105 protein-coding genes, 3 tRNA genes and 2 pseudogenes (2 of these 110 only partly in view) are annotated in these 115,343 nt (G+C 48.0%); 40 read left to right on the forward strand and 70 right to left on the reverse strand.

Going from position 1 to position 115,343, the window contains the following annotated elements:
* The 3 genes in view from EDC45_RS05105 to ttrB are tightly spaced (each overlapping or abutting the next) and all read right to left on the reverse strand, a layout consistent with a single transcriptional unit that may run on beyond the window.
* Window positions 1–2,557 carry the 5' portion of a molybdopterin-dependent oxidoreductase gene (locus EDC45_RS05105; protein WP_133544138.1) on the reverse strand. The gene continues 548 nt to the left of window position 1, outside the view, so the window shows 2,557 of its 3,105 coding nt (coding positions 1–2,557); its start codon is at window positions 2,555–2,557; its stop codon lies beyond the left edge, outside the window.
* Window positions 2,550–3,581 carry an NrfD/PsrC family molybdoenzyme membrane anchor subunit gene (gene nrfD, locus EDC45_RS05110; RefSeq protein ID WP_133544140.1) on the reverse strand — a complete coding sequence of 344 codons (1,032 nt, stop codon included), beginning with the start codon at window positions 3,579–3,581 and terminating at the stop codon, window positions 2,550–2,552. Before nrfD ends, EDC45_RS05105 begins: the two co-directional genes overlap by 8 nt.
* A complete protein-coding gene (gene ttrB, locus EDC45_RS05115) occupies window positions 3,582–4,313 on the reverse strand; it encodes a tetrathionate reductase subunit TtrB (RefSeq protein ID WP_133544142.1) in 732 nt (243 codons plus the stop codon).
* Window positions 4,314–4,537: 224 nt separating this feature from the next.
* On the opposite strand from ttrB, the gene EDC45_RS05120 reads away from it, so the two are divergent.
* From EDC45_RS05120 to EDC45_RS05130, 3 genes are all read left to right on the forward strand, one after another.
* The gene (locus EDC45_RS05120; protein WP_133544144.1) at window positions 4,538–6,226 is read left to right on the forward strand and encodes a sensor histidine kinase; all 1,689 of its coding nucleotides are present in this window, start codon (window positions 4,538–4,540) and stop codon (window positions 6,224–6,226) included.
* The gene (locus EDC45_RS05125; RefSeq protein WP_133544146.1) at window positions 6,207–6,806 is read left to right on the forward strand and encodes a response regulator; all 600 of its coding nucleotides are present in this window, start codon (window positions 6,207–6,209) and stop codon (window positions 6,804–6,806) included. Before EDC45_RS05120 ends, EDC45_RS05125 begins: the two co-directional genes overlap by 20 nt.
* Window positions 6,807–7,192: 386 nt before the next feature.
* Window positions 7,193–8,026, forward strand: coding sequence for a class II glutamine amidotransferase (locus EDC45_RS05130; protein ID WP_133544148.1), 834 nt, complete (start codon window positions 7,193–7,195; stop codon window positions 8,024–8,026).
* A gap of 67 nt (window positions 8,027–8,093) precedes the next feature.
* Here EDC45_RS05130 and dnaE read toward each other — a convergent pair whose 3' ends face one another.
* The 7 genes from dnaE to mltG form a co-directional block, all read right to left on the reverse strand.
* Window positions 8,094–11,570 carry a DNA polymerase III subunit alpha gene (gene dnaE / locus EDC45_RS05135; protein ID WP_133544150.1) on the reverse strand — a complete coding sequence of 1,159 codons (3,477 nt, stop codon included), beginning with the start codon at window positions 11,568–11,570 and terminating at the stop codon, window positions 8,094–8,096.
* Between the two features lie 57 nt (window positions 11,571–11,627).
* Window positions 11,628–12,947: a polyamine export protein PaeA gene (paeA, locus tag EDC45_RS05140; RefSeq protein WP_133544152.1), complete on the reverse strand. Its 1,320-nt coding sequence runs from the start codon at window positions 12,945–12,947 to the stop codon at window positions 11,628–11,630.
* A 54-nt stretch (window positions 12,948–13,001) separates the two neighbouring features.
* Window positions 13,002–13,523 (reverse strand): DUF1523 family protein, encoded by a 522-nt coding sequence (locus EDC45_RS05145; protein WP_133544154.1) that lies wholly within the window; start codon window positions 13,521–13,523, stop codon window positions 13,002–13,004.
* Between the two features lie 30 nt (window positions 13,524–13,553).
* A complete protein-coding gene (locus EDC45_RS05150) occupies window positions 13,554–14,336 on the reverse strand; it encodes a TatD family hydrolase (RefSeq protein ID WP_133544156.1) in 783 nt (260 codons plus the stop codon).
* Window positions 14,337–14,372: 36 nt separating this feature from the next.
* Entirely contained in the window at window positions 14,373–15,362 is a 990-nt protein-coding gene (locus EDC45_RS05155) for a DNA polymerase III subunit delta' (RefSeq protein ID WP_341777538.1), read from the reverse strand.
* A gap of 99 nt (window positions 15,363–15,461) precedes the next feature.
* Window positions 15,462–16,106: a dTMP kinase gene (gene tmk / locus EDC45_RS05160; protein ID WP_208107250.1), complete on the reverse strand. Its 645-nt coding sequence runs from the start codon at window positions 16,104–16,106 to the stop codon at window positions 15,462–15,464.
* Entirely contained in the window at window positions 16,103–17,152 is a 1,050-nt protein-coding gene (mltG, locus tag EDC45_RS05165) for an endolytic transglycosylase MltG (RefSeq protein WP_133544160.1), read from the reverse strand. Before mltG ends, tmk begins: the two co-directional genes overlap by 4 nt.
* Before the next feature lie 191 nt (window positions 17,153–17,343).
* Here mltG and EDC45_RS05170 point away from each other — a divergent pair, with 191 nt between their 5' ends.
* The gene (locus EDC45_RS05170) at window positions 17,344–20,358 is read left to right on the forward strand and encodes a glycoside hydrolase family 2 TIM barrel-domain containing protein (protein WP_133544508.1); all 3,015 of its coding nucleotides are present in this window, start codon (window positions 17,344–17,346) and stop codon (window positions 20,356–20,358) included.
* Window positions 20,359–20,419: 61 nt separating this feature from the next.
* On the opposite strand, the gene EDC45_RS05175 is transcribed toward EDC45_RS05170, so the two are convergent.
* From EDC45_RS05175 to EDC45_RS05185, 3 genes are all read right to left on the reverse strand, one after another.
* Window positions 20,420–20,980 carry a flavin reductase family protein gene (locus EDC45_RS05175; protein ID WP_133544162.1) on the reverse strand — a complete coding sequence of 187 codons (561 nt, stop codon included), beginning with the start codon at window positions 20,978–20,980 and terminating at the stop codon, window positions 20,420–20,422.
* A gap of 80 nt (window positions 20,981–21,060) precedes the next feature.
* The gene (locus tag EDC45_RS05180; RefSeq protein ID WP_133544164.1) at window positions 21,061–22,176 is read right to left on the reverse strand and encodes an NADH-dependent flavin oxidoreductase; all 1,116 of its coding nucleotides are present in this window, start codon (window positions 22,174–22,176) and stop codon (window positions 21,061–21,063) included.
* An 80-nt stretch (window positions 22,177–22,256) separates the two neighbouring features.
* Window positions 22,257–22,640, reverse strand: a complete 384-nt coding sequence (locus EDC45_RS05185) for a nuclear transport factor 2 family protein (protein WP_133544166.1) — start codon at window positions 22,638–22,640, stop codon at window positions 22,257–22,259.
* A 111-nt stretch (window positions 22,641–22,751) separates the two neighbouring features.
* Here EDC45_RS05185 and EDC45_RS05190 point away from each other — a divergent pair, with 111 nt between their 5' ends.
* Window positions 22,752–23,657 carry a LysR family transcriptional regulator gene (locus tag EDC45_RS05190; protein ID WP_133544168.1) on the forward strand — a complete coding sequence of 302 codons (906 nt, stop codon included), beginning with the start codon at window positions 22,752–22,754 and terminating at the stop codon, window positions 23,655–23,657.
* Between the two features lie 41 nt (window positions 23,658–23,698).
* On the opposite strand, the gene EDC45_RS05195 is transcribed toward EDC45_RS05190, so the two are convergent.
* A complete protein-coding gene (locus tag EDC45_RS05195) occupies window positions 23,699–24,538 on the reverse strand; it encodes an ABC transporter six-transmembrane domain-containing protein (protein ID WP_133544170.1) in 840 nt (279 codons plus the stop codon).
* Window positions 24,539–24,638: 100 nt separating this feature from the next.
* On the opposite strand from EDC45_RS05195, the pseudogene EDC45_RS10500 reads away from it, so the two are divergent.
* Window positions 24,639–24,731 (forward strand): annotated as a pseudogene (locus tag EDC45_RS10500) (MerR family transcriptional regulator); the annotation flags it as partial.
* A gap of 1 nt (window position 24,732) precedes the next feature.
* Complete coding sequence (locus tag EDC45_RS05205) at window positions 24,733–25,395, forward strand: hypothetical protein (RefSeq protein WP_243728768.1); 663 nt, start codon at window positions 24,733–24,735, stop codon at window positions 25,393–25,395.
* Window positions 25,396–25,611: 216 nt separating this feature from the next.
* Here EDC45_RS05205 and serA read toward each other — a convergent pair whose 3' ends face one another.
* The 28 genes from serA to EDC45_RS05345 all read right to left on the reverse strand — a co-directional run bounded on the left by serA (window position 25,612) and on the right by EDC45_RS05345 (window position 59,580).
* The gene (gene serA, locus EDC45_RS05210; protein WP_133544177.1) at window positions 25,612–26,844 is read right to left on the reverse strand and encodes a phosphoglycerate dehydrogenase; all 1,233 of its coding nucleotides are present in this window, start codon (window positions 26,842–26,844) and stop codon (window positions 25,612–25,614) included.
* A 32-nt stretch (window positions 26,845–26,876) separates the two neighbouring features.
* Window positions 26,877–27,536, reverse strand: a complete 660-nt coding sequence (rpiA, locus tag EDC45_RS05215; protein WP_133544179.1) for a ribose-5-phosphate isomerase RpiA — start codon at window positions 27,534–27,536, stop codon at window positions 26,877–26,879.
* 134 nt (window positions 27,537–27,670) lie between these two features.
* On the reverse strand, window positions 27,671–28,831 hold the full coding sequence (hemW, locus tag EDC45_RS05220) for a radical SAM family heme chaperone HemW (protein WP_133544182.1): 1,161 nt from the start codon (window positions 28,829–28,831) through the stop codon (window positions 27,671–27,673).
* A gap of 3 nt (window positions 28,832–28,834) precedes the next feature.
* Complete coding sequence (gene rdgB / locus EDC45_RS05225; protein ID WP_133544184.1) at window positions 28,835–29,437, reverse strand: RdgB/HAM1 family non-canonical purine NTP pyrophosphatase; 603 nt, start codon at window positions 29,435–29,437, stop codon at window positions 28,835–28,837.
* 105 nt (window positions 29,438–29,542) lie between these two features.
* Window positions 29,543–30,460 carry a UDP-3-O-acyl-N-acetylglucosamine deacetylase gene (gene lpxC / locus EDC45_RS05230; protein WP_133544186.1) on the reverse strand — a complete coding sequence of 306 codons (918 nt, stop codon included), beginning with the start codon at window positions 30,458–30,460 and terminating at the stop codon, window positions 29,543–29,545.
* A 44-nt stretch (window positions 30,461–30,504) separates the two neighbouring features.
* Entirely contained in the window at window positions 30,505–31,707 is a 1,203-nt protein-coding gene (gene ftsZ / locus EDC45_RS05235; protein WP_133544188.1) for a cell division protein FtsZ, read from the reverse strand.
* Between the two features lie 81 nt (window positions 31,708–31,788).
* A complete protein-coding gene (ftsA, locus tag EDC45_RS05240) occupies window positions 31,789–33,081 on the reverse strand; it encodes a cell division protein FtsA (protein ID WP_133544190.1) in 1,293 nt (430 codons plus the stop codon).
* 43 nt (window positions 33,082–33,124) lie between these two features.
* Entirely contained in the window at window positions 33,125–33,898 is a 774-nt protein-coding gene (locus EDC45_RS05245; protein WP_133544192.1) for a cell division protein FtsQ/DivIB, read from the reverse strand.
* Window positions 33,898–34,821, reverse strand: coding sequence for a D-alanine--D-alanine ligase (locus tag EDC45_RS05250; protein WP_133544194.1), 924 nt, complete (start codon window positions 34,819–34,821; stop codon window positions 33,898–33,900). Before EDC45_RS05250 ends, EDC45_RS05245 begins: the two co-directional genes overlap by 1 nt.
* A gap of 40 nt (window positions 34,822–34,861) precedes the next feature.
* On the reverse strand, window positions 34,862–36,301 hold the full coding sequence (gene murC, locus EDC45_RS05255; protein ID WP_133544196.1) for a UDP-N-acetylmuramate--L-alanine ligase: 1,440 nt from the start codon (window positions 36,299–36,301) through the stop codon (window positions 34,862–34,864).
* 31 nt (window positions 36,302–36,332) lie between these two features.
* Window positions 36,333–37,391: an undecaprenyldiphospho-muramoylpentapeptide beta-N-acetylglucosaminyltransferase gene (murG, locus tag EDC45_RS05260; RefSeq protein WP_133544198.1), complete on the reverse strand. Its 1,059-nt coding sequence runs from the start codon at window positions 37,389–37,391 to the stop codon at window positions 36,333–36,335.
* A gap of 35 nt (window positions 37,392–37,426) precedes the next feature.
* Entirely contained in the window at window positions 37,427–38,617 is a 1,191-nt protein-coding gene (ftsW, locus tag EDC45_RS05265) for a putative lipid II flippase FtsW (RefSeq protein ID WP_133544200.1), read from the reverse strand.
* A 22-nt stretch (window positions 38,618–38,639) separates the two neighbouring features.
* Window positions 38,640–39,956, reverse strand: coding sequence for a UDP-N-acetylmuramoyl-L-alanine--D-glutamate ligase (gene murD / locus EDC45_RS05270; RefSeq protein ID WP_133544202.1), 1,317 nt, complete (start codon window positions 39,954–39,956; stop codon window positions 38,640–38,642).
* Window positions 39,957–39,959: 3 nt separating this feature from the next.
* Entirely contained in the window at window positions 39,960–41,042 is a 1,083-nt protein-coding gene (gene mraY / locus EDC45_RS05275) for a phospho-N-acetylmuramoyl-pentapeptide-transferase (protein ID WP_133544204.1), read from the reverse strand.
* A complete protein-coding gene (gene murF, locus EDC45_RS05280) occupies window positions 41,036–42,433 on the reverse strand; it encodes a UDP-N-acetylmuramoyl-tripeptide--D-alanyl-D-alanine ligase (protein ID WP_133544206.1) in 1,398 nt (465 codons plus the stop codon). The genes mraY and murF overlap by 7 nt, the downstream gene beginning before the upstream one ends.
* A 34-nt stretch (window positions 42,434–42,467) precedes the next feature.
* On the reverse strand, window positions 42,468–43,931 hold the full coding sequence (gene murE / locus EDC45_RS05285; protein ID WP_133544208.1) for a UDP-N-acetylmuramoyl-L-alanyl-D-glutamate--2,6-diaminopimelate ligase: 1,464 nt from the start codon (window positions 43,929–43,931) through the stop codon (window positions 42,468–42,470).
* A gap of 15 nt (window positions 43,932–43,946) precedes the next feature.
* Window positions 43,947–45,776, reverse strand: coding sequence for a peptidoglycan glycosyltransferase FtsI (gene ftsI / locus EDC45_RS05290; protein ID WP_133544210.1), 1,830 nt, complete (start codon window positions 45,774–45,776; stop codon window positions 43,947–43,949).
* A gap of 12 nt (window positions 45,777–45,788) precedes the next feature.
* A complete protein-coding gene (gene ftsL, locus EDC45_RS05295) occupies window positions 45,789–46,109 on the reverse strand; it encodes a cell division protein FtsL (protein WP_133544212.1) in 321 nt (106 codons plus the stop codon).
* 11 nt (window positions 46,110–46,120) lie between these two features.
* Complete coding sequence (gene rsmH / locus EDC45_RS05300; protein ID WP_133544214.1) at window positions 46,121–47,089, reverse strand: 16S rRNA (cytosine(1402)-N(4))-methyltransferase RsmH; 969 nt, start codon at window positions 47,087–47,089, stop codon at window positions 46,121–46,123.
* Window positions 47,090–47,205: 116 nt separating this feature from the next.
* Window positions 47,206–47,664, reverse strand: coding sequence for a division/cell wall cluster transcriptional repressor MraZ (mraZ, locus tag EDC45_RS05305; protein WP_133544216.1), 459 nt, complete (start codon window positions 47,662–47,664; stop codon window positions 47,206–47,208).
* Window positions 47,665–47,956: 292 nt separating this feature from the next.
* Window positions 47,957–49,462 carry a carbon starvation CstA family protein gene (locus EDC45_RS05310; RefSeq protein WP_133544218.1) on the reverse strand — a complete coding sequence of 502 codons (1,506 nt, stop codon included), beginning with the start codon at window positions 49,460–49,462 and terminating at the stop codon, window positions 47,957–47,959.
* A 255-nt stretch (window positions 49,463–49,717) separates the two neighbouring features.
* Complete coding sequence (locus EDC45_RS05315) at window positions 49,718–51,238, reverse strand: carbon starvation CstA family protein (protein WP_133544220.1); 1,521 nt, start codon at window positions 51,236–51,238, stop codon at window positions 49,718–49,720.
* A gap of 160 nt (window positions 51,239–51,398) precedes the next feature.
* Window positions 51,399–51,584, reverse strand: a complete 186-nt coding sequence (locus EDC45_RS05320; RefSeq protein ID WP_133544222.1) for a DUF5363 domain-containing protein — start codon at window positions 51,582–51,584, stop codon at window positions 51,399–51,401.
* 11 nt (window positions 51,585–51,595) lie between these two features.
* Window positions 51,596–53,497 carry a GNAT family N-acetyltransferase gene (locus EDC45_RS05325; protein WP_133544510.1) on the reverse strand — a complete coding sequence of 634 codons (1,902 nt, stop codon included), beginning with the start codon at window positions 53,495–53,497 and terminating at the stop codon, window positions 51,596–51,598.
* Between the two features lie 128 nt (window positions 53,498–53,625).
* Entirely contained in the window at window positions 53,626–54,093 is a 468-nt protein-coding gene (ybeY, locus tag EDC45_RS05330) for an rRNA maturation RNase YbeY (protein WP_133544224.1), read from the reverse strand.
* A gap of 3 nt (window positions 54,094–54,096) precedes the next feature.
* A complete protein-coding gene (locus tag EDC45_RS05335) occupies window positions 54,097–55,215 on the reverse strand; it encodes a PhoH family protein (RefSeq protein ID WP_133544226.1) in 1,119 nt (372 codons plus the stop codon).
* Window positions 55,216–55,324: 109 nt separating this feature from the next.
* Window positions 55,325–57,616, reverse strand: coding sequence for a bifunctional glutamate--cysteine ligase GshA/glutathione synthetase GshB (gene gshAB, locus EDC45_RS05340; RefSeq protein WP_133544228.1), 2,292 nt, complete (start codon window positions 57,614–57,616; stop codon window positions 55,325–55,327).
* Between the two features lie 749 nt (window positions 57,617–58,365).
* Window positions 58,366–59,580 (reverse strand): pyridoxal phosphate-dependent aminotransferase, encoded by a 1,215-nt coding sequence (locus EDC45_RS05345; protein ID WP_133544230.1) that lies wholly within the window; start codon window positions 59,578–59,580, stop codon window positions 58,366–58,368.
* A 297-nt stretch (window positions 59,581–59,877) separates the two neighbouring features.
* Between EDC45_RS05345 and EDC45_RS05350 the strand changes: the two genes are divergently transcribed.
* Genes EDC45_RS05350 through menH form a run of 3 tightly spaced genes read left to right on the forward strand, consistent with a single transcriptional unit; the run spans window position 59,878 to window position 63,693 of the window.
* Entirely contained in the window at window positions 59,878–61,191 is a 1,314-nt protein-coding gene (locus EDC45_RS05350; protein WP_133544232.1) for an isochorismate synthase, read from the forward strand.
* Window positions 61,182–62,888, forward strand: a complete 1,707-nt coding sequence (menD, locus tag EDC45_RS05355) for a 2-succinyl-5-enolpyruvyl-6-hydroxy-3-cyclohexene-1-carboxylic-acid synthase (RefSeq protein ID WP_133544234.1) — start codon at window positions 61,182–61,184, stop codon at window positions 62,886–62,888. Before EDC45_RS05350 ends, menD begins: the two co-directional genes overlap by 10 nt.
* Window positions 62,889–62,940: 52 nt before the next feature.
* Window positions 62,941–63,693, forward strand: a complete 753-nt coding sequence (gene menH / locus EDC45_RS05360; protein ID WP_133544236.1) for a 2-succinyl-6-hydroxy-2,4-cyclohexadiene-1-carboxylate synthase — start codon at window positions 62,941–62,943, stop codon at window positions 63,691–63,693.
* A gap of 29 nt (window positions 63,694–63,722) precedes the next feature.
* Here menH and yedE read toward each other — a convergent pair whose 3' ends face one another.
* A complete protein-coding gene (gene yedE, locus EDC45_RS05365; protein ID WP_133544238.1) occupies window positions 63,723–64,787 on the reverse strand; it encodes a YedE family putative selenium transporter in 1,065 nt (354 codons plus the stop codon).
* A 367-nt stretch (window positions 64,788–65,154) separates the two neighbouring features.
* Between yedE and menB the strand changes: the two genes are divergently transcribed.
* The 10 genes from menB to fis all read left to right on the forward strand — a co-directional run bounded on the left by menB (window position 65,155) and on the right by fis (window position 74,250).
* Window positions 65,155–66,012 (forward strand): 1,4-dihydroxy-2-naphthoyl-CoA synthase, encoded by an 858-nt coding sequence (gene menB, locus EDC45_RS05370; protein WP_133544240.1) that lies wholly within the window; start codon window positions 65,155–65,157, stop codon window positions 66,010–66,012.
* Between the two features lie 174 nt (window positions 66,013–66,186).
* Window positions 66,187–67,182, forward strand: coding sequence for an o-succinylbenzoate synthase (menC, locus tag EDC45_RS05375; protein WP_133544242.1), 996 nt, complete (start codon window positions 66,187–66,189; stop codon window positions 67,180–67,182).
* Window positions 67,183–67,262: 80 nt separating this feature from the next.
* A complete protein-coding gene (gene aroQ, locus EDC45_RS05380) occupies window positions 67,263–67,724 on the forward strand; it encodes a type II 3-dehydroquinate dehydratase (RefSeq protein ID WP_133544244.1) in 462 nt (153 codons plus the stop codon).
* A 148-nt stretch (window positions 67,725–67,872) separates the two neighbouring features.
* Complete coding sequence (accB, locus tag EDC45_RS05385) at window positions 67,873–68,337, forward strand: acetyl-CoA carboxylase biotin carboxyl carrier protein (RefSeq protein ID WP_133544512.1); 465 nt, start codon at window positions 67,873–67,875, stop codon at window positions 68,335–68,337.
* 69 nt (window positions 68,338–68,406) lie between these two features.
* A complete protein-coding gene (accC, locus tag EDC45_RS05390; RefSeq protein WP_133544246.1) occupies window positions 68,407–69,753 on the forward strand; it encodes an acetyl-CoA carboxylase biotin carboxylase subunit in 1,347 nt (448 codons plus the stop codon).
* 215 nt (window positions 69,754–69,968) lie between these two features.
* Window positions 69,969–70,274, forward strand: a complete 306-nt coding sequence (locus EDC45_RS05395; protein WP_133544248.1) for a YhdT family protein — start codon at window positions 69,969–69,971, stop codon at window positions 70,272–70,274.
* Window positions 70,271–71,749, forward strand: a complete 1,479-nt coding sequence (gene panF, locus EDC45_RS05400) for a sodium/pantothenate symporter (protein WP_133544250.1) — start codon at window positions 70,271–70,273, stop codon at window positions 71,747–71,749. Before EDC45_RS05395 ends, panF begins: the two co-directional genes overlap by 4 nt.
* Before the next feature lie 189 nt (window positions 71,750–71,938).
* The gene (gene prmA, locus EDC45_RS05405) at window positions 71,939–72,820 is read left to right on the forward strand and encodes a 50S ribosomal protein L11 methyltransferase (RefSeq protein ID WP_133544252.1); all 882 of its coding nucleotides are present in this window, start codon (window positions 71,939–71,941) and stop codon (window positions 72,818–72,820) included.
* A 152-nt stretch (window positions 72,821–72,972) separates the two neighbouring features.
* Entirely contained in the window at window positions 72,973–73,944 is a 972-nt protein-coding gene (gene dusB, locus EDC45_RS05410) for a tRNA dihydrouridine synthase DusB (protein ID WP_133544254.1), read from the forward strand.
* Window positions 73,945–73,950: 6 nt separating this feature from the next.
* Entirely contained in the window at window positions 73,951–74,250 is a 300-nt protein-coding gene (fis, locus tag EDC45_RS05415) for a DNA-binding transcriptional regulator Fis (protein ID WP_133544256.1), read from the forward strand.
* Window positions 74,251–74,324: 74 nt separating this feature from the next.
* On the opposite strand, the gene EDC45_RS05420 is transcribed toward fis, so the two are convergent.
* The gene (locus EDC45_RS05420) at window positions 74,325–75,134 is read right to left on the reverse strand and encodes a GntR family transcriptional regulator (protein ID WP_243728770.1); all 810 of its coding nucleotides are present in this window, start codon (window positions 75,132–75,134) and stop codon (window positions 74,325–74,327) included.
* 40 nt (window positions 75,135–75,174) lie between these two features.
* On the opposite strand from EDC45_RS05420, the pseudogene EDC45_RS10435 reads away from it, so the two are divergent.
* Window positions 75,175–75,288 (forward strand): annotated as a pseudogene (locus EDC45_RS10435) (sugar kinase); the annotation flags it as partial.
* Between the two features lie 111 nt (window positions 75,289–75,399).
* Here EDC45_RS10435 and rraA read toward each other — a convergent pair.
* Both rraA and EDC45_RS05435 read right to left on the reverse strand, forming a co-directional pair.
* The gene (gene rraA, locus EDC45_RS05430; protein WP_133544258.1) at window positions 75,400–75,894 is read right to left on the reverse strand and encodes a ribonuclease E activity regulator RraA; all 495 of its coding nucleotides are present in this window, start codon (window positions 75,892–75,894) and stop codon (window positions 75,400–75,402) included.
* 65 nt (window positions 75,895–75,959) lie between these two features.
* Window positions 75,960–76,874 carry a 1,4-dihydroxy-2-naphthoate polyprenyltransferase gene (locus EDC45_RS05435; protein ID WP_133544514.1) on the reverse strand — a complete coding sequence of 305 codons (915 nt, stop codon included), beginning with the start codon at window positions 76,872–76,874 and terminating at the stop codon, window positions 75,960–75,962.
* A 95-nt stretch (window positions 76,875–76,969) separates the two neighbouring features.
* On the opposite strand from EDC45_RS05435, the gene tsaA reads away from it, so the two are divergent.
* Both tsaA and EDC45_RS05445 read left to right on the forward strand, forming a co-directional pair.
* Entirely contained in the window at window positions 76,970–77,719 is a 750-nt protein-coding gene (gene tsaA, locus EDC45_RS05440) for a tRNA (N6-threonylcarbamoyladenosine(37)-N6)-methyltransferase TrmO (RefSeq protein WP_133544260.1), read from the forward strand.
* A gap of 33 nt (window positions 77,720–77,752) precedes the next feature.
* Window positions 77,753–78,841, forward strand: coding sequence for a 5-methyltetrahydropteroyltriglutamate--homocysteine S-methyltransferase (locus EDC45_RS05445; RefSeq protein ID WP_133544262.1), 1,089 nt, complete (start codon window positions 77,753–77,755; stop codon window positions 78,839–78,841).
* 156 nt (window positions 78,842–78,997) lie between these two features.
* Here the strand turns inward: EDC45_RS05445 and folA are convergent, their stop codons facing one another.
* On the reverse strand, window positions 78,998–79,480 hold the full coding sequence (folA, locus tag EDC45_RS05450) for a type 3 dihydrofolate reductase (protein WP_133544264.1): 483 nt from the start codon (window positions 79,478–79,480) through the stop codon (window positions 78,998–79,000).
* Window positions 79,481–79,823: 343 nt separating this feature from the next.
* On the opposite strand from folA, the gene proB reads away from it, so the two are divergent.
* Complete coding sequence (gene proB, locus EDC45_RS05455; RefSeq protein WP_133544266.1) at window positions 79,824–80,936, forward strand: glutamate 5-kinase; 1,113 nt, start codon at window positions 79,824–79,826, stop codon at window positions 80,934–80,936.
* 184 nt (window positions 80,937–81,120) lie between these two features.
* On the opposite strand, the gene bamJ is transcribed toward proB, so the two are convergent.
* A complete protein-coding gene (gene bamJ / locus EDC45_RS05460) occupies window positions 81,121–81,753 on the reverse strand; it encodes a BamJ family beta-barrel-assembly machinery protein (protein ID WP_133544268.1) in 633 nt (210 codons plus the stop codon).
* A gap of 122 nt (window positions 81,754–81,875) precedes the next feature.
* Complete coding sequence (gene asd, locus EDC45_RS05465; protein ID WP_133544270.1) at window positions 81,876–82,766, reverse strand: archaetidylserine decarboxylase; 891 nt, start codon at window positions 82,764–82,766, stop codon at window positions 81,876–81,878.
* A gap of 157 nt (window positions 82,767–82,923) precedes the next feature.
* Between asd and bioA the strand changes: the two genes are divergently transcribed.
* The 5 genes from bioA to bioD are packed head-to-tail and all read left to right on the forward strand — an operon-like array spanning window position 82,924 to window position 87,485.
* Window positions 82,924–84,219 carry an adenosylmethionine--8-amino-7-oxononanoate transaminase gene (bioA, locus tag EDC45_RS05470; RefSeq protein ID WP_133544272.1) on the forward strand — a complete coding sequence of 432 codons (1,296 nt, stop codon included), beginning with the start codon at window positions 82,924–82,926 and terminating at the stop codon, window positions 84,217–84,219.
* The gene (locus tag EDC45_RS05475; RefSeq protein WP_133544274.1) at window positions 84,212–85,408 is read left to right on the forward strand and encodes an 8-amino-7-oxononanoate synthase; all 1,197 of its coding nucleotides are present in this window, start codon (window positions 84,212–84,214) and stop codon (window positions 85,406–85,408) included. Before bioA ends, EDC45_RS05475 begins: the two co-directional genes overlap by 8 nt.
* Before the next feature lie 8 nt (window positions 85,409–85,416).
* The gene (locus EDC45_RS05480) at window positions 85,417–86,061 is read left to right on the forward strand and encodes a DUF452 family protein (RefSeq protein WP_133544276.1); all 645 of its coding nucleotides are present in this window, start codon (window positions 85,417–85,419) and stop codon (window positions 86,059–86,061) included.
* On the forward strand, window positions 86,052–86,816 hold the full coding sequence (bioC, locus tag EDC45_RS05485; protein ID WP_133544278.1) for a malonyl-ACP O-methyltransferase BioC: 765 nt from the start codon (window positions 86,052–86,054) through the stop codon (window positions 86,814–86,816). Before EDC45_RS05480 ends, bioC begins: the two co-directional genes overlap by 10 nt.
* A 3-nt stretch (window positions 86,817–86,819) precedes the next feature.
* Window positions 86,820–87,485: a dethiobiotin synthase gene (gene bioD / locus EDC45_RS05490; RefSeq protein ID WP_133544280.1), complete on the forward strand. Its 666-nt coding sequence runs from the start codon at window positions 86,820–86,822 to the stop codon at window positions 87,483–87,485.
* Window positions 87,486–87,492: 7 nt separating this feature from the next.
* On the opposite strand, the gene fadR is transcribed toward bioD, so the two are convergent.
* Entirely contained in the window at window positions 87,493–88,218 is a 726-nt protein-coding gene (gene fadR / locus EDC45_RS05495) for a fatty acid metabolism transcriptional regulator FadR (protein WP_133544282.1), read from the reverse strand.
* A gap of 140 nt (window positions 88,219–88,358) precedes the next feature.
* Between fadR and nhaB the strand changes: the two genes are divergently transcribed.
* Complete coding sequence (gene nhaB / locus EDC45_RS05500; protein ID WP_133544284.1) at window positions 88,359–89,906, forward strand: Na(+)/H(+) antiporter NhaB; 1,548 nt, start codon at window positions 88,359–88,361, stop codon at window positions 89,904–89,906.
* 24 nt (window positions 89,907–89,930) lie between these two features.
* Window positions 89,931–90,467, forward strand: coding sequence for a disulfide bond formation protein DsbB (gene dsbB / locus EDC45_RS05505; RefSeq protein WP_133544286.1), 537 nt, complete (start codon window positions 89,931–89,933; stop codon window positions 90,465–90,467).
* A 54-nt stretch (window positions 90,468–90,521) separates the two neighbouring features.
* On the opposite strand, the gene EDC45_RS05510 is transcribed toward dsbB, so the two are convergent.
* The 10 genes from EDC45_RS05510 to EDC45_RS05555 all read right to left on the reverse strand — a co-directional run bounded on the left by EDC45_RS05510 (window position 90,522) and on the right by EDC45_RS05555 (window position 99,805).
* Complete coding sequence (locus tag EDC45_RS05510; protein WP_133544287.1) at window positions 90,522–91,598, reverse strand: AI-2E family transporter; 1,077 nt, start codon at window positions 91,596–91,598, stop codon at window positions 90,522–90,524.
* Window positions 91,599–91,729: 131 nt separating this feature from the next.
* Window positions 91,730–92,068: a nitrogen regulatory protein P-II gene (gene glnB, locus EDC45_RS05515; protein ID WP_133544289.1), complete on the reverse strand. Its 339-nt coding sequence runs from the start codon at window positions 92,066–92,068 to the stop codon at window positions 91,730–91,732.
* A 23-nt stretch (window positions 92,069–92,091) separates the two neighbouring features.
* A complete protein-coding gene (gene mog / locus EDC45_RS05520) occupies window positions 92,092–92,670 on the reverse strand; it encodes a molybdopterin adenylyltransferase (RefSeq protein WP_133544291.1) in 579 nt (192 codons plus the stop codon).
* 60 nt (window positions 92,671–92,730) lie between these two features.
* Window positions 92,731–94,584, reverse strand: coding sequence for an SLC13 family permease (locus tag EDC45_RS05525; protein ID WP_133544516.1), 1,854 nt, complete (start codon window positions 94,582–94,584; stop codon window positions 92,731–92,733).
* Between the two features lie 45 nt (window positions 94,585–94,629).
* Window positions 94,630–95,229, reverse strand: coding sequence for a ribonuclease HII (gene rnhB / locus EDC45_RS05530; protein ID WP_133544292.1), 600 nt, complete (start codon window positions 95,227–95,229; stop codon window positions 94,630–94,632).
* Window positions 95,219–96,406, reverse strand: a complete 1,188-nt coding sequence (lpxB, locus tag EDC45_RS05535) for a lipid-A-disaccharide synthase (protein WP_133544294.1) — start codon at window positions 96,404–96,406, stop codon at window positions 95,219–95,221. Before lpxB ends, rnhB begins: the two co-directional genes overlap by 11 nt.
* A gap of 87 nt (window positions 96,407–96,493) precedes the next feature.
* Window positions 96,494–97,678, reverse strand: coding sequence for a formate-dependent phosphoribosylglycinamide formyltransferase (gene purT, locus EDC45_RS05540; protein ID WP_133544296.1), 1,185 nt, complete (start codon window positions 97,676–97,678; stop codon window positions 96,494–96,496).
* Window positions 97,679–97,727: 49 nt separating this feature from the next.
* Complete coding sequence (luxS, locus tag EDC45_RS05545; protein ID WP_133544298.1) at window positions 97,728–98,234, reverse strand: S-ribosylhomocysteine lyase; 507 nt, start codon at window positions 98,232–98,234, stop codon at window positions 97,728–97,730.
* Between the two features lie 290 nt (window positions 98,235–98,524).
* Window positions 98,525–99,001 (reverse strand): YqaA family protein, encoded by a 477-nt coding sequence (locus EDC45_RS05550; protein ID WP_133544301.1) that lies wholly within the window; start codon window positions 98,999–99,001, stop codon window positions 98,525–98,527.
* Between the two features lie 201 nt (window positions 99,002–99,202).
* Complete coding sequence (locus tag EDC45_RS05555) at window positions 99,203–99,805, reverse strand: beta-phosphoglucomutase family hydrolase (RefSeq protein ID WP_133544303.1); 603 nt, start codon at window positions 99,803–99,805, stop codon at window positions 99,203–99,205.
* Between the two features lie 117 nt (window positions 99,806–99,922).
* On the opposite strand from EDC45_RS05555, the gene EDC45_RS05560 reads away from it, so the two are divergent.
* Complete coding sequence (locus tag EDC45_RS05560; RefSeq protein ID WP_133544305.1) at window positions 99,923–100,324, forward strand: hypothetical protein; 402 nt, start codon at window positions 99,923–99,925, stop codon at window positions 100,322–100,324.
* Window positions 100,325–100,471: 147 nt separating this feature from the next.
* Here the strand turns inward: EDC45_RS05560 and EDC45_RS05565 are convergent.
* The 5 genes from EDC45_RS05565 to EDC45_RS05585 all read right to left on the reverse strand — a co-directional run bounded on the left by EDC45_RS05565 (window position 100,472) and on the right by EDC45_RS05585 (window position 103,183).
* A tRNA-Arg gene (locus tag EDC45_RS05565) sits at window positions 100,472–100,548 on the reverse strand.
* An 89-nt stretch (window positions 100,549–100,637) separates the two neighbouring features.
* Window positions 100,638–100,714 (reverse strand) — tRNA-Arg (locus tag EDC45_RS05570).
* Between the two features lie 10 nt (window positions 100,715–100,724).
* Window positions 100,725–100,817 (reverse strand) — tRNA-Ser (locus EDC45_RS05575).
* A gap of 128 nt (window positions 100,818–100,945) precedes the next feature.
* Window positions 100,946–102,964 carry a DNA helicase Rep gene (gene rep / locus EDC45_RS05580; protein ID WP_133544307.1) on the reverse strand — a complete coding sequence of 673 codons (2,019 nt, stop codon included), beginning with the start codon at window positions 102,962–102,964 and terminating at the stop codon, window positions 100,946–100,948.
* A gap of 3 nt (window positions 102,965–102,967) precedes the next feature.
* Window positions 102,968–103,183, reverse strand: a complete 216-nt coding sequence (locus EDC45_RS05585; protein WP_133544309.1) for a YceK/YidQ family lipoprotein — start codon at window positions 103,181–103,183, stop codon at window positions 102,968–102,970.
* A gap of 389 nt (window positions 103,184–103,572) precedes the next feature.
* Between EDC45_RS05585 and EDC45_RS05590 the strand changes: the two genes are divergently transcribed.
* From EDC45_RS05590 to EDC45_RS05600, 3 genes are all read left to right on the forward strand, one after another.
* Window positions 103,573–105,456, forward strand: coding sequence for a PTS mannitol transporter subunit IICBA (locus EDC45_RS05590; RefSeq protein WP_133544311.1), 1,884 nt, complete (start codon window positions 103,573–103,575; stop codon window positions 105,454–105,456).
* 61 nt (window positions 105,457–105,517) lie between these two features.
* Window positions 105,518–106,669, forward strand: a complete 1,152-nt coding sequence (locus tag EDC45_RS05595) for a mannitol-1-phosphate 5-dehydrogenase (protein WP_133544313.1) — start codon at window positions 105,518–105,520, stop codon at window positions 106,667–106,669.
* A 70-nt stretch (window positions 106,670–106,739) separates the two neighbouring features.
* Entirely contained in the window at window positions 106,740–107,255 is a 516-nt protein-coding gene (locus tag EDC45_RS05600) for an MltR family transcriptional regulator (RefSeq protein WP_133544315.1), read from the forward strand.
* Between the two features lie 96 nt (window positions 107,256–107,351).
* Here EDC45_RS05600 and EDC45_RS05605 read toward each other — a convergent pair whose 3' ends face one another.
* On the reverse strand, window positions 107,352–107,693 hold the full coding sequence (locus tag EDC45_RS05605) for a hypothetical protein (protein ID WP_133544316.1): 342 nt from the start codon (window positions 107,691–107,693) through the stop codon (window positions 107,352–107,354).
* A gap of 133 nt (window positions 107,694–107,826) precedes the next feature.
* Between EDC45_RS05605 and rppH the strand changes: the two genes are divergently transcribed.
* From rppH to tadA, 5 genes are read left to right on the forward strand one after another with little or no spacing between them, the layout of a single operon-like run.
* On the forward strand, window positions 107,827–108,426 hold the full coding sequence (rppH, locus tag EDC45_RS05610; protein WP_133544318.1) for an RNA pyrophosphohydrolase: 600 nt from the start codon (window positions 107,827–107,829) through the stop codon (window positions 108,424–108,426).
* Between the two features lie 9 nt (window positions 108,427–108,435).
* Window positions 108,436–109,227 carry a sulfite exporter TauE/SafE family protein gene (locus EDC45_RS05615; protein WP_133544320.1) on the forward strand — a complete coding sequence of 264 codons (792 nt, stop codon included), beginning with the start codon at window positions 108,436–108,438 and terminating at the stop codon, window positions 109,225–109,227.
* Window positions 109,228–109,248: 21 nt separating this feature from the next.
* Entirely contained in the window at window positions 109,249–110,055 is an 807-nt protein-coding gene (gene lgt, locus EDC45_RS05620; protein ID WP_133544322.1) for a prolipoprotein diacylglyceryl transferase, read from the forward strand.
* A 23-nt stretch (window positions 110,056–110,078) separates the two neighbouring features.
* A complete protein-coding gene (locus tag EDC45_RS05625) occupies window positions 110,079–110,930 on the forward strand; it encodes a thymidylate synthase (protein ID WP_133544324.1) in 852 nt (283 codons plus the stop codon).
* A 15-nt stretch (window positions 110,931–110,945) separates the two neighbouring features.
* On the forward strand, window positions 110,946–111,479 hold the full coding sequence (gene tadA, locus EDC45_RS05630) for a tRNA adenosine(34) deaminase TadA (protein WP_133544326.1): 534 nt from the start codon (window positions 110,946–110,948) through the stop codon (window positions 111,477–111,479).
* A gap of 89 nt (window positions 111,480–111,568) precedes the next feature.
* Here tadA and groL read toward each other — a convergent pair whose 3' ends face one another.
* The 4 genes from groL to acrB all read right to left on the reverse strand — a co-directional run.
* Window positions 111,569–113,215, reverse strand: a complete 1,647-nt coding sequence (gene groL, locus EDC45_RS05635) for a chaperonin GroEL (RefSeq protein WP_133544328.1) — start codon at window positions 113,213–113,215, stop codon at window positions 111,569–111,571.
* Window positions 113,216–113,275: 60 nt separating this feature from the next.
* A complete protein-coding gene (locus tag EDC45_RS05640; RefSeq protein WP_133544330.1) occupies window positions 113,276–113,566 on the reverse strand; it encodes a co-chaperone GroES in 291 nt (96 codons plus the stop codon).
* A gap of 91 nt (window positions 113,567–113,657) precedes the next feature.
* Complete coding sequence (locus EDC45_RS05645) at window positions 113,658–114,134, reverse strand: FxsA family protein (RefSeq protein WP_133544332.1); 477 nt, start codon at window positions 114,132–114,134, stop codon at window positions 113,658–113,660.
* A 156-nt stretch (window positions 114,135–114,290) separates the two neighbouring features.
* A protein-coding gene (gene acrB, locus EDC45_RS05650; protein ID WP_133544334.1) for a multidrug efflux RND transporter permease subunit AcrB crosses the window boundary here: on the reverse strand, window positions 114,291–115,343 show its final stretch. The gene runs 2,025 nt beyond the window's last position; the window shows 1,053 of its 3,078 coding nt (coding positions 2,026–3,078); the start codon falls outside the window, past its right edge — the gene reads right to left on this strand; the stop codon is at window positions 114,291–114,293.

Here is a 115,343-nt window from a genome sequence, read left to right on the forward strand (position 1 = left end):
TAGCAACGCTTTCCGACCAAATTTGCAGGCAGTTTTTCCATTGAAAAGCCATATCCTCTTCTTTCCAGGCGGAGCTATAAGGTGCAAAGCGCCCGCCCTTACAATAGATATGTGCGGCTTTACCCACTTCCTCCGCTTTCAGGGTGCGTTCCAGCTGCGGTATTAATCTCGCCGCACCTGTTAATAATAAATCTCGGGGATTCGCATCTGCCACCGGTTTTTCACCTGCATAGGCAATATTCGCCGCCGCCCGTAAGAAGAAATCCTCCGCACAATCCAGGGAATAGCTATTGCCTTCAGAATCGCGGATCGCATCAGCACCGAATCCCGGTAAATTCATGGCTTTTGCTAGGGCGATAATAAAGTTTTCCATATTGAGGGTGTGCCCTTCCGCACTTTTTGCATTGGGCGACTCAACCAAGGGCCAACGTGCCGTACTGGCGCGGGTCGGTACGCCGCCCCAAGGGGTGCTGAACCCCCAGCTTTCGAAATTATGGGTATCCGGAACAATATAATCCGCCAATGCGCTGGTTTCGTTCATAAAGGCATCTACGGCAATAAAGAGCGGTAAAATTTTCGGATCCTTTAATTTTTCTTCCCCCATCGGATTCAGCCCCGTCATACCATATAGGGGATTGCTCATATGGCTGATCCAAGCCTTAACGGGATAAGGATAACCTTGCAGCATGGAGGTGAGCATTTCCGTCATCTGACCGCCGGTAAAAGGATACCAGGCGGCTTTCGCCGGATAAGGATTCTCGCCTGCCGCCGCCTTCCGCTTATATTCGGAGGAATTCTCATAGGCGCGTTTACTACGGGCGAGATTAGTTCCCTTAGGTTTTAGCATGCCGTTAAAATCGCTTAGATCATAGCGCGGGCCTTTACCGAAGTCCTTAAATTTTCCGGCGTTAACACACATACCGCCTTTCTTATTCATATTCCCCACCATGGCGTTCAGCAATAAAATCGCCCAGCTGGTATAAAATCCGGTACTATGCATGGTTCCGCCATGGGTAATAGCAACGGCTTTGCTTCCCTGTGCGGTAAATCGCTCGGCCAACGCCTTAATTTGTTCAACCCCCACCCCGCAAATAGCGCTGTACTGCGCCAGAGTTTTCTCCTCACAGGACTGACGCAACAGACTCATGGCAGATGCCACCTGCACCTCGGAGCCGTCCGCAAGCATAACCCGCTGGTGCACAAAAAGCTCCGCCTGAGCGGATTCTTTCGCGCTCAACAGCCGGCCGGACAGAAGATCTTTGACGATAATATCCTGTTCTGCGCTTTTATCCCGGGTTTCGGCGCTATCTTTACTCTCCCCCGTCAAATCGCTGATACGCAGCGCCTGTCCGTATTTTGGGTGATCCGCTTCGATAATAAATAAATGGGTGGCATTGGAGTAGCTGGCATGATGTGCCGATTTCGCCGCGGCCATTGTCGGTCTTGAAAGGTAATCTCGGTTAAACAGTTCCTGCTCGATAATCCAGCCTAACATTCCCATCACCAGGGCTAAATCCGTTCCCGGCAATATGGGAATCCATTGATGATTATCCGTGGCACGACTTCCGGTCAGTTCCAGTCTGGGAGAAACCACCGCATAAGCAAATTTATCCTCAGTGCGTTTTTTCGCCAGCTGGCGGGCTTGGCGCTTAAAGGGATTACCCGCCTGCGCCGGTGATGTGCCGATAAACAAAATAAATTCGCAATTATCCCAATCCGGTTTAGCATGGGTGTTATTGTCAAAATCCTTCATAAACGCCCCTGAACCGGCCCGGAAAGAAGCGCCGCAATAAGAACCGTGGCTGCTGAAATTAATGGTACCGAAGCTTTTCTGGGCAAAACGCTGTAAAATCGGCTGACGCCCTTCCGGGCCGGCAAAGGTAACCAGCAACTGATTGGATTTAGGCCCAAGATCAGGGGAACGGGGATCAATCAGTTGCTCGATATCCCGAATATTTTTTAACCCTTCCACTTCTCCTTCGCCAAACAAATTGCCGCCGTTTACCACTTCTTCAATCAATTGTTCAAAGCTGATGGTCTGCCATTTTCCTTCGCCGCGTTTACCGACCCGTTTCAACGGGCGGGTAATGCGGTAAGGGCTATTCATACCCTCTAAAAAAGCGGCGCCTCTGGCACAGGCGGTGGAACGATTTTCCCAACCGCTTTCGCCCCCCAGTAATTTTTGCGCTTGTTCAATTGAGGTGTCAAAAGGCAGCGTTTTATCCGAAGAAAGCGGATGGTAGGGATTACCGGCGATACGCAATACCCGATTATTTTTTAAATCCACCCTTGCGCGTACCCCGCATAATGTCCAGCAGCCCATACATTGCGTATGACAAACCACTTGCTCCGGATTGGAAATCAGTTGTCCGTCCGCAATACGATATTCCGGGAGCAGAGAGTTGGCGCTAATGGCATCGGCGGTCGCTTCGCCGCTGCTGCCCTTGATTGCGCCCTGAGCCATATCTTTCAGTTTAGGCCCGTAACCACCGACAAAAGCCGTTGCTCCGCCCAGGGCTAAACCGCCCTTTAATAAACGGCGACGTTTGTTATCCATGCTGAACTCCCCCTTTAAAAATAAAAACCATTAAACGATGCATCAGAAGGGCTAAACATAAGCATAGTCCGAACAGGGATAACATACCTATCCCTCCCTCCGTACTTAACCAATCGAAGTGATAAAAATTTTGCAATACATTAGTTTTAGATAGGCTTTGCACCTCAATCACCAATACCCAACGTACCGTCCATGCCAGTACGGCAAGCGCCAGCAGTGCGATCTTATCCCTGCCGTAAAAATTAGCCGCCAATGCGATAATAAAGGCGAGCATCAATACATAAGGGCTATAAGCATTTTGCAAGATCAAATCCAGGTCCCGGCTGTTATCCGCACTTTCCAAATACCATGCCGCCACGGCAAGCACCAGAATAATCAGATGTAATAGAATCGGCCGTTTAAAGCGATAAAGTGCGGTATTTTTTGTAAAAGTTTTTGTCAGCACAGCGATTAAAGCCAGAGCAAAGGGTAAAACGCTGCATAGCATGATCGGTAATAGCCAGTAGCTGCGCCACAAAGGACGGGTGCCGGTGGCATAGGTTTCCATCAGGGTGTACAGCACAATCATTAGAGCCGAAACGGCACTCGACAGGCGTAGGCTCATCAATAATCCCTTTCTGTGCCGAATAACGGCGCTAAACCCTAATAAAGGGCGCGGCAAATCACGCTCTGCTATTTGCGCCACCACAAGCGAAACAAAATAAGCGATAACGGAAATACAGAACCAAGGTAAAAAAAACGCGCCCCACGCCATCCAGGAACCGGCGTTAAAATCCGTATAAAAATGGATAATCCGCCCCGGCTGATGTAAATCCCCCAACAAAGCGAGGGAGCCTACAAGCACACAAACCGATGCAACGGCCAATGCCAAGGTTTCTTCCTTCAGTCCCAATCGTCCCTGTTTCAGAAAAATCCACAATGCGCTAAAAACGGCGCTGAATCCGATGCCGATAAAAAAGAAATAGGCCACAATCCAGGGCTGCCATACCGTTTCTTGCGGATGAACGAGAATTTCACGGATCATTTATACCTCCGAACCTTGCCAAAGCATGGGCTGACCTTTAACCTTCGAGCTGAAAATATCCTCCAACCCCAAATAGAAAACCTGCGGCTGCGTACCCGCTTCCGGTTTCAGAACTTTCAGCGCGGATTGATGACGGCGATAAAGACGGGCGATATTGCTGTCCGGATCATTTAAATCGCCAATAATTCTGGCGCCGCCCACACAGCTTTCCACGCAGGCGGGTAATAATCCCGCTTCCAGACGATGTACGCAAAAGGTGCATTTATCCGCCGTTTTCGTCTGCTCATTAATAAAACGAGCGTCATAAGGGCAGGCCTGCACACAATAGCCGCAACCGATACATTGTTTATTGTTAACCACCACAATACCGTCCCGGCGCTGAAAGGTAGCCTGTACCGGACAGACCGGCACGCAGGGCGGCTTATCGCAATGATTACACAGACGCGGTAATAAAACATTTTCGGCTAATCGTTTTCCATCGCTGATTTCATATTGACTAACCGTGGTTCTGAACGCATTCAAAGGGGTAGCGTTTTCTATGCAGCAACTCACAGTACAGGCCTGACAGCCGATACAGCGGCGTAAATCAATCAGCATGGCATAGCGTTTCCCCTTCTCCCCGCCCTCCCTTGCGGCGGCGGTATCGGTTTGCGCCCGTACCGGCGAAAAACTGCCTGCGCCAACGGTTAACACCGATATTTCCTTTAAAAAAGTACGTTTTGATATATCCATAGCCCCACCTATATGCCGGATAACTAAAATTAGCTAATATTGTTAAACGCAAAAACCTATACGAATATTGTGGTTTTCCACATAAGCAGCAGAAATTTGACTTAAATCAAGATAACATGGGAATATTTACATTATAAAACCGGCATAGTTATGCAAAATTAATCCCCTATGCCCGCTTAGCATTTTCTTTTAAAGCTAAGTGAAGAGCGATTCCGGCAGGATATATGCGATTTTTACTGGTATTTTTATTTATCATCTGTTGCAGCCTCAGTTTACAGGCGCAAACCTGGCGGGTTGGCGTTCATGCTCAACGCGGCAATCATTATGCCCTGCAATACTGGCAGCCCTGGATCAACTGGTTAAACGAACGTTTTCCCGACCAACATTTTCTGCTCATTCCCCTCGGTCTGAATGAGTTAAAAGAAAAAACGGATCTGGATTTTGTGTTAACCAATCAATCTCAGTTTTTCTATATTCGGCAGAAAAATCTGCGCTGGCTGGCAACCCTAGATACCGGCGGTGAAAACCGTATTTCCGGTACCGGCAGTACCATCTGGGTTAAAAACGACAGCCCTTATATGAAATTGGCGGATTTAAAAAATAAAACCGTTAGCGCCGTAGACGAGCAGGCCTTTGGCGGTTTTTTACTCGGCTATTATGAGTTTTTTAAACAAAATATCAGGCAAAATGAAAATATCCGTTTCCAATTCAGCGGCTTCCCGGTGGAAAACAGCTTATTTTTACTGCGTGATGACAAAGTGGATGCGGCAATTATTCCCCTCTGTTTAATGGAAGAACTGAGTAAAGAAAAACGCATTGAAATGCAGTTATTTCGCCCGCTGAATCTTCAGCCCAATACGTCAAACTGTGCATTAAGCAGCGAATTATTACCCAACTGGTCTTTGGCCGCCTTATCCGCCGTCCCCGATTCGCTGGCAATAAAGATTGCCAATGCGCTGCTCACGGAGATTCCCGCTCACTTACCTCAATGGCACTTGCCGCTGGATTCCTTCCGAACCGATTTTATTCTGCGCGAACTCTATCGCCATCCGCAGCAGAAAAGCCTGTGGGAAAACGTACAGGCATGGATTGTGTTGAACCGCTTCGGTTTACTGGCGATATGCGCATTTATTTTATTAAACTATGCCTGGATCAGTTATCAGGTTCACCGCAAAAGTAAAGCCCTAAAACAAACGCTGCTGAAAATGCAGCAATATCAACAACAGCTGATTAAAGCGGATCGGCTCGCCTTATTAGGAGAAATGACCTCCGGCGTCGCTCATGAAATCAAACAACCCTTATCCGCTATCCGTATGTATGCGGAAGGCATAAAGCATCAGAATCAAAATAAGCAACAACAACTGATACTGGATAAAATTATCGAGCAGGTGGATCGCAGTGTGAAAATTATGCGAAATATCCAAGATTGGGTAAAAAACCGGGATAACGGCGATTTACAGCAAGTTCGGCTTAATCATTTAATCCATCGGGTAATTGAGTTTGTGTCGCCGCAAAATAAACGGCAGGTAAAAATCGAACTGCGGTCTGCGGCCGATTATAGGTTGCAAATTAAAGCCACCGCCCTGGAACAGGTTGTCGCTAATTGTTTACTCAATGCCTTACAAACGGAGGCGGATCTGATAAAGATCCGAGTATTTGAACAGCAAGGCCTGCTTCACATCAGTATCTGCGATAACGGTGCCGGATTCCGAGCCGAACACCTGGATTTTCCTTTCGTTCCTTTTCGTACCGATAAACCCCAGGGATTAGGTTTAGGGCTGGTATTATGTAAACGCTTAATGCAATCCTTAGGCGGCACTATTCGGCTGGGAAATACGGTATCCGGTGCCGAAGTCGTACTTTCGCTGCCGCTTAACTCTGCGGAGAATAACCATGATCATTCATATAGTTGACGATGAAGACGCCATTCTTGATGCCATGCGTTTTCTGTTGGCGCCCCTACAAACGGAAATATGCACATGGCGCAGCAGCCGCGATTTTATCCAACAGGCGGATCTTTACCGTCAGGGCGTCGTTTTACTGGATATGCGCATGCCCTTATTAGACGGCCATCAGGTGCATCAGTTACTGCGCGAAAAGCAATCGGTACTTGCCGTTGTTATTATGACCGCACATGGTGATATTCCCATGGCGGTACAGGAGCTGAAGTTAGGCGCTCTGGATTTTTTAGCCAAACCCGTCGCTTTCGAAAGTCTACAACGGGTGATTTCTCAAGGGCGGGAATTTAGCCGAAAACAGCTGGAAATTCATCGCACCCGTCGCAATTATCAAAAATTAACGGAAAAAGAAAAACGTTTGCTCGAGCATATTCTGCAAGGCACGCCCAATAAACTTATTGCGGATAAACTGGCGGTATCCGTGCGCACCGTAGAAGTACATCGCGCCAATATTATGGAAAAAATGCAGGCCGAAAGTCTGGCCGCCTTAGTCAGCGCTATCACCCTATTAAAAGAATATGATCGGGCGGATTAGGCGCCGGGGCGCCATACCGACACCCGTTTTTTTATTCTCTATTTGAGGTAAAACGCTCATATCCTCCCTGCTTATTGCGAATTTAATTTTTTCCGAAAAAATTTATTGTCCATTTGTCCATTTGTCCATTTGCATAAGATAAATGTTACCCTTTGTTCCATAAGGCGGAAAAAACTTTGCTTTTTTTGACCGCACTTTTTGCTGCTGCCGGTCGCTCTCCGCTTTCCTTCTGCCCGCAGGGCGCTTTCTATAAGCTAATGCGTTAGCGCTATGCCATGTAACTTTTCGTTCTAAAAAATTCTGCGGCGGAAGATTGAATTTTATCTACCGATAGTGTTAAATCCACAATATTGCTATAAATTTTAGGTTAAGGTGAAAGCTGTTTTATGTGTCAATTACTCGGAATGAACTGTAATACGCCGACGGATATCGTGTTTTCCTTTGAAGGCTTCCGTCGTCGCGCCGGCTTAACCGACAGCCACTCGGACGGCTTCGGTATTGCCTTCTTCGAGGGAAAGGGAGTTCGGGTTTTTCGTGATGATAAACCCGGCGCTTCCTCGCCTATTGCCGACTGCGTCAAGCAGTATCATATTAAATCTCTGAATGTAATCGCTCATATCCGCAAAGCGACCCAAGGCGAGGTGAATATTGAAAACACTCACCCCTTTATTCGCGAAATCTGGGGGGAGAACTGGGTGTTCGCCCATAACGGAAACCTGAACAATTTGCCGGATATGTCCGACAGTTTCTGCCAGCCTATAGGTTCCACCGATTCGGAAGCCGCATTCTGTTACATTGCAGAACAATTAAAAAACCGTTTCCGCAAAAAGCCTACGGAAGAGGAAATTTTTGATGCCGTGCAACAGGTTACGCAGGAACTGGCGAAACTGGGCACCTTTAACTTTATTCTTTCCAATGGAGAATGGATGATCGCCCATTGCTCCACCAATCTGCATTACCTCACCCGCCAGGCGCCTTTCGGTAAAGCCTGCCGTATAGATGATGACGATGTAATCGACTTTAGCCATTATGCGGCGGAAGGCGATAAGGTCAGCCTGATTTCCACTTTTCCGCTGACCAAAAACGAATGTTGGCACAAAATGGAAAGAGGCGGTTTCGTTTTCTTTAAGGAAGGAGAAAAGATCCGTGAAATTATCGGCGTACCCGGCCCGGCGGTAGATGACGGCACCTTGGGCAAGGGCGGACTCAAAGCGGCTTAAACCGCATAAAGAGCGATAAAGTACGAAGGGCGTGAATTTCACGCCCCTTTTGTTTACTGGAATTTGTTTACTGAAATTCCAACTCCACCGCACTTTCACCCAGTTCGAGAATTAATGCGTTCAGCAACTCGTCGCTCGGATTAACGCTCCATTGCACGCCTAAACGTAACAAGGCCCTGCCCTGCGGACTCTGGTAATAGATATGAATCGGCAGCGTGCCGCCGCTATGGGGTTCAATAATGGCTTTGAATTTGCGCAGAAAAGCCGGGCTGATTCGGCTTTGTTCCAAACTGATTGCCAGACTTTTAGCGTAACGACTGCGCGCTTCGTCCAGGGTCATCAGCTCTCGTACCGACATACGCATACCCTGACTGAAGTCATCATAGCTGACCGGGCCGGAAACCACCACAATACTGTCTTTTTGTAGCTTTTCCCCGAATTTTTCCAACGCTTCGGCAAACAGGGTAATATCCAGTCGCCCGGAACGATCGTCCAGTGAAGCGATACCGAGGCGGTTACCTTTTTTGGTTACCGCAAAGCGGGAACTGACGATTAAACCGCTGGCGGTGCTAATCTGACCGCGTAGGTTAGGTACCAAATCTTTCAAGCGATTCGGGCTGTAATGGGAAAGTTCCTTTAGATAACCACTGATGGGGTGGCTGCTTAAATACAATCCCAAGGTTTCCCGCTCGCCGTCCAAAATCATTTTTTCCGTCCAGCGCGGCGTATTGGCATAGGCAATTTCCACATCTTCCGGGCTTTCGGTCAGAACCCCGAACATATCCGCCTGCCCTGCGGCTTCGTCTTTAGCATGTTGATCCGAGGCTTTTAGCGCGTCCTCCAGATTTTTCGACAGCGCGGCACGATGAGGCCCGAGTTTATCGAAGGCGCCGGACATAATCAGGCTTTCAAAGGTTCTTCGGTTGATTTTCTTTAAATCCACCCTTGCGCAGAGATCAAACAGATCTTTAAAGATGCCGCCTCTATTACGCGCACTGATCAGGGCTTCGATAGGCCCTTCGCCGACCCCTTTAATCGCCCCTATACCGTAAACGATTTCACCCTGATCATTAACGCTGAAATGATGCTTACCGGTATTAATATCCGGCGGCGTAACCTTTAATCCCATGCGCAGACATTCATCGTACAGTCCGACGATTTTATCCGTATTATCCATTTCCGAAGTCATGACCGCCGCCATAAATTCCGCCGGATAATGGGTTTTTAACCATAGGGTCTGATAGGATACCAGGGCATAGGCGGCGGAGTGGGATTTATTAAAGCCGTAACCGGCGAATTTTTCCACCAAATCGAAGATTTTCATGGCCAGTTCGCCGTCCACGCCGTTTTTAATTGCGCCTTCTTCAAATACCGACCGCTGCTTCGCCATTTCCTCCGGTTTTTTCTTACCCATGGCACGGCGCAGCAAGTCCGCCCCGCCCAGGGTATAGCCTGCCAATACCTGAGCGATCTGCATAACCTGCTCCTGATACAGAATAATGCCGTAGGTGGGTTCCAGAATAGGTTTTAGGGACTCGTGCTGGTAATGAGCATCGGGATAAGAAACCTCCTCGCGCCCGTGTTTACGATCGATAAAGTTATCCACCATGCCCGATTGCAGCGGGCCGGGACGAAACAAAGCCACCAGAGCGATAATATCTTCAAAGCAGTCCGGTTGCAGGCGTTTAATCAAATCTTTCATGCCGCGCGATTCCAACTGGAACACTGCGGTAGTTTCCGCATTCTGTAACAGGCTGAAAGATTTTTTATCGTCCAGCGGAATGGCGTTGATATCTACCGGCGCCTTGCCTTCTTTGCTTAAACGGGCGTTAATCATATCCAGCGCCCATTTAATAATGGTCAGGGTGCGTAAGCCGAGAAAGTCGAATTTAACCAGACCGGCGTATTCCACATCGTTTTTATCGAAATGGGTAACCGGATGCAGCCCTTCGGTATCGCAGTAAAGGGGAGAAAAGTCGGTAATTTTGGTCGGTGAAATCACGACCCCGCCGGCGTGCTTACCGGCATTACGGGTTACCCCCTCCAGTTTGCGCGCCATATCAATCAGCGCTTTGACCTCTTCGTCGCCGTCGTAGATTATCTGTAACTGAGGCTCCGCTTCAAAGGCTTTGGCCAAGGTCATGCCGGGATCGGGCGGAATCAGTTTGGAGATGCGATCCACAAAACCGTACGGGTGGCCCAGTACGCGTCCCACGTCGCGGATCACCGCTTTGGCCGCCATGGTACCGAAGGTGATAATCTGTGATACGGCGTCCCGACCGTAGGTTTCCGCCACATGTTCAATCACCCGGTCGCGTCCGTCCATACAGAAGTCCACATCAAAGTCCGGCATGGAAACGCGTTCCGGGTTGAGAAAACGTTCAAACAGTAAATCGAAAGCTAAAGGATCCAAATCGGTAATTTTTAGAGAATAGGCCACCAGAGAGCCTGCACCGGAACCCCGCCCCGGGCCGACCGGGATTCCGTTATCCTTCGACCACTGAATAAATTCCATCACGATCAGGAAGTAGCCGGGAAATCCCATTTGGTTAATGACGCCTAATTCCACTTCCAGCCGTTGATCATAAACTTTGCGTTTTTCCGACCGCTCTTTTTCCTCCGGAAATAATACCTGCAGGCGTTGTTCCAAGCCTTCACGGGCCTTTTTAATTAAAAAGTCTTCGGTACTGAGTTCGCCGGTAGGAAACTGCGGCAGGAAATATTCGCCTAGGCGAATGGTAACATTACAGCGTCGGGCGATAAGCAGACTGTTTTCCAGCGCACTGGGAATATCCGCAAATAAGCGGCACATTTCCTGTTCGCTGCGGAAATATTGCTGCGGGGTATAATTTTTCGGACGCTTCGGATCATCAAGGGTATAGCCGTCATGAATCGCCACCCGAATTTCATGGGCCTCGAAATCCTCGCTGCGTAAGAAACAGACGTCGTTAACCGCCACCACCGGCAATGCGCATTGTGCGGCAAGTTCCAGTGCGGCGCGAATATAGCGTTCGTCTTCATGATGGCCGGTGCGGCTTAGGCTGAGATAAAAATGATCGGCAAAATATGTTTGATAAAAAGCCACCGCACTCAGGGCGTCGCCAGGCTTATTCTTCAACAGTTTATTGCCGATATCCCCCAGCCGTCCGCCGGACAAAATAATAATGCCTTCGCGGTGTTCAATCAGCCAGTCCTGATCGATATAGGGCAAATCCGAATAACCGCGCTGATAGGCTTTGGACAGCAACAGGGTAATGTTTTTATAACCGGTATTATTCTTCGCCAATAGGGTCAGGTTAAACTTTTCCTCTGCACAGAGCTCGCTTTGAACTAAAACATCGGCACCTATTATGGGTTTTATTCCGGCGGACAGCGCTTCGCCGTAAAATTTCACCAATCCGCAGAAATTGGTAAAATCCGTTAACGCCATCGCCACCATATTTTCCTGTACGCAGGCATTAACCAAGGGCTTAACCTTGGCGATACCGTCAATCATAGAGAAATCACTGTGTACGTGCAGATGCACGAAACGGGGTTCCGACATAAAAATCCTTAATTCAATGCTCAACAGAAGCGGCGCCTGTACGCCGCCGTTTAGCCGCTATGATGCGGCGGAAGTGTCTTTAGTTTGATCCAAATCCTTGCGGTAGGATACCATCAGCTGATCGATTTTAAAGTTTTCGGTATCGATAATTTCAAATTTATATTTATCGTACAGAACAAAATCGGTTTTTTTCGGAATTTTGCGCAGAATATACATCATAAAGCCGGCGATGGTTTCGTAGTTCTCTTCATCGGGAAAACTTTCAATATCCAGCGCACGCATAACATCTTCCAAGGGAGTTGCACCGTCAATCAACCAGGAATCTTCGTCCCGGCGGACAATTTGCTCTTCCTCGCTGGACACCAGCTCGCCCATAACGATACTCATTACGTCATTTAGGGTAACTATACCAACCACCAGTGCATATTCATTCACAATAACGGCAAAATCCTCGCCGGCAGATTTAAACAGTTCCAGCACTTCATACAGGGAAAGCGTATCCGGGATAAACAGCGGTTTGCGCAAAATACGCTGATCCGTAAGCGCCACTTGCTCCTCCTGCAGATACAGGGTAAGCAAACTATGGGATTCCACATAACCCAAAATTTTATCCGGCCCGTTTTCACAAATCAGAAATTTGGCATGGGAATGGGATTTTAAGGTATCCATCACCTGCGCCCGGCTGAAAGAGCGGTCGAAAAATACGATATTTTCGCGCGTAGTCATGGTGGAAGTTACGGTGCGCTGTTGCATATCAAAAATATTTTCAATCAGATAATGTTCCTGCGCTTTCAATACGCCGGCTTCGGCGCCGGCATCCACCATGGCGACGATATCTTCCGAAGTCATGCTATCGTGGCGTACGGTAGAAATCTTAAATAAACGGAATAACCCGTTGGCAACGGAATCGAAAATCCACACCAGCGGTTTAAATACAATGATACATAGGCTCATCAGCCCGACCACCCGCAGCGCTACCGCTTCCGGATAAGTAATCGCCAATCGTTTCGGCATTAAATCCGCCAGCAGAATAAAGGCACTGGTTACCGCCAGAAACGACCCCCAGGCCGCCGCACTTTCAATCCATTCTCCGGCACCGTAATGGGATAACATAGTCTGCAAATAAGGGCGTACGGCACTTTCGCCGATCATTCCGCCGAATACCGCCACCATATTCAGTCCGATTTGCACCACCGTAATAAAGCGCCCCGGGTGTTCCTGCAGTTCCAGAACCTTCTCCGCCCGCTTATCGCCCTCATTGGCCATGGCTTGTAATTTAAGACGACGCGCACCGGCAAGAGAAATTTCGGCGGAGGAAACTATGGCACTGATAATAATCAGCAAAGCCAGAATAAAAATAGCTTCAATTAAATTCATAATCTTGTGTCAATATGGTTGAAAGCGGGACGCTTTATAGCGTCCCGATCAATATTATTCGCTGTCAAACCAACCGCGAATCAACTGAATAGAGAAAAACAGGGTGATCAGCCCCAGAAAATAGAAAATATAGCTGAGAATCGGATGTGATGTTTCGCCTTCGGCCACTTCGTTGATAGAAACCGCATTGCGGAATTCATCGAACATCACTAAACGCCAGCCATAGTATTTAACCTGAACCCAGCGTTGTTCCTGAGCAAAATTAGCGGCTTTTGCCTGCAAATCGGCAGAACCGAATTTAAAGTAAAAAGGAAATCCCCAACGCGTATCTTCGTTGCGGTAAACCATAGGCTTGCTTTCATCCGCTCGCTGAGTGTAAATATAATATACGTCGCGGGTCGGCCCGTCCGCCGGATTGGCTTTAGTAATAGGCCCGTCCTTATCCACTCGTTTTACATCTACGCCGGTAACCCGGGTGGTTTCATAATGAGGGAAAACGAAATAAATTCCCGCAAACAGCACCCCATGAAATAAAATAACTACGGTAAAAAGAAAATATTTGATGATTTTGCGCATAATCTGACCCTTTGCTCCAAGACCTTTCGATTATAACACGCTTATGTTAAATAAACGTTCAAAATTTTGTGTGCTAATCCGAGCAAATTCCTGCGCCGATACCCCTTTCAGGGCCGCAACATATTCGCAAACTTCGCGGGTATATGCCGGTTGATTCTGCTTACCGCGATAAGGTACCGGCGCCAAATAAGGCGAATCGGTTTCCACCAGCAAACGTTCCAAAGGCACCTTGCGGATAACATCGCGAATAGCTTCGGCATTTTTAAAGGTGATGATGCCGGAACAGGAAATATAAAAGCCTAAATCCAGCGCCGCCTCCGCCATTTCTTGATTTTCCGTAAAGCAATGCAGTACGCCGCCGCATTTTTCCGCATGATTTTCGCGTAAAATAGCCAGGGTATCCGCACGGGCGCTACGGGTATGAATAATCACCGGCTTCTTAAGCTCATTGGCAACCTCAATCTGTTCGGCAAAAACCTTTTGCTGCAAGGCTTTGTTTTCTGCGCTGTAATAATAATCCAAGCCGATTTCCCCGATGGCCACGACCTTGCTGTCTTGCGCCAAGCGATACAGACGTTCGCGCTCAAAGGGTTCTTCGTCTAAATCCAGCGGGTGCAGCCCGCAAGCCAAAGAGACCTCATTGCGATGAGCCAGCGCATCACGCATTTTTTCAAAGCGGCTCATGGTTACTCCGATGGATAAAATATGCTTTACGTTGCGTGCCTTCGCTTTCTCGATCACATCATCAATATCCTGATGTAAATTTTCATAATCCAGCGCATCCAAATGGCAATGGCTGTCCACAATAAACATAATGCTCGTTCCTTAATAATTTGGTAATAACCGCTCTTAGGCGGTTTCTTTATTGATTAGTAATTTGCTCAGTCCGTCCAACAATATCAGTTCCTGATTCACCCCATTAATCGTGGCCAAATCCGAACGGATATTCTGCATAATACGATAGGCGCGCAGCAAACTGGCGGCGGACTGACGTTCGGCAAACTGATTAACCGCTTTGCTAAAATCCGTATTTAGCCAATGTTGAGAAATATTCAGCCGGGCTTTAAGCGCATCGGATAAAAACGAAATCAACCAGTCGAGCTGCTGAAAAATAATCTCTTTATCAAAATGGGGCAGCAGTTCCAGCGGATCCTTACGCTGATAAAAACGCCAGAACTGAGTAAAAAGTATAAGGCGCTTTTGTAACATTTCCCCTTGTAGGCAATCCCGTGCACTCAGTACCCTACCGTAATTGATCCTTAGGGCGATAGCGATATCTTGTGCAGAGGCAGTGCATTCCTCCATCAGCCATTGGGCCGCCTTTTGCGTGCTGGGGCAATGAATCACCCAAGGTTGACAACGGCTGTAGATGGTTGCCGGCAGGGCGGCGGAAATATCGCTTTGCAGTAAAAAATAAGTTTGCGGCCGAGGTTCTTCCAATGTTTTTAACAACGCATTGGCGGCGTTTTCCGTCAAGCGTTCCGCCCCCTGTAAATAAACCACTTTGTTACCGCCCTGCTGTGCGTGCTGGCTGACTTTTTCGCTGATTTCACGCACCTGATCCACACCTATATCTTTATTTTCTATGGGCGCAAGCAAATAAAAATCGGGGTGAGAACCGGCCCGAAATAACTGACAGGAATGACATTGACCGCAAGCTTTCTGCGCCGCATTGATATGCTGACACAGCAGTAAATTAGCCGTTGCCTTCGCCAGCTGCTCCGTGCCTATACCGCTTTCGCTTCGCAACAACAAGGCGTGATGACCGCGTCCGTTCAAAAAGGTCTGACGAATTTTTTCATAATCGGGCAACAACCAAGGATATAAATTCAGCACCATAGCCCTCCGTTATTTTCCGGCGGGAGACGGAGGCGATAAAAACCCCGTCGAGGCGAATATATGCGGAAAGGGCGGGAAAATAACCGAGGCTCGCATACGCTATTCTCCTGCGGCGGAGCTATCAAGCAAGCCGAGCCGAACCGCCTCGACAATATCCGCAGCCACCTTTTCCGCCGACTGAGAGGCATCAATCAACACCGCTTTCGGATTATTTCGTACCAACTGCAAATAACGGCTGCGAGCCCGGGTAAAAAACTCGATATTCTGTTGCTCGATACGATCCAATGCGCCGCGTCCTCTGGCCCGAGCCAAACCGAGCTGAGGATCAATATCCAAATATAGGGTCAGATCCGGTTCAAAATCACCCAATACCGCTTGCTTGAGCTGATTCAGTAATTTATCCTCCAGACCGCGCCCGCCGCCCTGATAAGCTTGGGTAGACATATCATGGCGATCGCCGATTACCCATTTCCCCGCTGCCAGCGCCGGACGAATAAGGGTCTCCACTAATTGAGTTCGGGCGGCGTATAGCATCAGTAACTCCGCCTTATCGGTGGTATGTTCACCCTCGCAACCTTCTTTCCACAAACGACGCAGCGCTTCAGCAATGGGGGTGCCGCCCGGTTCCCGAGTAGTGATAAAATCAATCCCCCTTGCCCTTAATAAGGAGCGGATTGCATTTACCGCAGTGGTTTTACCTGCCCCTTCCAATCCTTCGATAACAATAAATTTGGCGCTCATTATTTGTCCTTTTGCTTACTTCTATACCAGCGCAGATATTCCTGCACCGCTCGATTATGTTCGCTCAGGTTGCGACTGAATTTATGCCCGCCCGAACCGTCCGCCACGAAATACAGAAAATCGGTTTTAGCCGGCTTCGCCACCGCTTGCAAAGAACTTTCGCTCGGCATGGCGATGGGGGTCGGCGGTAATCCCTCAATCACATAGGTATTGTAAGCGGTGGGCCGTTCCAGATCCTTTTTACGAATATTGCCTTGATATTCATCGCCCATACCGTAGATAACCGTAGGATCCGTTTGTAATTTCATTTTCCGTTTCAAGCGGTTGATAAAGACCGAGGCCACTTGCGGCCGTTCCGCCGCAATGGCGCTTTCCTTTTCTACAATGGAAGCCAGAATCAGCATCTGATAAGGGTCTTCCAGCGGTAAATCGGCCTCCCGTTCACGCCAGGCTTTTTCCAGCGCCTGTTTCATTCTTCCCGCGGCGCGTTTCAACAAAGCCAAATCGGTGGAATTCGGTGTGTAGTTATAGGTATCGGGGTAGAGCCAGCCTTCGATTTTTTTCTGCTGCTGCAATAAACCCATATCCGGTAATTCCAATAGGGCAAAAATCTCCGCTTCCGATTTACCCGCTAAGCTTTGGGTTAAATGGGGTGCCCGCTGCAAGGTGCTTTGCCAGCTTTTAAAGGTATCGCCCTCAATAAAACGAAGGCTGAACTGCGCCTCCTTACCCGAATTAAGCAGCATTAACAAATCCCGCAGGGTTTTCACCCCCTTCAGCGCATAAGTCCCCGCTTTCACCTTATTCAGCTCAGGTTCCAGTTTCAGCCACCATGGCAGCCATTTTGCCTCCCGAGCCGGAATAATATTTTCCTGCACCAACAGATCCGCCAGTTTTTTACCGCTGCTGCCGCGGTTTAAAGTCAGCAGTTGATCCGGCCGTACATTCACTTCCAATAGCGCCAGTCGCTGCAGACGATGATAGCCCCAGAAACCGGCACCGACGGCCAGCATTACCACAAGCAGAAAGATGACAAAACATTTTTTCATAATAAATATGCACAATCCCTGATAAAAACCTGCAAGATTTTACCACAGGGAATACAAAAGTGCGGTCGTTTTTGCTAAAGTTTTTAGCCGTAGGCCATCGCCTTATCTATGCCATAAACCAAAATCTCGGCGGGCGATTACCCGCCGTGGCGGAAAAGCGATACCCATTCTCTCTTATGCGCAAGGGTCATATTATGCTGCCGAACTATTTTGAAAACCCCGAAGTACTTCATCTGAATACTACGCCTCATCATGCTTATTTTATTCCCCACCCGAGCAAACACAGCGCCCTTGCCAAGGCCAGGGAGGAATCCGATTATTTTATCGGCCTGAACGGTAATTGGAATTTTGCCTATTTTGATAGTTATCAGGATCTGCCGCAGGATTTCCCGGCGCTGTCGCCGAAAGATTCGATACCTGTTCCCTCCAACTGGCAGCAACAGGGCTACGATCGGCACCAGTACACCAATATCAACTACCCGATTCCCTTTGACCCGCCCTATGTTCCCCTGCAAAACCCCTGTGCGCTGTATCGGCGTAGCTTTCATTTGCAACCCCGTGCCGACAAGCGCTATTTACTTAATTTCGAAGGGGTGGACAGTTGTCTGTATCTCTACATTAATCGCCGTTTCGTCGGTTATAGCCAAATTAGCCATTGTAGTTCCGAATTTGATATCAGTACTTATTTATGCGCGGGCGAAAATGAAATCATGGTACTGGTGCTGAAATGGTGCGACGGCAGCTATCTGGAGGATCAGGATAAATTCCGAATGTCGGGCATTTTCCGCGACGTTTTCATACTCTGTCGGGAGCAAAATTATCTGCAGGACTTTTTTATCCGTACCCAGGTCAGTCCGGATCTGCAAAGGGCGCAGTTATGGGTCGAACCCGTCTTCTCACAACATATGCGGGAAATCGAATACCAACTGCTAGATCCTCAGGGGCAGCTGATACAAGAAGGGCGAGGCAATCAATGGCAAATTGAACTGCGTGATATCCGTCTGTGGAATGCGGAGGATCCGCAGCTCTACAGCCTGATTCTACACTATGGCGAAGAATTTATTCTACAGCGCATCGGCCTGCGCCGGATCGAAATCGAAAAGGGGATCTTGCTGATTAACCGGCAGGCAATAAAATTCCGCGGGGTAAACCGCCATGACAGCGATCCCCACAGCGGCTATGCCATCGGCCGGGAACAAGCAATTGCGGATCTGCGCCTGATGAAAGCCCATAATATCAATGCGATTCGCAGCGCCCATTATCCGAACTCGCCCTGGTTTGCCGAATTATGCGATCAATACGGTTTTTATCTTATCAGCGAAAGCGATATCGAAGCACATGGCGCCAGTATGCAATATGTTTCCGTACCGGAGCAGAGTATTCTGTTGAATGTAAAAAACCGTTGCGAACATGAACGCATCAGACAACAAACCATCGATAATTTTTGCTATTTCGCCCGTTCGCCCTTATTTAAGCAGGCGATTTTAGACCGCACTTACGCCCATTTGGAACGGGACAAAAACCGCACCTCTATTGTTATCTGGTCGCTGGGTAACGAATCCGGTTACGGCGAGAACTTCGAAGCCGCCGCCGCTTGGGTTAAAACTCGAGATCCCTCCCGTTTAGTTCATTATGAAAGCGCCATTTATCAGCATTCCGAGCATCAAAACGATCTTCGGCATCTGGATTTTCACAGTGAAATGTATGCCGCTCCGGAAGATATTGAAGCTTATTTTGGCACGGAAGGGGATAAAAAACCCTTTTTACTCTGTGAATACAGCCATGCCATGGGCAATTCCAACGGTGATGCGGAAGATTATTTTCAAATTTTTGAACGCTATCCCGGCGCCTGCGGCGGTTTTGTCTGGGAATGGTGCGATCACTCGCCTTATTTGGATCAGACAAAGAAAAAACTCGCTTACGGCGGCGATTTCGGCGAATATCCTCATGACGGCAATTTCTGCGTAGACGGACTGGTTTCCGCCGAGCGTATTCCGCACAGCAACCTGCGGGAACTGAAAAACGTTAACCGTCCGATACGCGCCGAACGAAAAGGCGACAAAATAGCCGTCAGAAACTATCTTGATTTTACCGATATCGCAGATTATCTGATTATCGAATATGAATTCAGCCAAAATACCGAAACTATCCGCAGCGGACAACTAAAAATCCGCTGCGCTCCCCATCAAAGTGTTTTTTTACCGCTGCAACTGCCGCCGCCAAACGGGCAATTACAATTATTGGATCTCCGCTATCGACTGGCAAAAGCCGCTCCTTTACTGGAGGAAGGGCATATCCTCGGCTTCGATCAACTGACATTATCCGGGCGTTTAAACCTATCCCATCTGTTACCCGCACAATATGCCGCCGCCCCTTTGCAAACGGAAGAACAGGACTATCATATTCATATTCGCCACCCGCGCTTTAGCTGTAGTTTCGATAAAAACAGCGGTACCCTGAGCGCACTGGAAAAAGACGGCCGAGCGCTTCTTCAGCGCCCTCTTGAATTTAATATTTGGCGGGCGCCCACGGATAATGATCGGCTAATCAGCGAATGCTGGCAAAATGCCGGCTACGATCGCGCCTACAGTCGCTGTTATGCAAGCCATTTACAGGCCTATGGACAAGAAGTGCTTATCCGCACCCGCTGCGCTCTGCTGGCCGTTTCCAAAAGCAGGATCCTGACCCTGGAAGCGGATTACCGTTTGCAAAATAACGGCAGAATAGAAATCGCGCTCCGCGTCCAACGACCGCAAGCACTTCCTTATTTACCGCGCTTCGGCCTACGCCTGTTTTTGAGCAAACAACAAAAGTTGGAATACTTTGCTTACGGCCCGGACGAAAGCTATATAGATAAGCGACAAGCAACAAAACTCAGTATCTATCGCACCGATGCGGCAAGCAATCACAGGGATTATCTGAAACCGCAGGAAAACGGTAGTCACTGGGGTTGCGAATATATCAAAAGCGAGGATTTTCTGCTTTATTCGGATCAAGCCTTCAGCTTTAATTTTTCCCCTTACTCTCAGGAAGAACTTTGTGCAAAAACGCATAATTATAAGCTGAGCGAATCTGAATACGATATTTTATGTATCGATTACAAAATGAGCGGTATAGGTTCAAACTCTTGCGGCCCGGCATTAAAGCAAGCCTACCGCCTAGATGAAAAGCAATTTGAATGCAGATTTTTACTGGATTTATATTAAAGGCTATATGCCTAATATACGGCTGAAAATTTCAGCCGTATATGTTTTGGATAAATGCGCTTTATGCCAGATTGATCCCTTTACCGATAAGATAAAACTGGCCGCCGGCAACATAATGCAGGGTACGCAATTCATCAGGCACTTGATCAAAGCGCCAATGTCCGTCGGCAAAAATACGCTCATCCGCCCAAGCCGCCATAATTTCCCCGATAAATAAATCATGGGCTTGCTGATTGTGCGGTTCGGGAATCAGTTTACATATCAACCAGGCGGCGCAGTCGCGCACTAAGGGAAGGTCAAATCCGTCCTGATAAAATAGCGATAAGCGATCCAACTTATGAGGTACATCTTTACGGCTTTGTCCCATTGCCATCACCAATTCCGCCTGTTTAGCCACCGGAATCTGTATGGCGAAATAACCGCTCTTTTCAATCAATTGGCGGGTGTAGGCAATTTTATCCACCACAATGGTTAATTTTGCCTGAGGTGCATAATCCAAAGCGCACACCCAAGCCGCCGACATTACGTTTTCAATGCCATTATGCTTGGCTGAAATCATTGTGGTCGGTCCGTGGTTCAGTAAGCGATAGGCTTTTTCTATAGGTACGGGTTTGATGGCCATAAATTTATTTCTCTAAAATAAAAATTCTTCAAAAAAGAACCGCACTTTTATAGCGGTGCGGTTCGCTGATTTACATGCGCTTAAATATCCAGGGGCTGCCAGCCTTTACCTTTCAGCGGCGGCAGCCAGTCGCCCCCCTGTACGCATAATTGCCACAGGTGATCGGGAATTCCGTAATGATCCGGGCGGGCGGGATCCAATTCGACAACAATTTCATTTTCCCGACCGTCGGCAATCAGCTTAGCGAACTGCGGATTGAGCATTACCGTTTTACCTACATCGATAAATTCCGCCCAGCCCGTTTGATAAGCGGCTAAAACCTGGTCGGCGCTAAATAAATTTCCAACCCCAATCAGGGCGATTTTACCGACGGTGCGTTGATGAATAGCGGCCATTCTTGCCAAGTTCGTATCGGCGCCACGGCGAACTTTTTTATAGAAATCCCATAAGGAAACGTGCAGATATTGTAAGGATTTCTCCATTAATCCATCGACTAAGCTAAGGGTTTCTTTCATGGTCAGCCCTTTCTCTCCCGCTTCTTCCGGAGAGAAACGATAACCTAAAATAAAATCGGGGCGCTGATGTTTTTCCCGTACCGCAATTACCGCATCCACCACGGCCAGAGGAAAAGCAAGGGGTTCGCCCCAAGGGTCCGTACGTAAATTGGTTTGTGCAGAATAAAATTGCTGAATGAGATAAGCATTGGCACCATGAATTTCCACCCCGTCAAAACCGGCTCGAATAGCCAGCTCGGTGGCATGAGCAAAAGCATTCACCAAATCCTGTACTTCCTGCTCGGTTAAAGCCTCCGCCCCATTTATGGCGGAAGGCGCCGTAACTCTGTCATTTAATTCGGGCAGGCTGAGAGCGCCGCCGTGATGAATCTGTAAAATCGCCTTTGCCCCTTGTCCCTGAATAATCCGAGCCACTTCCCTTAAACTCGGTAAATCTTTCTCGGCAACGGCTTCCGGCTGCCCGGCAAAGGCTTTACCGCCCTTAGCAACCAGCGTAGCTGCAGTAATAAATAAACCGAAATCCGTTGCCCGATGTTGTAAAAATCGACGTTCCTGTTCACTTAGGCTACCGTCTTCGTTTGAGGCGAAATGCGTCATTGGGGCTACGGTTAAGCGGTTTTTAACCCTTACTCCGTTATTTAAGGTATAGGGTTCAAAAAGCGGTTGATATTTAGGGTTCATTTGTGTTCCTTTAATTTCTTTCCAGCGGTCGCTTTATTCGGAGAAATCCCAATAAAAATCCACCGCTTACGATGATATGATTAGTAATGAGCGTGAAAAATCTTACTAATGATAATCCATTTTCCGTCGATTTTTAACAAATTGAAATAATCGGTAAAACCGTAACCGCTCAACTCATCCGTATCCACTCTGGCAGAAGCGGCAGTACCGCTGATATCAATATAGGCAATGGCGACACGCGGGTTGTCAGAAGGTTTAAAATGATTATCAATGGTTGGAAATAATGTATCCGCAACCGCTCCGCCGCTTAATTGACCATTTTCGTCCGCATTGTACATTGTGGCAACCTTATGGAACGCCGGGCGCATAATTTCACTTTTAGCCTGTTTACCGCCCTCGCTGTATTGGTTAATTAACAAATGTTCAATGGCTTTATAATCCTGGGTATAGGTTGGTTTTGTCATTATGGGCTCTCCTCAATAGTTGCTAAAACGGCCCCCTGCCGTTTATTGAGGAGCATTTTAGGAAGAATTATGATATAAATAAAATCATCATTTTATATATCTATTATTAATATGAATAATATCAACCAACTGGATCTTAATCTGTTAAAAGCCCTGAATGCCTTACTGGAGGAACGCAGCGTTACCAAAGCTGCCAAGCGGCTTGCTCTCACTCAGCCGGCGGTCAGCTCAATGTTAAATCGTCTGCGCCATCGCTTTGAGGATCCGCTATTTATTCGAGCGGCGCACGGTATTATTCCTACGGAACGCGCCTTGGCCCTTGCGGAACCGGTTAAACGGATTCTGTGTGAAATTGATGCCTTGGTACAAAAGCCCGATTTTGTTCCCGCCGAATTAAACATGAGCCTACGTATTGCCGCCACCGATAACGGTTTTAATCATATTTTGCCCGCCTTTAGCCATAGGCTGCGTCAAATTGCGCCGAATATTAGGCTGGCGACCTTTTCTATCCAAGGGCGCCCAATTGAAGCCATGCTGGAAAAGGGAGAATTAGATCTTATTATCTGCTCGGATTTAGCCTTACCGCCAAATGTTCGCTATCGTAAGCTCTATAACGAACATTATGTATGTCTTATGCGCACCCATCATCCTATTGCCGATAAGCCTCTGGATTTAACCAGCTTTTGCGCTCAACAGCATATTTTGGTTTCTTACAGCGGCGGGCGCTTTGACGGAGCGACGGATAAAGCCTTGGCGGCAATGGGACATCGGCGTAACGTAGCCATATCGCTGAATAATTTTCTGCTGCTACCCGAACTGCTGCGCCAAAGCGATTATATTGCCGTTGCCCCTCATCATCTGTTACAGCATCAACAGGGAATTATCGCCAAACAACCGCCCTTGCCGATTCAGGGATACAGTAAATGCCTCGCCTGGCACGAGCGCACTCATCACAGCCCGGTTTATCGCTGGTTAAGGCAACAAATTATTGATCAATTTACAGAAAACCAAGGATAAAGTGCGGTCTGTTTCATCAGTGTTTTTTATGCGCTCAGCACTTATAAATCCACCCTTTTACCGACATCCTTAAGTTTGGCGTATTGTTCAATCAGTTTCGGGCTGTCGTCCAAACCGGTGGCGAATGTCCATAAATAGGTCATTACCGCATAAATATGTCCGGCGTTTAATTGGCTATTATGGGTCATCATACTAATGGCAATGGCGAATAATATTGCCATTGCACTACCAATATAAATAAAATTTAATGCTTCCCGATTGGAAATATAAATTCTTAATTTTGCCATTAATTGGTAATGTTTATTTAATTGATAAGCTTTTGCCGAACCGATAAATCCTACTTCTTTTTCCAATCTATTATTTAATTTTAAATATAAGTAATCGATTTTTCTGACAAATCTGGGAATAAAAAAAGCAAAAATAAATAAAATAACGCTACAAGCAATACCTAGCCAAAATTCAATCAATAATAACATTATTACCGAGCCGACAATGGAAACCAATGAGGTGATAAATATCGGTAAATGGGTTTCAAAAAAATCGACGAACTCTCGTGAAAGGGCCACTCTTGCACTAATGGAAGAATGGGATTTCCCCTGTTTTCGCTGATTTAAAATCACCGGCACGGCAAGCGCCGAGTAAATTCGAGCAAAAGTTTGTGTATCCACTTTTCGCCGTAACCCGCCGATTAACCAAAATACCAACACAATCACCGCATAGCTAAGGGCTTGTATCAGTTCCCCCTTCATCATTGCATTGATGGAAAAACCGGCAAAAACGGGATAGGTTAAAAAGAGTAGGTTTTCAACCGCCACCAAGGAAAAAGTAATCATTAATTTACGATGATAATCTAACGCAATTTTTTTAAGGCTATGCCACATTTTTTACACCTAAAATCAAGGTTTCTCATTGAAAGAACGCCAGTATAAAGGTTAAACTTGGTTTAAGGTCAAGTCTTCTCTATGGGTAATCAAGCTAAAAATGAAAGCCTTATTCAAATTAGATCAAGTCGCTAAATTATTAAATATTCCCACCTCCACTTTACGTTACTGGGATAAACAGGGATTAATTCGATTTGAACGCAACCGCCAGAATCAATATCGTCAAATTTCACTGCATAATTTATGCCAATATTATCGATGTCATAGAATTTCGGGAAATGGATATTGCCGTAGAACAGGTTAAACAGATTTATAAGATGGACGAAAGCGCATTACTGGCGCTATTAACCGAAAATAAACATAAACTCGGCGAGCAAATTAAACAAATAAAACAAAGCTTGAAAAAAATAGAATTAAAGCAGCGCGCATTAGAAAGAATTATGCAGCTGAAATCGCAGCCGCTATGCGTCGAATATAAGCAGCTTCCCGCCATTTATGCGGTGGATCTTTATCAGGCTGAAGATGTTAAACAATCTATCACGCCCTTTCAATCGGCGGATCTGTTTTTGCCGGAAAAACCGGAAGATTGCCAATTCGGTATGTTCCTCCCCAATAAAACGGGAAAACTGTTACGTCCGGCGGATTCTGAAGCGAGATTATATTTAACCGGTTTATTGACCTGGAATCACTACAGTAATCAGCATAATTTAGTACAGTTATTCGATGAATGTAAGGCCATGGGCTATCGGCCCTGTTATGCCGTTAGTAACTTTCTTGCCTTTGCCGCCGACAGCCGCCGGGGAACGCAGGATTATGCCGAAGTCTGGATTGCGGCGGAGCAGGAAAACCAAGATTAACCCTCTCTCTAAGTATGCGCCCCCCTTTCCGTTCCGTTCCGTTCCGTTCCGCATAGCAAAGATAATCTCCCTCGTTCGAAGCTAATTTTAATTGGCGCTATTTGTAAAAAAATCCTTACTTTTTGCAAAAGTAAGGATCTGATTGAGAGCTAAGTGCGGCTTTAGACGAGGATTAAAAACTAAAGAAATTTCAACCGCACTTTTCTATTTTTACCCTTAATAAAGAATACGCGTACGAATCGTACCTTCGATTTCTTTTAGTCTATGTAACAGAGAGTGTGCATCTTCCGTTTCCACATCGATAACCACATAACCGATTTGCGGATCTGTCTGTAGGTATTGTGCGGCGATATTAATATTTTCATCCACAAAAACCTGGTTGATTTTATTCAATATCCCCGGGCGATTAGCATGGATATGCAGCAGACGTTTGGTTCCATGATGTTCCGGTAAGGAAACTTCCGGAAAGTTGACCGCCGATAAAGTGGAGCCGTTATCGGAATATTTCACGAATTTGCTTGCCACTTCGGTGCCGATATTTTCCTGTGCTTCCGATGTGGAACCGCCGATATGAGGGGTAAGAATAACGTTATCAAATTTGCGCAGCGGCGATTCGAATACTTCGCCGGCCGATGCCGGTTCCTGTGGAAATACGTCAATGGCGGCACCGCGAATTTTGCCGCTTTCCAATGCTTGCGCCAGTGCATCAATGTCCACTACGGTACCCCGTGCGGCATTAATAAAGATGCAGTCTTGCTTCAGCTGGGCAATACGTTCCGCATTAATCATATTTTTGGTCGAGGCATTTTCCGGTACGTGCAACGAGATAATATCGCAGCTGGAAAGCAATTCCTGCAATGAACCGAGCTGTTGTGCGTTACCTAACGGCAATTTGGTTTCGATATCGTAGAAATAAACATTCATGCCCAGAGATTCGGCAATAATACTTAACTGGGAGCCGATATGACCATAGCCGATAATACCCAGTTTTTTACCACGCACTTCATGAGAACCTACGGCGGATTTATTCCATTCGCCGCGGTGAACCTGTGCATTCGCTTTCGGAATATTGCGCATTAATAACAGAATTTCGCCTAAAACTAATTCGGCAACGGAACGGGTATTGGAAAATGGTGCGTTAAATACGGGGATACCGAGTTTTTCCGCAGCGATTAAATCCACCTGATTGGTGCCGATACAAAAGCAACCCACGGCAATAAGTTTATGTGCATGCTCAAGCACATCGGCGGTTAAATTGGTACGAGAGCGCAGACCGATAAAATGCGCATCTTTAATCGCTTCCTTTAACTCTTCCGGTTCCAGCGCTTTTTTATGATATTCAATATTAGTGTAGCCCGCCGCATGCAGGGTATCCAATGCGCTCTGATGCACCCCTTCCAGTAACAGGAACTTTATTTTTGATTTATCGAGAGAGACTTTAGCTGTCATATTTGCCTTCCTTAATTAATTATTTTTTATTATCAGCGGATAATTTTAGTTCCCTCTGCCGTACCTACAACTACTGTTGCGGCAGAATTCAGGGCGAAGATACCGTTAGTTACGATACCGGCAATATTATTTAAATTTTTTTCCATTTCTACCGGATTCATAATCTTAAAATTATGTACGTCTAAAATAATATTACCGTTATCCGTTACTACGTTTTCACGCCATTCCGGCGAACCGCCAAGCGCCACCAGTTTACGAGCCACTTGGGAGCGTGCCATCGGAATGACTTCCACCGGCAGCGGGAAGGTTGAGCCCAATACATCGACTAATTTGCTTTCATCAACAATACAGATGAAATTTTTTGCCAACGAAGCTACGATTTTCTCACGGGTTAGTGCCGCCCCGCCGCCTTTAATCATCATTTTCTGCGGATTAATTTCATCGGCGCCATCAACATAAATATCCAGTCCCGAAACATCATTGGCGCTGAATACTTCGATCCCCTGCCGAACCAGTAACTGCTCCGAGGCTTTTGAAGCGGCCACGGCACCTTTAATCTGATGGCGCAGGCTACCCAGGGCTTCAATAAAGCAATTCACCGTGGAACCGCTCCCTACGCCGACGATAGTATCAGGTTTAACAAATTGTAATGCCGCTTGAGCGGCCGCTTTTTTCATTTCGAGCTGATTCATTTAGGCTGTCCTTTTAGTTAGGAAAACGTTTGCGTAATTACTTTAATACCAATTCTTTATATAAACAAGCCCCGTACAGAAAATATCTCGCCCGTTCTCAGGCGAATATCCCTTGAAGAGCGACGGAAATTTAACTAGTCATCGGTTAAAAACAGTTCAAGCAGTTCGTTCAAAAATAATTTTCCCCGTTCGGTAACCTGCCAGCTATCATCGCTAGTCGTAATATAATTCAGTGCTTCCGCCCGTTTCATTTGCGCCGCCACCTCATGCGAAGATAATCCGGTCAGCTTTTCGAAATCCGACTTCGCCACAGGTTCCAATAAACGAAAACGATTCATAAAAAATTCAAAAGAGCGGTCCTTTTCGGCCACCTTTTTTTCTTCATATAAATATTCGCCGCGCAAATAACCTTTGGGGTGTTTAGTCTTGGAATAGCGAAGAATATCTCCCTCGCGGAAGGTTAATTTGCCGTGCGCGCCGCAACCAATCGCCAAGTAATCGCCGAAACGCCAATAATTCAGGTTATGTGCGCACTGGTAACCGGGTTTGGCATAAGCGGAGGTTTCATATTGCTCATAACCGGCATTTTGCAGCAAGCGATGCCCCTGCTCGAAAATATCCCACAATTGGTCTTCATCGGGCAATCGAGGCGGGCGATAAGCAAACAGGGTGTTCGGCTCTATGGTGAGCTGATACCAGGATAAATGCGGCGGTGCCAATTCAATTGCGCGCTCTAAATCCGCCAGCGCCTGTTCGCAGGTTTGATCGGGCAGGCCGTGCATTAAATCAAGGTTAAAACTGCGTAGGCCGGAAACTTTGGCAAAACCGACCGCTCTTTCCGCTTCCGCTCCGTTGTGGATTCGGCCCAAAGCTTTCAATTTTTGCTCGGAAAAGCTTTGAATCCCCATAGAAATACGATTTACACCGGCCTCAACGTAGCCTTGAAAGCGTTCCGCTTCCGCCGTTCCGGGGTTGGCTTCAAGGGTAATTTCTATTCCCTCGGAAAAAGGGATCTGAGCGCGAATCCCCTTGAGCAGCGACTCAATACTTTGCGCTGAGAATAAACTCGGCGTACCGCCGCCGATAAAAATAGAATGTAACGGCCGTTCCTCTACAGTCTGTCGGTAACGCTGCAGATCCGCCGCCAAATCCGCTAATAGATGCCGAATATAATCCCCTTCCGGAATAATTCCCTTCTGTGCATGGGAGTTGAAATCGCAATAGGGGCATTTCTGCACGCACCAGGGAATATGAATATACAGACTCAGCGGCGGTAACATTAACTGATTAAGCATTTCTTAGTCGGTAACCAATTTGTGTTTTAGCACCGCTAACGCATTGGCGCGATGAGAAATTTTTTTCTTTGCGGCGGTTTCCAGCTCGGCAAAGGTGCAGCCTTGTTGCGGACTGAAAAACAGGCTATCGTAACCAAATCCGTTTTCGCCTCTTTCTTCAAATAAAATGCTGCCGGAACATTCGCCCTCGGCAATCAGCGGCGAAGGATCCTTTTCATGCTGTAACATCACAATACAGCTGACAAATTTGGCCTGTCGCCCTTCAGCAGGAATCCGGGCCATTTCCTGTAATAATTTTGCTCTGTTGCGGGCATCAGCATGCTCGCCGTCCACACCGGCATAGCGCGCGGAATATAAGCCCGGCTCGCCGCCCAGCGCTTTTACCACTAACCCGCTGTCATCGGCAATGGCCGGAAGACCGCTGATTTTTGCCGCATGGCGGGCTTTTAAAATGGCATTTTCCACAAAGGTCAGCCCGGTTTCTTCCGGGCTTTCAATTCCCAATTCCGTTTGTGCCACCACTTCAAAGCCGAAATCCGCCAATACGTCCGACATTTCTTTTACTTTGCCCTGATTACCGGTGGCAAGTACGATTTTCTGTTTCATTCTTATTTCCTGTGTAAATTTCACTTGGCGCCATATACAAAAAATCTGCATGCAAGTATCTCTTGGCAATGCAGATTTTATCTGGTCCGAACTAACGGCGGGAGGTTAAATTAATACCTGAGCCGGTGATACATAACTTTGCGGAACGCTTTCTTTATCCTCAAAGGTTACAAATTCCCAAGCGCTTTGGTTTTCCAGCAAGGCGCGTAACAATTTGTTATTCAGACCATGGCCGGACTTATAGGCTTTGAAATCGCCGATAATGTTATAACCGGACATAAATAAATCGCCGATGGCATCTAGCATTTTGTGTCGCACAAGTTCGTCTTGGAAGCGTAAACCTTCTTCGTTGAGCACACGATAATTGTCCAGTACGATAGCGTTATCCAGACTACCGCCCAAAGCCAATCCACGCGACTGTAGATATTCGATATCCTTCATAAAGGCGAAGGTTCTGGCACGACTGATTTGCTGAACAAATTTCTGCGTGGAGAAATCTAAGCGATAATTACTGAGATTTTTACCGATGGCCGGGTGATCGAAATCAATGGTAAAATCCAGACGGAAACCGTTATAAGGTGATAATTCCGCCCATTTGTCGCCATCTTCAACCCGAATATTGCGTTTTACCCGAATAAACTTCTTGGCGGCATTTTGCTCTTCAATACCCGCATCCAGTAACAGATATACAAACGGGCTGGCGCTACCGTCCATAATAGGAATTTCCGGCGCATCCACTTCGATAATAATATTATCGATGCCTAAGCCCGCCAGTGCCGAATTCAAATGTTCTACGGTGGAAATACGCACGCCTTGGTCATTAACTAATGCGGTACAAAGCATGGTATCCCGTACGGCTTTCGCATCCGCCGTAAAAGAAACCGGCGGGTTAAGATCCGTACGACAATAAATCACACCGGTATTCGGTGCGGCGGGGCGCAGGTTCAGGGTAACTTTATTACCGCTGTGTAAACCCACGCCTGTAACTTTAATGCTTTGTTTTAATGTTCTTTGTTTAAGCATAGTTTTTCTCAATGTATTACATGAATAACATTTATAAATTCGGATTATTTATCGCGCAAAAATGCCGGTTTAAATAAATCATTGTTGCCAAGAGAGCTCGGACGCGCAGGCTGTTCCGCCTGTACCGGCGCCGGATTAGCATTCTGTACGCTCTGGGCTACGCCGGCGGTATTCACCGGACGCTGCGCTACCGGCGACAAAGGTGCGGCGGGATCTTCAATATCGCCGATTCCAGTCGCCACGATGGTTACCCGAATTTCATCAACCATTTCCGGTACTAAGGTGGTACCTACTACGACTGTGGCTTCGTCGGAAGCGAACGCGCGAATAATATCGCCGACCGCATAAAACTCATCCAGTCCTAAATCCATACCGGCGGTAATATTAACCAGCACCCCTTTGGCACCGGATAAATCCACGTCTTCCAACAACGGGCTGGCTACTGCGTCCTGTGCGGCTTTTTCCGCCCTGCCATCACTTACCGATCCTTGAGCCACACCGGCCCCCATCATCGCACGTCCCATTTCGGACATAACCGTTCTCACATCGGCAAAGTCCACATTAATCAGACCCGGAGAGGTGATCATATCGGAAATACCGGTTACCGCATTACGCAGAATATCGTTGACGGCGGAGAACGCCTGTACCAGGGTGGTAGTTTTACCCAGTACTTTTAACAGTTTTTCATTAGGAATAATAATCAGAGAGTCTACATGTTTGGATAATTCTTTAATCCCCAGTTCGGCAAAAGCCATACGCTTTTTACCTTCAAAGGAGAAAGGTTTGGTTACCACCGCAACGGTGAGAATACCCAGTTCTTTCGCCACCTGAGCAACAATAGGCGCCGCTCCCGTACCCGTACCGCCACCCATACCTGCGGCGATAAAAACCATATCGGCGCCTTCCAACATGGCGCGGATGGCTTCCTGGTCATCTTCCGCCGCTTTGCGCCCTACATTCGGATTGGCGCCTGCACCAAGACCTTTAGTAGTCGCCGCACCGATTTGAACCGTTTGCTGTACGATACTCTTGCGTAATGCCTGAGCATCTGTATTGACGGCGTAGAAAATAATTTCTCCGTGTTCATCACTGGCAATTGAGTTATCCCCGACTAAGGTTCCGCCGTTGGTAATCATATTGCTCACCATATGGTTCACCGCATTACCGCCGCCACCGCCGACACCTACGACTTTAATCAGCGTGCGGCCGATCTCATCGTCAAATCCATATTCAACTGGTTCAAACATTTGTACTCTCCGTCATGCCAGATATGCTCTAACACTCAATAATCCTAAATTTTTCCTATTGTAGATTAAAAATGCAAATTATCAAAATTCTGACTTCACTTTATTTGCAATTTTTTTCATTTTTCCCCAAAGAGAACCGAACAGGCCGCTATCCGAACCCTGACCGCCGAATCCCGGGGTCGATTCGTCTTCATTATGATGGCTGTACTGCAATAACCCCAGCACCGTGGCATACTGCGGCTTATTAACGTAATCCGTTAAGCCGGTAATATTCAGCGGATTACCGATGCGAACATGAGAACCGAAAATCTCGCTCGCGCATTTTGCAATACCTTCCATCTGCGAACTACCGCCGGTTAAAACAATACCGGCGATAAGATCCTGTTTGATTCCTTTCATCGTAAGTTCGTTACGTAACTGCGCCAGCTCATTTTCCACCACCTGCAATAAATCGCCGTAACAACGGGAGGTTACCTCGACAATCTGAGCCTTGGTAAAGGTTCTTGGGGTACAACCGCCCAATCCCGCCACTTCGATTTTTTTCTTGTGCAATTGCTCCGCCTGTTCCGGCGTAGGGTTCACCGCATTGCCGTAGTTGATCTTAACGCTTTCCGCTTCGTTTCTTGAAGTGGTCAGGCTCTGGGCGACATAATCGGTAATAGTATTACCGCCGTAAGGTATTACCTTACTGAAACGCAGCGCACCGTTGGTATACACCATAATATCCATGGAGCCGCCGCCGAAATCGATCATACAAACGCCCAGATCCTTTTCGTCCTCGGTTAGCACGGAATAGGTAGAGGCTAAGCCGGAAAAAACGATTTGATCCACTTTCAGACCGCAGGTTTCCACCGCTTTCTGCAGATTATTCAACCATGCCTGATGGCAGGCGATAAGATGAGCTTGGGCTTTTAAACGCACCCCCTGCAAACCGAGCGGATTTTTAATGTTTTGCTGTTTATCCACGGCATATTCCTGCGGAATCACGTGCAGCAAAGACAGGCCTTCCGGTAGTTTTACCGAACTTGCCGTATGCATGGCGGAATCAATTTCCTCCTGGGTAACCTCGCCTTCGGCGATAGGGACGAAGCCGCTTTCGTTCAGGCTTTGAATATGCTCGCCGGTAATGGCTAGGGTAACCGACATAATCTGGCAATCGGCAACGGATTCCGCCGCCTCGATGGCACGCTGGATAGAATTAACTACCGCCGCCAGGTCGGTAATACTGCCTTTATCGATTCCTTTAGAGGGACAGCTCCCCACGCCGAGTACGTTAACCACACCGTCGGGTAATACTTCGCCGACCACGGCAACCACCTTAGAAGTTCCAACTTCTAAGCCCACGATAGTTTTTGATTCCACAATTTTCGCCATTTTTTTATTTCACAGTATTATATTTAATTCTTGCGCTGCAACGCTATTCGTCAATATCGGTAAAACTGACTGCGGCGCCGACCTTATATCTCAAATCCACATAAGCGATTTTTTTACCCTCGGGAATTTCGATTTGCGGATAAATGGTCATAAAGCGATCGATTTTAGATTGCCATTCTCCCCGCCCCAGCTTCAGGGTAATTCCGCTATCCAGTACCAACTCCCAAGAGCCGCGTTCATCGATAGAAAGCGCTTTTAAACCCATTCCTTTCGATTTCAGTTCGTTAAAGAGCCGGTTCCAGGCGGATAATACGGTGAGACTCTGGTAGTCCGGACCGAATAGCCGAGGTAAATTGGTTTCTTTCAGTTTATCCGCCGGCAAATTGAATACCACGCCGTCGGCGGCCAGGAACTGATTATCGTTCCAGAAAGCAACGGGCGTATATTCCGCCACCCAGATACTTAGTCTGTCAGGCCAGATTTTTCTTACCACCGCCCCTTTAATCCAAGGCATCGACTGAATCTGCTGACGCACAATTTCCGTATCCTGACCGAAAAATCCCTTCAGTTCGCCCATTTTTAGAATCATATCGCGAACATCGGAATGTGCGGTAAACTGGGGGGAACCTAACAGGGCAAAAGAACTGATGGGTCTATCGTCCAGTTTATCCAACAGGCTCTGCCAGTTAGCATAGGTATAATAAAGCACGCCAACGCATAATAGCACAAGTAGAGGTTTAATTTGCACAAAAACTCTTGCTTTCGGCTCATTAATCTTCAGATTATTTTGTGTCGTTTTGCGTTTTATTACGGCCATTAAACACTCAGCTCCAGAATTTTCTCAACCAGGTCTTCAAAAATATAACCGACCTGAGATGCGGATTTAGGGAACAGACTATGACTTGTCATACCCGGCGTAGTATTCACTTCCACCAAACGGAAATTTCCCTCGCTGTCGGTCATGACATCGATTCGGCTCCAGCCCCGACAACCCACCGCATCATAAGCCCGTTTAACCAGTTTCCGCAGTTCCGCTTCCTTTGCTTCGCTCAAGGGCGCGGGACAAAGGTATTGGGTATTATCGGAAATATATTTGGCTTGGTAATCGTAAAATTCGCCTTCGGGAATAATCTGAATTGCCGGTAATACCTGGTTATCCAATACCGGAACCGTAAGTTCTATCCCGTCCAACCATTCTTCGATCAATACCGTATCATCATGGCGCAAGGCTAAATCCACCGCCGCTTTCAGTTCTTCCAGCGCTTTAACCTTGGTTAATCCCACGCTGGATCCCTCGCGCGAAGGCTTCACCATCAACGGCAGACCTAAACGTTCGACTACGGCCTGCGGATTTAGTTCTGCCGCATTGGCGGCGGTAACGATTTCCATATCCGCAATGGGCAGGCCGAAGCCTTTCCACAACATTTTAGTCCGCAGTTTATCCATGGTCAGTGAAGAGGCCATAACTCCGCAGCCGGTATAAGGCAAACCGATTTGCTCTAACAGGCCCTGCATTGTTCCGTCTTCCCCGCCGCGGCCGTGCAGAATATTAAACACGCGCTCGAATCCCTGTTCTTTCAAATCCATCACGGAGGTTTGCTGAGGATCTATGGCATAAGCATCATATCCCCGATTGCGCAGCGCCTGCAAAACCGCACTGCCTGAATTTAAGGATACTTCTCGTTCGGCGGAAGTTCCGCCCAATAATACGGCAATTTTCTGTTGTTTTAATGCTTTCATGTTAGTTATCCGGCTTTTACTGTATCTACCGACAGAATGATTATTCTGTCCACTGCTCCGCCAGTTGACGGGAAAGTTTACTTACGTCCCCCGCCCCCTGGGCTAAAATTAAATCTCCGTCCTGCAGAATCTGATCCATTACTTCCGCCAACTGAGCCTGTTCGGAAACCAAAATTGGATCCACTTTACCCAGGGTTCGGATGGAACGACATAAGGCGCGGCTGTCCGCACCGGCAATCGGCGCTTCGCCGGCGGCATAAACGTCCAACATAATCAATGCGTCCACTTTGGACAGCACGCGTACGAAATCATCGAATAAATCTCGGGTTCTGGAGTAACGATGAGGCTGAAATATCATAACGATACGTTTATTTTCCCAACCCCGGCGCGCCGCCTCAATAGTTACTTCCACTTCGGTTGGGTGGTGGCCGTAATCGTCCACCAGCATTACCTTACCGTTCGGGCGGATAAATTCGCCCAATTGATCGAAACGGCGTCCGGCTCCTTGGAAATCCGCCAGTGCGGCTAAAATAGCTTCATTCCCAATACCTTCTTCTTTGGCTACGGCCAGTGCCGCCGTGGCATTTAGGGCATTATGTCGACCCGGTACGTTCAATAATATCTCAATGCGCTCGCCGCTCGGCGTAATTACGCTGTAATGGCCCTGAAAACCGGTTTGTTCGTAATTTTCTATCCGATAGTCCGCCTCTTGGCTAAAACCGTAGGTAATCACCTGACGTCCGACTTTCGGAATCAATTCGGTCAGTACCGGATCATCCGCGCACATTACCGCCAGCCCGTAGAAAGGTAAATTATGGAGGAAATTAACATAGGTCTGCTTCATTTCCTCAAAATTACCATGATAGGTATCCATATGGTCTGGCTCAATATTGGTAACCACCGAAACCATAGGTTGTAGGTGCAGGAAAGAGGCGTCGCTTTCATCGGCCTCCGCAATCAGATAGCAACTGTTACCCAAATGGGCGTTAGTACCGGCAGATTTGACCAAACCGCCGTTAACAAAGGTGGGATCCAGCCCCGCTTGCGCATAAATCATTGAAATCATTGCCGTAGTGGTAGTTTTACCATGGGTACCTGCAATGGCGATGCCATGTCGAAAACGCATAATCTCCGCCAACATTTGTGCGCGTTGAATTACCGGGATACGTTTCTCATGGGCGGCGACCACCTCAAGGTTATCCGCTTTAATCGCACTGGAAACCACAACTACACTGGCGTTTTCCACATTTTCCGGCGCATGACCGAAATAAATTTTGGCGCCCAGAGCGGACAAACGATTGGTAACCGCATTCTGATTAATATCGGAACCGGTGATTTTATAACCTTTATTCAACAGGACTTCCGCAATCCCTCCCATACCGGCACCGCCGATACCGACAAAATGAATCTGATTTACCCGACGCATACCGGGAACCGTATTCCCTTGAGGTAAGCAGGCTTGTTTTTTATTATTCGTCATCTTCTTTTTTCCGTTTTGCGCTGTAGCACCCTTAATTGGCATTCTCAATTATTACTTCGGCAACGCGTTGTGCCGCCTGCGGGGCGGACATTTGCTTCGCCTTAAGGGCCATAGTTAATAATTTGTCGCGATCCAGCCCTTCGAGTAATTTTACAATTACCTCCGCACCAAGATCTTTTTGTTCCACAATCTCCGCCGCACCGGCATCAGCCAAATATCTGGCATTCAAATATTGCTGACGATCCTTATGCTGAAAAGGCACAAAAATCGCCGGCGTTCCAACTGCGGCAAGTTCGCATACGGTCAGTGCGCCGGAGCGACAAATTACGATATCCGCCCAAGCATAAGCCTGTGCCATATCCTCAATAAATTCGGTAATTTTCACATCCGCCCCCGCAGGATAAAGGGAGCTGATACTATCCGCCGCACCTGCGCCCACCTGATGGCGCACCTCCAACCGATCGCCTAAGCGGGCTACCACCTCGGGCATCAACTGGTTCAATACCCGCGCCCCCTGGCTACCGCCAACCACCAATACTCGTAATTTCCCTTCCCGTCCGGCAAAACGAGTCGCAGGATCCGGCATTTCGAATAATGCCCGGCGCACCGGATTACCTACGCTTTCGGCACCGGGAAAAGCGCTCGGAAATGCCTGTAATACCCTTGTGGCAATTTTGGCCAACCACACATTGGTCAGCCCCGCCACCGCATTCTGTTCATGCAGAATCACAGGTACGCCGCAAAGCTTGGCGGCAACCCCGCCCGGGCCGGAAACATATCCGCCCATTCCCAATACCGCATCGGGCCGCTGACGGCGAATAATCCCATGTGCCTGGATAATGGCGCGCAAAATAGCGAAAGGCGCCCCTAGCAATGCTTTAATCCCCTTGCCGCGTAAGCCGGAAATACGGATAAATTCGATGGGAATACCGTATTTCGGCACCAACTGGGCCTCCATACGATCTCGGGTGCCGAGCCAGCAAATATCCCAACCCAATTTCTGCAAATATTGCGCCACCGCAATAGCAGGAAATACATGGCCGCCGGTTCCGCCCGCCATCACTAATAATTTTTTTCGTTGTTCAGACACTTTTTATCCTTTATTCAATCCGTACGGAAATATCCTCAATCGTCGCGTAACCGGGCTTGGCCGCCGCGCATCAGCCGATTCTCATGATCGATACGCAACAATACGGCAATACTTACCGCCATAATCACCAAACTGGAGCCGCCGTAACTTATCAGCGGGAAAGTCAGCCCTTTGGTGGGTAATAAGCCCAGCGACATTCCCAGGTTAACAAAGCCCTGGAAAAAAATCCAAAATCCGATACCGAACGCAAAAAAACCTTTAAAACGCTGTTCCAGCAGCAATGACTCCCGTCCGATTTTCAGGGCGCGAAAAACCAGTAACCCGAGCAGCAAAATAATGATCATAATCCCCACGAAACCGAACTCTTCGCCCACAATAGCCATTACAAAGTCCGTATGCGCTTCGGGCAAATATTCCAACTTCAGAATCGAATTGCCTAATCCTCTACCCCAGAATTCACCGCGCCCAAATGCCATTAGGGAATTGGAAAGCTGAAATCCCGTACCGAAAGGGTCTTGAAAAGGATCCATAAAGCCGGTTAAACGCTTCAGACGATAAGCGGAGGAAAGAACTAAAAATACAAATAGGAATACGCCGATACCCAGTAATCCGATAAACTGTAGAATATGCGCCCCGACAATAAACAGCAGCCCGAAGGTAATCACAAAGAGTACGACGGTACTCCCCAAATCCGGCTGCATAAGTAGAAACACGCCCAGTACGGCCACCACGATAAAAGGTTTAGCCGCACTAAGTTTGCGGCTGCGCACTTCATCGTAACGACGGGTAAAATAGCTGGATAAAAAACAAATCAGCGCCAATTTGGCAAATTCCGCCGGCTGAAAGTTAAATATAACGATGGGAATCCAACGTCGGGCGCCGTTTACCGATTTCCCGATACCGGGGATCGCCACCAGAATCAATAAAATAATCGCAATAAAGAAAATGCGCACATGCCATTTTTCCCACTTATCCATGGGAATATGCAAAAAGAAATAACAGGCGAAAAAAGACAATACCAGATATAAGGCATCTCGCTTGGCAAAATGGAAAGGGTCGTCAAACAGTCTTGTTCCTACCGGAATAGAGGCGGAGGTTACCATAATAAAACCGATAAACAACAACAGAATAAACAACCACAATAAGGCGCGATCATATAGCAGGCTGTTCGGCGCCACAGTAACCCAGCGTCGGTAATTCTCTTTAATACTCGTTAAAAAATCCATGTATGCAACCCGTTAATTCCGTTCAGCCCGCTAATTTAGCCAGACGGGTAAATTCCTGCCCGCGCTGTTCAAAACTATCGAACTGATCCAAGCTTGCGCAAGCCGGCGATAACAACACCATATCGCCCTGACGCAAATGCGGGCGCAGACTTTCAATCGCCTGCGCCATGGTTTCAAATAATCGGCTTTGAGCGGACAAACGTGCCAATTGCTGCCCGTCCCGACCGAAACAATAACAATAAATGTTCGGTTTATTAATTAACCCGCTCAATTCGGAAAAATCCGCACCTTTTCCATCGCCGCCGAGCAACAAGTATAAATTGCCCTCGGTCTGTAATCCGTTCAATGCCGCAACGGTACTGCCGACATTGGTAGCTTTAGAATCATTCACCCAACGTACGCCGCGGGAGAAATGCACCAACTGGAAACGATGCTCCAAGCCGGCGAAACTGCGCAATGCGGCGCGAATCCCTTCCATATTTACGCCCGCAGCCTGTGCCAGTGCAATGGCCGCCAAGGCATTCATATAATTATGGCGCCCCACCAGTTTTATTTCGTCGCAAGGCAAAATCACTTCGCCCCTTGCCATTAAGCAAAGTTTTCCTTGTTGCCGGCTCAGACAATAATCCCCCTCAGATCCGCCGAAGCTGTATTCCCGTGCGGCGCTGCACAAGCCCTCTTCTCGACTGAGGCGGTCTTCGGCATTTACAATCGCCGTGCCGCAGCCATGATAGATTTTTAACTTCGCCTGACGGTATTCCTCCAAATCTTTGTAACGGTTCATATGATCTTCCGAAATATTCAGTACCGTAGCCGCCGTGGCTCGCAAACCGTAGGTTGTTTCTAACTGAAAACTGGACAACTCCAGCACATAAAGATCCGCCGGCCGATTAAGTAGCGATAAGGCGGGAATACCTATATTGCCGCCCATACCGACCTTTAAGCCCGCAGCTTTCGCCATTTCCGCAACCAGCGTAGTTACCGTACTCTTTCCGTTCGAGCCGGTAATCGCCACTATCGGCTTATCCGCCTCACGACAAAATAATTCGATATCGCCGATAACCTCAATGCCCGCCTGCAGTGCGGTCTGAATTTGCTCGGTTTTTAAAGCGACTCCCGGACTGCTGACGATAAGATCGCTGTTTAACAACCAGTCTTGGTTTAACCCGCCCTTGTAAATGGGAATATCCTTTGCCAAGGCTTCCGCGCCGGCCGGTTGCGGGCGCGTGTCCATCACGTAAACCTCGGCGCCTTGCGCACGCAAAAAATCAACACAGGATAAACCGGTTTTACCCAAACCTATAACAGTTACCTTTTTGCCTTGATAGCGCATAATCATTCCTTATCTGAGCTTTAAAGTTACCAATCCCAGCAGAACGAGCATCAGGGAAATAATCCAGAAACGGATTATTACGCGCGGTTCCGGCCAGCCTTTCAATTCGTAATGGTGATGGATCGGCGCCATTTTAAAGATACGCTTCTTGCGTAATTTATAGGAACCGACCTGTAAGATCACGGAAACCGTTTCCATTACAAACACGCCGCCCATAATCACCAACAGAAATTCCTGCCGCACCAATACCGCAACGGTGCCTAATGCGCCGCCCAGTGCCAAAGAGCCCACATCGCCCATAAACACCTGCGCCGGATAGGTATTAAACCAAAGAAAACCCAGACCGGCGCCCACAATGGCGGTGCAGAATACCACCAGCTCCGAACTGAATTTTATGTAAGGAATATACAGATATTTGGAAATTTCAATATTTCCCGTTGCCCAGGCGATAAGCGCAAAGGCTCCGGCGACGAAAACCGTGGGCATAATCGCCAGACCGTCCAAGCCGTCGGTCAAATTCACCGCATTACTGGTTCCTACAATGACAAAATAAGCCAGAATAATATAAAACAGCCCGAGCTGCGGCATAATATCTTTGAAAAAAGGCACTACCAGTTTGGTAGCTTCCGTATCTTTTCCTACTGCATACATACCGAATACGGCAATCAATGCCACCAGGGAAAGCCAGAAATATTTCCAACGCGCCACTAAGCCGTCGGTATTTTTACGCGTAATCTTGCGATAATCGTCTACAAAACCTATGGCGCCGTATCCCAGCAATACAAACAGACTGAACCAGATATAGGGATTGGCTAAATTGCCCCATAACAAGGTGCTGAGAGTAATGGAAAACAGGATCATCACCCCGCCCATAGTTGGCGTACCCCGTTTGCTGAAATGACTTTCCGGCCCGTCATTACGCACTTCCTGACCAAATTTCAATAACTGCAAGCGGCGAATCACCTTAGGCCCGATTAACAGGGAAACCACAAGTGCGGTCAGCAAAGCCAGTACGGCTCTGACCGAAAGGTAAGAAATCACATGAAAACTGCTGTAATAGCGTTCTAAAAATTCAGCCAGCCAGACTAACATACAAAATTATCCTTTAATATTTCTATGACTTGTTCCATCTTCATGCTGCGTGATCCCTTAGCCAATAACACCACGCGCTGATTATTATCTAATTTCTCTTTGATTACATCACTCAGGTAGGCGGCCATTCCGACTTTATCGGTAAAATGAATACCGCGACAGGCCATAGCGATAGGTGCGCTTTTGCGTCCGAAACTGGCCACCAGATCCAATTGAGCCTGTTGGGCAAACTCAGCTACCTGTTGATGGCAGCTGCGGCTATTCTCGCCCAACTCCGCCATATCGCCCACCACTAAAATCCGGAAAGCTTTATATTGACGTAATACGCTGATGGCGGATTTTAGCGAATCCACATTGGCATTATAGGTATCATCCAGTAACAATAAATTCCGGCAAGGACGAATGGGAAACAGGCGTCCCTTCACCTGAGTTTTATGTTCCAGTCCCCCTTTAACCTCCGCTAAAGAAGCGCCGACGCTCATGGCCAGTGCGGCGGCGGCCAGTGCGTTACTGACATTATGCGCGCCCAAATAAGGCAGCTCAATTAGGGTTTCCCCCGCAGGGCTATGTAAAATAAAAGTTGCGCCGTTTTCGCTAATCTTCACCTCTCGGGCATAATAATCCGCCTTAGGATTATGGGCGGAGAAGGAGCATACCTTACGCCCGTCAATTTCTTTTCCCCAACCGGTATTTCCCGTATTCGGCAAATAATGGCAATCCAAATTAATCAGAGCAATTCCGTCCGGCGGCAAACCGCGGTAAATTTCGCCTTTCGCCCTGGCGACGCCTTCAATACTGCCAAAACCTTCCAGATGTGCGGGCGCCACATTATTCACCAGCGCAACATTCGGCTGCACCAAATCCGTGCTATAGGCGATCTCCCCCTGATGATTGGCGCCCAGTTCAATCACCGCAAAGCGATGCGCCGGGTTCAGGCGCAGTAATGTCAGAGGAACGCCGATATCATTATTAAAATTGCCCTGGGTAAAGAGTACCTGCGACGGATCCTGTGCAGTATGCTGCAAAATCGCCGCGGTCATTTCTTTGACCGTGGTTTTTCCGGAAGAACCCGTTATGGCTACGGTGAGCGGATTAATTTCCCGACGCAGCCAATGGGCCAGTTGTCCCAGTGCCAAACGGGTATCTTTAACGATAATCTGAGGCAACGCAATATCGCAAGCCTGCTGAACCACTAAGGCGCAACAACCTGCGGCGGCCGCTGCACAAACATAATCATGGCCATCGAAATTCTCCCCTTTCAGGGCAAAAAATAACCCCTTTTCAACCTTCTGCCGAGTATCTGTACTGATATTTTCAACTTCGACATCGGCGCTTCCGACCAGGGTTGCGCCTAAAATTTCCGCCACTTGGGCGATGTTTAATTTAATCATTCTGCTATCCGCGGAACGGACGTTGCCCGTTCGGTTATAAGTATTTTGCGGCACATTCCTGATCGGAAAAATGCTGTTTTTCCGTGCCGATAATCTGATAGTCTTCATGACCTTTTCCGGCGATTAAAATCACATCGCCAGCAGCCGCACTTTCAATGGCGGTTTTAATAGCCTGTTCGCGCTGATGAACAACTGTTACTTTTTCCGGGGCGGAAAAACCGGCGCAAATATCCGCCATAATCCCTTTCGGATCCTCTGTACGCGGGTTATCGTCGGTAGTTATCACATGATCCGCCAGCTTTTCGGCGATCTCCGCCATCAGCGGACGCTTGCCGCGATCCCGATCGCCGCCGCAGCCGAATAGGCACCATAATGCGGAACGGCAATGTAAACGCGCTGCCTGTAGCGCTTTTTCCAACGCATCCGGCGTATGCGCATAATCCACTATTACCGTCGGCCCCTGCGAGGAGGCAATTCTTTCCATGCGCCCGCAAACCCCTTGCAGATGCGCTGCCGTTCGGATCAAAGCCGATAACTCATAACCCAACGCCAACAAGGTGGCCAGTGCCAGCAATAAATTACTCACGTTAAAGGCGCCGATTAAGCTGCTCTGCAAATGCCCCTGTCCCCAGGAGGAATCAAACTCAATAAGCGCTCCCCGCTCGCTAAAGCGAACAGCCTTCGCCTGCAACCAACGCTGATTAGCTGGCTTAAATTCCGCCCGGCTGCTGACCGCTACCGCATCGGGAAATTCCCTTAACCAACGACAACCGATCTCATCATCCGCATTGATGATCTTACAGGCGCAGTCCAACTCCGCAAACAGACGTTTTTTAGCAGCGGCATAGTTTTCCATGCTGTGGTGGTAATCCAGATGATCACGGCTCAGGTTGGTAAAAATCCCTGCGGCAAAATGCAGCGCTTCCACCCGGTGCTGCACCAATCCGTGAGAAGATACCTCAATAGCGGCGAAATCCGCTCCGCTACAAACAAAACGGCTCAACGAAGATTGAATTTCTACGGCGGAAGCGGTGGTATTCTCCGCCGCTTTCACTTCACCCAATAAACCGTTACCTATGGTTCCCATTACGGCGGATTTATGCCCGAGCAGGGTCGACCATTGGGCCAACAACTGGGATACCGTCGTTTTACCGTTGGTTCCCGTTACCCCGACCAAACGCAGTTTATCACTGGGCGAATCATAAAACTCGCCGGCCAAACGAGACAGGTTTTCAGCCAGGCGGAAATAAGAGAGTACCGGAACTTCATTTTGAAGCCGGACTTGTAAATGTTGTTCCGCTTCGTCGCATTCGGCGATAACCGCCGCCGCGCCGGCTTCAATCGCCTGTGCAATATATTGCCGCCCGTCGCGGCTATGCCCCTTCACGGCAACGAAAAGACAGCCGGCCTTTACGCAGCGGCTGTCCATAGTCATATCCTCAACTCGGATATGCTCTAATAAATGCCGTTCCCCGAAAAGAGCGGTCAATTTTCGCATAGTTTTTTCTCTTTATTAATTAATTTGTTTATCCGCCGCTTTAACATCCGGCTTAGCATTCAGACGGACGGTACGTTTTGCCGTTTTATCGCCGCTGACACCATCCGGCGTAATATTATTGGCGCGCAGTGCGTAGCTCATAATGGAAGAAAATACCGGGGCGGAAACCGCTCCGCCGTAATACTGTCCGGCTTTCGGATCGTCGATCAGGATCACCAGTGCAAAACGCGGATCGCTGGCCGGCGCCAGACCTGCGGTATAAGCCATATATTTATCCACATAACGGCCTTTTTCCAACTTCTTCGCCGTTCCGGTTTTAATCGCCACCCGATAACCGTCCACCAGTGCGCGACCGTTTTTAATGGCGACCTTCTCCATCATATTCACCACATCACGGGTAATTTTTTCAGAAAAGATACGATTACCGATAATCGGCGGATCAACTTTGGTCACGGACAGCGGACGATAAATACCAAAGCTGCCCAAAGTAACGTAAGCCCTGACGATTTGCAAAGGCGTGGCGTTAATCCCGTACCCATAGGCTACATTGGCCCGTTCGATATCGGACCAGCGTTTACGATTCGGGTTCAGATAACCGAGCTGCTCCCCGCCTAAGCCCAAATCCGTCGCTCTGCCCAAGCCGGCGCTCTGGTATGTTTCCATTAATGCGCTCGGTGGCATTCTCAGCGCCAGCCGGCTTACGCCGCGGTTACTGGAATTTTCCAGAATTTCATCTAGGGTCTGCTGGGCGCGCGGGGCAACGTCTCTGACTTCGTGGCCGTTCAATACCAAAGGCCCGGTATTAATAATTTCGTTGCGTCGTACCGCACCACGCTGTAAGGCCGTCAGCACGACAAAAGGTTTAATGGTGGAACCCGGTTCAAAGGTATCGGTAACCGCTCGGTTACGCATCACGTCCTCCGGCACCCCTTTGCGTTTATTCGGATTATAGGAGGGAGCATTGGCCATCGCCAGAATTTCTCCGGTACGCACATCCACTAAAATCGCCGTTCCCGATTGCGCTTTGTTGTCTTCCACCGCTTTTTTAATTTCGCGATAAACCATAGATTGCAGTTTCGCATCTATACTCAGGGTTACGTCATGAGCATCATATTTTTTAATATCCGCAATATCTTCTACGATATTACCGTATTTATCCTTACGGTAAGTGCGGGATCCCGGCTTTCCGACCAATAGGGTGTTAAAGCTTTTTTCAATCCCCTCAATCCCGGTATTGTCAATATCGGTAAAACCGAGTAAATGGGCGGTTTCTTCCCCGCGCGGATAAAAACGGCGCGCATCGTTTTTCAGTACGATACCGCCGATTTTTAATTTTTTCACATAGTCCGCCACCGTCGGCGTAACCTGACGGGCAAGATATTCAAAGCGGGATTTAGGATTCTTCTCTATCCGCTTCACCAAATCCTTGTAGCTGAGTCCCAAGGCCTCGGCAAGCGCTTTCCAACGCTCTTTATCCTGTAGCCCGTTTTCTTTCAAAATCAGCATAGGATCGGCGATCACGGAATGCATAGGGACGCTAACCGAAAGCAACTGACCGTTACGATCCAGAATGGAACCGCGAATGGACTGAATTTCCTGAGTGCGCAGCGAACGCTTATCCGCCTCGTTGCTCAGGGTTTCCACATTGATAATCTGTACATAGGCGGCACCGGCCATCAGGGTGAACAGACCGAGAAAAATAAAGGTAACCGCCCAGCGGTAGCGGCCTTTCAGAAAACTGTTTTTATAGCAAACTTTCGCTTTAACCGATTTTTCCGCCACCCCGAGTCTTTTTACCGCGGGCTTCGGTTTTATCGGTTTTTTGGATGAATTGAATTTAACCATAACAAATCGTCCCTATTCCAAAATCACGACTTCCTGATCGCTTTCAACATGTTTCATGCCCAGTTTGACCGTCGCAATAGCTTCAATCCGGGTATTATCGCTTTGTGTCGTTTCTTCCAGTTTTAAATTTAGAAATTCGTTTTCCAGCGCCTGCTTTTCAAAGGTCAGCTCGCCTTTTTCAGAAACTAAAGCACGGGTTTTATGGGTCATCCAGACCGTTCCTATTCCGGTCAGCACAATGGAAAAGAGCAGCACCAAAGCCAACTTATTGGTACTGAACAAATCCTCAATAACAATGTGTTGTAAGGGATATCTTTCGCTATTAAATAACATATTCCTTTCCCCTAACCGATTCTCTGCGCCACTCTCAGCACCGCACTGCGCGCGCGAGGATTTATCGCCGTTTCCCGTTCACCGGCACGAATGGCTTTGCCGATGCTTTTCAGGGTTTGATTACGCTGAATCTGATCCTCGCGCAGCGGTAACCCTTTCGGGAGCGCCTCGCCTTGGCTTTGTTTGCGGATAAACTGTTTCACCATACGATCTTCCAAAGAATGGAAGCTGATAACAGATAGCCGTCCCTGCGGCGCCAATACCTTTAATGCGCCCTTTAGCACCCCTTCCAGTTCTTCCAACTCGGCATTAATAAAAATACGAATCGCCTGGAAACTGCGGGTAGCGGGATGTTTGTGCTTATCTTTAAAGGGAATGCTGCGTGCAATCAGTTCCGCCAGCGCTAAGGTGCGGGTCAACGGCGGATGCTCGCCTGCCGCCGCAGCCTTATTATAAGCGACAATGGCGCGGGCAATTCTGGCGGCAAAACGTTCTTCGCCGAATTCTTTTAAAACCCAGGTTAAATCCGCTTCCGATACCTGTTGCAGCCATTGGGCGGCGGACAATCCTTTCGAGCTGTCCATGCGCATATCCAGCGGTCCGTCTTTCATAAAGCTGAATCCCCGTTGGGCATCGTCAAGTTGCGGCGAAGATACGCCGAGATCGAGTAATATCCCGTCGATTTTACCGATCAAACCCAAATCTTCGCAGATATCCGGCAGAGAAGAGAAACTGGCGTGAATAATACTGAAGCGGGGATCCTGAATGCTTTGCGCCTCGGCAATTGCCTGCGGATCACGATCAAAGGCGATTAAACGTCCGTTTTTTCCCAAAAGAGACAGAATCAAACGCGAATGTCCGCCGCGCCCGAAAGTCCCGTCGATATAGATACCGTCTTCTTTCAATGCCAAGCCTTCTACCGCTTCATGTAATAATACGGTAAGGTGGCCGGCGGCGGAAAAAGTTGTTTGTTCGTGCATAAAACAGACTCAAAACTGAAAATAAAAAGGAAAAAGCTAATTTATAAGATAATGCGGTGTACCCTGTACACCGCTTACCCTGCTAGTGCTGCTGTTCTTGCAAAAGAAAGACTCTCTTATAATGACAGCATTTTTAATTCTTCTGATGAAGCGAACTCGGCGCTTGAGCCTAACGCCATATCCTGTTCGATCTGCGCCTGCCATTCCGCATCGGACCAGATTTCGAATTTATTCAGTTGGCCCACCAACATAATATTCTTTTCCAGTTTTGCATGCTGACGCAGTGCCGGACTCAGCAGAATACGACCGGAGCCGTCCAGTTCGCATTCGGTGGCATACCCCAACATCACCCGTTGCAGGCTGCGCTGTTTGGGGTCGAAATTCGATAAAGCGAGCAGCTTTTGCTCGATGATTTCCCATTCTTTGAGCGGATAAAGCAACAGACAAGGCTGGCGAATATCGACGGTACAAACCATCTGTCCCTGATTTTCGGTTAAGATCTCCGGGCGATAGCGGGTGGGGATTGCAATTCTCCCTTTAGAATCAAGATTGACCGCCTGAGCCCCGCGAAACATAAGATTCCTTTTTAAGCTTGATGGAAACCGATTTCAGGCAGAAATCACGGCGTCTTTCTATTATTCACCACAAAACGCCACAATTCGCCACTTTTCCGCTAAGTTTATTATTTGTGAGCTAAAGTTGCAAGAGATTTATCGGTAAAAACAGGAGAGAAAGGGGCGGAAACAAAATCTTCACAGGAAAAAATAAAATAAGATAAAAAATAATAAAAAAAGACCGCACTTTAATCTTTTCGCATCAAGAACGAAAAGCAAAAGTGCGGTCGAAAATCACAGGATTTTTTTTATATTAGTCGTCCTGCGCTACCTCATCTTTCGGCTTTAACAGCGCAAAGAAGGCAACCACAGCAACCAGAGTAATAGCCATACCGACCCAAACCGCAATCTGATAGTCCAGACCGAAACCGATAGGCGCATAAGCCAAGAAGGTGGCACAAACCATGGTCATAAAAATTGCCGGCAATGTGCAGACCCAGTGGAATTTTTTATGCAGATACAGGTAAGCGGCGGCAGTCCATAACATTACCATAGCGGTAGTCTGGTTGGCCCAACCGAAATAGCGCCATAATACGGAGAAATCTATGGTAGAAACCCAGAAACCGACGGCGAATAACGGAAGTGCAATCACCAAACGTTTGAGCAGGTTACGCTGATCATAGCTGAAGAAATCGGCAATCAGCAAACGTGCGGCACGGAAAGCGGTATCACCGGAAGTAATAGGTAGAACCACTACGCCCAGAACCGCCAAAATACCACCGAACAGACCAAGCATACCTATTGCGGAATCATAAACCACTTTTGAAGGGGTTCCGCTCTTAATCGCTTCAAGTAAAGTTCCCTGATCATCATAGAAGCTTAAACCCACCATACACCAGATCAGTGCAATGACCCCTTCTCCGATCATGGCGCCGTAGAAAATAAAACGACCCTCTTTTTCATTTTCGGTACAACGAGCCATCAACGGCGACTGAGTGGCATGGAAACCGGAAATCGCACCACAGGCAATGGTAATAAACAGCAACGGCCAAATCGGCGTATCGTTCTTATCCATATTGGTGAAGAAATCCATAATACCGATATCTGTTCCTACGGTTCTGAAGAACGGAATACCTTCAAAGAACAGGCCGAATAACATACCGCAGGTCATAAACAACAATAAGGCGCCGAAAATCGGATAAATACGGCCGATAATTTTATCGATCGGCACCAAGGTGGCCAGAATATAATAGATAAAAATCACTGCGGTCCACACGGTCAGAATAGTTCCGCTTTTTGCGCCCGCTTCGTCATTCACTGCTGCGGCACCCACAGTACCGGAGTTGAGTAAATCACTGGTAATATTGGTCAGCAGGGAAGCCGGACTGGCAACGAATACCACGCCCACCAACAACAACAGTAACAGGGCCAGAATATTCATAAAATGTTTGGCCGGACGTCCGAGATATTTACCCGCCAGGAACGGAATATTGGCACCGCCGTTACGGATACTCAACATACCGCAGAAATAATCATGCACCGCGCCGGCAAAAATACAACCGAGTACGATCCAAAGCATCGCCACCGGCCCGTATAAAGCCCCTAGAATAGGCCCGAAAATCGGCCCGGTACCGGCAATATTCAGTAACTGAATCAGCCAGATTTTTTTCTTCGACATCGGAATATAATCCACACCGTCGCCCATGCTATAGGCCGGAGTCGCGCGCTGAGGATTAATTACGAAGATTTTTTCAATAATCTTGCCGTATACAAAATATCCGGCAATCAAAAGTAACACACAAAAAATAAACCACTGCATAGGCTATCCTTCAAAAAAAGAAATGAAAAATCCCGACAAATAAATGCCAGTACCGAAAACTGGCGGCATTTTATGGGGTTATTGGGATAAAGTAAACGATTCAGTGATTATAAATAGGAATAAAATGATAATTTGTGAATTCTCTCACACTTTATTCCCTCTTATTCTATTCGGAAGGAAGCATAAAAAAGCGGGTAACAGCGTATCAGTAACTGTTCCCGCCCTTTATCCGCCCTGTGCAAAGAGCGGTCAAAATCACTCAAGTTTTTTAATATTCTGATTCTGTTCTAAGGTTTTAGGCTTTATCAGAATGAAGAATGCCATATGGGCACAAAGGGTAAATATCAGGCCCACCATAACCGCCGTCTGATAATCCAACCCGAAGCCGATGGGCGCATGGGCCAGAAAAGTGGTGCAGACCGATGTCATAAACAATGCCGGCAAAGTGCATATCCAATGGAATTTATTATTCCGGTACAGGTAGGCCGCCGCCGTCCACAACATCATCATCGCCGTGGTCTGATTCGCCCAGCCGAAATAGCGCCATAATACGGAGAAATCCACCGTTGAAACCCAAAAGCCAATGGCAAACAAGGGTAAGGCGATAGTTAAACGTTTAGCCAGGTTGCGTTGATCATAGCCGAAGAAATCGGCAATCAGCAAACGGGCGGCACGAAATGCGGTATCACCCGAGGTAATAGGCAAAATCACTACCCCCAGAACCGCCAGAATGCCGCCGAACAGCCCCAGCATACCAATGGCGGAATCATACACCACCTTCGACGGCGTACCCAACTTAATCGCTTCGCTCAGCAAACTTTGATCCTGATAAAAGCTCAAACCGACCATACACCAGATCAAGGCGATCACCCCTTCTCCGATCATGGCGCCGTAGAAAATAAAGCGCCCCTCTTTTTCATTTTCGGTACAGCGCGCCATTAAGGGCGACTGAGTGGCGTGGAAACCGGAAATGGCTCCGCAGGCAATGGTAATAAAGAGTAACGGCCAGATCGGTGCTTCCGTCGGGTGCATATTGGTAAAGAAATCCGCAATGCCTATATCCGTACCAAGGGTTCGGAAAAATGGGATTCCTTGAAAAAATAAGCCGAACAGCATACCAAAGGTCATAAACAATAATAAGGCGCCGAAAACCGGATAGATACGACCGATAATTTTATCTATGGGCACCAATGTCGCCACAATGTAATACAAAAAAATCAGCGCGGTCCAAAAAATCAGCAAATTACCGCCCGACGCCGTGCTTTCTTCGCTTACCGCACCGGCGCCCAGACTGCCCGAACCCAGCAATTCGGTACTAATATTGGTCAGTAGCGAAGCGGGACTGGCAACGAATACCACCCCTACCAACAACAGCAATAACAAGGCCAGCACATTCATAAAATGTTTAGCCGGACGGCCGAGATACTTGCCTGCCAAAAAGGGAATACTGGCACCGCCGTTACGGATACTCAGCATACCGCAGAAATAATCGTGCACCGCCCCGGCAAAAATACAGCCGAATACGATCCAAAGCATCGCCACCGGCCCGTATAAAGCGCCCAGAATCGGCCCGAAAATCGGCCCGGTACCGGCAATATTGAGTAACTGAATCAACCAGATTTTTTTCTTCGACATCGGGATATAATCTACCCCGTCGTTCATACTGTAAGCCGGCGTTTCGCGCTGAGGGTTAATCACAAAGACTTTTTCGACGATTTTGCCGTACACAAAATACCCGGCAATAAGAAGAGAAACACAAAAGATAAACCACTGCATAAAATATCCTTATTTAAATAACAATGAATGAAAAGCGAGGATATTCCTTATCCCGTATAAACAGAACGGCAGAATTCATTCCGCCCGGAGTGCGCCGGACTAATGGCGCTTCCTAAGTCAATATCCCTATTCGGCCGCCGTGGCGGCAAACGGATAAGACCTAGTCCTTATCCGTTTTCTGTTCTTGCCCTTTCGGCTGTTCGGGATCAAATTTCACCACCGGAACACAACTGCGGCACGCCCCCTGATCGACGCCCAGTTCGTTGCACAGGCGGTTATATTTCTCCACTAAGCCGGCAAAGAAACCTTTTTTGTTTCCTTGAGGATGTTCTTCTCGTTGTGCCATAGGCATTCTCCTTATTCAGAGGTTGTTAGGGTAGAGGATAATTTTTGTAACAGCGCCCCGATCTCTTGTCGATAGAGCGCAATCTGCGCCTTAGATTCCTGCTGCGCTGCGCTGCGCCGCCGCAAATAATCACGCAACAGCGGACAATCCGAAGGTGCGGCCGTTGCCAACAGACGGCGTATGGCGGGGGTGGCGGCCGCCAAGGATCGATGATAACAGGCGAAATCCCGTAGACTGAGGCGATCCTCCCGCTGCAACGACCAGTCCGCTTGCTGCGTAACAAAATGCGTACGCAACGGATGAAAGCCCAAACCGATATTGCGTTCAAATTGTCGCTGAGCCGCCTTACACAAACGCCGCCCCGCCTCACTGAGGGGATAGAGCATAATTATCGTATAGCAACCGCTGCTGGCTTCTTTATGTTCGCCGATATGGGCCGGAATAAAACCGCACTTCCGCCAAAAACGCCATAGATTTTCATGATAACCAAAACTGACCGATAAAAAATCCGTTTCGCTTTCCGCTTTCAGATAATGCAACAGTTGTCGCCCGATTCCCCGCTTCTGCCAGTCCGGCTGAATTGCAATGCGGGAAATACGTACGGAATTCAAACGACAGAATTCGGCACAATGGGTAAGGCTTGCCAGCACCTGGGCGACCAAATGCCCTTTCGGACGGCGCTGACCGCGCTGAATCGCCCTAATCAGCGCCTCATCCGCAATACCGCCTTCTTCCAATGCCCAAACCGCGCCGATTAAAGCTGTACCCGCCCTTGCCCGGTAGAAGCGTTGTGCGCCCGCATCAAACAAGCGGCGTAAATCCAGAACGCTGGTACGGTAATGAGCCAGTACCAACAGGCCGTAAAATGTCCCGATCCGGCGGATAATCTCGGTCTGCTCCACTCGGGCGATTTCAATTTGCGCACCGGGCATAAAAGGGATACGGGGAAATTCATCTTCCGCCCTTAACAGCAACAAATCTTCAATAAAAGCTTCCAGCATATCCCCCTGCCGCCAGCGCAAAGGCTGCTCCAGCTCGAAGCTCTCATAACTGCGGCGCAGATAGCGGCGGAACTTCAGTTCGAATCCTCTGCCCGTTCCTTCATAGCTGTGCAGGGTGGTGGTAAACAAAATATGCTTGAAACGCCGGCCGAAAATCTCAAGCAGAGGCAAAGGAATCATTGCCGCCTCATCCACCAGCAGCCAGGCTTCATCTCCCAATTGCGGCTCCGAAAATAAGCGCCGAGCCAAGGCATCAGGGGCGATAAATTCAAGTTGCGGCGGTGCAAATGCCATTAATGTGGCGGCAGCCTGTTTATTCGGCGCGGTAAGATAAACTTTTTCCCGTAATCGGGCGGCCAGCATACCTGCCAGTGCGGATTTTCCGCGCCCGCGCTTGGCGGTCAAAAAATAAATTTCGGCCCGCGCACTCAGTATTCCTTGTAAAATTTGTTGCTGCGCCGCCGTTGCCTGTATCTTCTGCCTTTGTGCTAAGGTGCCTTGGGCGGAAAAACTATAGGCGAAAGCGACCGCTCTTTTTCCCGCTTCACCCCGTAATAAGGGAAATTCGTATTTGCTTACGCAAGCTTGAAAGTGGCGGAAGAAATTCAGTGCGGCAATGGCATTGGCCTCACCGCTCCAACGTAAACTGTCCTGATCCGAATAAGCGGCGGGATTATCCCAATGTGCGAATAAGATAACCAATAAACCACCGGCTTTCAGGGTGCCGGCGGCGATAGCCAAAGCTTCGGCATTCAATCCGTACCTTGCATCAAACAGGATATTTTCAAACTCGCGGCCCAGCAGATTTTTGGCTTTCTCCGGCGCCAGCCCGCCCTCCCCGATAAGCAATACATTATCCGCTATATCGGGAAGTTCGGCACTAATCAGAATTTGGATTCGGCGTTCGGGCAGCATAGGACTCCGTTTAAAAAAGCTGTTCCTATTGTGGCGATTTTTCCCTGTTTATACAAGAAAATAATCAATGGCGGTAGCATATAGCGAGGTTTTGATTGCGCCCTTTTCGAAACTTTTACCGCGAGTTAGATCTTTTCCGCCTGATAGGGATCGCTAAACCCCAATGACAGCATAATCTGCGTTTCCAGACTTTCCATTTCTTCCGCTTCGTCCTCTTCAATATGATCATAACCGAGTAAATGCAGGCAGCCGTGCACTATCATATGCGCCCAATGTGCTTCGGCGGATTTATGCTGCTCCGCCGCTTCGCGCTCCACCACTTGCCGGCAAATCACCAAATCGCCGAGCAACGGCAAGGTTACCTGCTCCGGGCATTCGAAAGGAAAGGAGAGTACATTGGTCGGGCGATCCTTACCTCGATAGGTTAAATTCAGTTCGTGGCTTTCCTCTTCATCTACAATGCGCACGGTAATTTCCGGTCGGTTTTGCTCCGCCCGCAGTGCGGCGGTCGCCCAACGTTCAATCAGTACGGCATCGGGCAATCCCCGAGTATCCTGAGTGGCAATCTGTAAATCCACAATCGCTTCTTGCATATTTTATTCCGCCTTATCCTGTTGTTTTTCCGCCGCTATCCGCTCACGCTCCAACTTACGCTGCAGGGCTTGTTCTTGGCGACGAATTTCCTCTTCCGCCTCCCATTTTTCATAAGCTTGCACCACTTTGGCCACTACCGGATGGCGAACAATATCCTTGCTGTCAAAATAGTTAAAACTGAGTTCCTGCACTTCTCCCAAGACTTCAATGGCATGGCGTAAACCCGATTTCTGTCCCCGCGGTAAGTCGATTTGAGTAATATCGCCCGTGATCACCGCTTTGGAGTTAAAACCGATACGGGTTAGAAACATTTTCATCTGTTCAACCGTGGTATTCTGACTTTCGTCCAGAATAATAAAGCTGTCATTCAGGGTACGTCCGCGCATATAGGCCAGGGGAGCGATTTCAATCACGTTGCGCTCCATCAGTTTCTGCACCCGCTCAAAGCCCAACATTTCAAACAGAGCATCGTATAGGGGACGTAAATAAGGTTCGATTTTCGCCCCCAGATCCCCGGGTAGGAAACCCAGTTTTTCACCCGCTTCCACTGCCGGACGGGTTAATAAGACGCGGCGGATTTCCTGGCGTTCCAAGGCTTCTACCGCGGCGGCTACCGCCAAAAAGGTTTTCCCCGTTCCCGCCGGGCCGATACCGAAGCTGATATCGTAGCGCAGAATATTATGCAAATACTGCACTTGGTTGGCACCGCGCGGTTTAATCAGACCGCGCTTGGTTTTAATCGTGGTGCTGTAAACCCGGCTCTGCGCTTCCTCTTCATTCTCTTCTTTATTTTCTGCTGCCGATGTCTGTTGCAGTAACATACGGCTTTCCTGCAGGGCAATATGTACGTCTTGGGGATCCAGCTCTTTAATTTTGCCGCGTACCGGTGCGGTTTGCAGATAAAGTTCGCGGATTAATTGTTCCGTACTGCGTAACAGGGCTGTTGCATAGGGAGGCGATTTGTCGCCGGCAGGTTGTAGAATAAAGGTAAAATTACGACGGGAAATATTCAGATTTAAGTTTTTTTCAATCAGACTAAGGTTTTCGTCAAATGCACCGCACAAAGATTGCAAACGGGCATTGTCTTGGGGTTCGAGTGTAAAGCTAATACTGTCAGTCAAAATTAACCTCGGAAATTAAGCGGGAAGAAAAGTGCGGTCGCTTTCGGCAATATTTTTTCAACGCTTCCGCGCCGGCTATTGTCGAAAATTCACCGCACTTTATCAAGTTTTATTTCATATCCTCCCGGCCCTTTAATTCGGGAAAGAGCATATGGATAACGTTCAGGGTAACCCGTCGGGATTTTCCCGAATAAGGGAAGATGTGCATCATCATCATCGGATTGAAATTAGCTTCAATGACCCCCCAGGAATTCAGGTTCGGCTGCGCCGCCTGTTTTAAATCCGGAATAATCAAATCCACACCGCATACCGCCGCCCCCATGGCTTTGCTGATTCCCACCGCCAATTCTTTATAACTCGGGTGCATTTCATCGGTCATATCGATGCTGTCGCCGCCGGTACTGATGTTTGAATTGGCGCGCAACTGTACCAACTGATCCTTAGCCGGCACGCTGTCAAAGCTCAGCCCCTGTTCTTTTAGCTGCAAACCTTCAATATCGCCCAGAGCGATTTTCTTTAAAGGGGTACGCGAACCGTCGCCACGCAACGGATGTGCATTTTTCTCCGCCACCAACTGTGCCACCGTATGCACACCGTCGCCGATAACATTGGCAGGTACGCGCAGCAACACCGCTAAGGTTTGCTCTCCCAATACAAAGAAACGGTATTCGGTTCCGCTCAGATAATCTTCCACCATCACTTCCTTATCTTCACGGAAGGCGATTTCCAATGCGGTGGCAAAGTCTTCGCGACTCTGTAAGCCCTGCTGAAAAATGCTGATCCCCAACCCGTAATTAGTGGATTTCGGTTTAATGACCACCGCTCTTTTTTCAAAGAGAGGATAGCTTGCCAGCGCCTGCTGTACCGAGGTAAATTCAAGACTTTGCGGGACATTGAAGCCGGCTTTGGCCAGCACTTTTTTGGTTACCACCTTATTTTCCATAATCAGCGGTGAAATATAGCTGTCGTGCGAAGTCATATTACCGTTTTTCACATATTCGATATGTTCGCCGAACTGCAAGCACAGAAATTGATCCCGTTCGTCTAGGATTTCGGTTTTGATTCCCTGTCGAATCAAATCAAACATCAGGGCTTGTGTGGATAATTCCATATTATCGAAAGCGGATAGCGCATAAAAACGTTCCATTGCCTGTGCTTTATTGCGCCGTGCCAGCTCCGCCCCCAGTTTGCGGTATCCGCCCGCCCCTTCGATTTCCCGCAGCAAGCGTCCGCCCAAAGTAAGTCCGGGATCGGCAAACTGCGCCAGTTTAGCCGCAACGAAATCCTGTTCGCTCTGCTCCGCTCCCAGAACTTTCAGCATCTCCAGCAGTGCGGTCAGGATTTCCTCTCCTTCGGTACGGTAAGCGGTTTGTTGTAAAGGATGCTCAAAGGCCACCTGAGCCAAACGTTCCTTGCCCAGTTCGATACCCGCTTGATCTGCGCTCTGATCCATCCAAATCATGAGTAAAATAAAATGATGGATAAATTTGGCATCTTCCAGAGTAATACCATAGGGAGCGAAGGGATTAAGATCGAACAGGCGAAATTCCAGATAACGAATTCCGCTGGACAGCAGTTCACGGGCTTTTTTCGCCCCGCGCAGACGTACATTGGAATAAAACTCTTTTTCTGCAATCAATCTGCCGCTGCTCACCCAATGTTCGAGGGTTTCCACATATTTTTCCAGGCTGTCGAAAGAAACGATAATATCCGCTTCATTTACATAGCCGTAGCGGCTCGAACGCAAACTGCGCACATATTGGCCCGCTTGCAACGGTGAGGCGCCGTTAAAATAATCCGCTTCCACCGTTGGTGTCGCCGCCAGCAAATAAACCAGAATCCACTGATAACGCAAAAAGTTTTTCGCCATTTTCAGATATAAATCGTTCTGGAATGCAACCGCATCATCATATTTTCGTTGCGCCTGAAACAAAGCGTTAATCAGTTCCGGCGCCAGTTGGAAATTATAATGAATACCGCTGACCATTTGTTTATTTTTGCCATATACCGCAACCAGATGTTCGCGGTAGGCGACATCGGCGGGATCCTCCAGCTGAGCCACCTTGATTTGATCTTCCGGCGGTAATCCCGCTGGCATACTGAGAGGAAAAATATATTCGTTCTCAGGCAATGAGCGCAATACCACTTCATGAATGGCGGACAGCCAGCGCAGGCTGTCTTCAACGCTCTTGTTCGGCGGAGTAATTAATTCCAGCTGGCTTTCGGCAAAATCGGTCTGAATATAAGGATGATAAGAACGCTTACCTAATACCTCGGGATGAGGCGTAGTTACCACCGAACCGTCCTCATATACGCGCTGGCTTTCTTTTTCAATTCCGAATGTTCCTTGGCGGAATAATAAGCCCAAATGATTGTCTTTAATAATTTGCTGAACCTTCATTAACTTTCCTTAAAGAATAACTGTCCCGATAACGGGCGAAACCCTATTACGATAACACCCTTTGCAATTTTTGAATAGGGCGCATTCCGATTTTATGCCGCCGACAATAGCGCGGCCACGGATAAAATTTCAAATAAAAATAAGCCCTTGAAATCAAAAAGTGCGGCTAAAATTCACCGCACTTTCAGCTGCTGATTATTACAACTGTGATTAATATTCGAGCACCATATAGCACGGATATTTTTACTCAATCTGTTCGTGCGAAACGGACTCCGACTCCGCCCGTACCGCTTACGCCGTATAACCCCATGAGAAACGCCTGCCCGCTCGCCGTATCGCTGAAGCCGTTCGACTTAATACCGGCTTTGAATAATCCGACGATAGAAAAATACCTGAACCAACCAAGGCCTATTGCGCGAAATTTCAATATGGACTTGTACCGCCCGGCGTAGAACCTATATACCTTGCATTAAGGTACGGCTCCGATAAAGACAGATAGGAAAACCGCTCCAACGAATAATTGCCGGATAATTGCCGCCTTAATCGGGCGACAGCCGCAAAATGCGGTATAGCCGACTATATTGACAATTCATCATGGGTTCGAAACAAAATTGAATTTATTATAAGCAGCGGGATCGCTTCGAATAAAAGAATGATTCGCTATGAATTAGAACCCATCGACATAAAAGCAAACCGCTTTAGGCTATCGACAGATGGCTTAAAGCGGTCGGGAAAAAAGAACGGAAGATTTATTGATGATAATGCTGTAGGAATTTACCCAGTTTTGCCATCGCCTCTTCTATCTGATGTACATAAGGCAGAGTAACGATACGGAAATGATCCGGCGCATGCCAGTTAAATCCGCGTCCGTGCACCAACAGTACCTTTTCCTGCGCCAGCAAATCCAATACCATTTTCTCATCATCATAAATATTGAATTTCTTAATATCCAATTTCGGGAACATATAAAGTGCGCCCATAGGCTTAACACAGCTGATACCGGGAATTTGCGTAATCAGTTCATAAGCGCGATTCCGCTGTTCGAGCAAACGCCCGCCCGGCAAAATAAATTCGTTAATACTCTGATAACCGCCCAATGCGGTCTGAATCGCATGCTGCATAGGCACATTGGCGCATAAGCGCATAGAGGCAATCATATCCAGCCCCTCAATATAGCCTTTGGCCTTGGCTTTCGGGCCGTTTAAAATCATCCAGCCTTGGCGGAAACCGCAGACCCGATAAGCTTTAGACAGTCCGTTTAGGGTTATGGTGAGTAAATCCGGCGCCAGTGCCGCAATATGATGATGTTGCGCCCCATCATATAAAATCTTGTCATAGATTTCATCGGCAAAAATCAACAGATTATGCTGACGGGCCAATTGCACGATTTGTTCCAGTAAATCTTTGCTGTATACGGCGCCGGTCGGGTTATTCGGATTAATAATTACAATCGCTTTGGTACGTGCGCTAATCTTAGTTTTTATATCCTCAACGTCCGGAAACCAGTCGGCTTCCTCATCGCACAGATAATGCACCGCTTTACCGCCGGAAAGGGTTACCGCCGCCGTCCATAACGGATAATCCGGCATCGGCACCAATACTTCGTCGCCATCGTTGAGCAGCGCCTGCATAGACATGGTTATTAGCTCGGAGGCGCCGTTACCTATATAAACATCGTTAACCGTGGCGCCGTGAATTCCCTTGGACTGATAATACTGCACAATCGCCTTGCGCGCCGAATAAAGCCCTTTAGAATCGCAATAGCCCTGTGCGGTAGGTAGATTACGGATAACATCGATTAAGATTTCATCGGGCGCTTCAAAACCGAAAGGCGCCGGATTGCCGATATTCAATTTCAGAATTTTATGCCCTTCTTCCTCCAGACGCAGCGCCTCTTTATGCACCGGGCCGCGAATATCGTAGCAAACATGTTCTAATTTATCGGATTTGGGAAACTGTTGCATAGGCTCACCTTATATCTGTCTATAGCGCTTAAGATGCCATTTAAAAATACCGTTAAACATGGATAACGGATAAAAAAACGGGAAAAATTAACCGCACTTTACCGCTATTCCGGACGGAAGAAAAGATTTACTAAAAAAATCTTTTAAAGTGCGGTAGAATTAGCGCAATTTTTTTAACTTAATTTCGGCGCCGCACCACAAATTCCCTCCGCCCTCTCAATAAAGCGCTAAAAAAAACAAAGTCGGCGGCAGGAACGGAAAAGGACTCGGCGCCCGATAACAAGATTATTTGCCGCAATGGATAATTTACGAAGCCTTAAAGCACGGCTCAATACCAAAATCAACGCCATGTTGTGCAGTAAAAACGGAAGCGAACTCGGCTGCCTGCAGGAAAGTATTGCGTTCTCCGCCGATCTTTTAGGCTGGTTGAAAATGCAAAGCTGTTATCCGCAATTTTACTGGCGCAGCCGTAATCCCGCTCAAAGCGACAGCGAAGTGATTGCCGCCCTCGGCGAAGTCCGTCGCTTCGAAGATGTACGACAGGCAAATTTATTTATTCAGGCCCAACCCTTTACCCTAATCGGCGGGCTGACCTTTGACGGCAAAGGCTATTTTTGCCTGCCGCGGCTGTTATTGCAGCAGCATGATAACCATCTTCGCCTTTCTCTGTTTTGGGATAATCTTCAAGATTGGGAACGGGAACGACAGGCGCTGTTACAAGTATTGCAAGGGTTGGAAAGCTGCGCCGCACTCTCCGCCCCCGAATATCCTATCCGCCCATTAGCGGCAAAAGCCGAAGCGCAACAATGGTGTTCCTGGGTGGAAAAGGCCCTGCAATATATAGAAAGGGGAGAACTGAATAAAGTGGTACTTGCCAACCAAACCGCATTTGTATCCTCAAGACCGATCAACCCTATTGATCTATTGGCGGAAAGTGAAAAATGTAATAACGGTTGCTACCATTTTCTGTTTGCCCGTAGCGCTCATCAAGCCTTCCTCGGTTCTACCCCGGAACGCCTGTATCTGCGCCGGGAGTCGCACTTATATACCGAGGCATTGGCCGGCACCGCAGCCATGAGCGAGGATAAGGAATTTAACCGCCAACAGGGCGAGTGGCTACTGCAAGACAGTAAAAATGATTATGAGAACAGACTTGTAGTTCAGGATATTTGTGATAATTTACGCCCTATCAGCCGTCAGATTGAAGTGGGCGAAGTAAGTCTGAAACAATTACGCCGGGTTCAGCATTTACGCCGTAAAATAAGCGCCGAATTAAATCCCGGTTATGCCGACGAAGCCTGCCTACAGGCTATTCATCCTACTGCGGCGATTGCCGGTTTGCCGCGACGTAAGGCGCTGGATTTTCTGGCTGCCACGGAAACCTTTGAACGCGGCTGGTATGCCGGCACTTTAGGGTTTATGAATAAAAGCGGGGCGGAATTTTGCGTAACCATTCGTTCCGCCCTGATCGAAGGAAATAAAATCGCCGTCTTTGCCGGCGCCGGCATCGTATCCGGTTCCGAACCCGAACAGGAATGGCGGGAAATCGAAAGAAAAGCCTCGGGGTTATTATCTTTATTACAGAAGCGTGGAGAACAATCATGTCAGTAAGTACATTTAATCGTTGTTGGTCGAAGGTGATTCTGGAAACCCTAGTACGTTACGGGGTGAAGCACTTTTGTATCGCCCCCGGTTCTCGCTCCACGCCGCTCACCTTGGAAGCCAACCGCTTGCAGAATGCCCGCCGCGCCCTTTGCCATACCCATTTTGACGAACGCGGATTAGGTTTTTTCGCACTCGGTTTGGCGAAGTCTTCGCAAACCCCGGTGGCGGTTATCGTTACCTCGGGAACGGCGGTGGCCAATCTCTATCCAGCCGTCATTGAAGCGCGCCAGAGCGGGGTGAATTTAATTGTTCTGAGTGCCGATCGTCCGCCGGAGTTACTGGAGTGCGGCGCCAATCAGGCGATTTTACAAGAAAATATGTTCGCCGCTTATCCGGTGGCTGCCCTGAATCTGCCCCGCCCCGCCCAAGATTATTCGGCCAATTGGCTGATCTCGAGCATTGAGCAGGCCTGTCATCAACAACGTCTTCAGCCCGGCGTCGTGCATATTAACGTGCCCCTGCCAGAACCTTTATATGATGCCGACGAACAAGCTATCGACAATCACCCCTGGCTGACGGAAGTTCAGCGCTGGCTGAGCCATCAACGCAAATGGACGGATTATCAAGCCGCGCAGCAGGAAGTCATTATGCACGAGCATTGGGACAGCCGTCGGACACAACGCGGCGTTATTGTCGTAGGAAAACTACCGCCGGAACAAAGCATGGGAATCTCCGCCTGGGCGGATACCATGGGCTGGGTCATGCTGACGGATATTCAGTCTCGGGTAGATCCCAGCCTGCCCTATGCCGATATCTGGCTAGCCAATAAAACCGTGCGGGAAAAACTATTGCAGGCGGATCTGCTGATTCAGTTCGGCTCCCATTTTGTCAGCAAAAGAATTAACCGCTATCTGGCGGAATTCCGCGGTGAATTCTGGGTGGTGGACGATAGTCCGAGAAGAGTCGATCCCTATCAACACAGTCAGACCCGTTTCAACGCCAAGGTACATCATTGGTTACGGGCTCACCCGCCGCTACGCCAAAAACCCTGGTTGCTGGAACCCCTTGCGCTATCGAAATTCTGCGCCACCTTTATCGAACAGCAAGTGGGCGGCGGTCTGAACGAAGCCTCCCTGGCCCATCATATCGAACGTATTCTGCCCAATAACGGTATTCTGTTTTTAGGCAATAGTCTGTTCGTCCGTCTGGTAGATGCTCTGGGGAAACTGCCGGAGGGCTACCCGGTGCATACCAACCGCGGAGCAAGCGGTATCGACGGTTTGCTGGCTACCGCCGCCGGAATCGGCATCGGCGCCAATCAGCCGGTTGTGGCCATGATCGGCGACCTGTCCGCATTGTATGATGTAAATTCCCTCGCGTTGTTTAAAAAAGTAACTCAGCCGACCATTTTATTTATTATTAATAATAACGGCGGCGCCATTTTCGATATGCTGCCGGTTCAGCACGAGGTAAAAAACGCTTTTTACCGCCTGCCGCACAATACGGAATTTTCCCAAGCCGCCTCCATGTTTGATCTGAAATATGCTCGCCCTTATACCTGGGCGGATTTGAGTTCGGTACTGAAACTGGCCTATTCACGCAAAGAAACCACGCTGATCGAAATCAAGGTCGGAGCAAGCGACGGCAGCAATATTTATAAACGGCTGATCGAACAAATAAGCCACGCTGTTATCGGCGCATAACCTCAAACAATATCCCCCGCCGCAAGCGGGGGCTAATCCGGAACGAATAGCCATGCCCTGTTTAATTTTTCTGCACGGTTTGCTCGGTACCAAGCAGGACTGGAAAAAAGTCTGCGAAAATCTACCGCACTTTTCCTGCCTGGCGCTGGATTTACCCCTACACGGCAGTAAAAAAAACCTGAGGGTCGACAACTTTGAAGATTGTTGCCTGTTGCTGGCAGAAGAAATCCGGGCTGAGATCGGCACCAGCCCTTATTTTCTGATCGGCTATTCGTTAGGCGGCAGAATCGCCTTGTATTACGCCTTACAGGCCAAAATTCATCAGGGAAATCTACAGGGATTGGTTCTGGAGGGCGCCAACCCCGGCCTAGGTACGGAAAAGGAAAAAACCGCCCGCCTGCAACATGATAACCTATGGGCGCAACGTTTTCGGCAGGAAAGGGCGCAGCAGGTACTGGCGGATTGGTATCAACAGCCGGTTTTCGCTCATTTAAACCAAGAACAACGCGCCCGATTGACGGAGAGTCGCCGGATAAATTGCGACGCCGCTATCGGTGAGATGTTAATCGCCACCTCGCTGGGCAAACAACCGGATTTTCGTCCGCTGATTTCCGCCGCTCAACAGCGGGGAATGCCGATTCATTATCTGGTTGGCGAGAAAGATCATAAATTTCGTACCATCGCTGCACAGGCCGGCCTGAATCCCGTCCTAATCGAAAATGCCGGACACAATGCCCACCGAGAAAATCCGGAACAGTTTGCGCGCCGCTTAAGCGATCTTCTCGGCAAGCCCCGCGCCGCATAAAAGCGGCGACTTATGGCCCGGCTCTCGAACTAGGCTTTCAGCGCTTTATTGCTGAATCCCAGGTACAGACAGAAAATAAAGCCCGCCGCCAGTGCATAAGGCGTAAACTGCGAAATACCCGCTCCGGAAGCGGCAAAAGCGAAATTATGTGCGGCGCCGGCTCCGAGCATCATACCCAGAATAAACATTGCCGCATCGCTGTTACCTTCGCCCAACTGCACCAACTGTTTTCCCGGACAGCCGCTGCTCAGTGAAAAACAAAGGCCGCACAGAGCCATACCGAGGAAATTCCACAAATACTGGTTATGTGCGATGGGTTGTTGGCTAAAACCGAATTTATACTGGCCCAGTAATATATTGGTTAAAGTGGCGCACAACACCAGCGCAATCACCCCTTTCAGCAGGCCCGCATCGCGGGACAGTACCAAATTACGAATCGCTCCGATCGTACAGAAACGGGATTTCTGCATCAGCACGCCCAACAAAGCGCCGGCTCCCAAGGAAATCCACACATCCGCATGCTGTGCCGCCGGCCCTTTAACAGAGAAGAATACCGCCAGATTGTCGCCGAAACTGAAGCGGGAAAGTAATAAAAACAGTAGCAACAAAGCAAAAGCGATAGGGATAAAAGCGGCGGTTTTTCCCTGTGTTTCGGATTTGCCCAAGGAAAAACCGCGTTTATAGAAAAAAATACCGCCGAAAATCCCGGCGATCAAACCGGCAATCCCCGCCAGACTGGTTAAATCTCCGCCACCCAGACGTAAATAAGCACGCCAAGGACAACCGAGAAAAACCAAAGCGCCGAGCATGGCAAAAAAGCCCAGCCCGACACGAACCAAAGGAGAAGAACCGCCCTGCGGGCGGAATTGCTTCGCCAGCAGCGCACTGACAAAAGCCCCCAGCACCAAACCTATTAATTCGGGGCGGATATATTGCAGCGGTGCGGCACGGTGCAGGCCGATGGCACCGGAAGTGTCGCGTAGGAAGCAAGCGGCGCAAAACCCCATATTACCGGGATTACCGCTATAGGTCAGCAGTGGCGCAATGATACCTAGTGCAGCACCTGCAACCACAGGCCATGTGATAATTTTCATAATAAGCCTCTGTGATATCAGAAATAAAAAACAAGAATGCGCTTGTCTGAATGGCGTCCGCCGATTTCCGCTTGCGAACCTTGGGACGGAAAAGCGTTCGTGATTCCGAACTAAAGCATTTTGATTATAAATAAGCATTTTTAACCTTGTATAGTCAGGAATAACAAAACTTTGAGTTCGCTCACAATTAAAGCCTAAAGAATTAAAGCATAAGGCACTTCCCCTGCCGTCGCCAAAGCCGCCGCCGAATTCTTCCTATCCCTCCCCCGCCATTTCAGGTATAATTCCGCAACATTATTTTCGAATTCCGTCGCCCTTGATTCAAGGGCGGCGCTTTCATCAAGCTAAGATAAGAAAGGAACAGACAATGCAAAACCCTAAAGATGACGTACTTTACGCACCGGTTCAGTGGCAGGATTGCAGCAATGGCTATAGCGATATTTTTTACCACAAATCCAGCGAAGGTATCGCCAAAATCACTATTAACCGCCCGGAAGTGCGCAATGCGTTCCGTCCACAGACCGTCAAGGAAATGATTCATGCCTTTTCCGACGCACGCTTTGACGAGAAGATCGGCGTTATCGTGCTTACCGGTCAGGGTGAAAAAGCCTTCTGTTCCGGCGGCGATCAGAAAGTCCGTGGCGACTACGGCGGTTACAAAGACGACAGCGGCGTACATCATTTAAATGTTCTGGATTTTCAGCGCGATATCCGTACCTGCCCGAAACCTGTCGTGGCTATGGTGGCGGGTTATGCCATCGGCGGCGGTCATGTTCTGCATATGATATGTGATCTGACCATTGCCGCAGACAATGCGATTTTCGGTCAGACCGGCCCGAAAGTAGGTTCTTTTGACGGCGGCTGGGGAGCTTCTTATATGGCGCGTATCGTCGGTCAGAAAAAAGCGCGGGAAATCTGGTTCCTGTGTCGCCAATACAATGCTCAGGAAGCCTTGGATATGGGACTGGTCAATACCGTTGTTCCTTATGCCGAACTGGAACGAGAAACAGTCCGCTGGTGCCGCGAAATGCTGCGCAACAGCCCGATTGCCCTGCGCTGCCTGAAAGCGGCGCTGAACGCCGACTGCGACGGACAAGCGGGACTGCAGGAGCTGGCCGGTAACGCCACCATGCTCTTTTATATGACCGAAGAGGGACAGGAAGGACGTAACGCCTTCAACGAAAAACGCGCCCCGGATTTCGGCAAATTTAAACGCAATCCTTAAGTCCTGAAGTGCGGTCGGATTTTCAGTTTTTTATTTATTCGCTAAAAACATGGTAAATTTCCGTCCGCGCTGTTTTTTATAACAGGCCTATATTGGTGAATTAACCTATGGCGCCGCCCTCTCCGACCCTCGGTCGGAATATGGCGGCGGATCCTTTTTGCAACGAGGCGAAGCATGACCTTCAGAAGTTATAATCTATATCGCTACAGTATTCCCGTCGACAGCCAGCTGATTCTGCGCAACCGCTTTCTGAAACAACGGGAAGGGTTGCTGGTTCGAATAAAATGTAAGGACCGGGAAGGCTGGGGGGAAATCGCTCCCCTACCGGAATTCAGTCATGAAAGCTTGGAGCAGGCACAGCAGCAAAGCCTGCAATGGTTGCAAAACTGGGATGCGGCACGCAATCGGAATGAAAAACTGCCCCTAGGGGAGCTTTATCCTTCCGTGGCTTTCGGCCTAAGCTGTGCGCTGGCGGAAATGCAGGGAAAACTGGAAGCAGAAGGCAATTATCAGATCGCACCGCTGTGCTACGGCGATCCGGACGAACTCTATCAACCCCTGGATCAAATGCAGGGTGAAAAAGTAGCGAAAATCAAGGTAGGCATGTATGAGGCCAATCGTGATGGTCTGATCGCCGATATGCTGCTGGAAGCCATTCCCGATCTGCATCTGCGTCTGGACGCCAACCGCAGCTGGACGATGCAAAAAGCACAGATGTTCGCCAAATATATCAAACCCGAACATCGCCGCCGCATTCAGTTTCTGGAAGAGCCTTGCAAAACCCCGGAAGAAAGCCTCAATTTCGCCCGGGAAAGCGGTATTGCCATCGCCTGGGACGAAAGCGTACGCGAACCGGGCTTTAAGGTAACAGAAGATCCCTTGGTTGCGGCCATTGTTATCAAACCCAGCTTAGTAGGATCACTTGAACATTGCATCGACCTAATCGCTCAGGCCCATGCCCGGGGCTTAAAAGCGGTGATCAGTTCTTCGCTGGAAAGCAGCCTGGGTCTCACCCAGCTGGCGCGCATCGCACGCCAATATACGCCGGATACGGTTCTCGGTCTGGATACCTTGAATCTGATGGATTATCAGCTGTTGCGCCGCTGGCCGGGTTCCGAGCTGCCGCTGCTGGAACTGGACAGCGAATATATTCGCGAGTTGAAATACTGAGTGCGTAACAATAAATATCCATTCTCACCGGGTTCCGCACCTCTGCCCGAGGCGCTCCCGATAATATAAAGGAACAAACTATGCCGCAACCTTTTCGCATTTTATTATTGAACGGCCCGAACTTAAATATGCTCGGCGTACGCGAACCCACCCATTACGGCTCCCTTTCCCTCGCGGCGATTGAAGCCGATTTGCAGGCGCTGGCAAATCAACATAACGTCCTCTTGGAATGCTTTCAGGCCAATAGCGAAGAAAAGTTGATTGAGAAAATCCATCAAAGTCTGCAGCGTACGGATTTTATTCTGATCAATCCCGCCGCCTACACTCATACCAGCGTGGCGCTGCGCGACGCATTGCTGGCTGTAGCCATTCCTTTTGTGGAAATTCATCTGTCCAATATTCACAAACGGGAACCCTTCCGTCATCATTCTTATTTCAGCGATGTGGCGCAGGGCGTTATCTGCGGGCTGGGAGCGGCAGGTTATCGCTATGCCTTCGATTTTGCCCTGGAATATTTAAATTCAGGCACAAAAAGCGCATAATTTCTGCGAAAATCACAGAATTTTATCGCCAAAAGGATTTATTTCAGGTAATCTTGCCTCAGTCTTTTCGCCGCACTTCGCCAATGAAGTCAAAGTGCGGTCGGTTTTTTTATATTTTTTTACACAGAAACGGATCAAAATTATGGCAATGGATATTCGTAAAATTAAAAAACTTATCGAATTAGTTGAAGAATCAGGCATTATGGAGCTGGAAATCTCCGAGGGGGAAGAATCGGTTCGCATCAGCCGCGGTGCGCCTGCACCGAGTTCCGTTCAATATACCTTGCCGGCGGCCGCACCTGCACCGGCTCCGAGCGTAGCCCCTGCGGCTCAAGCCGCACCGGCCGCCGCGCCGAGCCTACCGGCGGAAGAATTGTCCGGCTACCTTATCCGCTCACCTATGGTCGGAACCTTCTACCGCAGTCCTAGCCCGGAAGCCAAAGCCTTTGTCGAAGTCGGACAGGCGGTAAAAGTTGGCGATGCCCTTTGTATCGTGGAAGCGATGAAAATGATGAACCGCATTGAAGCGGATAAAGCCGGGGTCGTTAAAGCGATTCTGATTAATGACGGTGATGCGGTCGAATTCGACGAACCTTTAATCGTCATTGAATAATCCCATTTCCCGATGTAGCAAGTTGATACTTGCTACATTCGTTTACAAGAACTCAAAAGCGGAATTCTTATGTTAGAAAAAGTCGTTATTGCCAATCGCGGCGAAATCGCCCTACGCATTTTACGCGCCTGTAAAGAACTGGGCATAAAAACCGTTGCGGTTCATTCCACCGCAGACCGCGATTTAAAACATGTATTGCTCGCCGATGAAACCGTTTGTATCGGTCCGGCGCCTTCAGCTAAAAGTTATCTGAATATTCCCGCCATTATCGCCGCTGCGGAAGTAACAGGAGCGGACGCCATTCATCCCGGTTACGGTTTTCTATCGGAAAATGCCGATTTTGCCGAACAGGTAGAACGTTCAGGCTTTATTTTTATCGGCCCTACCGCCGATGTTATCCGTCTGATGGGAGATAAAGTTTCCGCCATCAACGCTATGAAAAAAGCGGGAGTACCTTGCGTACCGGGTTCGGACGGTCCTCTCGGCACGGATATCGCCAAAAATAAAGAAATTGCTAAAAATATCGGCTATCCGATCATTATTAAAGCTTCCGGCGGCGGCGGCGGGCGCGGTATGCGCGTAGTACGCAACGAAGCGGCCCTAGAGGAATCCATCGCCATGACTAAAGCGGAAGCCAAAGCCGCTTTTAATAACGATATGGTGTATATGGAAAAATATCTGGAAAATCCGCGCCATGTGGAAATCCAGGTCTTAGCGGATACTCACGGCAATGCGGTTTATCTGGCCGAACGCGACTGTTCCATGCAGCGCCGTCATCAAAAAGTGGTGGAAGAAGCGCCGGCGCCGGGGATCAGTGAGGAAGTACGCCGCGATATAGGCTCGCGCTGCGCCAACGCCTGTATTGAAATCGGCTATCGCGGTGCGGGTACCTTTGAATTCCTGTATGAAAACGGCGAATTCTATTTTATTGAAATGAATACCCGTATTCAGGTGGAACACCCCGTTACCGAAATGATTACCGGAGTGGATCTGGTTAAAGAGCAGTTGCGTATCGCCGCCGGTCTGCCGATTTCCTTTAAACAGGAAGATATCAAGGTCAGAGGCCATGCTATCGAATGCCGAATCAATGCGGAGGATCCGAAAACCTTCCTGCCTTCGCCGGGTAAAATCAGCCATTTACATTCTCCCGGCGGTCTGGGCGTACGTTGGGATTCCCATGTTTATGCGGGCTATAGCGTCCCCCCTCATTATGATTCGATGATCGCCAAGCTGATTACCTACGGCGACAATCGGGATATCGCTATCCGCCGAATGCAGATGGCGCTGTCGGAAACCATTATCGACGGTATTAAAACCAATATTCCGCTGCACAATCTTATTTTGGAAGATGAAAATTTCCAGAAAGGCGGTACCAATATTCATTATTTAGAGAAAAAACTCGGTATTAACGAATAATAAAACCCTATATGATATATCCGTTGGGCGAGCCAAGGGGAAATTCCTTACGGGAATTTAGATTGCCAATCAGCAACTGAGCTACAATCTCCCTAAGCGCCTTCAAGAAAGGAATCGGGTTGCGCCCCTGCCGTAACAAACAGGTGGCAACAAACGGAAAAAGCGGATTTAATTCCGCTTTTTTTGTACCTTTAAATAATAATTCAGGAAGCGAAATGAACAAGCAACAACGCTATAAACAGGCCGGAAAAGAAGCTTTATGGGCCCTGTTTCTCACTATTCTGTATGTTATCGGCTGGTGCCTGTGCGCCTATTTGCCGAAGGGCAGCGCAGGTCCCCTCGGGTTTCCGCTCTGGTTTGAATTATCCTGTATTTATCTGCCGCTGCTGTTTATTGTGGTTGCCTACTGGCTGATAAAAATTGTGTATCTGGATATAAGCCTGGAAAACGAAGAAAAAAGTAGCCTGGAAAATCACCGCACTTTATCGGCGATGGAAACCAAAGGGGAAACTAAAAGATGAATTTAGGTATTGTGCTCCCCTTGGGAATTTATCTGGCCTTTGTGTTCGGTGCCGCGCTATATGCTTACGTTAAACGTTCAAAAGGGGATTTTTTAACGGAATATTATGTGGGTAACCGTTCAATGACCGGTTTTGTATTGGCGATGACCACCGCCTCCACCTATGCCAGCGCCAGTTCCTTTATCGGCGGCCCCGGAGCCGCCTATAAATTCGGGCTGGGCTGGGTTCTGCTCGCAATGATTCAGGTACCCGCGGTATGGCTGGCCCTAGGTGCACTGGGTAAAAAATTCGCCCTGTTGTCGCGTGAAAGCAATGCGCTGACCATCAGCGACTTACTGCTGTACCGCTACAAAAGCAAATGGCTGGTATGGATTGCCAGTATCGCTCTGCTTATCGCCTTTTTCGCCGCCATGATGGTTCAGTTTATCGGCGGAGCACGCCTGTTGGAAACCACTATCGGCATTTCTTACACACAGGCCTTATTGATCTTCGCCCTCACTGTTGGCATTTATACCTTTATCGGCGGTTTCCGAGCCGTGGTCCTAACGGATACGATTCAGGGAACGGTAATGATATTAGGTACCCTGGTGCTGCTCGGCGGGGTAATCTATGCCGCCGGCGGAGTTGAAAGCGCGGTAGCCAAATTGAGCGCGATTAATCCGGACTTGGTCAGCCCTTACGGTCCGGACGAGATGCTGGGCTTCCAATTTATGGCCTCCTTCTGGGTGTTGGTGTGCTTCGGCGTCGTCGGTCTGCCGCATACGGCGGTGCGCTGCATGGCGTTTAAAGACAGTAAAGCCTTGCACCAAGGTATGTTGATCGGTACGGTTATATTAGCCGTGATTATGTTTGGTATGCACCTTGCCGGTGCTTTGGGGCGCGCCGTAGTACCGGATTTAAACGTACCGGATCAGGTGATTCCGACGCTGATGTTACAGGTGCTGCCACCGATAGTGGCGGGTATTTTCCTGGCGGCGCCCATGTCGGCGATTATGTCCACCATTGACGCTCAGCTGATTCAGTCTTCGGCGATTTTTGTCAAAGACCTGTATCTATCCGCCAAACCCGAAGCGGCAACCAATCAGAAACGGATCGGCCGGCTGTCTTCGCTGATCACCTTAAGCATTACTCTGTTACTGATTGTCGCCGCATTAAATCCGCCGGATATGATTATTTGGCTGAACCTATTTGCCTTCGGCGGGCTGGAAGCCGCATTCTTATGGGTGATTGTACTCGGCATTTACTGGGATAAAGCCAATGCCGCCGGCGCCGTCAGCTCTATGTTGGTGGGGCTCGGCGTATACATTTTCCTAACCCAGATGAAAGCCGTTGATTTAAATGCTTTGCAGCAATGGATACAATATCTGGTACAAGGCGTCAAACTGTTCAGCAAATTCCACGAAGTGGTTCCCTCCTTGGTATGGGGACTTATCGCTTTCCTTATCGGTAACAGATTCGGACATAATACTCCATAACCTCAAACCGCGCCCCTAAGGGGCGCAGTTTCCCCGCTAAAATACCCCCGATTGCGGGTGGTAAATAAAAAACTATGCTAAAATCCACCGCACTTTAAAAGAGAAAAAGAGAAAATCAACCCATTGTATAAATCAGCCTGTAAAGGCTGCCGGTTGAGCACCCTTGCATTAAATCAAAAGGAAAAAAACATGGCCTGGATTCAAATTCGTCTTAACAGCACCAGTGAAAAAGCCGAGTCCATCAGTGATTTTTTAGAGGAACTGGGATCCGTTTCCGTTACCTTTATGGACAGTCAGGATACGCCGATTTTCGAACCCCTTCCCGGCGAAACAAGGTTATGGGGCAATACGGACGTTATCGCCCTGTTTGATGCGGAAACGGATATGCAGCCGATTCTGCAGGCATTACAGCACAGCGGCTTATTAGCGCAAGATTTTGCCTACAAAATCGAGCAAATTGAAGATAAGGACTGGGAGCGAGAATGGATGGACAATTTCCACCCGATGCGTTTCGGTCGTCGTCTGTGGATTTGTCCGAGTTGGCGCGAAGTGCCGGATCAGAATGCGGTCAACGTCATGCTGGATCCGGGGCTGGCCTTCGGTACCGGTACCCACCCCACTACCGCACTTTGCTTGGAATGGCTGGACGGTTTGGATTTAAAAGGCAAAACCTTAATTGATTTCGGCTGCGGTTCCGGCATTCTGGCTATCGCCGCCCTCAAGCTCGGAGCGAAACAGGCGATAGGTATAGATATTGATCCTCAGGCTATTCTGGCCAGCCGCAATAACGCAGAGGCCAATGGTGTAGCGGATCGCCTACAGTTATTCCTGTCCGAAGCAAAACCGGCGGATTTAAAGGCGGACGTGGTGGTAGCTAATATTCTGGCCGGCCCGCTAAAAGAACTCTATCCCGTTATCGGCTCACTGGTTAAAAGCGAGGGGCTGCTGTGCCTGTCCGGTATTCTGGAAACCCAAGCCGCCTCGGTATGCGAAACCTACGCCCAAAGCTTTCGATTGGAACCTGTTGCGGTGCGGGAAGAATGGTGCCGTATTACAGGAAAAGTAAAATAATTTCAATCTGAAAATCTGTGTTTTTTTCCTATTTTGTATAAAAAATATGCTTTTCAAATGGGCTAAAAATGCGTATGATAGCACCCCTTGTCGGCTGATTTCTTCAGCCGATATTTTGAGCGAGCCGCGATAAAGAAAGGGGATAAAATAAAATGCGAATCGGTTGTTATCAGCTAAAAAACCGCATTCTGCTCGCTCCGATGGCAGGCATTACCGATCAGCCCTTTCGTAAACTCTGTGCCCATTACGGCGCCGGGCTTACCTTTTCGGAAATGATGTCAACAAACCCGCAAGTTTGGCATACTGAAAAATCCAAATTGCGTTTGGCTCATCACCGCGAAGCCGGCATTAATGCCGTCCAGATAGCGGGATCCGATCCTGAAGAAATGGCTCAGGCCGCACGGGTGAACGTTAATTACGGCGCCGAAATCATTGATATCAATATGGGTTGCCCGGCTAAAAAAGTAAACCGAAAATTAGCCGGTTCCGCATTATTGCAATATCCTGATTTGGTCGGCAGAATTCTGCAGGCCGTAGTCGCCGCCGTAGAAGTACCCGTAACCCTGAAGATCAGAACCGGTTGGGATCGTAACAACAGAAACTGCCTGCAGATCGCAAAAATAGCAGAACAAAGCGGTATTCAGGCTTTAACCATTCATGGTCGCACCCGTGAATGTTTATTTGAGGGTGAAGCCGAATACGACAATATTAAAGCGGTCAAGGAGCAGGTTTCTATTCCGGTTATCGCTAACGGTGATATCACTTCCGCACAGAAAGCAAAATCCGTGCTGGATTATACCGGCGCCGATGCCGTTATGATTGGACGGGGTGCATTAGGTCGGCCCTGGTTATTTCAAACTGCGGTCGGGCTGATTGAAAATAAAGTGATAATCCCCGAGCCGGATTTAGACGAAAAGAGCGCTGTAATTTTGCGACATATCCGCGCGCTGCACCATTTTTACGGTGCGCAAAAAGGGTATCGTATCGCACGAAAACACGTTACTTGGTATTTACAGGGAATTGAACCCGATTCCTGTTTTAGACAGACTTTTAATGCCATCACCGATCCGGAGGAACAGCTGAGGGCATTGGAAGATTTTTTTAATTTAATTCGCAATGGATAAATCGCAATGTTAGAACAACAACGTAGCCCTTCTGATGCATTAACCGTATCAGTGCTGAATTCACAATCACAAGTTACTAACAAACCGCTTCGTGATTCGGTAAAACAGGCGTTAAGAAACTATTTGGCGCAATTAGACGGTCAGGACGTAAACGACCTTTATGAACTGGTATTAGCGGAAGTTGAGCATCCTATGCTGGATATGGTGATGCAGTACACCCGTGGTAACCAGACCCGCGCCGCCACTATGCTGGGCATTAACCGCGGTACCTTACGTAAAAAATTAAAAAAATACGGTATGGGCTGATTTCCCGCTTAGTCGGATCGCCGACACTTTCGATGCAAAACGCACTGCGGTAACCCCGGAGTGCGTTTTGCATATCAGCGCCGAGCGCTTTCCTGCTTAATCATACTAATGCTGTTCATCAGAGTTTTCTTGGCGGTTTGCAAATGCCGGCGCAATTCGGTTATCGCTCCCAGATCGTCGCGGCTCACAATTTTCACCAAGAGCGCCAGATGTTCCTCCACCGCCAGAATATTACGGGTATGTAAATCGCGATTATCCCATTGATAATGGAAATGAAAGATCACCGAAATAAGCTCGATAAAATCATTGATAAAGGGGTTATCCGCTGCAGACAAAATCAGGCTGTGCAACCGATGATCCAATTCGGCAAAGTTCCGATAGAGCTCGCTGATGTTTTCCCTCAGTTCGCGGTGTTCCTGCAGCAGCATTTTCATTTCGTTCCAGCGTATGTCTTCCTGGGGCAAATTCATAAAACAATTCAGCGCATGACATTCCAGCATTTCCCGCAGTTCGAATAATTTATCCGCATAATGCGGGGTAAATTCCGCCAGTTTCCATTTGCCGCGCGAAAGTTTAACGATGAGATTAAAGCGTAAAAACTGAATAAGATATTCCCGCACGGTAAATATATCCACATTGGCATGCTTTGCCAGCTGTAATTCGCTGAATTCGTCGCCCGGCTTTATGTCCTTTTTCTGTACCGCATTCTGAAAATAACGTTCCAGTCGCTGTAAATCACTACTGTCGCCCTTTTTTAAGCGAATATAGGACAGTTTTTCCGAAGGCTGAGGTCGGCGCGAAATCAACAAGACACCCTCTCCTTGAACTAATATTCCGCGTTCTTTCAGATAATCCAGCCCGTGTCGTACCGTGGTTCGGCTCACATTATAAAGAGATGCCAAGGACGAAATGGAGGGCAAAGGGCAGGATATTTGCTGTATGCAGGGAAATCGGCTGGCGGCTACGGTTATTCAGCATCGGGGCGCTATTATTGATAAAAGCGCCACCCTCCATTTTTTACAAGAATTTCAGCATTAAGGCAGGCAAGTTTTTCCGAAGATAGGCTTAGAGACCAAGCATAAAACAACCCCGCGCGAATTTCGGCGGGGTTGTGCTTAAAACCCATATAACACCTGATGAGCAAGGGAACTATTCTTCCGGTTCTAACTCCAAGGCTTCCTGAGAGAGAATAATGCCGGTGAGATCCGCATATACATAATCTTCCGGAAAGAAGGTTACCCCGCCGAAATTCACCGCAACATCGGTTTCACCCTGATTATTGTCGTCTGCGGCCACCGGAATCGGCGCCAAGGCCTGAATCCCTATATCAATATTTTCCAAACGGCTTAACTGGCGTACCGCGCCGTATACAATAATACCTTCCCAACCGTTATCCGCAGCCAGCTGTGCCAATTCGGCATCAATTAGGGCGCGTCGTACCGCACCTCCGCCGTCTACCAGCAACACCCGCCCTTCACCGTTTTCTTCCAGAATTTCGGCGATCAGCCCGTTATTTTCGAAACATTTTACCGTGCTGACCTTACCATAAAACTCGCTGACACCTCCGAAACTGGAAAAAATAGGTTCCACCACATCCACTTGATCAAGATAGATATCACAGAGTTCTGATGTATCAATACGCATAAAATCTCCTTTTTCGGATAAGTTAGATTGTGCTTAGTATAAGCCCCTTCGGCCGATAACTCAACTTATAGCCATACGGACAGGCATAAACCGAGGCTGAACAGAACATTGGTCAGCAAAGCCAATAATGACATTTGCGCCAACATCGGGCGCAGTGCTTCCGGTCGTTTGCTGCTATAGACGAAACGAGCGTGCCGCAATAATAGCGGTGCGGCCAATATAAACAGAAATCCCGACGCCTGTCGAATATAAAATAAGGCAAACAGCAGATAGCACAACAACGCCAGCCCTAATAACAAGCAATGGTAAACCCGACCTTTTTCAGGCCCGATATGCACGATTAAAGTGCGCTTTCCGGCTTTTTTATCCTGTTCGATATCTCGCAGGTTATTAATATTCAATACTGCGCTGGAAAGCAGTCCGCAGGCGGCGGCGGGCAAAAATACGGCGCCGTCCAAACTGTGGGTCTGCAAGTAATAGGTACCGCTGACCGCAAGCAAACCGAAAAAGATAAAAACGGAAATATCGCCCAAACCAAGGTAACCATAAGGTTTTTTTCCCACCGTATAGGTTATGGCAGCTACAATCGCCGCCGCCCCCAAACCGGCAAACACCACCAGATCCGCCATGCTGCGATAGGCAAGCCAAATCAAGGTCCCGCCGCTGAGCAAACACAGCAACGCGGCAACCCATAAGCCTTTTCTTAATTGTTCGGCATTTATTTGCCCTTGCTGAATGGCGCGTAAAGGGCCGATGCGTTCCGTCGTATCCGAGCCTTTCTGATAATCGCCGTAATCATTGGCAAAATTAGATAAAATCTGCAATAAAGTTGCGGTTAACAAACATAATAAAGTCAGCCTCCAACTAAAGGCACCTTGCCGGTAAGCCAGCGCGGAGCCGGTCAGGATAATGGCAACGGCCAGCGGCAGGGTTTTGGGACGGGCGGTTTCGAACCAGCTACGCAAAGAACTCTGTGTCATCATTTTCAGTAAAAAAAGATCGCCCTCAGGAGCGCTGAATATATAATAAAGGGGTATTCTAACAAGACTTCGCAACGATTTTAAGGAAAATCTCCGTGAGCTCGCTCAGCCTTAGCCCTATTGCCGTTATCCGCACGCCTTATAAAGAGAAATTCGCCGTTCCCCGCCAACCGGATCTGGTTCGCGATGGAACCGGCATCATCGAATTATTACCCCCTTACGACTGTATCGAAATGGTGGAAGGATTGGAACAATTCAGCCATATCTGGCTGATTTTTCAATTCAATAAAATTGCCGCCGGCAAATGGCAGCCGCGCGTCCGTCCGCCGCGCTTAGGCGGCAATCGGCGTATCGGCGTACTGGCCTCCCGCGCCACCCATCGCCCGAATCCCCTTGGACTGTCCAAGGCGGAACTGAGGGAAATAGAATTTAAAGACGGAAAAGTACGTCTTTACTTAGGCGCGGTGGATCTGGTGGACGGCACCCCCATATTCGATATAAAACCCTATATCGCCTTTGCCGACAGCCAGCCCGACGCCCGCTCCGGTTTTGCTGCCGAAAAGCCGTCTCGCCCCCTTAGCGTGGAATTTTCACCCGTTTTGGAAGAGCGGCTAAAAAAACTCGAGCAAAAACGACCGCACTTTTCTCGTTTTATACGAGATGTGATTAGTCAGGATCCCCGTCCGGCCTATCGCCGTAATAAAGCCGACAATCATATTTACGGTATTCTGCTGCATGAATTTAACATTCGCTGGGGCATTAAGCCCGGCACCCTGAACCGGGCAGAAATTCTCGAAATTATTGAAATTGCGCCTTGCGATAGCACAAAGCTTCCCTTAGGATAGAAATTCATGCACAACATTAATACAGGATTATCTATGAGTGAAAAAATCTTACCCCTCCACGCCGATACGGTTGGCAGTTACTTAAGAAGCGATGCACTAAAACAAGCGCGCAGCGACTTTGCCGCCGGCAATATTTCGCGTCAACAGCTGAGCTTAATTGAAGATCAGGAAATCACCAAGCTGGTGCAAGCACAGCTGGATGCGGGAATTCAGGTGGTTACCGACGGAGAATACCGCCGCTCCTGGTGGCATATTGATTTTCTGGAAAATCTGGAGGGTATCGAGGGCTATATCCCCGAACAGGCCTATCAGTTTAAAAATGTTCAGGTACGCCCGTACAATACCCGCTGCTGCGGCAAGGTGGCCTGGAATGAACAACATCCTTTTCTCCAGCATTTTAAATCCCTAAACCGCATTGTAGCGGGACGTGCGGTGGTAAAATTTACCATTCCGAGTCCGAATCAATTAATGTATCGACCTCAGTGGGATACGGGAATTTATGCTAATCGGGAAGATTTTGCCAAAGATGTTCAGCAGGCCTATAAAGATGCAATAGCAGCCTTCTATGCGGCAGGTTGCCGTTACCTGCAAATTGACGATGTTTACTGGGGCTCCCTCTGCAATAATCACGATAAACCGGAATTCGCCGCAGATAAAGCTCAGGCACTGGCAAATATTCAGGCCATTTTAGCCGATAAACCTAAAGATATGCGGATTACCACCCATGTATGTCGCGGCAACTATAAATCTTCCTATTTGCTGACCGGCGCCTATGATCCTATTGCCGATGCCTTATTCGCCCAAACCGCTTATGACGGTTACTTTCTCGAGTATGATGACGAACGCTCCGGCGGTTTCGAACCCTTAAAGCATTTCGCCCGTAATCCGGGACGTGTCGTACTGGGGCTTATCAGCTCAAAGCACCCCGCTCTTGAAGATAAGGAAGCGATAAAAGCGCGTATTCGCGAAGCAGCCCGCTATGTGCCGCTGGAACGTTTATGTCTCAGCCCGCAATGCGGTTTTGCTTCAACCGAGGAAGGCAATATTATGACGGAAGCACAGCAATGGGAAAAAGTCCGTCTAGTGGAAGAAATCGCACGGGAAGTTTGGGGAGAAGACTGATTTCTCAACCCGACTATATAAAGGATAAAGGGAAGCGGCCGTCGCTTCCCTTGCGTTATTTGCCGGCGGAGTAAACGCCTTGCATAGGGAGGAGAAAGTATGCTCAGCCCGCTTGATAACAACAGATAGCGACAGGCTCGAGCAATGCTATAGTCCTCAGCGTCTGGTCAGAATTAAAAAACGGCAGTCATAAGGATTTTGCTCGTCCGCCGCCCGGAACTCTTCAAATTCGGTTTGCCATTCTTCTTCATTAATGGGCGGGAAAAAGGTATCCCCTTCCAATTCGGTTTGAATCAGGGTCAAATAGAGTTTATCCGCCTGCGGAAGATATTGCTGAAACAATTCTCCGCCGCCAATCAACATAATTTCTTCATCGTTTTTCACCGCTTCCAGGGCGCTTGCCATACTCTCTTTCCAGAGAATATTGTCGTGCCGGTAGGGGTGGCGCGACAACACGATATTGGTACGCTTCGGCAAGGGATGACCGATACTCTCGAAGGTCTTACGCCCCATAATTACCGGTTTTCCCGTGGTATTACGCCGGAACCAAGCCAAATCCGCCGGTAAATGCCAAGGCATTTTATTGTCTTTACCTATTACATGGTTTTCGGTCATAGCTACGATTAAACTTAAGTGCATAGAATCTCCGTGAAAAAGGTTGCGGTACGCGGCAAGCCCAAGCCGTTAAACCATCGCTTTATGGCGCTACGATAATCGCGGCGCTTTTAATCAAATAATCCTCGGTATCGCTAATAATCGCGCCCGCCGGATTATGCGGTATCGCCCTCGGTATCCCTTGATAAGCCCCAATTCCAAATATCATGGGAATCAGCGATACCACCGCAAAAATTTTTCCGCCGATTATATCCCTTTATGCAGGGAAAAATGAATCTAAATCACGAAAAGTGCGGTTAAAATCGGATGATTTTTTTATTTTTTGATGCTAACTTAGCGCACAGGCTTTTAATTTAAACGGATACCTATGCAAAATACGAACAAAACATTGGTGGTAAAATTCGGTACCAGTACCCTGACTCAGGGCAGCCCGAAACTCAATTACCCGCATATGATGGAAATCGTCCGTCAGTTCGCCCGGCTGCATCATGAAGGCTATCGCTTGGTAATAGTTACTTCAGGCGCCATTGCCGCCGGCCGACATTATCTGAATCATCCGCAGCTACCGCCGACAATCGCTTCTAAGCAACTGCTGGCGGCGGTCGGCCAAAGCCAGCTGATCCGTACCTGGGAAAAATTGTTTGCTATTTATGATATTCATATCGGCCAGATTCTGCTGACCCGGGCGGATATTGAAGACAGGGAGCGTTTTCTGAATGCGCGCGATACGCTGCATGCCCTGCTGGATAACCGTATTATTCCGGTAATTAATGAGAATGATGCGGTCGCTACCGCAGAGATTAAAGTCGGCGATAATGATAACCTCTCCGCCTTGGTGGCAATTTTGGTGCAGGCGGATCAGCTGTATCTGCTCACCGATCAACAAGGTTTGTTCGACAGTGATCCTCGCCATAACCCGCAAGCCAAACTAATTCCCTGCGTGGATAAAATCACCGATCATATTCGCGCTATTGCCGGCGGCAGCGGTACCAGCCTCGGCACCGGCGGTATGTCCACCAAAATTACCGCCGCCGATGTGGCCACCCGCTCCGGGGTGGAAACCGTTATCGCTCCGGGTAACCGTGAAAATGTGATTGCCGATCTGGCTCATGGTGTGGCCGTAGGTACCCGCTTCAGCGTACAGTCCGATCGTCTGGAAGGGCGTAAACAATGGTTATTCGCCGCCCCGGCCGCCGGTACCATTCTGATTGATCAGGGCGCCCAAGATGCGATTTTAGTTCAGCACAGATCGCTGCTGCCGGCAGGTATCCTTCAGGTTGAAGGGCGCTTCTCGCGCGGTGAAGTGGTAAAAATTGCCACCCAGCAAGGTAAAGATATAGCCTTGGGGGCGGTGCGTTATAACAGCGATGCGCTAAATATGATTAAAGGACATCAATCCCAGGATATTCAAGCTACGTTGGGCTATGAATATGGCAATGTCGCCATACACCGCGACGATATGATTATCCTGAATAAATAATCCCGCTTAAATAACGCCGCCCCTGCTTAGGCGGCGTTATTTTTTCAGCGAATAAACAATTGACCGAAAACCACCGCACTTTTCTCCGCTTCCCGACTTCTTCCGCTATTCACAATAAAGGGGAAATGTTACCGAACAGAATAAAAAAAGCACCCCAAGGGTGCCTTTTTATACCGTATTTCGATTACAGAATATCCAGCAATTCCACTTCAAATACCAGGGTGCTGAACGGCGGAATAGACGCGCCCGCCCCCCGCTCGCCGTAAGCCAGATGATGAGGAATAGTTAAACGCCATTTGGAGCCTACCGGCATTAATTGCAGCGCTTCCACCCAGCCGGCGATAACGCCGGTTACCGGAAACTCCGCCGGTTGACCGCGTGCGACCGAACTGTCGAATACCGTACCGTCCGGCAAGGTACCCACATAATGCACCCGAACTTTATCTTCGCGGGCAGGTTTTTTACCCTTACCTTCCGTCAGCACCTCGTACTGTAAACCTGAATCGGTAACCTGCACGCCGTCTTTTTTCGCATTTTCGGCTAAAAAGGCTTGGCCCTGTTCCTCAATCTGTTTAAATTGCGCCTGCTGTGCCTGAGCGGCATCTTGCTGCAACTGCTGTAGAGCCTGTCCCAACTGGTTGATATCCAATGCCGGCGGATTATGATTTAAGGCATCGTAAATGCCTTTTGCCACGGCTTCCGCTTTCACCTGTAATTTGCTGTCCAGTAACTGTTGACCGATTTGCAAGCCGATACCATAACCGCCCTGTGCGGCAACATCATCTAAATTCACTTGAGCAAAAAATTGTTCTGACATATGTTTTCCTATTTGAGATGGTTAAGACCCGTTTCCCTAACGGGAATATCCGTTCGAGCCGGCCTTAAGGTTAAAAATAACATTTATAACGTGCGTCCGTTTATCCTGCGCCCGGCTGCTATTTAGTCGATAATACCGCCTAAACTTTCGCCGACTCGAGTCCGACTGTCCAGCTGTAAATGTTCCGCCAGTTTTACCGCCCCCTGAGGGAACAGATTAATAACGGTGGAACCTAAACGGAAGGCGCCCATTTCTTCGCCCTTAGCCAGCTGCGGCGCACTCTCCGTCGCATAGCTCCAACTTTTCGGCTCCGCCGAACGAGGCGGATTAATTACCCCAGCCCAGACCGTACTGATACTGGCGGTAATAGTTGCGCCCACCAGAATCTGAACCATGGGCCCGAAAGCGGTATCGAATACACAAATCACCCGTTCGTTACGCGCCAACAAATTCGGAATATGTTCGTTCAAAAAAGGATTAACCGAAAACAACTCTCCCGGTACATAAATCATTTTACGCAATCTGCCGTCGCAAGGCATATGAACACGGTGATAATCCCGCGGTGAAAGATAGGTTGTGATGAACTCGCCGTTTTTAAAGGTTTCGACCAATTCCTGATCGCCCGCCAATAAATCGGACAAGCTGTAGGAATGTCCTTTGGCCTGTAACAGCAACTCTTCTTCAATGCGCCCGAGCTGGCTGATACGCCCGTCCGCCGGCAGACAAAGTCGGTTTGGATCCTGTTCAATGGGACGAGCGTCCGCTTTTAATTTACGGATAAAGAATTCGTTAAAGTTGGCATAAGCGGAAAATTCGGATTTTTCCGCTTCCTGCATATCCACATTATACTGACGGGCAAATAATTTAATCGCAAAATGTGAAACTACGCCCCAGTTCCGTTCGGCAAACCAGCCGGCCAGACGGGTCAGATAAAATTGAGGCATAGCATACTGAAAAGCGATTTTAATGCGCTGAAGGTAATTCAGGCGCTGTTTTTTTTCAAATGAATTCATATAAATAACTCTTAGTTAAAGAAATAAGGGACGCCCCTTTCAGTTTAAACCAAGCGGATTATAACAATTTATCCCACTTGTGCAATGACCGCGGTTAATTTACCCTAGTAGGATTTAAACCCGACCAAGGGCAATAAATAGCAAACACGGGCTTGTTATGCAACTCAACGAACAACAACTTTTAAATTTTGACCGCCGCCATATTTGGCATCCTTATTCCGCTATGGGCAGCGAAATGCCGCTATATGCGGTGGAAAGAGCCGAAGGGGTAATGATTCACCTTAAAGACGGGCGGAAATTGATTGACGGTATGTCTTCCTGGTGGGCGGCGCTGCACGGTTATAATCACCCTCGGCTGAACGCCGCCGCCCGGCGCCAGCTCGAGCAAATGAGCCATATTATGTTCGGCGGATTTACCCATGAACCTGCGGTAAAACTGGCGCAAAAACTGACCGCTCTTTTACCCCCGGAATTAGATAAGATTTTCTATGCCGACAGCGGTTCCGTAGCGGTAGAGGTGGCGATGAAAATGGCCGTGCAATATCAGCACGCCAAAGGACGGCGCGAACGGGGAAAATTCGCCACGATCCGCAGCGGCTACCACGGAGATACCTGGCATGCGATGTCGGTATGCGATCCCTTAACCGGTATGCACAATCTGTTTTCTCACAGCCTGCCGCTACAGTATTTTCTGCCCCAACCGCCGGTAAAATTCGGTCAGGCTTGGGAGGAAGCGGCCATTCTTCCCTTAGCAGATTTACTTGAGCAAAAGCAGAATGAAATCGCCGCTCTGATTCTGGAACCCGTCGTTCAGGGTGCCGGCGGTATGTACTTTTACTCGCCCGAATATTTAAACCGAGCCAAAGCCCTGTGCGAACAATATGATATCCTGCTGATTTTCGATGAAATTGCCACCGGCTTCGGTCGTACCGGTAAAATGTTCGCTACAGAATATTGTAAGATAACGCCGGATATCATCTGTCTGGGTAAAGCCTTGACCGGCGGTTACCTAACCTTATCCGCCGCCGTAACGCAAAACCGTATCGCCGAAGCAATCAATTCCGGCGAAGCCAAATGCTTTATGCACGGCCCTACCTTTATGGCAAATCCCTTGGCCTGTGCCATTGCTTACGAATCGCTTTCCTTACTGACGGAAATGCCCTGGCAGAAAACTATCCGAGCGATTGAAGCCCAATTAAAGGCCGAGCTGGCGCCGGTCGCCGACTGGGATTGCGTGCGGGAACTAAGGGTATTAGGAGCTATCGGCGTTATTGAAATGAAACAGGCGGTAAATCTCGCCAGTTTACAGCCCCGTTTAGTTCGCCAAGGCATCTGGTTGCGTCCCTTCAATCACTTGGTGTACCTGATGCCGCCCTTTATTATTCAAGCGGAGCAATTATCCCGTCTGACGGCCGGCACCCTTACCGCATTACGGGAGGAATACCATGTCTAATCCGGATTTCTCCGATTTCGCCCGTAGCCTGGCGCAGTTAGAACATAAAGGCAGGCTACGCAGTATTCCGATCTTGCAGCATCGGGGCGGACATATTGAAAAAGACGGACGTATTATGCTGAATATGTCCTCCAACGATTATCTCGGCCTTGCCGCCGATCAGCAGCTACGCGATGAGTTTCTGGCAATCTACGACCGAAACCCGCCGCCTTTTACCTCTTCTTCCTCACGTTTGCTCACTGGTACTTTCCCGCACTATCAGGCTCTGGAAGAACTAATCGCCACCAGATTTCAACGTCAGTCCTGTCTGCTATTTAACAGCGGTTATCATGCGAATATCGGTATTCTACCGGCACTGGCCGACAAACAAACGCTGATTGTGGCGGATAAACTGGTACATGCCAGTATTATTGACGGTATCCGCCTCAGCGCCTGCGATTTTCTGCGTTACCGCCATAATGACTACGAACATCTGCAACAGCTTATAGAAAAGCACCATCAAGCTTTTAAGCGTATTATTGTGGTTACCGAAAGTCTGTTCAGCATGGACGGGGATATTTGCGATTTGCCCCGCCTCACCGCATTAAAACGGCGCTACGGTAATATTATGCTGTATGTGGACGAAGCCCATGCCATAGGCGCCTACGGGGAAACGGGCTTAGGCCTTGCCCAGCAGCTCGGCTGCATTGAGGAAATCGATATTCTGGTCGGCACCTTCGGCAAAGCCCTGGCTTCAATGGGAGCTTATGCGGTCTGTGATCGGTTGCTTCGCGATTATTTAATCAATTTTATGCGACCGCTGATCTATTCCACCGCCCTACCGCCTTTTAATATCGCCTGGACTTATTTCCTGTTCGAACGCCTGCCGCAATTTAGCCGCCGCCGCCACCATTTACACGAGTTGAGCGCTTATCTGCGCAAGGGATTAAGTACGCTTCCGGGCTGTACTATGCCGAGCCGGAGCTATATTGTGCCCTATATTCTGGGGGATGACCCGCTAACCCTGCAAACTGCCGCCCAACTGCAGCAGCAGGGCTATTATTGCCTGCCGATTCGTCCGCCTACCGTGCCGCAAGGAACGTCCCGTATTCGTTTCTCGCTCAGTGCGGATATGAGCTTTGCAGAGACGGAAAAACTGGTACGCATCCTGCATGAAACTCATTCTTCTTTGCCGCATAACAATGATTAAAGGCCATTATGAAAAGTACATTTATTAATCAGGGAAAAGCCAATTTATTAGTCTATTTTTCCGGCTGGAGCGGCCCGGGCACCGAAACGGAGCATCTAATCGCACCGCCGGATTATGATCTGCTTATTTGCTGTGATTATCTGGATCTCAATTTGGATTTTGATTTTTCCCCTTATCGGGAAATCCGCCTGGTAGCTTGGTCCATGGGAGTTTGGGTCGCCGAGCAACTGATGAATGAAATCCCCTTAATTTCGGCCACCGCCGTTAACGGTACGCCCTTTCCCTGTAATGAGAATTTCGGTATTCCGCCCGCCTTATTCCAAGCCACATTGCAGGGATTAAATCGGACTTCACGCGCTAAATTCGAACGCAGAATGTGTGCTGATAACCGACAGCTTGAAATTTATCAAAATCTGCGCGACCATCGCCCGCTGGAAAAAATCCGTGCCGAACTGAGCGCACTTTATCAGGCCCAAGCCCTCTCGCCGCCCCCTAAATTAAATTGGACTCATGCGCTAATAGGTAGTAAAGATCGGATTTTTCCACCTCAAAATCAGCTTAATTACTGGCAACCCCCCGTTCATATCAACCTGACGGAAGACGGCCATTACCCCTTTGCCGCATTGCAATACTGGGAACAACTATGGTCCTGATTGCCAAATCCCATATTAAACGGCGTTTTTCCGCCGCCCTATGTAATTATGAACGGGAAGCGACGGCGCAACGCATGATCAACCGCAACCTATTGACTTTGCTGCAGAAAACGGGGAAATCGGAATTCGACCATATTCTGGAGATCGGTTGCGGAACGGGCAATCTAACTGCACAACTCGCCCGTAATCTAAAGGTTGAACAATGGACTTTAAACGATTTATGCGACACAGCTTCCATAATTGAAAAAATTTTGACGCCGCAATCCTTCCGTTTTTATTGTTGTGATGGAGAAACATTCCCATTCGATGAATATTATGATTTAATTGCAAGCGCTTCCTGCGTTCAGTGGTTTTATGATAAAGCGGATTTTGTACGGCGATGCGCCGAGCGTCTGATGCCCGGAGGATTATTGCTGCTCAGTACCTTTACGCCGGGAAATCTATGTGAAGTCAAACAGTTAAGCGGTCGAGGATTAGATTATCCCACGCCTGAGCAATGGCGGAGTTGGCTGCGGCAAGATTTTCATCTGCTGGCTTTTGAACAATATGAAATCAGACTCCGTTTCGATTCTCCGGCGGAAGTTCTACGCCATCTAAAACATAGCGGTGTTACCGCTACGCAGCAAGAGATCTGGACTAAAGGCAGGCTGGCCGATTTTTATCGGCAATATGAAAAATATTATAGCGAACCCGATAATCAGGTTCGATTAACCTATACGCCGCTGCTGATGCTGGCACAAAAAAAAGGATTGTAATTTATGCAAGGAAAGGTCATTTTTATTTCTGGCATTGATACCGATGTGGGGAAAACCGTCGCTACAGGTATGCTGGCGAAAAAATTAATGTTGCAGGGTTTCTCCGTAATTACCCAGAAAATGATCCAAACCGGTTGCCGAGATATTTCCGAGGATATTCTACTGCATCGGAAAATTCAGGGTATTGAGCTGACGGAAGAAGATCATCAAGGAATCACCTGTCCCTATCTGTTTTCCTACCCTTGTTCGCCCCATCTTGCCGCAAAGCTGGAAAACGTACAGATTTTGCCGGAAAAAATTCAAAAATCCACTGCGCTGTTAAGCGAGAAATATGACTATGTATTGATTGAAGGGGCGGGCGGTTTAATGGTGCCCTATTATAGGTATGACACAACAATGGACTATCTGGCGGCACGGGGCTACCCCTTGGTTCTGGTTTGTTCGGGGAAACTGGGCAGCATTAATCATAGCCTGCTGAGTCTGGAAGTCTGTAAACAACGGAATATACGCCTGCAAACCTTGATTTACAATCAGTATCCGGATGAAGATAAACTCATAGCCGGCGAAACCCGGGCTTATCTACAGGATTATCTTGCCTTGCACTTTCCGCAGGCAAGCTTCGAAGTTATGCCGCCTTACGCCTTTACAACGGAGTCGCGGTCTTCCTAATCTTGGCTTATTCGATCAAATAATCAAGCAATTCATCTTTCAGTTCGGTCCAGATAACTGCACTTTCTTTACCATACTGACGGATACGGGCGGCGATTTCATCTACGGCCTGATGCTCACCCATGATTTTAAGATCCGAATAAAATTTATAAGCCAGGGCTCTGGCCTGCGGCCGGGAAAAATAAAAATGCCCGACTCGGGTATAGAGGGCTTTCAGGCTGTTAAGAATCAATCCGTAAATAGGATTGCCGGAGGTAAATGCCAGCTTATGAAACAAATGGTAGTCAAACGCCGTGTAAGCCTGTGCATTGTCCTCCAAAGTATCCAAAGAAGAAAAAATCGCCTGCGATTCTCCGCCGGCAATTTTAAAAGCCTTGGGTACATAAATAGAGGCGATATTGGTTCGTGCGGAAAGCATATTAGCGATTAATGCAGGAGAGGTGGCGCTGTCCAAACGAACCAAGACTTCAAGAATATTTAAACCTGAGGTCTGCCATACATCATTAACTTTTGTCGGTTTACCATGCTGAATATTAAGCCACCCGTCGCGCGCCAAACGCTGCAGAACCTCACGCAAGGTAGTGCGTGTTACACCGATTTTATCGGCCAGCTCACGTTCGGCGGGCAAATCCGAACCGGGCGGAAAACGGTTATTCCAGATGCTCTGGACAATATATTCTTCCGCTAAAGCCGCCGGGCTTCGTGCTTTTAACAGGGGCTGGTTATAACTCATAGGCATTTATTCCGACATTGAGGAGAAATTAAAATATGACATGCTTATCAAAAACTTGTTTTTTCTATTATCCTTTAAAGCAATATATATTACAATCGTATCACTCTTATTTTAATAACAGATAAAAGGTAATCACAACAATGAATTATACACAAGCATTTTTTAAAAACTTTTTGGGTGCAAGTCCGACATGGTATAAGCAGGCTATTCTCGGTTTTCTGGTGCTGAATCCGATTCTATTCTTTTTTGTGGATCCTTTTATTGCCGGCTGGGCCTTAGTAGCGGAATTTATTTTTACCCTGGCTATGGCGCTGAAATGTTATCCGCTCCAGCCCGGCGGTTTACTGGCGATTGAGGCGGTTATCATAGGTATGACCAGCCCCGCTCATGTAAAAGCGGAAATCATTGCAAACTTTGAGGTTATTCTGCTGCTGATGTTTATGGTGGCGGGAATTTTCTTTATGAAGCAACTGTTGCTATTTGTTTTTACCAAACTGTTGCTCAGCATCCGCTCAAAAATCGCACTTTCGCTGGCGTTCTGTCTTAGCTCCGCTTTTTTATCCGCATTTCTGGATGCCTTAACCGTTATCGCCGTAATTTTAAGCGTTATGATGGGCTTCTATGCGGTTTACCATAAAGTGGCCTCCGGCGTCGGTTTTTATGATCCAAGTGATGTAACCAATGACAGCAAGATCGGTAAAAATCAGGCAACATTGGAACAATTCCGCGCATTTTTACGCAGCCTGGTAATGCATGCCGGGGTGGGTACCGCATTAGGCGGCGTAATGACCATGGTCGGCGAACCCCAAAACCTGATTATCGCCGAACAATCCGGCTGGGAGTTCGGTGAGTTTTTCCTGCGTATGGCTCCGGTTTCAATTCCGACCCTGATCTTCGGCGCCTTTACCTGCGTCTTAATCGAAAAACTGCGCTTATTCGGTTACGGGGCCAAACTGCCGCGTAAAATTTGGGGGGTATTGGCGAAATTCGATCGTAGTCAACAGATGAAAATGGATAACCGTCAGCGTATCAAATTATTTACCCAGGGACTTATAGGTATCTGGTTGATTATCGGTCTGGCTTTCCATTTAGCTTCGGTCGGATTGATCGGACTGAGCGTAATTATTTTTGCTACTTCTTTATGCGGAATAACCAGCGAACACGAGTTGGGTAAAGCCTTTCAGGAATCCTTACCCTTTACTGCGCTGTTAGTGGTCTTTTTCTCCGTGGTGGCGGTCATTGTCGATCAAAAATTATTTGCCCCTATTATTCATTTCGTACTGACCGCTGAAGAAAGCACTCAGTTAATGCTGTTTTATATTTTTAACGGTCTGCTTTCTTCTATTTCCGATAATGTGTTCGTGGGTACGGTTTATATTAATGAGGCCAAAGCGGCATTACATGCCGGCATCGTATCCTTGAATCAGTTCGAAATGCTTGCGGTGGCCATTAATACCGGTACCAATTTACCTTCGGTCGCAACCCCGAACGGACAAGCGGCATTTTTATTCCTGCTTACCTCCTCTCTGGCACCGCTGATTCGCCTCTCTTATGGTAGAATGGTGTACATGGCGCTGCCTTATACCATCGTATTGTCCATCGTGGGGTTATTAGCGGTAGAATTTATTTTGCCGATGATGACGGAGTGGATGACACAGGCAGGTCTGATTCAGGCAACGCCGGTATAATATGCTAAATAAAAAGGAATCCCGATGCTAACTTATTTTAAAACTCTTTCGGTTGGACGCGGCGGTTGGCTGTTACTGGCTTTTTCCGCACTCGCGCTGGAACTGACCGCACTTTATTTCCAACACGGTATGCATTTACAGCCTTGCGTCATGTGTGTTTATGAACGTGTCGCATTGGCAGGGATTCTGTTGGCCGGATTAATCGGGGCCTTATTTCCGGCATTCTGGCTATTTCGCTTATTCGCCTTAGCAACGGGGCTGATAAGTTCGGTAAAAGGGCTGTTTCTGGCGCTTAAACATGTGGATTATCAAACCAATCCCGGTCCTTGGAATCAATGTTCCTATGTGGCGGAATTTCCTCAAACCTTACCGCTGGATAAATGGTTTCCTTATATATTCAGCCCTTCCGGTTCGTGCAGCGAAATAGCCTGGTCTTTCCTCGGCTTTTCCATGGCACAATGGATTGTCGTGATTTTCGCCTTCTATACATTATTGCTGGGGCTGATCCTCATCAGCCAGTTCAAACGGCATAAACCCCGCACCCGCAACCTGTTCCGTTAATCTTCGTACAAATAAGTAAGGGCGTATATTACGCCCTTACTTTTTCTCGCCGATTTATTGGTTGCCATCCGCCTCTTTGCGAATTTCATCTTTTTCCTCTCCATCACCCAATAATGCCGCATAGTGCACCGTTGCCGGATTAACTTCCAATGCGATTTTCAATGCCATCGTCAAGGGTACGGATAGTAGCATGCCTACGGTTCCCAATAACCAACCCCAGAATAATAGGGATAAAAATACAATCAGAGTAGAGAGTCCCAGTTTTTTCCCCATGAGGCGCGGCTCCAGAATATTTCCGATCAGCATATTAATCAGGATCACCCCGATGCTGACCGCAAAGCCGACGGAAAAGCCATTCAGCAGCAGCGCTTGCAAAACAATAGGAACAGCAGCAATTACCGAACCTATATTCGGAATATAGTTAAACAGAAAACTCAAGGTCGCCCATAGCACCGCATACTGTACCTGGAATACTTCAAGCAACGCCCAGATGCAAAGCGCAGTTAGCAAACTCATCAGGGTTTTTACCCCCAGATAGCTGATTACTCCCTGTAAAATTCGGTCGATATACTGTTCCTGAGCTACAAACTGGGTTTTATCTTTGCTCAGCGCCAGTGCTACTTTACGCTTTGCAAAGGGCGCTTCCGCCAACATAAAAATCACAACCAGAATAAGAATAAAAGCATTGGAAACCACATTGGAAAAATTAAGCAGCATTTTGCTGACGAAATTCATCATCGCACTCGGATCCAATTGTTCCAAAACCTTTTCATGCTGTAGCGATAAAGGCAGATTCCAGCTCTGCGCCAGCCCGTTAATATCGCTCAAACGCTGTGCCAACAATAATCGGTATTGAGGCATGGATTGAGTAAACTCCCGCACCGAGCTGTTAATCAACCCGATCAGAAAGAAAAAGATCAGCACAATAAATAAAAATAAAACACTTACCGCCAACCAATGAGGTAATCTGCGCGCAGTCATAAATTTAATAATCGGCGAACAAATAATGGCGATAAATAAGGCCATGAGAAAGGGTACCACTATTTCTCCCGCCATTTTTATACCGGCCAGGATCACAACCAGTGCCGCCGCACCCAATAAAAACCCGCTCAAAGAAGAATTTTTTGCCATAAAACCTACCGCACTTTAACTATTGTTATTCAACATTTAGGTCAAATATATAAATGTAACAGGATAAAAAAACGGCCGCCGAAGACGCCGTTTTCATTATATAAAGCCTTGTAAATATCCGGCACGGAAGATTAAATCGCTTCTTCGTTTTCTTCGCCGGTACGGATCCGGATTACCCGCTCCGCATCATAAACGAAAATTTTACCGTCGCCGATCTTTCCGGTATGAGCATGTTCAATAATGGCATCAATACATTGATCCACATGATCGTCCGCCACGATAATTTCCATTTTGACCTTCGGCAGAAAATCCACCATATATTCCGCACCGCGATATAATTCCGTATGTCCGCGCTGACGTCCGAATCCGCGTACTTCCATGACCGTCATTCCGGTAATCCCGATATCTGCCAACGCCTCACGTACATCGTCCAGTTTGAAAGGTTTGATAATAGCTTCGATTTTTTTCATTTTTTCTCCTTGTTAAAACAAGTTTAGCGACGCGCCGATTTCGGACGAAAAGATTCAATCACCGCCGGATCGGTATCAATATAAATGCCGTCGATCAGTTGGAGACAATAAGGAACCGCAGCAAAAATGCCTTTCACCAGCACTTTTCCCTGCGCGTCTTTCACGCCTTCCAAGGTTTCCTGAATCGCCTTAGGTTGACCGGGCAAGTTCAGAATCAGGCTATTTTTGCGGATTACGCCTACCTGACGAGATAATATCGCCGTCGGCACAAAATGCAGACTTATCTGACGCATTTGTTCGCCGAAGCCCGGCATTTCCCGTTCGGCTACCGCCAAAGTGGCTTCCGGCGTAACATCTCGTTTTGACGGTCCGGTACCACCGGTTGTCAGCACCAACTGACATTGATGGCGGTCTACCAGTTCAATCAGCGTCGCTTCAATTTCCGCCTGTTCATCAGGGATCAAGCGGGTTTCGAAACTAACGGGCGTATTCAGCGCCCGTTCCAGCCAAGATTGTAAATGGGGAATGCCCTGATCCTGATATACGCCCTGTGAAGCGCGATCCGATACGGATACCAATCCGATTTTTAAAAGTGCGGTCATTTTTTGCCTCTTTTTTATTTTATTTTTATGCGCACTACCGCCGATGCCAGCCAAAGGGCATTACAACGGGAACAGCAACGGAATAAGAAAAACACTTGCCAACATCACCAATAAGGTAAAAGGCACGCCTATTTTCACGAAATCGCTGAATTTATAACCGCCCGGGCCCAGCACCATGGTATTTACCGGTGAAGAAATCGGGGTCATAAAGGCGGCGGAAGCGGCAATCGCCACTAGCATAGCAAAAGGTACCGGCGAAACATTTAGCTGATGAGCCATACTGATAGCAATAGGTGCCATTAAAATTGCCGTGGCGGTATTGGAAATAAACAACCCTACGACCGCACACAAAATAAACAGTCCCATTAAAATGGCATGTACGCCCCAGCCCCCCACGACCTGCAACATAGCTTCCACAATCAGGTTTACCCCGCCGGTTTTCTGCAATGCGATGGAGAAAGGCATCATTCCTATAATCAAAATCAAGCTTGGCCAATGAATGCTGTCATAAGCGCTTTTCGCATCGATACAACGGAATTTTCCCAACATAAGACAAGCAATCAGCGCTGCAATCACATTAGGTACCACACCGCTTACCATCAATACGACCATAGTCAGCACGGAGAAAACCGCGTGTGCCGCCTGGCTGCCGGCGGGAACCGCCGCGCTGATATCGGAAGGGTAGCTTAATACAAAGAAATCCTTGGTATTATTACGGATTTGATGAATGGCCCTCCACTCTCCTACCACCAGTAATAAGTCGCCGAGCCTAAAGCTGATATCCGCCAGATTGCCATTTAAGATTTCACCGTCCCGTTTAATCCCGACCAGGCTGACGCCGTAACTGGTACGGATACGTAGATCAATGGCCGACTTACCGATACAGTCCGAATCCGGCACCGGCGTAAGTTCCGCCATACCTATGGATTTAGTCTGTTCCACAAAACTATGTCCCTGAATATCTGCGGGTTCCAGATTATGCTGACGGCAAAATTCTTCCAGATTCAGCTCCGGATTACTGATATCAATAATCAGAATATCCTTTTCTCGAATTTCGGAGGAGCCGAAAGCGGTTAAAAATACCGGCCGAAAACGTTTCCAACGTTCAATCGCCAGTACATTAAGACCGTAATCGGAGCGCAGGGAAAGAGCTTCCAGCGGCTTATTAATAAAGGTCGAGCCGGGTCTTACCACAAAACGTTTGGTACGATCACGCAGCTGGTATTCTTCAATCAGATTATTAATGGAACGTTTACTGGTTAAATCCGGAGCCTGTTCATTATCGCCTCCCAACCAGCGCCGGGTCAGTAATACATATATAATGCCGAGCAACAAAACCACCAATCCGATCGGGGTAAATGAAAAGAAGCTGAAACGAATCCCCACCTCACGTACCAACTCGGCATTTACCACCAGATTAGGGGCGGTAGCGATAAGAGTCATCATACCGCTAATCAAACCGGCAATACTCAGAGGCATCATCAATCGTTTCGGCGAAATATTCATCTGTCGGCAAATGACCAGTACCACCGGAATAAAAATCGCTACCACCCCGGTCGAACTCATAAAGGAGCCTAATCCGGTTACGGCTAGCATCAGTAACACCAATACTTTGGTTTCGCTGTTACCGGCCGCCTTCATCAGCCATTCGCTTACCTGATAAGCCACTCCGGTGCGTACCAGTCCCTCGCCCACAATAAACAATAAGGCGATCAAAATAACATTGGGATCACTGAAACCGGCGAACACTTCCTGCACCGTCAGAATGCCGCTCAGGCAGAATGCCAGCATAACCAGTAACGCCACTACGTCCATACGGATTTTATTGCGGATAAACAACAAAATTGCCGTAGCCAGTAAAATCATTACCCAAAATAGCGGCATATTAACCCAACCGAGTAAGCGTTCGCTCATAGACTGCCCCGTTTCAAGCATTAAAAAATTCCGTCCGATTCAAGATTATACGTTATTCAACAGGCGACGAACAGGTGCAAAGCTGCGCCGATGTTGAGGCAGCGCACCGAATTCGGCTAATTTTTCCAGATGCAGGGCGGTAGGGTACCCTTTGTGTTGGGCAAATCCGTATTGGGGAAAGCTTTTATCCAATGCTTCCATTTCCAGATCTCGGGTTACTTTAGCCAAAATAGAGGCGGCGCTGATCTCCGCCACCCTGCTATCACCCTTAACCACCGCCTGTGCCGGTATACTTAGTTTGGGCAATCGGTTGCCGTCCACCAGTACCAACTGAGGCGGAATTGACAAGGCTTGCACCGCCCGCTGCATCGCCAACATAGTCGCCTGTAAAATATTGATGCGGTCTATTTCTTCCGCTTCGGCACGCCCCAAGGCCCATGCCAGCGCCTTATCTTTAATTTCCTGAGCCAATAGCAAACGCTTTTTATGTGAGAGTTTTTTACTGTCCGCCAATCCCTCAATCGGGCGGGCGGGATCAAGGATGACCGCCGCCGTAACCACGGCGCCCACAAGCGGGCCTCGCCCCACCTCATCAACACCGGCTATCAGCTTGATATTCGGCGGATATACAAACTTATCCGTCATATTTTTTGCCCTGTAAAAGATCCGTTACCGCCTGAGCCGCCTGTTTATCCGCATCACATTGAATAAGCCGATGCAGTTCCGTAAAGCGTTGAATCAGAGAAGCTCGCCGGCATAGTCCCTCGCTGTCCCTCGCTAAATAAGGGGCGATAGCTTCCGCCAGCTGCGGGCCGTTGCATTCCTGTTGAATCAGTTCCGGTACCAGCATTTCGTCCGCCAACAGATTGGGCAACGAAATATATTTGGTTTTCACTAAGCGCTTGGCTAAAAAATAGGTCAGTTCTTTCATACGATAGCCTACCACCATCGGCGACTTACACAACATACATTCCAGCGCCGCGGTACCGGAAGCCAACAATGTCGCTTCCGCCGCAATCATTGCCTGACGGGCATTGCCTTCGAGCAGAATCATCTCAAGCTCGGGAGCGACCCGCGCCTTAATCTCTTCGAATTGGCGGCGCCGTTTTTCATTAATCAGCGGTACCAAAAAGCGAATATCGGGATAGCGTGCTTTCAGCAATTGCGCCGCCTGTAGGAAAGGCTCGCTCAGAAATTCCACTTCGGCACTGCGGCTACCGACCAGAATCGCCACATAACCTTGTTGCTCATCAATATTTAGAATACGGCAGGCTTCGTTGCGATTGGGCTTAAGCGGAATACTGTCCGCCATCGTATGCCCGACAAAGCGGCAAGGTACCTGGAAACGATCATAAAAGGCTTTTTCAAAGGGCAAAAAAGCCAGTACCAGATCCGTCGCACGAGCGATTTTATAAATTCGTTTCTGGCGCCAAGCCCAAACGGAGGGGCTGACATAATGCACGGTTTTGATACCGGCACTTTTCAATGCTGCTTCAATCGGCAGATTAAAGTCCGGAGCATCGATACCGATAAAAATATCCGGTCTGAGCGCCAGCATATTCTCGGTCAGGCGTTTACGGATTTTCAGTAAACGCGGTAAATGTTTCAGTACTTCCGCCAGTCCCATTACCGCAATATCTTCCATATCCGCCATGCTCTCACAGCCTTCTTCCAACATCTGTTTACCGGCGATACCGATAAAGCGGGCCTGGGGATAAGTGGTTTTTAGGGCGCGAATCAAACCTGCGCCCAGTATATCGCCGGAAACTTCACCGGCAACCAGTGCAATAGTCGGCCCCGTTTCCTTTATCTGTTCCGTCATAAAAAATCCTTGCTGAAAATGACCGCTCTTTTCCCCTTTGCCGTATCTCGCCTTCTATTTACAAGCGGCAAAGGGGCGAGATAATCATTATAAGATAATCTGTAGTTTATCAGCGGCGCGTACGGCTTTTGCCAAAGCTTCCCGTACCGACAGGTCGCGGGCCAGGATCACGCCCATACGGCGGTGTCCCTCTACTTTCCCTTTACCGAACAGGCGGATATCCGTATGAGGTTCCGCCAGTACCTGTTCCAGGTTGGCAAAACATACCTGTTCGGAGGTGCCTTCCACTACCACCGCTTTGGAAGCGGAAGGGCTGAGTAAAGGAATCTCCGCCGGCACCGGTAAACCTAAAATTGCGCGGGCGTGCAGAGCAAATTCGGATAATTCCTGTGAAATCATGGTAACCATGCCGGTATCATGCGGACGAGGAGAAACTTCATTAAAGATAACCTCATCGCCGCAAACAAACATTTCTACGCCGAAAATACCGCGTCCGCCGAGGGCGGAAGTGATTTTTTCGGCAATATCCTGCGCCTTACGCAAGGCAGTTTCGGACATGGCCTGCGGCTGCCAGGATTCACGATAATCACCGTTTTCCTGACGGTGTCCTATAGGTGCCAAAAAGGAAGTGCCGCCGATATGGCGTACCGTCAACAGGGTAATTTCATAATCAAAGCGCACAAAGCCTTCCACAATGACACGCCCTGCCCCCGCCCGGCCGCCTTGCTGAGCATATTGCCAGGCGCTGTCAATATCCCCTTCGCTTCTGATTACCGACTGACCATGTCCGGAAGAAGACATAATCGGCTTGACCACGCAAGGCATACCTATCTCTCCCACCGCTCGGCGAAAGTCTTCCGCATTATCCACAAAGCGATAATTTGAAGTCGGTAATTTCAGTTCTTCCGCCGCCAGACGCCGGATCCCTTCACGGTTCATGGTCAGTTGCGTGGCTTTGGCCGTTGGCACCACCTTAAACCCCGCCTGCTCCAGTTCAATTAAAGCCGAAGTCGCAATGGCTTCCACTTCCGGCACGATATAATCCGGTTTTTCCTTTTCTACCAACGCTTTTAGTGCGGCGGCATCCAACATGGAAATAGTATAGGCGCGGTGTGCCACCTGCTGGGCCGGCGCATTCTCGTAGCGATCCACGGCGATAACTTCAACCCCCAGTCGTTGTAATTCAATTACAACCTCTTTGCCCAGTTCCCCCGCGCCTAACATCATTACTTTTGTCGCTTTTGGCGTTAACGCCGTACCAATTGTCGTCATAATCTTACCCTTTTGATCGAAAGTAAATAATCCGCATACGGATAACTAATTAAGGATTTAGCAATTTTTCATCCAACAGCAGATCTTCATTGCGGTTAATCCCGATACCGCGTTCCAACACATTATGTGCAATTTGACGTGCGTCCTCCAGGGAATGTTCCGTATAAGTGCCGCATTGATATTCGTTCAGCTCGGGAATTTTGCTCTGATCCTTCACCTCCAGAACATCCTTCATTGCCGCCGTCCAGGCGGAAACAACCTGCTGCTCGCTCGGCGTACCTATGAGGGACATATAAAAACCGGTACGGCAGCCCATGGGAGAGATATCGATAATTTCGGTTTTTTCATCATTTAAATGTTCGCGCATAAAACCGGCAAATAAATGCTCCAATGTGTGAATCCCTTTAGGCGATAAAATTTCTTTATTAGGTATGCAAAAACGCAAATCGAATACGCTGATATCATCACCTTTCGGCGTACGCATTGTTTTGGCAATACGTACCGCCGGAGCATTCATTCTGGTATGGTCTACTTTAAAACTGTCCAATAATGGCATATATGATCCTTTTTTTTAAAAAATATGTGAACTTTTCAAATTTTCTGTTGTCATACTATCCGAACGACTTTCGTTGTTCATATAATAAAAAAATTGGTTCCTTAGGTTATATTTTGCCGCTCCTCAAGAGCTGCATTTTTTATGCTCGGTTTCAGCGGATTATAAAATTAACAAATCCTTCCGGTACCGAATATGGTAGCAAATATTTTACACATTTTAGGCTCGGAATATATAGGTTGTATTTCCGGCGATTTATGTTTTTTCTCTAGTTTCAAACCACAATTGTCAAACTAAAGGGGCAAGGCAAAAAATAAAAACAGATAGCGCAAAAATTTACCACAGCTCAGAAAAATCAGTACCAGACACCAGCGCAACCGCAGCCACCCCGCCGCACTACAAAAAATATCGCCGAGTACGGGCAACCAACCTAAAAGCAGTAAAACCGCCCCGTAGCGTTTCAGCTTCAGCATAACCCAATGTTGCTTTGCGCCGGACTTTTGGCTCAGGCCGGAGGAGGGCAATAAACGCCCTAACCAATAGCTGGTGAAACCGCCCAAGCTATTTCCCAAAGTTGCCGTAAATAGCAAAAACAGCGCCGCCGGAGAAAAATACTCGGGTTGTCCGGAGCGAATCGCCGCCATCAGACCGATAAATACGACCTCCGAATTACCGGGCAATAAAGTGGCGCTCAAAAAAGCACTGCTAAACATCAGGCAAGGGCCGTGCTGTTGCCCGATCTGCAGCCAAGAGAGCCAGTCAAAGTTCATCGTTCATAAACCCGTGCCAATAATCCCGCCGTCCTTTCTTTAACTAAAATAGCTTTAATTAGGCGAGCTTGTTTTTCCGTATCGCAAGGCGGGGGATTAAATTCCTATAAAAGTCCTTTAAACCGCATATCCATCGCCTTCCATTGTGTGCAATAGGGCTGATGGGTTAATCCTCTCAGCATTTTTTCACTTTGCTGAACATCAACAATCCCTAACAATTCGCCCGATTCTGACGTCAAAAACATCCATACCTGCCGCCAATCCCGCCTGTACGCCGAGATCCGCATCTTCAAACACCAGACATCGTTCGGCTTCCACCTCGATTAATTGGGCGCAGCGTAAAAAAGTATCGGGGGCGGGTTTATGTGCGGCAACATCTTCCGAGGTTACCACCGCATTAAAATAATGCTTTAAATCAAGACGATTGAGCAACATATCCGTTATCGGACGCAGAGATCCCGTTCCCAAAGCCATAGGTTTGCGGTTGAAAAAATGCTTTACGATATCCGCTGCAGGCAATAGCCTGGCTTCGCTTTTTAACAGCTCCCGCCCAAAACGACGTTTCATTTCCACGACTTCATCGACCTGCTCCAGCGGCATACCGTATTTCTTCATGGTTTCCAAAGCAATGGTATGTACCGAAGCGCCGGCAAAGCGGTACATTACATCACCCTGAAAAGGATAACCGAAATATTCGCCCACTTTTACCCAAGCCTTAGCATGGCTGGGCATGGTATCGATAAGGGTACCGTCCATATCGAAGATTAAACCTTGATATTGATTAATCAGATTAAGAGCCTGCATATAAATTTCCTTGTTTCCGATTTGTTGTCTATTTTGCTATAAATTAATCCTTTCCGCACTGTCTAATTTGTAGGAATTAAGATAAAGTAAGATTTCCGGACCCCAAATACAACGCCTATGGATCTTCTGTTACACCTTGAGCTTATCAGGCAACGTCAGCTCATCAGCAATGAAATTATCGAAATTACGCTGCGGGTACAGCATCGTTTGCACGTACATTGGCACGCCGATCTCTCCACCAATCAAATCAATATGGGGTTGATTCATCTGGCTATGGCGCTGGGTAGAATAAGGCGCGGTTACTGCGCCCGTCCGCTGGACCGGGATATTTTCGAAGAAATTAAAAGTACACTTTGTTTCGGCGATATTTTAGCCATTCATCAGGATATTCTCAGTTTAATTCCTTTTGATATTCCGGACAGCGAACAAACCCATCTGATTGCCAACTGGTATTCCCTGGCGCTGGCGCAACCGCAGATACTTTCGCCCATCGCCAATAAATCAGAAGAACCGGAGTAAAAGACCGAAAATTCAAAAGAGCGGTATAAAACCGGAGTTTTTTCAGAACATCGAAATACTTATTAAATCGATAAGCAACGATCCGTTACACAGATAATAAAAATCAGAAATAGATGGAAAAAAATTGAAATATCGAAGAAGTTGAGATGGCGCACCCGAAAGGATTCGAACCTTTGACCGCTCGGTTCGTAGCCGAGTACTCTATCCAGCTGAGCTACGGGTGCGTTGATTTGGGTTTGGATTATACAACCTTTTCATTTACTCTTGCAATAACTTCCTGTTGGCCTTTTTAACCCTAGAGTATGAGTTAAAATGGCGCACCCGAAAGGATTCGAACCTTTGACCGCTCGGTTCGTAGCCGAGTACTCTATCCAGCTGAGCTACGGGTGCCCTGAGTAAATGGCGGTGAGAGAGGGATTCGAACCCTCGATGCAGCTTTTGACCGCATACTCCCTTAGCAGGGGAGCGCCTTCAGCCTCTCGGCCATCTCACCGTCGTCGGTTTGTGGGCGGTATAATACGTTTTTCTGTAAATAAGTCAAATAATTTTTTGCAAATAAATCCAAAATGCCGATTGATTGCCTGATTTATCTACAAAATATTCATTCCGAATTAACCAGATCTAATTCTCCCGTTTCAGCATCGCACGCAACCCCGCCAAATTAGTACTGGTTTTCTGTTGTTGCTGCTCCTGCGTTATCGGCGGTTTGTCCCGCTCCCAGATTAAATCGTCCTGAGGTAATTCGAGTAAAAAGCGACTGGGTTCGGGTTTAAACCGTTCTCCGAACTGACGTCGTTCTTTACACAGAATAAAGCTTAAACTCTGTTGCGCACGGGTAATTCCCACATAGGCCAAACGTCGCTCTTCCTCAATATTATCCTCTTCAATACTGGTTTGATGAGGTAAAATGCCTTCTTCCATTCCTATTATAAATACATGGGGAAATTCCAGCCCTTTAGATGCGTGCAGGGTCATCAGTTGTACCTGGTCGCTTTCATCTTCTTCCTCGCCGCGCTCCAACATATCGCGTAGAGTCAGGCGGGCGACTACCTGGCTTAGATTCATGGCCGGATTAAATTCATCTCCCTTCAACATTTCACCGACCCAGCCGAATAGAGTAGCCAGGTTTTTACTCTGCATTTCCGCCATTTTCGGATTATTTGCCTGTTCGTACAAATATTCTTCATAATGCAGGGAAGAGAGCATATCACGAACGGCCTCTTCCGCATCCGCCCGTTGCGCCTGCTCGCCTAGCGCCGTAATCCAGCGGGCAAAGTGTTGCAGGGCGTTATAGGCATTCGGTGTAATCTCCTGAATTAAATCCGGCTCAAAAATAGCTTCAAACAGGCTGATTTGCTTTTTATGGGCCAGAGCGCCGAGCCTTTCTAAAGTTACCGCGCCTATTTCCCGCTTCGGCGTATTAACAATACGTAAAAAGGCCGCATCGTCATCCGGATTTACCAGCACTCTTAAATAGGCCATCATATCTTTAATCTCGACACGCGAGAAAAAAGAAGTTCCGCCCGAAATCCGATAAGGAATACGGTTTTGCATAAGTACTTTTTCCAGCAATCGGGACTGATGATTGCCACGATACAACACCGCATAATCCCGATACCTGGTTTGATGACTAAAGCGATGGGCGATCAGTTCTCCCGCAACCCGTTCCGCTTCATGTTCTTCGTTTTTAGCTTCCAGAATCCGGATCTTTTCCCCTTCGCCCAGATGAGAAAACAGCTTCTTATCAAACACATGCTGATTATTATCGATCAGAATATTCGCGCAATGCAGAATACGTCGGGTGGAACGGTAATTCTGTTCCAGTTTAATCACCTTTAAGGCTGAAAAGTCATCGCGCAGCCGCATCATATTCTGCGGACGGGCGCCGCGCCACGAATAAATGGACTGATCATCGTCGCCTACTAAGGTAAAGCGGGCGCGCTCCCCCACCAGTAATTTAATCAGTTCGTACTGACTGGTATTGGTATCCTGGTATTCGTCCACCAATAAATAGCGGATACGGTTTTGCCATGCCTGGCGTATGTCTTCGCGCTGCTGAAATAATAATGTCGGCAGCATAATCAGATCATCAAAATCCAGCGCATTATAAGCGCGCATTTGATTCAGATAACGGGCATAACATTGGGCGAACACCTGTATTTTTTGCTCCCTTGCCCCCTGCAATGCCGCCTCCGCTAAGATTAAATCGTTCTTCCAGTTCGAAATCTGCATTATCAATTCATTCAGCAAATCTTTGTCTTGGTGCAACCATTCCTCACTTAGCTCTTTTAGTAAGGTTCGTTGATCATATTCATCAAACAGGGTCATATTGGCTTTAAAGCCCAACTGTTTATATTCCCGTTTAATAATATCGAAACCCAGGGTATGAAAGGTGGAAACCATAAGCCCTTTACTCTGACTTTTACCGATGGAATGAGCCACACGTTCTTTCATTTCACGTGCGGCTTTATTGGTAAAAGTTACCGCTGCGATCTGCTTGGGCAGATAGCCGCATTGTTCCACCAAATAGGCGATTTTATTAATAATCACCCGAGTTTTGCCCGAACCCGCCCCGGCCAGAACCAAACAGGGTCCGGAAACATATTCTACCGCCTGTTGCTGTTGCCGATTCAATTGCATAGCCTATTCCTGTACCGCCAACGTGGACAGGAGCAGGCTGTCCAGCAGAAAAGAAAGAGGCAGATCCAGAATAGGCAATCCCCATTTCTGCGCCATTTCCCAATCGTATTTAGTACCGGCATAAGCACTGTATGGCTGAGCCGGATTAAGCAGGGTAACAAGAGTACCGCAACCGTTCAGACCTAAAAGAGCGGTCAAAATCAAGAGTCCTTTTTTCATAGCCTTCTCAGTTAAAAATTTTGCCCATTATAGTCAAGAATTCCCGCAAGCGTATTCAATAAATTTTCTAATTGCCGTTTTCACTTTCCGTGCGGAGGAAAAAACAATATGCAGCGGCGAAATACAGTCCTTGCCGGAACAATAGGAATAGCAAATCGAGCAAAATACTTGCTGTTTTTTTACACGCAATTTATGTGATCTGCATCACAAAATAAGATTGCATTAATAAAAAATGTGATAAGCATCACATTTTGTAAAAAATACGTTAAAAATTTATTGTGATAATCATCACATATTTTAACTAAAAAATTTCTGCTTTAATTTTGCCTGTGCTATTTTTCGCCATAGGGTTGAGCAGTAAATCTTATTCTTTCCAATTGAGGTGCAATATGCTGTCAGCAAATGCAAAAATCAAAGTCCAAAGTTTCGGACGTTTTCTGTCCAATATGGTTATGCCGAATATCGGCGCTTTTATCGCCTGGGGGTTTATTACCGCCCTCTTTATTCCCACCGGCTGGTTACCGAACGAAACCCTAGCCAAACTGGTCGGCCCGATGATCACCTATCTGCTGCCGCTGCTCATCGGCTATACCGGCGGTAAACTGGTAGGGGGCGAACGTGGTGCCGTAGTAGGTGCCATTACTACTGCCGGAGTAATTGTCGGCACCGATATTCCCATGTTCCTCGGCGCCATGATTGCCGGTCCGAGCGGCGGTTGGGCAATCAAAACCTTTGATAAATGGGCGGACGGAAAAATCAAAAGCGGATTCGAAATGCTGGTTAACAACTTCTCCTCCGGTATTATCGGTATGCTGCTCGCGATTTTATTCTTCTGGGTGGTTGGTCCCGTCGTAAAATCTCTGTCCCAATTGCTGGCAGAGGGGGTCGATGTATTAGTGCGTGCCAATTTACTGGCGCTAACCTCCATTTTTGTCGAACCTGCGAAAATTCTATTCCTGAATAACGCCATTAACCACGGTATTTTCTCACCTTTAGGTATTCAGCAATCACAGGAAATGGGTCAATCCGTATTTTTCCTGATTGAAGCAAACCCCGGCCCGGGCTTGGGTATTCTGCTCGCCTATATGCTTTTTGGCAAGGGTTCCGCCAAACAAACGGCGGGCGGTGCGGCGATTATCCATTTCTTCGGCGGCATTCACGAAATCTACTTCCCTTATGTGCTGATGAATCCGCGCTTACTGCTGGCGGTCATTGCGGGAGGTATGTCCGGCGTATTTACCTTGACCTTATTTAATGCGGGTCTGGTTTCTCCGGCTTCTCCCGGCTCTATTTTCGCCGTTCTGCTAATGACCCCGAAAGCCTCTTTTATCGGCGTGATAGCCTCCGTACTCGTTGCCTGTGCGGTTTCTTTCATGATTGCCGCTTTCTTCCTGAAAATTCAGAAAGAAGACAATTCAAATAAACTGGAAGAAGCGCAGGCTGCGTCCAAAGCAATGAAAGAAGCGGGTGCGGCTAACCTCCGGGGTGATTACGGTTCTCTGGATAAAATCTTTGTTTCCTGCGATGCCGGTATGGGCTCCAGCGCAATGGGAGCCAGTATGCTGCGTAAAAAAGTGAAAGAAGCGGGCTTAGTACTGGAAGTAACAAATTGTGCGATCAACGATTTACCTCGGGACGCGCGCTTAATTATAACGCATCAGGATTTAACGCTACGTGCCAAAAAGCAAGTACCGAATGCAATCCATCTGTCCTTACAGAATTTCCTGGATAACAAATTCTACGACGACCTGGTTAATAAGCTGAAAAAGGATCCTCAGGCAACCGTTCAAACACAAGCAACCGAATCTCAGACTCGCACGGAAATACAGACTGTAGGCGGCTTTAACCTCAGTGCCGAACAGATTTTCCTCGGCCTGAGCGCACAGGATAAATTCGAGGCGATCCGCTTTGCCGGCGAGCAGCTGGTAAAAGCTGGTTTCGTGCAACCGAGCTATGTAGACGCCATGTTCGAGCGGGAAAAACTGGTTTCCACCTACCTGGGCGAAGGGGTAGCGGTACCTCATGGTACCGTGGAAGCCAAGGAAGCGGTAATTAAAACTGGGATTGTGGTCTGCCAGTATCCCCAGGGCGTATCTTTCAATGACGAAGATGAAGACAGCATCGCCAAACTGGTTATCGGCATTGCGGCGAAAAACAACGAACATATTCAGGTGGTAGCCGCCATTACCAATGCCTTGGATAGCGAAGAAGCTATTCAGTTGTTAACCAGCACCGATGATGTAAATCAAGTACTGGAACTCTTAAAAGCCTAAAAGAGCGGTCAAAAACGGCGCAGTTTTTTCCCTGCGCCGAATTTTATTCGGAGAACATATTATGCAAGCATTACATTTCGGCGCCGGAAATATCGGACGCGGTTTTATCGGTAAACTATTGGCAGACAGCGGTATTAAGGTTATCTTCGCCGATGTGAACGAAAAAATTATTGATTTACTTCGTTCTCAAGGCAGTTACCGAGTAAAAATCGTAGGTGATAACCTGGATCTGGTGGAAGAAGTCAATAACATCAGCGCCATCAATTCCAAGGATATTGACGGCTTAATCCCATTGTTCACTCAGGTTGATCTTATTACCACCGCCGTCGGCCCGAACGTATTGAAAATCATCGCCCCTACCCTGGCACAAGGAATTCTCGCTCGCTTGGCACAGGGAAATACTCGTCCCTTAAATATTATCGCCTGTGAAAATATGGTACGCGGCACCAGTTTCCTAAAAGAACAGGTATTCGCCCATTTACCGCAGGAGGCCCGGGCCAGCGCGGAACGCCTGATAGGTTTTGTGGATAGTGCGGTGGATCGCATCGTGCCGCCGGTACAGGCGGACGAAGCCGATCCCCTATTGGTTACCGTTGAAGCTTTCAGTGAATGGATTGTGGATCAAACCCAATTTAAAGGAGAAATTCCAACTATCAAGGGGATGGAAAAAACCGATAATCTGATGGCATTCGTCGAACGTAAGCTCTTCACCTTGAATACCGGTCATGCGGTTACCGCCTATTACGGTAAACTGAAAGGCTACCGTTTTGTGCGGGAGAGCATTGAAGATCCTGAAGTCAAAGCTTTTGTCAAAGCCGTTATGCAAGAAAGCGGCGCAGTATTAATCAAACGCTATGCTTTTGATCCCCAAGCTCATTCCGCCTATATCGAAAAAATTCTGCAACGCTTCGCCAATCCTTATCTGACCGATGAGGTAGATCGGGTCGGACGTGAACCCTTGCGTAAACTCAGCTATAATGACCGTCTGATTAAGCCCTTACGCGGCACTTTGGAATATGGTTTAGCCCATCAAAATCTGATGCGCGCCGTAGCCACCGCATTACATTACCGTAATGAACAGGATCCTCAGGCCCAAGAGCTACAGCACTATCTGTGCGCTAAGGGAGTCAGAGCTACCTTGCAAAAATACTGCGAATTGCAGGAGGAAGGTCTGATTGAGGAAATCGCTGCAATTTACCATGAAATTAAATAATCCGCCCGACCCGCCCGCTTGGCGCGGGTCGAAGCGACTATGGATAGCTGTTAAATAAAAGGAATAAGCTGTGTCCGCCGAAGAGCCGATTTATGAAAAATTAAATGATGCCGTAACTATTCGAGGTTTTATTACCGCTTCGGTGGCTATTTTTGACGAAGCGGTGGATAATTTAATCAATCGGGTATTCCGCAAAACGGATTTTGTGGTCGAATCGGTGATTGAGTCCCTGTTTGTTAATTCAGGCCCTCTTTCCGACCTTTCCGTACGTCTTAAGGTTTTACTCGGTCTCGGAGTAATCAGCCATAATGTCTATGCAGATATTAACGCTTTTCTCCGTCTCAAAGAGCAGCTCAATAACGACGAAAAGGAATACCTGTTCAGCGATCCCCCGATTTTAGAATTTATCCGTTCTCTTAATTTTCAGCAAAACAATGCCTTTCTCAATCTTGAACCCGCAAGCGGCGACACCACTTCCCTGCTCTATCAGGTCAAAGCATTGCGCAGAGAAAAACTGATCCGCTCCTGTCTGATTCTAAATATCAGTGATATTTATGCACAGCTACAAATTGAAAGCCCCCTTTAAACGCTCAATCCGCAAGAGCAGATTAAAAAATAAGCGGGCTATTTTCCCCGGGATAAAATTCTCCACCCATATCCAATAAAAACACTAACCAATTGATTAATAAAGAATTAATAAAATAAATTCAAAAAATAAAAAAAACTTTCTCATTCCATTCTTTATTATTCTCCGTTCAGCCACAATGTTATCCACAGAAATCCTGAATAACTCACAAACAGAAGATATCTCGCCCGAATGCCTTTCCTTGCGGTTGAAAAATATTCGAATCCCAGCAAGCTCAAGAGATAAAAACAAACACTTAGGAATGTCAAGAGATCCGCCGTATAAAAAATACAAGATCAGGATCCCAACGCCGCGGAGATAGCGTTCTTTCCCGCTGGCGGAAAAAATATTTTTTCCCCGTCCGCCCTTTATCATCAATTTATTCACAGCTTTATTCACAATGTTGATAAAAACCCGACAAAAAAAGTGCGCTTTTTCAGATTTCTCCGCCCCGTACTTGTACAAAAGGGCATATTATGAAACAATTCGGGACCAGTAATAAATTAAAAAAGATAAGTAAAGGTGAGCGATAGTGATCGATTTCGATGGCTACCGTCCGAATGTGGGTATTGTAATTTGTAATCGCAAAAAGCAAGTACTCTGGGCCAAAAGATACGGACAGAATTCCTGGCAATTTCCGCAAGGCGGGATTAACGATAATGAAAGCCCCGAGCAAGCCATGTACCGCGAGCTATATGAAGAAGTGGGGCTAACTAAAAAAGACGTACGTATTCTTTACGCTTCCCGCCAATGGCTGCGCTATAAATTACCCAAACGCCTGCTACGCCATGACAGCAAGCCCGTATGTATCGGGCAAAAACAACGTTGGTTTTTGGTACAACTGGTTTCCGACGAAAAAAATATCGATATGAATCGTACCCCTTCACCGGAATTCGACGGCTGGCGTTGGGTCAGTTTCTGGTATCCGGTTCGTCAGGTAGTTTCCTTTAAACGCGATGTTTACCGCAAGGCGATGAAAGAATTTGCCGCCGCCCTATTCGAAACGGGCAAAGGTATCGCGCTAACCTCCGCTTCCAGTGCCGAAGATAATCTCAGAGCGCCCTCCGCTGCGCAGAAAGGAAATTTTTATCCGAAAAGCCATAATCATCACAAAAAACGTAGAACAAGGTAATTTCACTCCATGCTAAGCTTTTTTATTATTTGTTTAAGCGTCGGTGCCCTGGTCGGTTTTCTGGCCGGGCTGTTCGGTATCGGCGGCGGCCTTATCGTGGTGCCGGCATTAGTATATCTGTTGCCGATGGCAGGGGTACCTGAGGCGCAGCTAATGGCTACCGCACTCGGCACCTCCTTTGCCACCATTGTCATTACCGGTTTTTCCTCGGCCCAACGCCACCATAAGTTGGGTAATATCCTCTGGCCGGCGGTAAAAATTCTGGCCCCCACCATTATGCTGGCCACCTTTGTTTCCGGTTTGTTTATCGGCAATCTGCCGAAAGAAATTTCCGGCAAGCTTTTTGCCTGCCTGGTGGTTTATCTGGCGATAAAAATGATACTGTCAATAAAACCGGCAAAAGCAGATAAGCAACTGACCACAACCTCCTCCCTTATAGGCGGTATCCTGATCGGGATCGCATCAAGTATGGCCGGCATCGGCGGAGGCGGTTTTATCGTGCCTTTTCTGAATTCACGCGGTGTCGATATGAAAAAAGCCATAGGTTCCTCCGCTTTCTGCGGTATGCTGCTCGGCCTGTCCGGAATGCTCAGTTTTATGCTCGGAGGTTGGCATCTGCAGAATATGCCCCAATGGTCGCTGGGCTATATTTACTTGCCTGCCGTACTGGGAATTACAATAACATCTTTTTTCACTTCTAAACTCGGCGCCACTGTTACCGGCCGTTTACCCGTTCCGATTTTGAAGCGCTGCTTCGCCTTATTATTAATTGTGATCGCAATAGATATGTTTTTAGATTAGTTTGACAGAAAAAGGAAGTTTATGAATGCTCAATTTTTATCGTTTCCGCAATTTGATCCTGTAATTTTTTCTTTAGGCCCGCTCAGCCTGCGTTGGTACGGGCTGATGTATTTAATCGGCTTTCTTTTTGCCCGCTGGTTGGCCCTGCGCCGTGCCAAAGGTGCCGGCAGCGGATGGAATGCGGAACAGGTGGACAGCCTGCTGTTTAACGGTTTTGCCGGTGTTTTTTTAGGCGGCCGTATCGGTTATGTATTTTTCTATCAATGGGATTTATTTCTGGCCGATCCCGCCTACCTTTTCCGGGTTTGGGAAGGCGGAATGTCCTTTCACGGCGGATTAATCGGGGTAATCCTTGCCATGCTGATTACCGCCCGTCTGCAACAGCGGCGCTTCTGGGCGGTAGCGGATTTTGTCGCTCCGCTGATTCCTTTCGGTTTGGGAATGGGACGAATCGGTAACTTTATCAATGACGAATTATGGGGAAGAGTAACAGATGTTTCTTGGGCGGTATTATTCCCTTCCGGCGGTTATCTGCCACGCCATCCCTCTCAATTATACGAAGCCTTTTTAGAAGGGGTCGTGCTGTTTTGTATTTTAAATCTGTTTATCCGTAAAGCCCGTCCGCAAGGTTCCGTTGCCGGTCTGTTCCTGCTTTGTTACGGTATATTCCGCTTTATCGTCGAGTTTTTCCGTGAGCCGGATGCACAACTCGGTTTATATTTCGGCCAACATATTTCAATGGGGCAGATTCTGTCCGCCCCAATGATAGTACTCGGCGGACTTATTATGCTTTGGGCCTATCGGCATAAAACCGAGATTAAAGCATAAACATACAGAGGGGAGAAAAAGCTATGCATCAGTATTTGACATTATGTCGCCGTATTATTGACGAAGGCGTATGGGTTGATAACCAGCGCACAGGGAAACGCTGTTTAACCGTAATCAATGCGGATCTTAACTATGATGTGGCCGCTAACCAGTTTCCGCTGATCACGACCCGAAAAAGTTACTGGAAAGCCGCTATCGCTGAGTTTCTGGGCTATTTGCGCGGTTATGATAATGCAGCGGATTTCCGTAAACTAGGGGCCAAAACTTGGGATGCCAACGCCAATGAAAATCCCGCTTGGCTGAACAACCCTAACCGTAAAGGGGTTGATGATATGGGACGGGTGTACGGCGTCCAGGGACGCCGCTGGCGTAAACCGAACGGCGAAAGCCTAGATCAGCTGCGCAAAATCGTTGATGATTTACGTCGCGGTATTGACGATCGCGGTGAAATACTTACCTTCCTGAATCCCGGTGAATTTGAGCTCGGCTGCCTGCGCCCCTGCATGTACAGCCATACTTTTTCCCTGCTCGGCGATACCCTTTATCTGACCAGCTATCAGCGTTCCTGCGATGTGCCGCTGGGATTGAATTTCAATCAGATTCAGGTCTTTACCTTCTTGGCGCTAATGGCGCAGATTACCGGTAAGAAAGCGGGCATGGCCTACCATAAAATCGTAAATGCGCATATTTACGAAGATCAGCTGGAACTGATGCGCGATGTCCAATTAAAACGCGAACCTTTCCCGTCGCCGAAGCTGGAAATTAATCCGGATATAAAAACGCTGGAGGATCTGGAAACCTGGGTAACCACGGAGGATTTCAAGGTGATCGGTTATGAATGCCACGAAGCGATTAAATATCCTTTTTCGGTCTAATCCTCGGAGCTAAAAGTGCAGTCGGAAACGGAACAGATTTTATTTGATCAACAAATGATGGCTTATGCCCTCAAGCTGGCGGATAAAGCCGAAGCCTTAGGGGAAATCCCCGTAGGTGCCGTACTGGTGGACGAGGCGGGTAATATTCTTGCCGAAGGTTGGAACCTTTCCATCGTAACCTCCGACCCTACCGCTCATGCGGAAATCCTTGCCCTGCGCCGTGGCGGACAGAAACTGTCCAATTACCGTTTATTAAATACCACCTTATATGTTACCTTGGAACCCTGTACCATGTGTGCAGGGGCAATTTTGCACAGCAGAATCAAACGATTGGTTTTCGGAGCGCCCGATTACAAAACCGGTGCGGTGGGCTCCCGTTTCCATTTCTTCGAGGATTATAAGATGAATCATCAGGTTGAAATCAGCGGCGGCGTACTGCAACAGGAATGTAGCGAAAAACTCAGTCGTTTTTTTCAAAAACGGCGTATGCAGCAGAAGCAACAGCGCGCGCAGCAAAATCAGCAAACAGCAACAAATAAAGAAGAATAGCTAAGGCTATCCCCCTTGGTGGCAGGGCTATAAAAATACCGGCAATCCTTTCGGACTGCCGGTATTTTTTATCCTAAAACGGAGGGAGATTACATCATACCGCCCATTCCGCCCATGCCACCCATGCCGGCGCCGCCTAAATCCGCCTTATCTTCTTTAGGCAGTTCGGTTACCATACATTCGGTGGTAATCATTAAACCGGCAACGGAAGCGGCAAACTGTAATGCGCTACGGGTTACTTTAGTCGGATCCAAAATACCCATTTCGATCATATCGCCGTATTGTTCGGTACCTGCGTTATAACCGAAATTACCTTCTCCCGCTTTCACTTTGCTGGCAACAACAGAAGCCTCTTCACCCGCATTGGTAACGATTTGGCGTAACGGTGCTTCCATAGCACGCAATGCAAGTTTGATACCGACATTCTGTTCTTCATTTTCACCCTGTAGACTTGCCGCTACTTTAGTTGCAGCACGAATCAGCGCCACACCGCCACCGGCAACGATACCTTCTTCTACTGCGGCACGGGTTGCGTGTAATGCGTCTTCTACACGGTCTTTCTTCTCTTTCATTTCCACTTCGGTTGCCGCACCGACTTTAATTACCGCAACGCCGCCGGCCAATTTAGCCACGCGTTCCTGTAATTTTTCTTTATCGTAATCGGAAGTGGATTCCTCGATCTGCTGACGAATCTGTGCCACACGCCCCTGGATCTGAGCTTCATCACCGATACCGTCGATAATAGTGGTATTATCTTTATTGATAACCACACGTTTCGCCTGACCGAGATCTTCCAAGGTCGCTTTTTCCAGTTCCATACCGATTTCTTCGGAAATTACCGTACCTGCGGTCAGAATAGCGATATCCTGCAGCATGGCTTTACGGCGATCACCAAAGCCAGGCGCTTTCACCGCAGCAACTTTTACGATACCGCGCATAGTGTTTACCACTAAGGTTGCTAAGGCTTCGCCTTCTACGTCTTCAGCGATAATCAACAAAGGCTTACCTGCTTTGGCCACGCCTTCTAACACCGGCAGTAACTCGCGGATATTAGAGATTTTCTTGTCAACTAACAATAAATACGGGTTATCCAACTCAACGGTTGCGGTTTCAGGCTTATTGATAAAATATGGAGAGAGATAACCGCGGTCGAACTGCATACCTTCCACAACCGCTAATTCGTCTTCAAGACCTGTACCGTCTTCTACGGTAATTACGCCTTCTTTACCCACTTTTTCCATAGCCTGAGCGATTAATTGACCGACTACGCTATCGGTATTGGCTGAAATGGTACCTACCTGTTCGATTTCTTTGGAAGTTTCGCAAGGTTTGGACAGCGATTTCAGCTCAGCAACCACGGCATTAACGGCTTTATCGATACCGCGTTTTAAATCCATCGGATTCATACCGGCGGCAACGGCTTTTAAGCCTTCGCTGACAATCGCCTGCGCCAATACGGTGGCGGTGGTGGTACCGTCGCCCGCTGCATCATTCGCTTTAGAGGCAACTTCTTTCACCATCTGGGCGCCCATATTTTCAAATTTATCTTCCAGTTCGATTTCGCGTGCAACGGATACGCCGTCTTTGGTAATGGCCGGTGCGCCGAAGGATTTATCCAAAATAACATTACGACCTTTAGGGCCTAAGGTTACTTTTACCGCATCGGCTAAAATATTTACGCCTTTAAGCATTTTAACGCGGGCGTCGTTACCAAATTTTACATCTTTTGCTGCCATTTTATTTTTCCTTATTTTTGATGGGGTGGAAGCGCGCTTTCGGCACGCAACAAAATATTATTATTCAACAATTGCCAGAATATCGTTTTCGGAGATGATTAATACTTCTTCACCGTCGATTTTTTCTGTTTTCACGCCGTAGCCGTCATTAAAGATAACGGTATCGCCGACTTTAACATCTAGCGGCTGTACGCTGCCGTTTTCTAAAATACGTCCTTTACCCACCGCCAGTACTTTGGCGCGTGTGGATTTGGTCGCGGCGGAACCGGTCAGAACAATACCGCCGGCAGATTTGGTTTCCACATCTTCACGTTTAATAATGACACGATCATGTAATGGACGAATATTCATTTGGATTTTCCTCTGTAAATTACTAAAAGTATGATTAACGACAAAACCTTATATGGGGATAGCAGATAGGCTTTCAAGAGCAAAAAAACAATTATTTTAATTTTTTATCCTCATCCGCTTCTTTCTCATACTCCGCTTCAAAAATATCCTCCCCGTCCCCCCGAGCGCGATAAAAACTCGCTCCTGTAGTACGCCGGAAGGCAGCGCCGATAAAGTTAAAACCTTTGCCGATAAAACGCTCGATGGCAAGTCTTACGGGCGGCAGTAACAGAAAAACAGCACATAGATCCGTTACAAATCCCGGGATCAGAAACAATATTCCCGCGCCGATCCAAAGTCCGGATTTTAGCAATGAACGCGTCGGAATTTCACCCCGGGCGATTTGTCGCCTTACGCCGATAACGCTGTACCAGCCTCGAGTTCTAATCATGCCGATACCAATCAAGGCGGATAGGATTAATAGCAGAATAACCCCGAAAGCACCGATTAAATCCCCCAGCCAGAGGATCAGGGATAATTCGATATAGATAAATAAAAAGGCAAACAGCAGAAAAATAAACAAAGGCATAAGCGGCGCTCCAAAATTTTGAATAATAGGTTTTGCGCCTTTAGATATTGGGCGGCGGCAAGGGCTTTTCAAGCTGAATTTCAGATAAAAAATATGCAAAAAAAGACCGCACTTTAAATCAAGTGCGGTCTGAAATGCGGAAGTTTTTCCTTTTAATTAATGGGTGCCGTTACCTGCTGCAGGATTTTCTTCAAACACAGGTAAAGGTTTATGTTCGCTGGCTACATAGGAATAAATCACCGGTAGCACGAACAGGGTAAACAATGTACCTATGGCAAGTCCCGCCACAATTACAACCCCCATACTGAAGCGCATCACCGCGCCGGCACCCGAAGCGTATAACAACGGAATCAAACCGGCGATCATCGCTGCGGTGGTCATCAGAATCGGACGTAAACGAACTCGCGCCGCCGCCGTAATGGCTTCGATTCGATTCTTGCCGTGATTGAGCTGCTCTTCTTTCGCAACTTCACACATCAGAATACCATGTTTGGTAATTAAGCCCACCAGCGTAATCAGTCCCACTTCGGAATAAATATTGAGGGTTGCTCCCGCCACGCCGAAGTAGCTGAGGAGATTCAGTATTAATAACGCACCACTAATGGCCAGAGGTACGGATACCATGATCACCATTGGATCGCGAATAGATTCGAACTGAATCGCCAATACTAGGAAGATAATGACCACCGCCAGCACAAAGGTTGTGGCAAGCGCATTACCTTCCTGTACCAATTGACGGGCTTCGCCTTTAAAGTCGTAGCTGTATCCCTGCGGTAAATCCTTGGCAGCTTCTTGCAACCATGCGATAGCATCACCCACGGTAACCAACGGCACCAGTTCGATTTCGGCCGAATTCAACTGACTGAAACGCGCCAGCGAAGAAGGCTGGGATTCAAGCTCCATACTAATCAGGCTGGATAAAGGTACGCTGATTCCGTTAGAGGCGGAGATATAATAATTTTTCATACTTTCCGGCGATAGGCGTTTATCCCGTTTTACCTGAGAAATCACCTTATAAGCACGACCGTCGATATCCACTCGGGTAATGGTGGCTTCGGACAGATAGCTACTTAATGTGGTACTGATCTGCTGCATGGTGATGCCGTAAGAACCCGCTTTTTCCTTATCTACCTTAATGTTGGTCTGTGCGGTATTAAATTCCAGACTTAAGCGGGAATAAGCGAACAATCCGGACTGTTTGATTTTTGC

This window comes from Mesocricetibacter intestinalis (assembly GCF_004363295.1).
Lineage (GTDB): Bacteria > Pseudomonadota > Gammaproteobacteria > Enterobacterales > Pasteurellaceae > Mesocricetibacter > Mesocricetibacter intestinalis.

What these genes read in the sequence shown, in the direction of transcription:
- bamJ (WP_133544268.1), bottom strand. Translation starts at nt 81,753, where the DNA reads ATGTCAGAACAATTTTTTGCTCAAGTGAATTTAGATGATGTTGCCGCA.
- accC (WP_133544246.1), top strand. Translation starts at nt 68,407, where the DNA reads ATGTTAGAAAAAGTCGTTATTGCCAATCGCGGCGAAATCGCCCTACGC.
- ftsW (WP_133544200.1), bottom strand. Translation starts at nt 38,617, where the DNA reads ATGGATTTTTTAACGAGTATTAAAGAGAATTACCGACGCTGGGTTACT.
- rep (WP_133544307.1), bottom strand. Translation starts at nt 102,964, where the DNA reads ATGCAATTGAATCGGCAACAGCAACAGGCGGTAGAATATGTTTCCGGA.
- ftsL (WP_133544212.1), bottom strand. Translation starts at nt 46,109, where the DNA reads ATGTTATTTAATAGCGAAAGATATCCCTTACAACACATTGTTATTGAG.
- EDC45_RS05525 (WP_133544516.1), bottom strand. Translation starts at nt 94,584, where the DNA reads ATGAGCGAACGCTTACTCGGTTGGGTTAATATGCCGCTATTTTGGGTA.
- luxS (WP_133544298.1), bottom strand. Translation starts at nt 98,234, where the DNA reads ATGCCATTATTGGACAGTTTTAAAGTAGACCATACCAGAATGAATGCT.
- EDC45_RS05475 (WP_133544274.1), top strand. Translation starts at nt 84,212, where the DNA reads ATGTCTAATCCGGATTTCTCCGATTTCGCCCGTAGCCTGGCGCAGTTA.
- paeA (WP_133544152.1), bottom strand. Translation starts at nt 12,947, where the DNA reads ATGAATTTAATTGAAGCTATTTTTATTCTGGCTTTGCTGATTATTATC.
- mraZ (WP_133544216.1), bottom strand. Translation starts at nt 47,664, where the DNA reads ATGTTTCGCGGGGCTCAGGCGGTCAATCTTGATTCTAAAGGGAGAATT.
- menC (WP_133544242.1), top strand. Translation starts at nt 66,187, where the DNA reads ATGACCTTCAGAAGTTATAATCTATATCGCTACAGTATTCCCGTCGAC.
- EDC45_RS05590 (WP_133544311.1), top strand. Translation starts at nt 103,573, where the DNA reads ATGCTGTCAGCAAATGCAAAAATCAAAGTCCAAAGTTTCGGACGTTTT.
- ftsZ (WP_133544188.1), bottom strand. Translation starts at nt 31,707, where the DNA reads ATGTTTGAACCAGTTGAATATGGATTTGACGATGAGATCGGCCGCACG.
- lpxC (WP_133544186.1), bottom strand. Translation starts at nt 30,460, where the DNA reads ATGCTTAAACAAAGAACATTAAAACAAAGCATTAAAGTTACAGGCGTG.
- EDC45_RS05315 (WP_133544220.1), bottom strand. Translation starts at nt 51,238, where the DNA reads ATGCAGTGGTTTATCTTTTGTGTTTCTCTTCTTATTGCCGGGTATTTT.
- ftsI (WP_133544210.1), bottom strand. Translation starts at nt 45,776, where the DNA reads ATGGTTAAATTCAATTCATCCAAAAAACCGATAAAACCGAAGCCCGCG.
- EDC45_RS05640 (WP_133544330.1), bottom strand. Translation starts at nt 113,566, where the DNA reads ATGAATATTCGTCCATTACATGATCGTGTCATTATTAAACGTGAAGAT.
- mog (WP_133544291.1), bottom strand. Translation starts at nt 92,670, where the DNA reads ATGACCGCACTTTTAAAAATCGGATTGGTATCCGTATCGGATCGCGCT.
- fadR (WP_133544282.1), bottom strand. Translation starts at nt 88,218, where the DNA reads ATGAGTTATAACCAGCCCCTGTTAAAAGCACGAAGCCCGGCGGCTTTA.
- glnB (WP_133544289.1), bottom strand. Translation starts at nt 92,068, where the DNA reads ATGAAAAAAATCGAAGCTATTATCAAACCTTTCAAACTGGACGATGTA.
- ttrB (WP_133544142.1), bottom strand. Translation starts at nt 4,313, where the DNA reads ATGGATATATCAAAACGTACTTTTTTAAAGGAAATATCGGTGTTAACC.
- EDC45_RS05245 (WP_133544192.1), bottom strand. Translation starts at nt 33,898, where the DNA reads ATGGCCGTAATAAAACGCAAAACGACACAAAATAATCTGAAGATTAAT.
- EDC45_RS05250 (WP_133544194.1), bottom strand. Translation starts at nt 34,821, where the DNA reads ATGAAAGCATTAAAACAACAGAAAATTGCCGTATTATTGGGCGGAACT.
- dnaE (WP_133544150.1), bottom strand. Translation starts at nt 11,570, where the DNA reads ATGTCGGAACCCCGTTTCGTGCATCTGCACGTACACAGTGATTTCTCT.
- rdgB (WP_133544184.1), bottom strand. Translation starts at nt 29,437, where the DNA reads ATGAAACAGAAAATCGTACTTGCCACCGGTAATCAGGGCAAAGTAAAA.
- EDC45_RS05310 (WP_133544218.1), bottom strand. Translation starts at nt 49,462, where the DNA reads ATGCAGTGGTTTATTTTTTGTGTGTTACTTTTGATTGCCGGATATTTT.
- murE (WP_133544208.1), bottom strand. Translation starts at nt 43,931, where the DNA reads ATGCGAAAATTGACCGCTCTTTTCGGGGAACGGCATTTATTAGAGCAT.
- EDC45_RS05190 (WP_133544168.1), top strand. Translation starts at nt 22,752, where the DNA reads ATGAATAATATCAACCAACTGGATCTTAATCTGTTAAAAGCCCTGAAT.
- EDC45_RS05195 (WP_133544170.1), bottom strand. Translation starts at nt 24,538, where the DNA reads ATGTGGCATAGCCTTAAAAAAATTGCGTTAGATTATCATCGTAAATTA.
- EDC45_RS05350 (WP_133544232.1), top strand. Translation starts at nt 59,878, where the DNA reads ATGGATAATTTACGAAGCCTTAAAGCACGGCTCAATACCAAAATCAAC.
- EDC45_RS05175 (WP_133544162.1), bottom strand. Translation starts at nt 20,980, where the DNA reads ATGGCCATCAAACCCGTACCTATAGAAAAAGCCTATCGCTTACTGAAC.
- EDC45_RS05120 (WP_133544144.1), top strand. Translation starts at nt 4,538, where the DNA reads ATGCGATTTTTACTGGTATTTTTATTTATCATCTGTTGCAGCCTCAGT.
- EDC45_RS05345 (WP_133544230.1), bottom strand. Translation starts at nt 59,580, where the DNA reads ATGCAACAGTTTCCCAAATCCGATAAATTAGAACATGTTTGCTACGAT.
- serA (WP_133544177.1), bottom strand. Translation starts at nt 26,844, where the DNA reads ATGACAGCTAAAGTCTCTCTCGATAAATCAAAAATAAAGTTCCTGTTA.
- gshAB (WP_133544228.1), bottom strand. Translation starts at nt 57,616, where the DNA reads ATGAAGGTTCAGCAAATTATTAAAGACAATCATTTGGGCTTATTATTC.
- dusB (WP_133544254.1), top strand. Translation starts at nt 72,973, where the DNA reads ATGCGAATCGGTTGTTATCAGCTAAAAAACCGCATTCTGCTCGCTCCG.
- proB (WP_133544266.1), top strand. Translation starts at nt 79,824, where the DNA reads ATGCAAAATACGAACAAAACATTGGTGGTAAAATTCGGTACCAGTACC.
- EDC45_RS05395 (WP_133544248.1), top strand. Translation starts at nt 69,969, where the DNA reads ATGAACAAGCAACAACGCTATAAACAGGCCGGAAAAGAAGCTTTATGG.
- murD (WP_133544202.1), bottom strand. Translation starts at nt 39,956, where the DNA reads ATGATTATGCGCTATCAAGGCAAAAAGGTAACTGTTATAGGTTTGGGT.
- EDC45_RS05180 (WP_133544164.1), bottom strand. Translation starts at nt 22,176, where the DNA reads ATGAACCCTAAATATCAACCGCTTTTTGAACCCTATACCTTAAATAAC.
- fis (WP_133544256.1), top strand. Translation starts at nt 73,951, where the DNA reads ATGTTAGAACAACAACGTAGCCCTTCTGATGCATTAACCGTATCAGTG.
- ybeY (WP_133544224.1), bottom strand. Translation starts at nt 54,093, where the DNA reads ATGCAAGAAGCGATTGTGGATTTACAGATTGCCACTCAGGATACTCGG.
- asd (WP_133544270.1), bottom strand. Translation starts at nt 82,766, where the DNA reads ATGAATTCATTTGAAAAAAAACAGCGCCTGAATTACCTTCAGCGCATT.
- nrfD (WP_133544140.1), bottom strand. Translation starts at nt 3,581, where the DNA reads ATGATCCGTGAAATTCTCGTTCATCCGCAAGAAACGGTATGGCAGCCC.
- menB (WP_133544240.1), top strand. Translation starts at nt 65,155, where the DNA reads ATGCAAAACCCTAAAGATGACGTACTTTACGCACCGGTTCAGTGGCAG.
- EDC45_RS05320 (WP_133544222.1), bottom strand. Translation starts at nt 51,584, where the DNA reads ATGGCACAACGAGAAGAACATCCTCAAGGAAACAAAAAAGGTTTCTTT.
- bioA (WP_133544272.1), top strand. Translation starts at nt 82,924, where the DNA reads ATGCAACTCAACGAACAACAACTTTTAAATTTTGACCGCCGCCATATT.
- prmA (WP_133544252.1), top strand. Translation starts at nt 71,939, where the DNA reads ATGGCCTGGATTCAAATTCGTCTTAACAGCACCAGTGAAAAAGCCGAG.
- menD (WP_133544234.1), top strand. Translation starts at nt 61,182, where the DNA reads ATGTCAGTAAGTACATTTAATCGTTGTTGGTCGAAGGTGATTCTGGAA.
- EDC45_RS05155 (WP_341777538.1), bottom strand. Translation starts at nt 15,362, where the DNA reads ATGGTGCTGAATTTATATCCTTGGTTGTTGCCCGATTATGAAAAAATT.
- nhaB (WP_133544284.1), top strand. Translation starts at nt 88,359, where the DNA reads ATGAATTATACACAAGCATTTTTTAAAAACTTTTTGGGTGCAAGTCCG.
- EDC45_RS05150 (WP_133544156.1), bottom strand. Translation starts at nt 14,336, where the DNA reads ATGTTTATTGTGGACAGCCATTGCCATTTGGATGCGCTGGATTATGAA.
- purT (WP_133544296.1), bottom strand. Translation starts at nt 97,678, where the DNA reads ATGACGACAATTGGTACGGCGTTAACGCCAAAAGCGACAAAAGTAATG.
- EDC45_RS05445 (WP_133544262.1), top strand. Translation starts at nt 77,753, where the DNA reads ATGAGTGAAAAAATCTTACCCCTCCACGCCGATACGGTTGGCAGTTAC.
- murC (WP_133544196.1), bottom strand. Translation starts at nt 36,301, where the DNA reads ATGACGAATAATAAAAAACAAGCCTGCTTACCTCAAGGGAATACGGTT.
- rnhB (WP_133544292.1), bottom strand. Translation starts at nt 95,229, where the DNA reads ATGACGGATAAGTTTGTATATCCGCCGAATATCAAGCTGATAGCCGGT.
- menH (WP_133544236.1), top strand. Translation starts at nt 62,941, where the DNA reads ATGCCCTGTTTAATTTTTCTGCACGGTTTGCTCGGTACCAAGCAGGAC.
- EDC45_RS05550 (WP_133544301.1), bottom strand. Translation starts at nt 99,001, where the DNA reads ATGAACTTTGACTGGCTCTCTTGGCTGCAGATCGGGCAACAGCACGGC.
- EDC45_RS05585 (WP_133544309.1), bottom strand. Translation starts at nt 103,183, where the DNA reads ATGAAAAAAGGACTCTTGATTTTGACCGCTCTTTTAGGTCTGAACGGT.
- EDC45_RS05645 (WP_133544332.1), bottom strand. Translation starts at nt 114,134, where the DNA reads ATGCCTTTGTTTATTTTTCTGCTGTTTGCCTTTTTATTTATCTATATC.
- EDC45_RS05615 (WP_133544320.1), top strand. Translation starts at nt 108,436, where the DNA reads ATGCTAAGCTTTTTTATTATTTGTTTAAGCGTCGGTGCCCTGGTCGGT.
- murF (WP_133544206.1), bottom strand. Translation starts at nt 42,433, where the DNA reads ATGATTAAATTAAACATCGCCCAAGTGGCGGAAATTTTAGGCGCAACC.
- accB (WP_133544512.1), top strand. Translation starts at nt 67,873, where the DNA reads ATGGATATTCGTAAAATTAAAAAACTTATCGAATTAGTTGAAGAATCA.
- EDC45_RS05480 (WP_133544276.1), top strand. Translation starts at nt 85,417, where the DNA reads ATGAAAAGTACATTTATTAATCAGGGAAAAGCCAATTTATTAGTCTAT.
- groL (WP_133544328.1), bottom strand. Translation starts at nt 113,215, where the DNA reads ATGGCAGCAAAAGATGTAAAATTTGGTAACGACGCCCGCGTTAAAATG.
- EDC45_RS05435 (WP_133544514.1), bottom strand. Translation starts at nt 76,874, where the DNA reads ATGACACAGAGTTCTTTGCGTAGCTGGTTCGAAACCGCCCGTCCCAAA.
- mraY (WP_133544204.1), bottom strand. Translation starts at nt 41,042, where the DNA reads ATGTTAGTCTGGCTGGCTGAATTTTTAGAACGCTATTACAGCAGTTTT.
- bioD (WP_133544280.1), top strand. Translation starts at nt 86,820, where the DNA reads ATGCAAGGAAAGGTCATTTTTATTTCTGGCATTGATACCGATGTGGGG.
- EDC45_RS05125 (WP_133544146.1), top strand. Translation starts at nt 6,207, where the DNA reads ATGATCATTCATATAGTTGACGATGAAGACGCCATTCTTGATGCCATG.
- dsbB (WP_133544286.1), top strand. Translation starts at nt 89,931, where the DNA reads ATGCTAACTTATTTTAAAACTCTTTCGGTTGGACGCGGCGGTTGGCTG.
- lpxB (WP_133544294.1), bottom strand. Translation starts at nt 96,406, where the DNA reads ATGACGGAACAGATAAAGGAAACGGGGCCGACTATTGCACTGGTTGCC.
- EDC45_RS05510 (WP_133544287.1), bottom strand. Translation starts at nt 91,598, where the DNA reads ATGGCAAAAAATTCTTCTTTGAGCGGGTTTTTATTGGGTGCGGCGGCA.
- panF (WP_133544250.1), top strand. Translation starts at nt 70,271, where the DNA reads ATGAATTTAGGTATTGTGCTCCCCTTGGGAATTTATCTGGCCTTTGTG.
- aroQ (WP_133544244.1), top strand. Translation starts at nt 67,263, where the DNA reads ATGCCGCAACCTTTTCGCATTTTATTATTGAACGGCCCGAACTTAAAT.
- EDC45_RS05130 (WP_133544148.1), top strand. Translation starts at nt 7,193, where the DNA reads ATGTGTCAATTACTCGGAATGAACTGTAATACGCCGACGGATATCGTG.
- EDC45_RS05185 (WP_133544166.1), bottom strand. Translation starts at nt 22,640, where the DNA reads ATGACAAAACCAACCTATACCCAGGATTATAAAGCCATTGAACATTTG.
- yedE (WP_133544238.1), bottom strand. Translation starts at nt 64,787, where the DNA reads ATGAAAATTATCACATGGCCTGTGGTTGCAGGTGCTGCACTAGGTATC.
- EDC45_RS05555 (WP_133544303.1), bottom strand. Translation starts at nt 99,805, where the DNA reads ATGCAGGCTCTTAATCTGATTAATCAATATCAAGGTTTAATCTTCGAT.
- EDC45_RS05560 (WP_133544305.1), top strand. Translation starts at nt 99,923, where the DNA reads ATGGATCTTCTGTTACACCTTGAGCTTATCAGGCAACGTCAGCTCATC.
- EDC45_RS05145 (WP_133544154.1), bottom strand. Translation starts at nt 13,523, where the DNA reads ATGCGCAAAATCATCAAATATTTTCTTTTTACCGTAGTTATTTTATTT.
- lgt (WP_133544322.1), top strand. Translation starts at nt 109,249, where the DNA reads ATGAATGCTCAATTTTTATCGTTTCCGCAATTTGATCCTGTAATTTTT.
- ftsA (WP_133544190.1), bottom strand. Translation starts at nt 33,081, where the DNA reads ATGGCGAAAATTGTGGAATCAAAAACTATCGTGGGCTTAGAAGTTGGA.
- bioC (WP_133544278.1), top strand. Translation starts at nt 86,052, where the DNA reads ATGGTCCTGATTGCCAAATCCCATATTAAACGGCGTTTTTCCGCCGCC.
- EDC45_RS05595 (WP_133544313.1), top strand. Translation starts at nt 105,518, where the DNA reads ATGCAAGCATTACATTTCGGCGCCGGAAATATCGGACGCGGTTTTATC.
- EDC45_RS05625 (WP_133544324.1), top strand. Translation starts at nt 110,079, where the DNA reads ATGCATCAGTATTTGACATTATGTCGCCGTATTATTGACGAAGGCGTA.
- folA (WP_133544264.1), bottom strand. Translation starts at nt 79,480, where the DNA reads ATGCACTTAAGTTTAATCGTAGCTATGACCGAAAACCATGTAATAGGT.
- rraA (WP_133544258.1), bottom strand. Translation starts at nt 75,894, where the DNA reads ATGCGTATTGATACATCAGAACTCTGTGATATCTATCTTGATCAAGTG.
- hemW (WP_133544182.1), bottom strand. Translation starts at nt 28,831, where the DNA reads ATGCTTAATCAGTTAATGTTACCGCCGCTGAGTCTGTATATTCATATT.
- rpiA (WP_133544179.1), bottom strand. Translation starts at nt 27,536, where the DNA reads ATGAATCAGCTCGAAATGAAAAAAGCGGCCGCTCAAGCGGCATTACAA.
- mltG (WP_133544160.1), bottom strand. Translation starts at nt 17,152, where the DNA reads ATGAAAAAATGTTTTGTCATCTTTCTGCTTGTGGTAATGCTGGCCGTC.
- rsmH (WP_133544214.1), bottom strand. Translation starts at nt 47,089, where the DNA reads ATGCACGAACAAACAACTTTTTCCGCCGCCGGCCACCTTACCGTATTA.